We start from the raw sequence: 115,343 nt of genomic DNA, 5'->3' as shown, positions 1-115,343 counted from the left end.
CCACATCCTTGCTGTTTATATCGTATTCCTGCATATCAATCCAGGCTTGTTCGGGGTCGTCCTCGGCAAATTCTACGGCGCGGCGTATAGCGCCATCGCCGCCGGCAATAATGCCTATCACCCAATCAAAGGGTACGCCATAGGTAGGCGGGCATTCGGATGCATCCACCACACCAAGCCTGCCGCTGGTACCCGCGCCAATATAAAACAGCCGTCCGCCTTTTTTCATACGGTCGGTCACTACATTCACCAGTTTTTCGATACTGGGCATTGCTTTTTCCACTGCGTAGGCTACGGTTTTATCCTCATCATTAATATGACGCAGCAATTCACCCACCGGCATTTGCTCCAGGTTATTGTAATTCGATTCCTTTTCGGTAACTAATCTCATCAGGTTATATACAGATAAACAAAAATCAGTAAAATTTAGTATAAAATATACAATACAAATATTAAAAAATTATATGCTGTTAAGTGCAATGTTTAACTTTGTTGCAGAACAATGAAAAGAGCGGCGGCAATTATCTTCAGATCACTTATTTTAGTACTAACCGGTATCGCTATCGGCCTGTTAATCAGCAATAATGAATTTCCCGGCCATGGCCTTGGTAATCCTTTTGCTAAGGACAACAAACTGGAAAAAACGTTACAGCTTGTTAAAGACAAATACGTAGATACGGTAGATATAGCACGCTTTGAGGGCGAAACTATTAATAAAATACTCCAAAACCTCGATCCGCACTCGCTTTATTTACCGCCACAGCAGGCACAATCCATTAATGAGCGGCTGGAAGGCGAGTTTAACGGTATCGGGATTGAATACCAGTTACTGCGCGATACCCTGTACGTTACACAGGTTTATGCCGATGGCCCTGCCGATAAGGCCGGTATAAAGAATGGCGAACGGGTGGTGACTGTTAACCGCAAAGCGTTTTCGGGCACACACCTGACGGCCGAACGGGTGAGCAAGCTGTTAAGGGGAGAAAAAAATACGAGTATTGAGTTAGGGGTAACGGCAATGGATGGCAAAGCCGGCATCAGGCAATGCCTGGTTACCCGCGGGCATGTAGACCTGAGCAGCCTCGACGCCGCCTATATGACAGCGCCCGATATCGGTTATATTAAACTCGGCAAGTTTGCTGCTACATCTGATACCGACTTTCGTGTTGCCCTGCGTAAATTAAAAGCCAGCGGGTTAAAAAAGCTGGTGGTTGACCTGCGCGGCAATGGCGGCGGGTACCTGAGCGCGGCCACCTCATTAGCCGACGAGTTTTTGCCCAAAGGCAAACTGATTGTTTACACCAAAGGCGTGCACGAGCCGCGTACCGATTATTTTGCTTCAGATTCGGGCATGTTCCAGCAGGGTAACCTGGCGGTGCTGATAGATGAGTATTCGGCCTCGGCCAGCGAAATACTGGCGGGCTGCCTGCAGGACCTTGACCGGGCCACTATTGTAGGCCGGCGGTCGTTTGGTAAGGGTTTGGTGCAGGAGCAGTTTCCTTTCGGGGATGGTTCGGCCATCAATTTAACCGTGGCTCGCTACTATACGCCGTCGGGCAGGTCTATCCAAAAATCATATAAAAACGGTATCGACAGCTATCATAACGATATTGCCGTGCGTATGCAAAAAGGCGAACTATACTCGGCAGCTAATAATCTGAAGGATAGTTCATTCAGTAAATCCTCATCTTACCATACCGCCAAAGGCAAAAAGGTTTACAGTGGCGGCGGCATTATGCCCGATATTTTTATTGCGGCCGATACCAATACCAACACCGAACTGATACAGGAACTGAACCAGGAACAGCTTTTTACCGCTTTTATTATCGATAAACTTTATGCCGTATATAAAAAATACAGCACCGAGGATGATTTTGTAAACCAATACAACGTAAGCGATCAGGATCTGGATGCCTTTATCCTTTATTCGTCTGCCACGGTTAAAGGAATGGATCAGCGCGAATTGCAGGTGTCTAAGCCCAATATCAAAAAACTGTTAAAAGCTTATATGGCACGTTTTAAATGGGGTGATAGCGCGTATTATCGTGTAATTAATAACAATGACCCGGCACTGGTTATGGCCATAGCGGTAGTGAAATAATCCCAGCTTTATATTTAGCAATAAAAAATATCGACTATTTACTTAGTATTTAAATATTTAGTACTTTTATATTAAAAATAAAACCTAACTATTATGAAACACCAGATATTAATGGCCGCTATGCTGGCCGCATGCGTAACTGCATCAGCGCAAAATCAGGAGAAAAAAGTTGCTATCAACAAAAGCGCACAACTTGATTATACCGTTGCTAATGACGGTAGGACAAAAGATGGACTTTATTACGTGAAAAATACCGCTAACGATGGGGTATTAGTACAAGGGCATTATAAAAATAATGAGCGTACGGGCACCTGGTATTTTTTTGATGCAAAAGAAAAATTGACCATGCGTTATAACTACGATCAGAAAAAGTTATTATATATAGATCAGGCTTCATTAAAAAATGTATCTGTGCATGTTTTGAGTTATGATGAAGAGGTAGCTAAAAATGCATCGGCGCCGTTACCGTTATGCCCTATTGATTTTTATGTGTCATTAATTGGCAATGAGATATATAGCAATAATTACGACCCGGCCAACGATGATTTAACAGCTGAAATTACAGCACATATTGATGCTAAAGGCAAAGCCATTTATACTGTTGCTTATTTATCTAAGGATAAAAAAACATTGGAAAAACAAATCGATTTAAATGTTGCCTTCCCTATTGAATGGATACCGAGTGTATATAAAGACAAAGCCATACCATCAGAATTTACAGTGTATGCCAAAATTCAAGCTAATACTGTTGCAGATAACGATTATCGCAGGTTTAGGTGGAATGACTAAGCAATAAATGATTTTATAAAAAAGGCCTTTATAAAAATAAAGGCCTTTTTTATTACAGGTATCTTTCTTTTATAATGCGCAGGTGGTGCAATTCGTGCCCGGCCATAATGTAGGCCAAAGCCCTAACCGATATGGGGTAATTGTTGGCGGTACCCACTAAAGTGCTTTGTTCATCACTCAAGCCCTTCAGCATATAAATATTGCCGGTCCGTACGGTTTTAAATTCTTCGGCCAGGTTGGTTAAGGTGCGGTTATTAAAGCCGCCATTATCAACATAGTCATTCTCATCAAACCCGGGTAAATTATTCTGATCGCCGCGCGAAAAGCAAAGCAGCCTGAACGCAAAAACACGTTCAGCATCAATCAGGTGGCCTAATAGCTGTTTAATGGTCCATTTGCCTTCGGCATAAGCGTAACTGGCCTTGTTTGCCGGCAGGCTGTTAAAAAATGTAAAGGTGCTGTCTTTTAAATCGTCTAACAGGCTGATAATATTATCGGTATTAACCAGGTTAATGTAGGTGCTGTAAAAATGGGCGTATTCGCCCGCTTGCGGTTTAGTTATCATTACTTAAACTTTTTAATATGATACGGAAGTTAGTCCCTTTGCCCAGTTCAGAGTCGCGCACAAATATCTGCCCGTTGTGATAATTCTCTACCATGCGTTTGGTTAACGATAAGCCCAGCCCCCAGCCACGTTTGCGCGTGGTGTATCCTGGTTGAAAAACGGTGGCAAATTTAGAGCGGGGAATGCCTTTACCAGTATCTATCACATCAATAAATATTTGTTTTTTGGCTTTGTTGCCCGATACATCTACTGTAATGGTTCCTGTACCTTCAATAGCGTTAACAGCATTTTTCAACAGGTTTTCAATAACCCAGTCAAATAAGGGGATATTTAAACCAGCAATCAACTTTGGGTCACCAAGCACTTCAAAGGTGATCTTATTGCTCACCCGTACCCTAAAATAATCTACAAAATCTTTCACCACGTCATAAACCGAATAGGGCTCCAGTTGCGGTACCGATCCTATTTTAGAAAACCGATCGGCCACAATTTCCAGCCGCCTCACATCGTTTTCCATTTCCAGTATCAGTTGATCATCTTCGGCATTAAACTTATCCTTCATCAATTCAATCCAGGCCATTAACGATGATATAGGCGTGCCTAACTGGTGCGCGGTCTCTTTAGCCAATCCAACCCAAACCTGGTCCTGCTCCGACCGGCGCGATGAGCTGAAAGCCGTATAAGCCATCAACAGGAAAATAGCGATAACCGATAGCTGCACATAGGGGAAATATTTTAGCTGCGTAAGCAAAAACGAATCGCGGTAATAGATCAGCCAAAAGCCCTTACCACCCATAGGCGCCTGCACCCGGATAGGTTCGTGCTGGGATTTCATGATCTCCAGTTGGTTGATGAAATAAGCCGGATCATACTGTGGTTTCGGTTTGCCTTTTACCGCGGGCTCGCCAATATCCTGTATATACGTTTTTGTTTCATCTAAGCCTTTCGTCATAATCAATTCGCCATGCTCGTCAATAATAATAGCCGGCACAATAGAACTATCTCTTACGGCAAATACATAACTCAGAAAGTCATCATCATCAGATGTAAGGATCTGCTTCATACTCATGGCCCAAACCTGGGCGCGGGTACGTTCGGACGCATTGATGTTTTTTACCAGGTAATTGGTGTAAAATAACGATCCGCTCACAATCACCACCGCAAAGGCGATCAGTGTGTATTTCCAGCGTTTTTTTTGTTGGTAGGGGTTAACCATTGTGCCCAAATATAATTTTTTTAGTCCGAAAGTCGGGAAGACCCGAAGTCCGAAAGATAATAATAGTCCGAAAGACCGAAAGTCCGAAAAGATCGGGTGATAAACTGAACCAATTCCTTAACTTAATTTATTCAATAAAAGTATCTTCCCACCTCCTGACAATCTTTCGGACTTCCGGTCTTCCGGACTTCCCGACTTTCCCTATCTTTGCCCCATCATGACAGATAAAAAAGTGAGGGTGCGTTTTGCCCCAAGCCCTACCGGCGGCTTGCATTTGGGCGGCGTACGTACCGTGTTGTTTAACTACCTGTTTGCCAAAAAAACAGGTGGCGATTTTGTTTTACGTATTGAAGATACCGACCAAAGCCGTTACGTGGATGGCGCCGAACAGTATATTTTAGATTGCCTGCAATGGTGCGGCCTGACGCCTGATGAAAGCCCGGTAGCCGGAGGCAAATACGCGCCTTACCGTCAAAGCGAACGCAAAGCCATTTACCGCGAGTATGCCGAGCGCCTGGTAATGGAAGGCCATGCCTATTATGCCTTTGATACCACCGAGGAACTGGATACAAACCGTAAGGAGATCCCTAACTTTCAATATGGGCACGCTTATCGCGATACCTTGCGTAACTCGCTTAGCTTGTCGCAGCATGATGTTGACCAGCTATTGGATGCCGGCACCCCGCACGTGATACGCATTAAAATGCCGGCCGATGAACATATTGGCTTTACCGATATGATACGCGGCTACGTAAATTTTGATACCAACCAGGTTGATGATAAGGTTTTGCTAAAAGCCGATGGCATGCCTACCTATCATTTAGCGGTGGTGGTTGATGATTACCTGATGAAGATAACCCACGCCTTTAGGGGCGAGGAATGGCTGCCATCGGCCCCGGTACACCTGCTGTTATGGAAATACCTGGGTTGGGAAGCCGATATGCCCCAGTGGGCGCATTTGCCTTTAATATTAAAGCCTGATGGGCACGGTAAACTGAGCAAGCGTGACGGGGCCCGCCTGGGTTTCCCGGTGTTTGCCATGAATTGGTTTGATGCCAAAACGGGCGAGCTTACGCCGGGTTTCCGCGAGCTGGGCTTTTTGCCCGAGGCTTTTGTAAACCTGCTGGCTATGCTGGGCTGGAACGATGGCACCGAACAAGAGATTTTTTCGCTGGATGAACTGGTAGAGAAATTCTCGATTGAGCGGGTAAGCAAAGCCGGCGCTAAATTTGATTTTGAAAAAGCCAAATGGTATAATGCAGAGTGGATTAAGAAGTCGGAAGCCCAGAGTCTAAAGTCTAAAGTGGAAGCCGTATTGGCCGATAAGGGGATTACCGGGATTGATGAAAGCTACCTGCTAACGGTGATCGATCTGATCAAAGACCGGGTTACTTTACTGCCCGATTTTTATACCCAATCTGCTTACTTTTTTCAGCAACCTGCCGAATATGACCTGGCCGCCGTTAAACCCAAGTGGACTGAAGCTAAAACCGATTTCTTTAACGAGTTTGCCGCTAAGCTAAGCGCTATGGAAACAGTTGAAGCTGCTGAATTAGAAGCTACCTTTAAAGCGTTTATGGAAGAGAAGGGCTTTAAAATGGGCGATGTGATGCTGCCTTTCCGTATTATGCTGGTAGGCGGCAAGTTTGGCCCGCATGTTTTTGATATTGCGGCGCTGCTGGGTAAGGAAGAAACGGTGAGCAGGATAGGGAAGGGGCTGGTGGCGTTTACGGCGTAATAATCCCTTATACACCCCATTGTCATTGCGAGGAGCAGCGGGAAGGGCTGTGTAATGGAGCGACGCGGCAATCCCATAGGCGGGTCCGTTTTTATGTCCTCTGGGATTGCCACGCTATCGCTCGCAATGACAATGTTTTTAATAAAATACAGGGGTACTACTCAATCAACAGCAAAGTATCATCCACAGATATTTCACCGTGCGATTGATCAAGGATGCACTCGCCGTCTTTGATCAGCAGCAACTGCGGCGACTCGTGATGTACGCTGAAATCGGCGGCTATTTTGCCGGATATATCGCGGTGTTGAATAAGGTCTAAAAAATAAAGCGGAATTTCTGCCGGCAGCCTGTCCCAATCTAATTCAAATCTCCGTTTAGCCATCATACTGATAGAGCAGCGGGTGCTGTGCTTAAAAATAACGCTGTACCCATTCTTCTGCTTAATACTATCCAGTTGTTCTACCGTGTTCAGTGAAGTCCAGTTCATAAAATATATTATAATACAAAAATACAGCAGAGCAGCCGTATTAGTTTCAGCGGAAGGTAAAAATGGCTTTATAATGTTATTAGCGCCTGCTGTTACCGTATGCAGGACATAGTTTTTGCGAGCAGGAAGATAACGCTGTACCCAAGGCCAGGGCTATAAAAGCTATGTAAACTATTTTTCTCATTTCTTAATAACGTTAAATTTTATTTAATCGTTTAATGTCCGGGCCATATCTGCCATTTTTATGGCGGTTATGGCTGCTTCATCACCTTTGTTGCCATGTTTGCCGCCTGCGCGGTCAATAGCTTGCTGCTGGTTATCGGTAGTCAGCACACCAAATATAACAGGTTTGCTGTATTTAATGGCTACGTTACTAACCCCGTTGGCCACCGCGTTGCAAATAAAATCAAAGTGCCTTGTTTCGCCCTGTATTACACAGCCTAAACAGATCACCGCATCTAATTTAAGATTTTTTAGCAATAAATCGGCACCCGATGTTAATTCAAAGCTACCCGGAACGGTGTAAGTGAAAATATCGTCTTCCAGCGCGCCATGCATCAGCAGGCTTTGATAGGCGCCCTGATAAAGGGCGTTGGTGATCTCGCTGTTCCATTCGGCTACGGCTATCCCAAAACGGAACCCTGCTGCCGATGGTACGGTAGTGTTAGAAAAATCGGATAAATTTTTAAGCTGGGTAGCCATTTTTTATGGATTGCGAAATTCGAAATTTCAATTGCGAAGTTAATATGGTAATTCGGAATGTCAATCGCATCATTTCGAAATTGACATTCCGAACTTCGAATTACAACTTGGCTTCGGCCCTTGCAATGTACTCGTCAATGCTTTGTGCTTCGGTACTTTCAGGGTATTCAGTTTTTATCTGTTTGTAGGTTTCGGCAGCAGTTTTGGCATCGTTTTTAGCCTCGTAAACCAAACCCAGTTTTTTAAGATAAAAAGGGGTCAAAAATTTATTAGCAGATTTATCGGCCGCTTTTTGAAAGTAGGAAGCCGCTTTATCGTAGTCTTTTAACTCTACATAAGCATCGCCGGTGCTGCCTAAAGCTTCGGTTGCCACCATGGCATCATCGCCATGATAGTTAGAATAGCTATCAATTGCTTTCTGGAATTCGCCTTTGTTTAAATAAGCGGTACCCAGGTAAAAGTAAGCCAGGTTAGCGGCTTTGGTATTGCTGTATTTATCAGCAATTTTTTCAAAGCCGGGGTAGCTGCCATCACCTTTTATGGCTTTGTCCCAGTCTTTTTTAGCCCAAAAATCCTGTGCTACGTGCATTTGGTCGGCGGCCTCAACTTCACGTGGGCCTATATACATTTTTTGGTAGGCAAAGTAAATTGCAACAATAGCCACAATGGCTGCACCTATAAATAATAAGCTTTTTTGGTTCTCCTGTACAAAATTGCCTGTGCTTGCTGACGCCTTAACATTTGATGAGGTAGCAGTAGTGGCCTGTGTTTTCGACATTTCTATTTTAAAATTAAGTTTGCAAAAATACGCTTTTAAAAATTTTTAACAATAGCTTTTAATTTAATTTGTTACACTTAATTTTTAAAGGTATTTAATCGGCAAAACAAAAGGGTATTGTTACCTTTGATGTGCTGTTATGTATCTGCAACAACTCTCCGTACTCAACTTTAAAAACTATACCGAAGCCGAACTTGTTTTCAGCGATGGTGTAAACGTATTTGCGGGTAATAACGGCGCTGGCAAAACCAATATACTGGATGCTGTGCACTACCTGTCGCTTTGTAAAAGCTATTTTAACCCGATAGATAGCCAGCAGATTAAACAGGATACCGATTTTTTTATGGTCAGTGGCGTTTTTAATAAGGACGACCGGCAGGATACCGTAGCCTGTGCTGTTAAGCGCAATCAAAAAAAGCAATTTAAACGCAATAAAAAGGAATACCAGCGCCTGGCCGATCATATTGGCAAGTATCCGCTGGTGATGATATCGCCGTATGATATCAGTATCATTATTGAAGGGAGCGAGGAGCGGCGCAAGTTTATTGATAATGTGATATCGCAAACAGATAACCGGTACCTGGACGAACTGATCATCTATAACAAGGTACTGGCTAACCGTAACGCCCTGTTAAAGCGTATTGCCGAAACAGGCCGTTATGACCCGGGTTTGCTGGAGGTGCTGGACGAACAACTGATCAGTTCGGGCAATAAGATCTTTGCCAAGCGCAAGGCTTTTATGGAAAGCTTCACCGAAATTTTTAATACCCACTATCATTTTTTAAGCGATAGCGCCGAAAATGTAGACCTGGTGTACGACTCGCCATTGCTGGCAGATGATTTCAGCGCCCTGTTAAAAAAATCGGCCGAGAAAGACCGTGTGCTGGAGCGTACCACCATGGGGATCCATAAGGATGATTTGCATTTTAGTATCCATGGTATGCCCATGAAAAAGTTTGGCAGCCAGGGGCAGCAAAAATCGTTTTTAATAGCACTAAAACTGGCGCAGAATAGTTTTTTATACAGGCAAACCGGCTTTAAGCCATTGCTGTTACTGGATGATATATTTGATAAGCTGGACGACCTGCGTATTACCAAGCTGATGCAGATGGTAAGCAATCATGATTTTGGGCAGGTGTTTATTACCGATACCAGCGCCAAACGTGCTACGGATGTTTTTAAAAAAATTAAAGTTGATTTTAAATTATTTAAAGTAAACGGAGGACGGATAGATGCGTAAAGCCAACGATAAAACCCTGAAGGAAGCCATTGAGCAAATGCTGCAGGTTTATAAGATAAAGCGCAAGTACGAAGAAACCGGCATAACATCGGCCTGGCCCGAACTGGTGGGCAAATCGGTAGCTAACCGTACTAAGGAATTATTTATTAATGATAAAAAGCTGTTTGTGCGGATAGAATCGTCGGTAATTAAAAACGAGTTGCTGCTTATGAGGGCGCAAATTATTGAAAAAATAAACGACAGGGCAAACGCTAAGATAGTAGAAGAGATTATTTTCCTCTGAAAGTACCACCGCTGCGTATTAAGTGGATACTGCTGTGCCTCCTGAAGATATCATCGCGTACTAATGAATACATGATGATGAACAGGCCGGGCATCAGGAATGCGAATTGTACCTCAGGGTGGTTTCTGAAAATATTTATACAGGCAATTGCCAAAGCAACAATCACGGCCGAATAAACAATATATCTGAGTAGTACTTTCATATCTCTTTCTCTTTAAATCCGGGCGCAAATGCCGGATTTTTTTATGAGCAACGTAAAAGTAACTTGTTTTGTTCCCAAAAACAAGAGAAATAAAATAAAAATGTCCGGATATTTTTCGGTTTTACCGTATCCGGACATTTAGTTAGGAATAGTTAAGCTAAACTTAAACTATAATTAAAATCTTTCGAATGCAGAGAAGAAGAAATTGCCTTCAATATCAGCGTTTTCGTCCGAATCTGAACCGTGCACTGCGTTTTCCCCCATTGATTTTGCAAATAACTGGCGGATGGTTCCCGGCTCGGCTTTAGATGGATCGGTAGCGCCTATCAGTTTACGGAAATCGGCAACAGCATTGTCTTTTTCTAAAATAGCGGCAACAATTGGTCCCGATGACATAAAGCTAACCAGTTCGCCATAAAAGGGACGGTCTTTGTGCACTTCGTAAAATTTGCCGGCCAATTCCGGTGTTAAAGCAGTGTATTTAAAAGCTACAGGTTTAAATCCGTTTTTGATGATCTGATCCAGGATGGCGCCGATATGTCCGTTAGCAACAGCATCCGGTTTTATCATGGTAAAAGTTCTGTTAGTTGTCATGGTGCGTTTTATTATTGTAGCCCGTAGGCCTTATGTTTAATTTGGCGCAAAAGTAGCTTTTTAAACTCAAAATATAAAAGTGTTTGTGCAAATACATAGCTTGTATTTAATTAATTTATTTAGCTTTGCAACTCTTTTTTAAAAAATGTTGGACATCGCCTCGCTTAGGGAATTATTAGCACAACCCCAAAAAATAGTGATCACAACCCATCACAAACCTGATGGGGATGCGTTGGGTTCGTCGTTAGGTTTATATAACTACCTGATACAGCAAGGTCATCACGCAACGGTAATCAGCCCGACCGATTACCCGGAGTTTTTAAGCTGGATGCCCGGCAATGGCGAGGTAATGATCTATACCGAAAACGTTGCCGCCGCAACTACATTGATAGCCAATGCCGCTTTAATATTTTGCCTCGATTTTAACGCCCTGGGCCGTATTAACGAAATGGGCGAACTGGTGCGCGAAAGCAAGGCCCAAAAGGTGATGATAGACCATCACCTGGAGCCCGAGGATTTTGACGATTACCGCTATTGGGATATCAACGCCTGTGCCACCGCGCAACTCATCTATCATTTTATTGTAGACGAATTGCATGGCCAAAAATATATTAATGCCGATGTAGCCACTTGTTTGTATACCGGTATTATGACAGATTCGGGCTCGTTCCGTTTCCCCGGCACAACATCTGCAGTACACCGTACCGTTGCCGAACTGATTGATGCCGGCGCTGTTAACTGGCGCATACATGAGCTGGTTTACAGCAATTCATCCGAAGAACGCCTGCGTTTTTTAGGGCACTGCCTAAGCCAAAAGCTGGAAGTATTGTATGAATATAATACGGCTTTAATTACGGTAACTAAAGCCGAAATAGAACAATACCATGTTATAACCGGCGATACCGAAGGGATTGTAAATTACGCCCTATCAATTACCGGGATACGCCTGGCCGCGTTTATTGTAGAGCGGGGCGATAAGGTAAAACTATCATTACGATCGAAAGGCGATTTCCCGGCAAACGAGATCTGTAAAAAATATTTTAACGGCGGCGGCCACCGCAATGCGGCCGGCGGCATGTCCGAACAATCACTTGAACAAGTAACCAATCAATTTAAAACTATATTACCAGAGTACAAAACACTATTAATCCAATAAAAAAAAATGAAACAAAAATTAATGTTATTAGCTGTAGCTGCTATAGCTTTAACCAGCTGCGGCGGCGGATTTAAACAAGGCCAGGGCGGCATGCTTTACAACATCCACGAGGATAAATCGGGCCCTACTGTTAAAGAAGGCGACTTTGTTAGCGTAAATATGATCGCTAAAACCGACAGCGGTAAAGAATTGAACAATACTTATACATCGGGCAGGCCTATTGCCACCTTAATGCCTAAAATGCAGTTTAAAGGCGATGTTGTAGCCGCGATTATGATGCTGAGCGAAGGCGATAGCGCTACCGTTAAGGTTAATGTTGACTCGATGGCTAAAGCCGGACAGCCGGCACAACCTGGTTTTAAAGGCAAATACATTGTTTTTCAGCTGAAGGTAGAGAAAGTGATTGCTAAAGGTAACCTGAGCGAAACTGTTTTCCAGGACCGTGTTAAGGATTACTTTAAAACTGTAACTGATAAAATAAAAGCAGACGAGCCTAAAAAAATCCAGAAATACATTACCGATAATAACCTTAAAACCACAAAAACAGCTTCGGGCTTAAACTATGTGATCACTAAACAAGGCAGCGGCCCAACGCCTGCTGTAGGTGATTCTGTTGAAGTATACTACGTGGGTAAGTTTTTAAGCGGTAAAGTTTTTGAAACTAACGTTAAGGAAGAAGCCATGAAAGATAAGGCTACCTATAACCCGCAGAACCCATATAAGCCTATCCGCGTACCTGTTGGCCTGCAAAAAGTAATACCAGGTTGGGATCAGGGCCTGATGTTAATGAACAAAGGATCAAAAGCAACTTTAGTGATACCGGCAATACTGGCTTATGGCGAGCAAGGCATGGGCCCTATTGGTCCGTTCACACCATTGGTATTTGATCTGGAAGTAACCAATATCATTAAACCAGATCCTAATGCAAAACCAGCGCCGCCTGCACCGCAGCCGCCTGTAAGTAAATAAAATATTTATAGCCTTCCGTTTTTATACGGAAGGCTTTTTAATTTCATGATGAAGAAGTTCCTTTTTTTAGCTTTTTTTATTGCCCCTTTTGTTTTAAAGGCGCAAAATGGTTTTATGCGTACCCCAAAGGGCGTGCAATATAAAATTGTAAACCGTAACGTAGGCGACCGTATTAAACTGGACGATGTAATTACCTTCCAGGTGGTGCAAAAAACCGAGAAGGATTCGGTATTATTCAGTTCGTATACGCTGGGGCACCCTATCAAAATACAGGTAAAGCCTTCGGGCAATATTGGCGATCTGATGGATATTTTCCCGCTGTTAACCGCTAAGGACAGCGCCGTGATAAAAGTACCAACCGATAGCATTTTTATTGGTCATGAAGATGCGCGTCCGCCGTTTTTTCCTAAAGGAAGCAGTCTGGTTTTCACCCTGAAAATAGAAAAGGTACAATCGTTAAACGACGCGATTGCCGAGCGCAATGCCGAAATGGACAAAATGCGCAGCAATGAGGCAACGGCGGCTAATAAATATATTGCCGACCATGGGCTCACCAACCTTACCGCTACCACATCTGGTTTAAAGTATGTAATTACCCAGGCAGGTACAGGCCCTAAAATTGTATTTGGCGATACCGTATTGGTTAACTACGCCGGCCGCAATACCGAAGATAAGTTGTTTGATACCAGTATGGAGGCCGTAGCCCAGGCAGGCGGTTTAAACCAGCCCGGCCGCACTTACGAACCTTTAAAACTGGTTGTAGGCGTAGAGCCCCCGGTTATTAAAGGCTGGGACGAAGGCCTGGTGTTGTTAAACAAAGGGGCCAAAGCTACTTTCGTTATCCCATCAACCCTTGGTTATGGCGAGCAGGGTGCCGGTAACGATATTAAACCGTTTAGCACCATTATATTTGATTTGGAAATAGTGAAGGTGATGCACCCCAAACCTAAGCCGGTAAAAGCAGGGGCCAAAGCCCCGGTTAAAAAACCAGCTACTACAAGCAAAGCCCCGGTAAGCAAAACACCGGTTAAGAAGCCGGCCACCCCGGTGAAAAAATAAATTTGAAAAGCCTTCTGCTAACAACAGAAGGCTTTTTTACTTTTATGGGGTTGAGGACAGAACTTTTATTTTTTATGACTAAACTTGGCAAGTTTGACGCAACTCAATCAGCTTTTTCAGTAGGAAACAAAGGCACAAAATGTAATAATTAAAAATTATCATGAAATATTTTTTTAATATAGCAGCTATCCTATTCATCATGCTTTTATCGGTAAAGGCAAACGCGCAAATGAAACTCTCAGCAAATGCGAAAGTTAATCAGTTACCTGAAGACAGCTTGTTGAAGGAATTTGAAAACAAAATATATCATACTTTTTATGGGCCGGGTTATCGGAAAAATAACACAACCTATACCATGTTGAAAGTGGACATTAATTGGGATGGAAAAGTAACCGGTATCAACTTTTCAGATAGTGCCGATTCCACTTTTGTTAACGCCTGGATTAACAGCAAGATCGGTCAGGATGACAAGGCAACATTAGAACGTTACGCTCAAATAAAAGCATATAAAAGTGTTTCTTTATTAATACCAATAAATTACCAATATGGTTACCCGGTTAAACAAAAAGATTTATCACCAGGTGAGCGGGATGCATTGCTAAAATTTAATAAGAAAAATTTCAACGGTAAAGCCATCATGTTTGATCCTATTAAAATATCGGTGCTTGGTAAAGGAGATATGTAATAAGCCTTTGCTGTTGCAAGGGTTTTCGTGTAACATAGCAAAGCCGGCCACCCCGGTAAAAAAATAAATTTGAAAAGCCTTCTGCTAACAACAGAAGGCTTTTTTACTTTTGCAGCATGGTATTAACCGATACGCATACGCACCAGTACTACGAAGCCGACCCCGAAAAGCGCGCTGCCCTGATGCAACGCTGTTTTGAAAATAAAATAGACCGCCTGTTTTTACCCAATGTGGATGTAGCATCAATGCCCATGGTGTTTAACCTGGCGGCAGAATATCCGCAAAATTGTTTCCCTATGCTGGGCCTGCATCCCTGCGATGTAAAGGACGACTGGCAGCAGCAACTGGAAACCATAGCCGCGGCCATCCCACAGCAAAAAATATATGCCATTGGCGAGATAGGGATAGACCTATATTGGGATAAAACCACGTTGGATAAACAGGTAGAGGCTTTCAGAATCCAGATCAATTGGGCCAAAGCTAATAAGCTGCCTATTGTGATTCATTGCCGCGATGCCTTTAATGAAGTGTACGAAGTGCTGCTGCAGGAGCAGGATGAGAACCTGCGAGGGATTTTCCATTGCTTTAGCGGTACGGTTGAGCAGGCCAAACAAATTACCGACCTGGGTTTTTACCTGGGCATTGGCGGTGTGGTTACTTACAAAAATGGCGGATTGGACAAGGTAGTGGCGCAAATTGACCTGAAGCATATCGTTTTAGAAACAGATTCTCCGTATCTTACCCCCGTTCCTTATCGCGGTAAACGCAACGAAAGTTCGTACCTGGTATACGTGGCGCAAAAAGTAGCCGAATTGCATGGTACGGATATGGAGACCGTTGCAAATATCACTACCGCTAATTCAACAGCGGTATTTGGCATATAAGCAGCATTTTTTTGAAGAAAGTATTTTATATATTTATAGCATAACCAATATACCATGTGCCAGATACTGATCATTTATACCGGAGGGACAATCGGTATGATGAGCGATCCGAAGACCAATGTGCTCAGGCCGATTAACTTTGAGCAAATTATGGAAAATGTACCCGAACTGGAACGGCTGAACTGCCGTATCATGGTGCATTCCTTTGCCGAGATCATCGACTCATCAAACATGAACCCCGCCATTTGGAGCGATCTGGCCGGCCTGATCGAAAAAAATTACGATAAGGTGGATGGTTTTGTTATCCTGCATGGGTCGGATACCATGTCGTTCACCGCTTCGGCCTTAAGTTTTATGCTGGAGAACCTGGCTAAGCCCGTCATATTTACCGGTTCGCAATTGCCAATCGGCTCTATCCGTACCGATGCCAAGGAAAACCTGATGACGGCTATTGAAATTGCTAAAGCCAAAAAGAACGATAAAGCCCGCGTACCCGAAGTTTGTATCTATTTTGATTATAAGTTGTTCCGCGGGAACCGCTCGTTTAAATATAACTCGGTAAAGTTCGAGGCTTTCCGTTCGCCAAATTACCCTATCCTGGCCGAATCGGGCGTGCATATGCGTTATAGCATCAACGATATCCGCCAGCCCAAAGAAGACGGCGGACTTATCGTTCATAATAACCTGGTGAATGATGTTGCTGTATTGAAATTATACCCGGGTATTAGTCCGAAGGTGGTAGAAAATATTGTGAACGCCGGTGTGCGCGGCATTATTATGGAAACCTTTGGCGCCGGCAATACCACAACCGACCAATGGTTTGTTGATTTGCTGAAGAGCGCTATTGATAGCGGTAAGGTGATTGTTGATATATCGCAATGTAAGGTAGGTACTGTTGAACTGGGCCGTTACGAAACCAGCAAGCAATTGAAAGATATTGGCGTAGCCAATGGTTATGATATGACCTATGAAGCCGCCGTTACCAAAATGATGTACCTGCTTGGCCAAAGCGACGACCCCAAACAGGTGAAAGAATGGATGGAAACCGACCTGCGTGGGGAGCTGACGGTATCGTAAATTATTAGGTATTTCTTATAATTAACCACAAAGATTTATCCTCGCCCAGTTAAGCGTCCACGCTTGACTGTATGCCTAATTAAGCGTCCACGCTTAATTTCGCAAGCGTGGACGCTTGCTTCAAAATAAGTTTAAAGCGCGGACGCTTTAAACGGCGTTAGTTTTTATTATTTAAAACAGGCCTTTGTGAACTTAGTGCTACCCTCTTAGTGATCTTTGTGGTTAAATCGCCACTATCACCCCATCACCATCACCACTCAATCGTAATTTTTGCAAGCTTATACACCTAAGTCAGACAAATAAGCCCTTTATTTGTATTATTACTATAATATAGCATCTTGATAACAGATAATCACGGCCGGAAAATTACGTACCTGCGCCTGGCGGTAACCGACAGGTGTAACTTGCGCTGCTTTTATTGCATGCCCGAGGAAGGTATTGATTGGCTGGGCCGTAAGGAGCTGTTAAGCTACGAGGAAATGCTGCGGCTTTGCAACTTGCTGGTAGGCATAGGGATAGAAAAGATCCGCATTACAGGCGGCGAGCCTTTTGTACGTAAGGACATGATGCAGCTATTAGCCGCCCTGTCAGCAATTGATGGCTTGAAAGATATCAGTTTGACCACCAACGGTGTGTTAACCGCGCCTTATATTCCGGAGTTAAAGCGATTAGGCATTAACTCCATTAACCTGAGTTTAGATACACTGGATGCCGGCCGGTTTTTCAGTATCACCCGCCGCGATGAATTTGCCGCCGTAATGCATACGCTGGATGAATTGCTGAAGCATGATATGGAGGTGAAGATAAATGCCGTAGTAATGGATGGCCGCAATACCGACGATATATTGCCGCTGGTAAACCTCACTAAAGATCTGCCCGTTAGCGTACGTTTTATTGAGGAAATGCCATTTAATGGCGATAGCCGTATATACCAGGGTTTAGCCTGGGATTACGTGCGAATATTGGATCATATTAAGGCAAGCTATCCTGAGATCCAAAAAGTGAAAGATGCGCCGTATTCCACATCTTACAATTACCAAATCCCGGGGCATAAAGGCAGCATCGGTATTATCGCCGCATATTCGCGCACCTTTTGCGGTACTTGTAATCGTATCCGTTTAACCCCGCAAGGCGAATTAAAGACTTGCCTGTATGAAGGGGATGGGTTAAATATTAAGGATTTGCTGCGCGCCGGAATGGCTGATAGCGATCTGCAAAATATACTGATCAATGCCATCAGCCACCGTGCTAAGGATGGTTGGGAGGCCGAAGCCGAACGCAAGGCAAACGACCCAGCGCACGAATCTATGGCATCAATAGGAGGCTAATTATCATTATGACAACCGTACAACAGGCAGAGCATATTATCCTGAACCAGGTCCGCAATTACGGAACGGAAGAAATAGGTTTTGAGCAATCGCATGGAAGGGTACTGGCCGAGGATATTTTTGCCGACCGTGATATGCCCCCCTTTAACCGGGTGACGATGGATGGCATTGCCATTAATTATTCGGCTTATGCTGATGGTTTGCGCACCTTCCATATCGCGGCCACGCAGGCAGCCGGCGATAAACCTGTGGATATTACCGCGTCAGATCAATGCATAGAAATTATGACCGGGGCGGTTTTACCTGATACCCTGGATACCATTATCCGCTACGAAGATGTGCTGATTACCGGTACCAATGCCGAGATAGTTGTGGATACCGTTAAAGCCGGGCAAAACATCCACTTTAAAGGCCGCGATAAACAGTTAGGAGATGTAGTGGCAGCGAAAGGGAAGATCATTACCCCGGCGATTATCGGCATTATGGCATCGGCAGGGAAAACGAGGGTGCTGGTAAAAAAAATACCTAAAACAGTTATTATCTCATCGGGCGATGAACTGGTAGATGTGCATGAAACACCTGCGCCGTACCAGATCAGGAAATCAAATAGTTATACCATCAAAGCCGCTTTGCAGCAGCAAGGTGTACAGGCAGATATGCTGCATATCCCCGATGATCCCGAAGCAACACAGGCCGGGATTGCTAATTGTTTAAAAAATTACGATGTGATCTTGCTTTCGGGCGGTATCTCCATGGGTAAGTTTGATTATATCCCGCAGGCGCTGGAGCAGGTAGGTGTGGCTAAACTTTTCCATAAAGTACAGCAGCGCCCCGGCAAGCCCTTTTGGTTTGGGGCCGATAGAAATGGCGCGCTGGTATTTGCTTTTCCCGGTAACCCTGTGGCAACCTTTATGTGCCTGCACCGCTATTTTTTGCCCTGGTTAAACGCGGCGATGGGTTTAGATGAAAAGCCGGCAAGGTATGCAGCCCTGTCCCAGGATTTTTACTTTGAACCCGACCTGCAATATTTTTTACAGGTAAAAACAACGCTAACGGCCGATGCCCGGTTGATCGCTTCGCCGCTGGCCGGAAATGGGTCGGGCGATTTTGCTAACTTAGCAGATACGGATGCCTTTTTAGAACTCCCCGCCGGGCGCAACGAGTTTGAAGCAGGAGAGGTGTTTAGGCTGTGGTCATTTGACCAATAAACCTTGTCATTTCGAACGTAGAGAGAAATCTTATACGAGCGGACTGTCTGCGTGTAGAAGATTTCTCCTCGTACCTCGTTCGAAATGACATATACATTAAGAGAAATTGGTGAAATCAAAACATAATCGGTGAAATCAAAATGAGTTTTACTCACTTAAACGAACAAGGCAAACCCACCATGGTTAACGTAGGCGAAAAGGCCATCACCCATCGCACGGCTACCGCGCGCAGTATAGTGGTGCTGCCTGCCGAAGTACTGGCCCAATTAACCGATGGCAACCTGCAAACCAAAAAAGGTTCGGTGTTCCAGGTGGCTATTATAGCCGGGATAATGGCCGCCAAAAAGACCGGCGAACTGATCCCGCTGTGCCACCCGCTTGGGCTGGACAATTGCGATATCGCGATCAGTTTGAACGAAGCGCAGGAGGTTGTGATTGATTGCACCACCAGCATCACCGCCAAAACGGGGGTAGAGATGGAGGCTTTAGTGGGCGCCAGCATGGCGGCCTTAACCATTTATGATATGTGCAAAGCCATGAGCCACGATATTGTAATTAAAGAAACCAAACTGATGGCAAAAACGGGAGGGAAACGTGAGTTTAAAAGATCATAAAAAACATACGGCTATGATACGCCCTGTGCTCGGCAATTTTGGCCGTAACGAGTGGGCTATAGTCGGTGCGCCCTGCGGCGATATAAAAGCACTGGCCGAACAGATCATCGCGGCCTTATCAGCCACAGCTAAAATAGCTTATGTTGATGCGCAGCACAGCGACGAGCCGGAGGCATTGCCAGGGCGGTTAACTGCCGGTGCTTGTGTTGAGTATACAGAAAAGGAAGGCCAGCAACAATTAAATTATAAGGGCATTTTAAATGCTTATCAAAATCAACCGTTTTTTAATGATTGCGATTTGATATTGCTGAATGGCAACCATCACCAGGCAAAAAGACAAGTAGTTATCATCGATAGCAAAAAGAAGGCATCGTTGCAAAAGCGTGTTGACCAATTAACCGATGTGCGCCTGTTTTTATTGGCCGATGGTGAAACAGAAATATTTGATTTTGTAAAAGCGGCTATTCCCGGTCATCAGCAAATCCCGGGATACAGGCTGACTGAAACCGATAAAATTATCCAGTTTTTCAATAACGAATTACAACAATCCAAACCCCGGTTAAACGGTTTAATATTAGCCGGCGGCAAAAGTGAACGCATGGGGCAGGATAAGGGCGCTATTAACTGGCACCAGAAAGAACAGCGTTACTACATGGCCGACCTGCTGAAAAACTATACTGATAACGTTTATATTTCCTGCCGTGCAGATCAGCAGCCGAATATCGACCCGGCCTATCAAACATTAACGGATACCTTTACCGGGCTTGGGCCGTATGGCGCCATCCTCTCGGCCTTTAGGGAGCAGCCCGAAAAAGCCTGGCTGGTATTAGCCTGCGATTTGCCCTTGCTGGATAAAGATACGCTGGACTTTTTGATCGCTCATCGCGATCCATCGGCCATAGCTACTTCTTTCCAAAACGCGTTCGATGGTTTCCCCGAACCATTAATCACCATTTGGGAGCCTAAAAGTTATGCCGTGCTGCTGTCGTTTTTAGCGCGGGGATATTCCTGTCCCCGCAAGGTGCTCATCAATAGCGATACTAAAATATTACAAGCGCCCAATCCCGATGCTTTGACCAATGTCAATACGCCCGGGGAAAAGGAAAGGGTGCAAAAGATATTGCAACACAAAACAGTTTCTGCCTGATGGACTTGTCGCGTTATAGTTGTCAGATCGCGCTACCCGGTTTTGGTAAGCAGGCACAGCAGCGTTTACAGCAGGCCAAAGTGTTGATAGTAGGAGCCGGCGGCTTAGGCTGCCCGGCCGCGCAATATTTAGCGGCTTCGGGCATTGGTACTTTAGGTTTGGCCGATAACGATACCATCAGCATTAGTAACCTGCACCGGCAAATTTTATATACGCCCGCGGATGCGGGGAAGAAGAAGGTGACAGTGGCGGCTGCAAAGCTGCAGTTGCAAAACCCGGATATCCAAATCATACCACACCTGCTGCAGGTTACGGTCGATAATGTAATGCAACTGTTTGCTCAGTACGATGTGATTGTTGATGGCACCGATAACTTTGAAACCCGCTATTTGCTGAATGACGCGGCCGTACTAACCGGCAAGCCTTTAATTTACGGCGCTATTTACCAGTTTGAAGGGCAGGTTGCCGTATGGAATGCGCCCAATGCGGACGGTAGTCGCTCGCCTAACTACCGCGACCTATACCCGCAGGTGGATGCTACCCAGGTGCCCAACTGCGCCGAGGGTGGTGTGATTCCTACCCTTGCCGGGATGATAGGCTGCATGCAGGCTAACGAAGTCATTAAACTCATTACCCAAACCGGCGAATTATTGGCCGGAAAGATGCTAATACTGGATGCCCAAACCATGCAAAGCCGGGTGATTAAAATAGGCGCGGTTACCAAAACAGAGATTACCCATTTGCCTAAAACCATACTTGCCGAAACCATTAGTATTGCTGATTTGAAAGCAGCTTTGGAAGCTAACATGGTAGATTTAATCGATATCCGCGGCAGCGAAGAACACGAAGATTTTAACATTGGCGGCAGGCATATCCCATCCTACAAACTGGAGCGAAGCCTGGCCGATACGGATAGCTCAAAAACCATTGTACTCTATTGTACCATAGGCAAACGCAGTGCCGACGCGGTGAAAAAATTGAAAGAAATTAATCCGGGCTTAAACGTGGTTTCGCTGGAAGGTGGGGTGAAGGCCTGGGTGGAGCAGGAATAACGCAGCGCAATCATAACTGGCTTCAGTTTATAACTGAAGCCTACAGATAAAGGCAAGTCTGTGACTTGTCGCTTAATTTATCACGGAAAGTTACAAACTTTCCCGATCCGCAAGCTTCAGTTATAAACTGAAGCCAGTTTGAGGGGTGCTGAAACAAGTTCTGCATGACATGTAAGTGTGAAGTTTATCACGGCGTAGCTGAAACCCAAACCTCACCATCTTCAAAAATCTCTTTTTTCCAAATAGGAACCGTCTTTTTCAGGGTATCGATCAAAAAGCGGCAGGCATCAAAAGCAGCATCACGGTGGGCTGCCGCAACGGCTATAATAACGGGCACCTCACCAATTTCCAAAGTACCTGTACGGTGATGAATAGCGATGCGTTGAATAGGCCATTGCTGCATAGCCTGGTCGGCCAGTTTTTGCATTTCGTTAATAGCCATTTGCTGGTAAGCCTCAAATTCTAACCGCAGCACACGCTTGCCTTTAGTGGCATCACGTACGGTACCAATAAATACGTCGATACCGCCACAGCCGGGGGCCATCACCCAATCAATGCAGGATTGGATGTTGAGGGGTTGGGGGGATATGTGGATTTGTGTGTTCAATTCTATAATCTCTAATAATAACTTGTCATTGCGAGCGATAGCGTGGCAATCCCAGAGGACAAGCAACGTGGACCTACCTATGGGATTGCCACGTCGTCGCCATCACACAATCCCCGGCTGACTCCTCGCAATGACAAGGAGGAAAGTCGATTGCAACCAAATGGCTTACCCCCCGCTCACCGGTGGTATCACCGCTATTTCATCGCGCTCGTTTATGGGCAAATCATCGCCGGCATATTCGTTATTAACAGCCAGCAGATACGATGCCAGTTGTTTCAACCGCGGATATTTGTCTTCTAAAACAATTTTCAAATCCCCGGCAAGGGCGTTAACGGGCAACTCAACTATGATAGATGAAGCGCCGAAAATATCTTTCGCAATGCCAAATGCCAGGATGTTTGCCGTCATGATGCTTTGTAAATTTAGGCTAAGATACGGAGTTTAACCACAAAGGGTATAGTGTAATTCAGTTTGACTAAAGCCACCTACCGCTTTAATTTATCCGTCCCATAAATGGTACGGCAATGAATTTAATCTGTTATATAAGGATAAACAATGTTCCCATTTATTGCCGTTGGCTTTAGCCAACGGATAGGGGCTAATATATGCGGGGCTTTAGCCCAATTAAAAACTAAATCGTATTATTGTTATGCAATGAAAAAACTTCTCAGCAATCTTACCTTCCAGGTACTTGTAGCCATTTTATTGGGCATTATTGTGGGCTATTACTTTAAAGGCTTTGGCCCCGCGGCGCAAACCATTAGTAAGGTATTTATCAGCATGATCACCATGCTGATCACCCCTATCATTTTCCTCACCATTGTGCTGGGTATTGCCGGTATGGATGATATGAAAAAAGTGGGCAGGGTAGGCGGTAAGGCGCTGCTGTATTTCGAGATCGTCACTACCTTCGCGCTGGTGATCGGTCTGGTGGTAGCCAATATCTTGCGCCCCGGCGATGGGGTAAGCGCTAACATCCCTGCCGATACCGCTAAACTGGCCGAGTACCAAAAAGCCGCGTCTGAAATGAAATGGGGCGATTTTTTCGCGCACATTGTTCCCGGTAACGTATTTGAGGCTTTTGCTAAAGGCGATGTATTGCAGGTGCTTTTCTTCGCGGTGTTGTTTGGCTACGGCCTGAGCAAATTAGGGGCGACGGGTCAGCCGCTGTTAGCTACGTTCGACAGGTTATCTAAAGTATTCTTCAATATCATGAAGGTGGTGATGAAGCTGGCGCCGATAGGGGCCTTTGCAGGGATGGCGTTTACCATTAGTAAGTACGGGGTTAAAACTTTACAGCCGCTGGCCTTGTTGATGGGCTCGGTGTACCTCACCATGTTCCTGTTTGTTTTTGTGGTGCTAAATCTCATTTGTTACTTTTATAAATTCAGTCTTTGGCAATATTTAAAGTTTATTAAGGAGGAGATCCTGATCGTTTTGGGTACTTCCTCATCCGAATCGGCCCTGCCCGCCATGATGGAGAAAATGGAAAAATTTGGCTGCAGCCGCTCGGTTGTAGGTTTGGTGATCCCTACCGGCTACTCCTTCAATTTGGATGGTACTACCATATACCTATCCATGGCGGTGATATTTTTAGCGCAGGTGTTTAAAATCCCGCTGTCGTTTGAGCAGCAACTGGTGATCATCGGGATCCTGATGCTCACCTCCAAGGGTGCCGCGGCGGTAACCGGCGGCGGTTTTATTGTGCTGACATCAACTTTGACAGCCATGAAGTTGATCCCGGTGGAGGGTGTGGCGATACTGCTGGGTGTGGACCGGTTTATGTCGGAAGCGCGGGCCATTACCAATGTGATAGGGAATGGGGTAGCGACGATTGTGATTGCGAAGAGTGAAGGGGAGTTTCATCCTAAACCCCCGGCCCCCTGAAGGGTGAGCGATTCCGGAATTTAAAAAGCATGTCATTACCGGATACGAAGCAATCGCACACCAGCAGCGTTGCTCTGTATCGTTCGTCCCGATAGTTATCGGGATACCCCGCAGTCACAAATCCCGGAAAAGGCTATGAAGTTTTTAAAAACGTCGTACGTCTGAACACAAATAATTATTTGCACACTCGCCTATATACACATCTGCACATAAAATCGCACCTTTGCAGCAGCAAAACCAATCGTTATGTCAGTACACAAAGAAGTAAAACGCGTTACCACCCATATATTACAGGAAATGAAGAACCGTGGCGAGAAGATTGCCATGCTGACCGCCTACGATTATTCGATGGCTACTATTGTAGATGATGCCGGTATTGACGTGATTTTGGTTGGCGACTCTGCCTCTAACGTAATGGCCGGGCACGAAACTACCCTGCCTATCACACTCGACCAGATGATCTACCATGCCTCATCGGTGATCAGGGCGGTTAAACGGGCGCTGGTAATTGTCGACCTGCCTTTCGGATCGTACCAGGGCAATTCTAAAGAGGCTTTAAATTCATCTATCCGTATTATGAAGGAATCGGGTGCGCATGGCGTAAAGCTGGAGGGGGGCGTTGAGATTGCCGAATCTGTGAGCAGGATACTGGCAGCCGGTATCCCGGTAATGGGGCATTTGGGTTTAACACCACAATCGATATATAAATTTGGAACTTATACGGTAAGGGCCAAGCAAGAGGCCGAAGCGCAAAAACTGCGTGAGGATGCGCTGAAGCTACAGGAACTGGGCTGCTTTGGCATGGTGCTGGAAAAAATACCGGCCACACTGGCTAAGGAAGTAAGCGAAAGCCTGCTGGTACCAACCATAGGCATAGGGGCCGGCAAATATTGCGACGGACAGGTTTTGGTGATCCATGATATGCTGGGCATTAACAAGGGCTTTACCCCGCGTTTTCTGCGCCAGTACGCTAACCTTTACGAGGTAATGAACACCGCGATTACCAGTTATGTAAGCGATGTAAAATCAAACGATTTCCCTAACGATAAGGAACAGTATTAATGTGCAGATGCCTCAATTAAAACAATTTTTCTTTTAATATGTCATTGCGAGGTACGAAGCAATCGCACACCCAAAGAGCGGTTATGCAAATTCGCGATTGCTTCGTACCTCGCAATGACAGTGATAAAACCTATGAGCCAAAGATTACCCTTCACCCCTTCGGGCGATATTACCGACAACGACATTCTGTACGAGGATAATCACCTGATTGCCGTAAACAAGCGCGCCGGAGATATTGTGCAGGTAGATGATACCGGCGATGAGCCCCTGGATGAAAAGGTAAAGAAATACATCACCAAAAAATACAACAAACCCAACGGCGCTTTTTTAGGTGTGGTGCACAGGCTGGACCGACCCGTTAGCGGCGTGATCATGTTTGCCAAAACCAGTAAGGCATTAGAGCGGATGAACGAATTGTTTAAAACCCGCCAAATGCGCAAAACTTACTACGCCGTAGTGCGCAAGCGCCCCGAGCCACCCTTTGGCACATTAGTGCACTGGCTGATCAAAAACCCCAAAAAGAATGTAACTACTGCCCACGGGCACGAAGTAAAAGGTAGCCTGCGCAGCGAACTACACTACCGCCTGGCCGGCGAGCTGAACGGCTATTCGCTGATTGAAGTGAACCCGGTAACAGGTCGCCCGCACCAGATACGGGTGCAGTTAGCCACACTTGGCTGCCCTATTGTTGGCGATAATAAGTATGGCTACCCACGCGGCAGTTTGCATAACAGCATTAGTTTGCATGCCCGCCGCCTGCAATTTGTTCATCCTATTAAAAAAGAACCGGTTGAAATTACCGCCCCCCTGCCTAAAGATGGCTTTTGGGAAAAGTTTGCCCATTTGATGCCGCCGGCGAGTGAGACGGAGATAAAGGGTTAATTGCAATAATCTGGTGTCATGCTGAGCTTGTCGAAGCATGGTGGGCAAGGCCTACCGCACGCACCCTTCGACAAGCTCAGGGTGACATTCCATCCCTCTTTCGGTTTAAACTAAAAATCCCGTTTGCGCAGGCAAACGGGATTTTCAAATATTCTATTCCCCCTTCAGGGGGTTAGGGGGTTAAGCCAACTTAGCCAATTCCTCAGCCATGGCAGCGCCAATTTCGGCAGGCGATTCTACTACGCGGATCCCGCATTCGGCCATGATCTTCATTTTAGCGGCAGCAGTATCATCAGCACCGCCAACAATAGCGCCGGCGTGGCCCATTTTACGGCCAGCGGGGGCAGTTTGTCCGGCTATAAAACCTACAACAGGTTTAGTACCGTTAGCTTTTATCCAACGGGCAGCCTCAGCTTCCATACCGCCGCCAATCTCGCCGATCATAATGATCCCGTGTGTGTCCGGATCGTTCATCAGCAACTCAACCGCTTCTTTGGTTGGGGTACCGATGATCGGGTCGCCACCAATACCAATGGCGGTGGTAATACCTAAACCGGCTTTCACTACCTGGTCAACCGCCTCGTAAGTCAGTGTACCCGATTTTGAAACCACACCAACATGACCTTTTTTAAAGATAAAGCCGGGCATAATACCAATCTTAGCTTCGTCGGCAGTAATAATGCCCGGGCAATTAGGCCCAATCAGGCGGCAATTTTTACCAACTAAATATTCTTTCACCTCAATCATATCCCTGGTAGGGATACCTTCGGTAATACAAACAATCACTTTAATACCCGCCTCGGCAGCTTCCATAATGGCATCAGCGCCAAACGGAGGGGGAACAAATATGATAGATACATCGGCGCCGGTTTTATCAACCGCGTCTTTAACCGTATTAAAAACAGGCCTGTCCAAATGCATCTGACCGCCTTTACCCGGTGTTACACCACCAACAAGCTGCGTTCCGTACGCAATCATTTGTTCAGCATGGTAACTACCTTCTTTACCGGTAAAACCCTGAACAATAACTTTAGAATCTTTATTTACAAGGACACTCATGTATCTATATTTTTTTGTTGCGCAAAGCTAATGTTATTGCGGGTAATGTCAAAAGAAATTTCAACCCCCTAAGCCCCTAAAGAGAGGATTTATGATATGATTATGGAAAATTTACACTAAATTTTCAAAAGAGTGATTCGGATTCCCCCTTTAGGGGATTAGTGGGTCGAAAATGAAAGGCAGTTGCGTTTCGCTCCCGGTAGCCCCGCCATTCGCTGCAATTCCTCACTTCGCTACACTTCGTTGCGGGGTTTCTGCTGCTGTCGGGTTTATTACACCATGTCAGCAATAATAAAAGAGATAAAGATAGTTATGCGAGGCCCATCTTCCTGACGAATAAATTACAAAAGCATTCTTTCATAAACCAAACAAAAACCCTACTTTTGCACCCGTGAAATACGGATTACAGAGTCATACTTCACCTATCTTTTTTACGGAAAGCACTCCAGCCAAACCGGCCCACTATCCATTTTTTAAATTTTTTAGCGAATGACGAATTATACCAAACTTCCGGCTGTTTTATTACTGGCTGATGGTACCGCCTTTTATGGCAAGGCTGCCGGTAAAATAGGCACCACCACGGGCGAAATTTGTTTTAACACGGGTATGACCGGTTACCAGGAGGTATTTACCGATCCATCATACTTCGGCCAGATTATGGTGACCACTAACGCGCACATAGGCAACTACGGCGTTAACCACGAGGAAGTGGAATCGGAGAAGATCCAGATTGCCGGCCTGGTTTGTAAAAACTATAACATTGCCTACAGCCGCAAACAGGCTGACGAATCTATCCAGGATTATTTCCAGGAGCAGAATATCGTGTCGATATCAGATATTGATACCCGTCAGCTGGTACGCCACATCCGTGATAAGGGCGCTATGAACGCCATCATTTCATCCGAGATACTGGATATTGAAGAACTGAAAGTTAAACTGGCCGAAGTACCATCAATGGACGGGTTGGAGTTATCATCGCAGGTATCAACTACCGAAACTTATACTTTTGGCGATGAAAGCGCGGCCCTGCGTGTGGCAGTGCTTGATTTAGGTGTGAAGAAAAACATCCTGCGTAACTTTAGCGATCGCGGCGTATTTGCCAAGGTTTACCCGGCCAAAACCAGCTATGCTGATATGGAAGCTGATTTTAAACCAAACGGTTACTTTATCAGCAACGGCCCCGGCGATCCCTCGGCTATGCCTTACGCGGTAGCAACTGTGAAGGATATATTAAAGGCAGATAAGCCGATGTTCGGTATTTGCTTGGGTCACCAGTTACTGGCTTTGGCTAATGATATACCAACCCAAAAAATGTTTAATGGTCACCGCGGTTTAAACCACCCGGTAAAAAATGTGATTAAGAACCATTGCGAAGTGACCTCGCAAAACCACGGCTTCGGCGTTGTACCGGATGCGGTAAGGGCATCGGACAAGGTAGAGATCACCCACGTAAACCTGAACGACCAATCGATAGAAGGGATCCGTGTGAAGGATAAAAAAGCGTTCTCGGTACAATACCACCCCGAGTCATCACCCGGCCCGCACGATTCGCGCTATTTGTTTGATGATTTTGTGGAGATGATTAAGTGAGGTAAGAGGCGAAAGCTTAAAGGTTATATAGGGGGAGTGAGCGTTAAGCTTGCTCCTTTTTTGTTTATTTTCCATGTCATGCCGAACTTGTTTCGGTACCCCATCATGTAGGTAACCTGTCCTATGGGTTCCTGAAACAAGTTCAGGATGACGTTTTGGTATTTTCATCCACCCCATTCCTCCATTCACCGACAATTCACCGCCGTTTACCTAATATCCGTAGGCAAAAGCTGCTTTTTGATGCAAATTTGAATCAACAAACAAGGAAAATAATCAGCTATCTATACAAACACTTAAACAACACAAACGACATGAGCATCTTACTAAACATTCCGGTCCTTTATTTAATAGGCGCCATTTTGATTAAAATTTATGCCACCATCCATGTGTTGAAGTTTGTATAACCGGCTTCTATCATATATATAGCAAAAAAGCACGACCCTGTAAGGCCGTGCTTTTTTATTGATATGAGATTTTGTCATTGCTGAGGAGCGTAGCGACGCGGCAATCTCATAGGGAGATCCACGTTGCATGTTCTATGGGATTATTAATATTATAATTGTTTTTTCAAGGCATTAATGAGCTCCCGTTGGTCGGTTGTCCACGCTATCGCTCGCAATGACAAGAGCTTTGATAAGCTATATCTTTCCGACTCTCTGTCTTCCCGACTTTCGGACTGTCTTACTTTATCCCGTAATGATCATTCATTAGCTTCACAAACAAACCGCCCGGTAATACCGATTTTAGGGTTACCGCGATGGTTTGGCCAATGGCGCCTATTAAATAGTTATGCTTAGGGTTGCTTTTGCTTACAATTTTAACCACTTCGGCAGCTAATTTAGATGGGGCGGCACCGATGCTTTCGTCTTTTTCCATGGCGGCTACAGCGGCTTCAAATTCGGCCTTCAGTTTATCGTTCTTTAGCGTAAACGGAACCTTTTCGCGGTTGCCGGTAAAGTCGGTCTTAAAGTCGCCCGGATTAAGCACGGTTACTTTTACACCGGTATTCCTCAATTCCATCCGCAGGCTTTCCGAATAACCCTCAATAGCAAATTTGCTGGCACTATATAACCCCTGGTATGGCAGTCCAAATAAACCGGCCAGCGAACCAACGTTAACTACCAAACCAGTCCCTTTCTCTATCATACCCGGCAGCACGGCACTGCTTACGCGCACTACTCCGAAGAAGTTAACCTCAAATTGTTTTTTGGCTATATCAACCGGCATAGCGTAAAGCGGCCCGGTGATGCCGTTGCCGGCGTTATTTACCAGCACATCAATTTTGCCTTCGGCTTTAATAATGGTATCAATGGCGGCATTAACGGATGCATCGTCGGTTACATCCATAGTTAATGGTTTAAATGATACATCTTTATTTTTGCCTGCGCTGCGGCTGGCACCATAAACAGTGTGGCCTGCGGCGGCTAAAGCGGTGGCGGTAGCTAAGCCTAAACCTGATGACGCGCCGGTAACAAGTATTACTTTCTTCATTGCGGGAATTTTAACAAGGGGTTAAATGTTAACTGTGATTTTAATTTTTGCGTAAATATTGCACAAAAGCCGCTGATGAGCAATAAATTAAAAAATTATTTTGTTGAATGGGCAGTTGATAATGATTACTGATTAACGCAGCAGGGATATTTGAACCATATACCGTATTGTTCCAAATACTATGCATGCATAGTATTTAAATTAATTTGCTATCTTGCAGCACCGATTTACAGGATTACATATTTATACATGAATACTTTTGCCACCCACAGCCTTACAGGCTACGATTTCAGTACCGACGAGAACCAGCAGATGATTGGGCAGATGACCCGTGATTTTGCCGAAAAACATATCCGCCCCAACGTAATGGAGTGGGACGAAGCCCAAACTTTCCCTGTTGAACTGTTTAAACAATTAGGCGAGCTGGGCTTAATGGGTGTGCTGGTTCCGGAAGAATACGGCGGCTCGGGTTTCGGGTATCAGGAGTATGTGACTGTAATTGTAGAGATAGCCAAGGTATGCGGATCGATAGGTTTATCGGTTGCGGCGCATAACTCGCTTTGTACCGGGCATATTTTAGCTTTTGGTAACGATGAACAAAAACAACGCTGGCTGCCCAAACTGGCTACCGCCGAATGGATTGGCGCCTGGGGATTGACCGAAGCCAATACCGGCTCGGACGCTTTGGGGATGAATACTACCGCCGTGCTGGATGGCGATGAATACGTGGTGAATGGATCGAAGAACTGGATCACTCACGGCAAAAGCGGCAACGTAGCCGTGGTGATGGTACGTACCGGTGAAAAGGGCGACTCGAAAGGGATCTCGGCTTTAGTGATAGAAAAAGGTACGCCGGGCTTTACTCATGGTAAAAAGGAGAATAAACTGGGCATGCGCGCGTCCGAAACTACCGAACTGGTTTTTGATAACTGCCGTGTGCCTAAAGCTAACCTGTTAGGCACACCAGGCGAGGGCTTTAAACAAGCCATGAAAGTGCTGGACGGCGGACGGATCTCGATTGCGGCCTTATCATTAGGTATTGCCAAAGGCGCTTTTGAAGCTGCCGTGGCTTATGCTAAGGAACGCCACCAGTTTGGCCAGCCTATTGCCAATTTCCAGGGGATCTCGTTTAAACTGGCCGATATGGCTACCGAAATAGAAGCTGCCGAACTGTTAATTATGCAGGCCGCCGATATGAAGAACCGCCACCTGCCCATGACCAAGCAAGCCGCTATGGCCAAATACTTCGCATCCGAAGTGGCAGTTAAATGCGCTAACGAAGCCGTGCAGATCTTTGGCGGGTATGGCTATACCAAGGATTTCCCGGTTGAGAAATACTATCGCGATGCCAAGCTTTGCACCATAGGCGAGGGGACAAGCGAGATTCAGAAGATAGTGATCAGCAGGGAAGTGTTGCGATAAGGATATAAACTACTTGCGCTCGTTTATAACGAGCGCTTAACACTGTTTGGCATTTGTAATGCGGGGGCGATGCAATCGCCCTACCATATTAAGCACTCGTTGCAGACGAACGCAAGTAAGTTGTCGGGCGTTTATTCGTTTAAAAACTCCTGGACTAAGATTGCTGTTACCTCTGGTTGTTTACTTCCTGCTTTGTAGCTGCCTGCTTCTCCCAGGCATTGGCCATGTATGCCCGGTAGTATCAATACCTGCGCACCTTTAATAAGGCGGGCCATTTGCAGGTTATGCTCGGGCGTCACAACGTCATTATCGCCGGCGATGAAAAGGGTTGGCGCTTTTATAGACTGCAGCATATCATCAGGCCAGTCTTTAAAGTTAATCATCCGTTGCTTATCCTTATTAAACATATTCAATAAACCGGCTTCGCTGGGGTTTACTTTTAAAAATGCGGTTTTTAAAAATGCCGGCATATTATCAATACTGGCGGTTTGCATAAAGTCAAAAAAACCGGGTATCAAGCCATCCCTTTTACTGGCGGCGGCAATTGCAATAATTTTGTTAACTATACCCGGGTGACGTATGGCTATTTGCAATGCAGTGCTGCCGCCGTTGCTGAAACCCAATATATTGGCTTTATCTATTTTAAGATATTTAAGCATGGCGGTTACATCATCCGCGTCTTGTTCAAAAGATTCGGGCGCGTTCCTGTCGCTGGTGCGGCCATGTGCCTGCAGTTCGATAGCTATTACCTTGTTATGTGCAGCAAACAGGGGCAATATATGAGCAAATGTGCTTTCAATTGTGGAGCCGCCACCGTGTATCAGTACTAAGGGGGTATTGCCCTGGCCGTGTATCTCGTAATACATATTTATTCCGTTTACAGGGGCATGGCCTGTTATTGATTTTTGCATAGGTTTAATCTGTTGTGCTTTTGCCGAAGCTATTAAAGCCACCAGCAAAAAGCAGGTTATTGATCTTTTCAATGTATTATAATTTGGTTTTTAACTGACTTAAATACAGGTTCAGCTTCTCTATATTTTGTTTTTGTCCCTCGGCGGCATTGTGTTTTTTAACTACTTCAATAAAGTCTTCGGCGGTATCAAAAACCATATGCCAGTTAATCGCCGTTTGCTCGCCCTCTGCTTCAAACGTGATGGTGGCCATAATATGAGGGTAGGTTATATGCTCGTACACAATCTTTTTATGTAGCACCACCTCCCTAAACAGGCTTTTATTGTCATAATCCGTTCCGTCGGGCCCGTGCATAACCAGGTTCCACTCGCCACCCTGCTTTACATCCATGATAGTTATGGTATTGGTAAAACCATTTGGGCCCCACCATTGGGCAATGTGGTGCGGTTGTGTCCAAACTTCCCACACCAGTTCAATGGGGGCGTTTATTTTTCGGGATAGTAATAATTCCCTGTCGTGCGTATCACTTTTTAGGTTTTCCATAACGTTCTTTTTTTAATTGTTCTATATAAGTTTCTAAAGCATCCAGTTTACTTTCCCAATGCTGGCGGTATTGGTCAACCCAGGCCGATACCTCGCTCAGTTTATCCAGCCGGGCCTCGCAAATACGGTCGCGGCCTTGTTGTTTAATATCAATCAACCCGCAATCGGTTAATATTTTAACATGCAGTGATATAGCCTGCCGGGTAACATCAAATTTTTGGGCAATAGCGTTCACATTATGTGGCTGGGTGGCAAGCATATTAATAATTGCCCTTCGGGTAGGGTCGGCTATGGCCTGGTATACATCGCGTCTGGTTTCCATATATGCAAGTAAGTGCTTGCAAATATATGTGCAAGTATTTGCTTGCGCAAATATTTTTTATTTTTTTTTGTCAATATTAGTTTACCTGGTTTGCCTAGCGATAGGGCAGAATCCCCGCGTTAGCGATAGGAGCGGATACCGGCCCTGTGGATAAGGCCTGCAGGCGTATGAGCGGATAGCGCGGGCCGTAGGCAACGCCCAATTAATTGTTCCTTAATAAAATCTTAAGCAACTCTTTCATAATCAAAACCAATTACTTACCTTTGCCGTCCCTGAAAGGAGGTATATTAGGATTATGATCATTATCAACGTAAAAGACGGCGAATCATTAGACAAAGCGTTAAAACGCTTCAAGAAGAAATTTGAGAAAACAGGTGTATTACGCGAACTTCGCAGTCGCCAGGCATATGAGAAAAAATCTGTTGCCCGCAGGCACGAAATTAAACATGCCATCTACAAGCAAAATATGAACTTAGATACTGTCTAACTATAGGCTGTAAACTATTTTCATTTTTCTTGAAAATATATAAAAAAACTATTTGTACATTCATTCTCCGGATGTATAAATAGTTTTTATGTTTTTAGAGCGGTTCATCACCTACTTGCAATTTGAAAAACGGATGTCACCACACACCGTTTCCGCCTATCAATCAGACCTGGAGCAGTTTTTTGCACACATCCATCATCCTGAAGATCCCGTAACCCAACCCGATCAAATTACCCATCACCATATCCGTAATTGGATGGTAAGTATGATGGATAACGGTTTAGTGGCCCGCAGCGTTAACCGCAAAGTAGCCGTGCTGCGCAAGTACTTTAAGTTTTTGCTGCAAAGCGAGATCATCACCGCCAATCCAACGGCTAAAATACAAACACCCAAGACGCCTAAAAAACTGCCTGTAGTGGTGGAAGCCGACAAGCTGGATTATTTGCTTGACCATGGTTTTGACACTGATTTTGCCGGCACCCGCGATAAACTGGTATTAGAACTGTTGTTTGGTACCGGCATCCGCCTGGCCGAATTGGTGGGATTAAAGGAAAGCGATATTAATACTTATGAAGGTACTATAAAGGTATTAGGCAAGCGTAATAAGGAACGCATCATCCCAATTAACAAGGAACTAAAGCGTGTACTGGCCGAATACATGGAGTTAAAAAAAAGTAAAAATTTTAATAACAATTCCGTAACACTACTCGTTACAGATAAAGGGGCTAATGCATATCCCAAACTAATTTATTTAATAGTGCATAAACATCTTTCAACCATATCAACCCAAAGTAAAAAGAGCCCTCATGTGCTGCGGCATACATTTGCCACCAGCCTGTTAAACAAAGGAGCAGATTTAAATGCCATTAAAGAACTTTTGGGGCACGCTAATTTAAGTGCCACTCAAATTTACACCCACAACTCCGTGGAGCGATTAAAGTCTATTTATAAACAAGCCCATCCAAAGGCATAAACAAGGAGGAAACAATGAAGATCACAGTTCAATCAATTCATTTTACAGCAGACAGAAGATTATTGGATTTTATCCAGAAGAAGGCAGATAAGCTTGATCAGTTTTATGACAAGATCATCAGCGGTGAGGTCTACTTAAAATTGCAGAACGTGGAAGACGAGGCTAATAAAGTTTCGGAGATAAAAATACAGTTGCCGGGCAATCAATTGTTCGCAAAAGAGCAATGTAAAACGTTTGAAGAGGCTACCGATTTGGCTATTGAGAGCCTGCGCAAGCAAATAGAGAAGCATAAACAGAAGAAAACCATTGCCGCCGAAGTTGCAAAAAAGGCTGTTTTAGCCGCAACAGAAGAGGAATTTTAACATAATCAGCACTTTAACTAAGCGCAAAATCGGCAGGTATTATACCTGCCGATTTTTTTTAGAAAAAAATTTTGCACAGCCTTTATTTTTTGTAGATTTGCAATCCCTTTCGGAGAGGTGCTTTGTTAAGCTGGCTAATTGGAAAGGGTGGTTCTTTAAAAGGAAAAATTTAAGCCTCCTTAGCTCAGCTGGTAGAGCGACTGACTTGTAATCAGTAGGTCATTGGTTCGATCCCGATAGGAGGCTCAGTTTGAATTCGAAGTACGAAAGTTTAAATGCGAAATTATTTCGAATTTGACAGTCCGGCTTCCGAATTAAACGATGGGGGGATACCAGAGCGGTCAAATGGGACGGACTGTAAATCCGTTGCTTCGGCTACGAAGGTTCGAATCCTTCTCCCCCCACATATTGATTGATTGAATTATCGAGATATTGAGTTTTTAAAAATTCAGTAAATCAATAATTCAATCCTTCAATAATTTTTTGCGGAAGTAGCTCAGTTGGTAGAGCGATAGCCTTCCAAGCTATAGGTCGCGAGTTCGAACCTCGTCTTCCGCTCTGATAAATGCGAAGTGCGAAAGGTGAATTTCGAAATACCTGAAACCGGAGCATAAGAATTTCGAAATTGGCAATTCGGATTTCGAACTAAAAAGATAAGCCGACGTAGCTCAGTGGTAGAGCACTTCCTTGGTAAGGAAGAGGTCATGGGTTCAAATCCCATTGTTGGCTCGGAGTATTTATAATACGACAATTAAAATAGAAAAATTAACCTACAAACAAAAATAAATCATGGCAAAAGAAAAGTTTGACCGCAGTAAGCCGCACTTAAACATCGGTACTATCGGTCACGTTGACCACGGCAAAACAACCCTTACTGCAGCTATCACTAAAGTATTAGCTGATGCAGGTTTATCAGAAGCCCGTTCATTTGATTCAATTGACTCTGCTCCTGAAGAAAAAGAGCGTGGTATTACCATCAACACTGCACACGTTGAGTATTCAACAGCTAACCGTCACTACGCACACGTTGACTGTCCAGGTCACGCGGATTACGTAAAGAACATGGTTACTGGTGCTGCTCAGATGGACGGTGCTATCATCGTAGTTGCTGCAACTGATGGCCCAATGCCTCAAACTCGTGAGCACATCCTTTTGGCTCGTCAGGTTGGCGTACCTTCACTGGTTGTATTCATGAACAAAGTTGACATGGTTGACGATCCGGAATTGTTAGAATTAGTAGAGATGGAAATCCGTGAGTTACTTTCTTTCTATGATTTCCCTGGTGATGATATCCCTGTTATCCAAGGTTCAGCATTAGGCGGCCTTAACGGCGACGCTAAATGGGTTGGCAAAATTATGGAATTGATGGATGCAGTTGATGCTTACATCCCAATCCCTCCGCGTTTAACTGATCTTCCGTTCCTGATGCCAGTTGAAGACGTATTCTCGATCACTGGTCGTGGTACTGTTGCAACCGGTCGTATCGAGCGTGGTGTAATCAACTCTGGCGATCCTGTGGATATCCTGGGTATGGGTGCCGAGAACTTAAAATCAACCGTAACTGGTGTTGAGATGTTCCGTAAGATCCTTGACCGTGGCGAAGCTGGTGATAACGTAGGTTTATTGTTACGTGGTATTGAAAAAACTGATATCCGTCGTGGTATGGTTATTTGCAAACCAGGTTCAGTAAATCCTCACACCGATTTCAAAGCAGAAGTTTACGTTCTGTCGAAAGCTGAAGGTGGCCGTCACACGCCTTTCTTCAACAAATACCGTCCGCAATTCTATTTCCGTACCACAGACGTTACAGGTGAAATCACCTTAGCTGAAGGTATCGAGATGGTTATGCCTGGTGATAACGTTACCATCACTGTAAAACTGATCAACGCAATCGCGATGGAAAAAGGTTTACGTTTCGCTATCCGCGAAGGTGGTCGTACAGTAGGTGCCGGTCAGGTAACTGAAATATTAAAATAATACCTCCTTAATCCCCGAAAGGGAAAAAAGGTAGGTTAATTTATACACAAAGTACTTAGGTTTTTACCTAAGTACTTTGTTACTATAAAGTAGATAACACAATATGGTCAAAGTCCCTTTAGGGATTTAGGGCTAATATAAACGGGAATAGTTCAACGGTAGAATAGAGGTCTCCAAAACCTTTGATCAGGGTTCGAATCCTTGTTCCCGTGCATTATATAAAGCGAATAAACAATGGCTGCAGTAGTTGAGTATATCAAAGAATCATATATAGAGTTAACCCAAAAGGTAACCTGGCCAACCTGGCGCGAACTGCAAAGCAGCGCTGTACTGGTAGTGGTTGCCGCTTTAATTATTGCATTGGTTATTTTTGGTATGGACACAGCTATCAGCTACGTGTTAAGGCATTTTTACAGTTCACTTGCTTAATTTTTTATAGAGATGAGTGAAAATTTGAAATGGTACGTAGTACGCGCCATCAGCGGTAAGGAAAAAAAGGTTAAGCAATATATTGATGCTGAAGTTAACCGCTTAGGCATAACCCATTTAGTACCACAGGTATTAATCCCTACCGAAAAGTACTACCAAATGCGCGATGGTAAAAAGATAGCTAAGGAGCGTAACTTTTTCCCGGGCTATGTACTGATGGAAGCATCGTTAGATGGCGAGCTGGAGCACATTATAAAAAACGTGAACAGCGTAATTGGCTTTTTGGGTGATAAGGCAGGTAATGCTATCCCTTTGCGCCAGGCCGAAGTTAACCGTATTTTAGGTAAGGTTGATGAGATGAGCGCGCAAGGCGAAACTATGAACGTACCTTATTATGTGGGCGAAGCAGTTAAAGTAATGGACGGACCATTCAACGGCTTTAGCGGTGTGATTGAAGAGGTGAACGAAGAGAAAAAGAAATTGAAAGTAATGGTAAAGATTTTCGGGCGACGTACGCCGCTTGAATTGAATTACATGCAGGTTGAAAAAGAATAGTGAATAGAGATTAGTTAATTAGAGATTAGTGTAAAAACTAACATTTGATTGGCGGATTTCATTTAAAATATTAACGGGCAGGATTGGACTAATTAACTAATCACTAATTAACCAATTACTACTCATAAAGATAAATGTTACTTAGCTTCCACTACTAACATTGAGTATTAAATAATTAAATTAAAATGGCAAAAGAAGTCGGTGCGATGGTAAAGCTGCAGGTAAAAGGCGGCGCTGCAAACCCATCTCCTCCAATTGGCCCAGCATTGGGTGCAAAAGGGGTGAACATTATGGAGTTCTGCAAGCAGTTTAATGCACGTACCCAGGATAAACCTGGCAAAGTGTTACCTGTGCTAATTACTGTGTACGTTGACAAGTCATTCGATTTTATCATTAAAACCCCACCTGTTGCTATCCAGTTACTGGAAGCTACAGGCTTAAAAAGCGGGTCGGCAGAGCCAAACCGGAAAAAGGTTGCGAAAGTAAGCTGGGACCAGGTTGAAACTATTGCCAAGGATAAAATGGTGGATTTAAACGCGTTCACAGTTGAGTCGGCCATGAAAATGGTTGCAGGTACTGCTCGCAGTATGGGAATAACCGTATCAGGTACGGCTCCCTGGAACTAAATTGATTGCGAAATGCGAAGTTTCAAAGGCGAAATGTAATAGTTTCGAATTTGGCATTCCGACTTTCGAGATCACATTAATTAACTAACACAAATCAGTTTAAGACAGTGGCAAGATTAACAAAAAATCAAAAAGTGGCACTCTCCAAAATTGAGGCTAATAAAGCATATTCATTACAGGATGCAACAAGCCTGGTAAAGGATATCACCAACACCAAATTCGATTCATCGGTTGATATCGATGTACGTTTAGGTGTTGATCCGCGTAAAGCCAATCAAATGGTACGTGGTATTGCAACATTACCTCATGGAACCGGAAAAACTGTACGTGTACTGGTGCTTTGTACGCCTGAAAAGGAACAAGAAGCTAAAGACGCAGGTGCAGATTTTGTAGGTTTGGACGATTACATTGCCAAAATTGAAGGCGGATGGACTGACGTTGATATTATCATCACTATGCCAAGCGTTATGGCTAAGGTAGGTCGTTTGGGTCGTATATTAGGCCCGCGTAACCTTATGCCAAACCCTAAATCGGGCACAGTAACCCCAGAAGTTGGGAAAGCTGTAACCGAGGTAAAAGCTGGTAAAATCGATTTCAAGGTTGATAAAACCGGTATCATCCATGCTTCAATCGGAAAAGTATCTTTCCCTGCTGATAAAATTTATGAGAACGCTTTAGAAGTATTGCAGGTTATCTCTAAATTAAAACCATCAGCAGCAAAGGGCACTTATTTTAAAAGTATCCATATCTCTTCAACCATGTCTCCGGGCATCCAGGTTGAAACTAAAACAGTAGCGGGGATCTAATCATGAATAAAGAAGAAAAACACGAACTTGTTCTTGCCCTTACTGAACAGATGAAGGAGTATGGTAATTTCTATATTACCGACACTTCAAATCTTACGGTTGCTAAGATCAATAACATCCGCCGTAAATGCTTTGAAAGTGATATCACCATACAAGTAGCAAAAAACAGCTTGATTAAAAAAGCGATGGAAGCTGCCGGTGGCGATTACACTCAGATGTATGACGTACTGAAAGGTTCATCATCTATCCTTTTCTCAAAATCGGCAACTGCCCCGGCAAAGCTGATTAAACAACTGAGAAAATCAGGTAGCGAAAAACCAATCATTAAAGCTGCATACATCGACTCAGCAATTTTCATTGGTGATAACCAACTGGATACATTGATCAACCTGAAATCGAAAGAACAACTGGTTGGCGAGATCATCGGATTACTGCAATCTCCTGCTAAAAACGTTATTTCTGCACTGCAATCAGGCGGAAACAAACTTGCAGGTATTGTTAAAACATTACAAGAAAGAGGTTAAACGAACACCTATTAAGTTCGCATTAAAACAAAACGCATTAAAGTAAAAAATAAAATAAAATGGCAGATTTAAAAACCTTTGCTGAGCAGTTAGTAAACTTGACAGTAAAAGAAGTTAACGAGTTAGCTCAAATATTAAAAGACGAGTATGGTATTGAGCCTGCTGCTGCAGCTGTTGCTGTTGCTGCTGCTCCTGCTGGTGGCGATGACGCCCCTGCTGCTGAAGCTGCTCAAACTGCATTTGACGTTATCCTGAAAGAAGCAGGTGGCGCTAAATTAGCAGTTGTTAAATTAGTAAAAGACCTTACAGGCTTAGGCTTGAAAGAAGCTAAAGACTTAGTTGACGGCGCTCCTAAAGAAGTTAAAACTGGTGTTTCTAAAGAAGAAGCTGAAAGCTTAAAGAAACAATTAGAAGAAGCAGGAGCTGTTGTTGAGGTTAAATAAGTTAACCCAATAATACAAATAGCATCAGACTCCGACCTGTTTTGGTCGGGGTCTATTGCTGTTTAAAGAGACTTGAGATATTGAATTGAGATCGGGGATTTTTGCTTTAATGCATTGACTCTGTCTCCCGTCTCAAATCTCATATCTAATTTCTCATATCTATAGTTAATAAATTAAAAACTATATCCCTTGGCAAACAAAAATAATCAAAGAGTAAACTTCGCAACCAGCAGGCACGTAATTGATTACCCTGACTTTCTGGATGTGCAGCTGCAATCTTTCAGGGAATTTTTCCAACTGGAAACTACTTCAGACAACCGTTATAAAGAAGGGTTGTTTAAAGTGTTTGCTGAAAACTTTCCGATTTCCGATTCAAGAAACATCTTTGTTTTAGAGTTTCTGGATTACTTTATTGACCCGCCACGTTACGATATACAAGAGTGTATTGAACGCGGCCTAACTTACAGTGTGCCTTTAAAAGCCAAGCTGCGCCTGTCATGTAACGACGAGGAGCACGAGGATTTTGAAACAATTGTACAGGATGTTTATTTGGGTACCATCCCTTATATGACACCTAAAGGTACCTTTGTTATCAATGGCGCCGAGCGTGTAATTGTATCGCAATTGCACCGTTCGCCAGGCGTATTCTTCGGGCAAAGCCGCCACACTAACGGTACTAAATTGTACTCGGCCCGTGTTATCCCGTTCAAGGGTTCATGGATTGAGTTTGCTACAGACGTTAACAACGTAATGTATGCTTATATCGACCGTAAGAAGAAATTCCCGGTTACCACCTTACTGCGTGCCATTGGTTACGATTCGGATAAAGACATCCTGGAGTTGTTTGAACTGGCCGACGAAGTAAAAGTAAGCAAAAGTGGCCTGAAGAAATTCATTGGCCGTAAGCTTGCTGCAAGGGTGTTGAAGAAATGGGTGGAAGACTTTGTGGATGAGGATACCGGTGAGGTAGTTTCTATCGACCGTAACGAGATCATCCTGGAGCGCGAGACCGTATTAGAAGACGATCACATTGATATGATCATTGATGCCGGTGTAAAAACAGTTATCCTGAACAAGGAAGACTCATCAACCAGCGGTGATTATACTATTATATATAATACCTTACAGAAGGATACTTCAAACTCTGAGAAAGAAGCGGTTGAGCATATCTACCGTCAATTACGTAACGCTGAACCACCTGATGAGGAAACTGCACGTGGTATCATCGATCGTCTGTTCTTCTCGGACAAACGTTATGACTTAGGTGATGTGGGCAGGTACCGCATTAACCGTAAGCTGAAGATGGAGACATCAAACGATATCAAAGTATTAACAAAGCAGGATATCATTGCTATTGTTAAATACCTGATCAAGTTGATCAACTCTAAAGCCGAGGTGGATGATATTGACCACTTGTCAAACCGTCGTGTACGTACGGTTGGCGAGCAATTGTATGCACAGTTTGGTGTAGGTTTAGCGCGTATGGCACGTACCATCCGCGAGCGTATGAACATCCGTGACAACGAGGTGTTTACACCGACTGACCTGATCAACGCGCGTACTTTATCGTCGGTTATCAACTCGTTCTTCGGTACCAACCAGTTGTCTCAATTTATGGACCAAACCAACCCACTGGCAGAGATCACGCACAAGCGTCGTCTGTCAGCCTTAGGGCCCGGTGGTCTGTCACGTGAGCGTGCCGGTTTCGAGGTTCGTGACGTGCACTATACCCACTACGGTAGGTTGTGTACCATTGAAACCCCGGAAGGCCCGAACATTGGTTTGATCTCTTCACTTTGCGTTCACGCTAAGATCAATAACCTGGGCTTTATCGAAACTCCGTACAAACGTGTGGTTGATGGTAAAGTTAAGGTTGAAGAAAATGTAATCTATCTGTCGGCAGAAGACGAGGACGGTAAAACTATCGGCCAGGCTAATGCCTACTATGATGATAAAGGTGTATTTGCAACCCCGCGTGTTAAAGCACGTTATGAAGGTGACTTCCCGGTAATTGAGCCGGAGAAACTGGATTATATGGACGTTGCACCTAACCAGATCACATCTATCGCGGCTTCGCTTATCCCGTTCCTGGAACATGATGATGCTAACCGTGCCCTGATGGGATCTAACATGCAACGCCAGGCCGTGCCGTTATTGCGTCCGGAAGCGCCGATTGTAGGTACAGGGCTTGAAGGCCGTGTGGCTAAGGATTCGCGCACGCTGATCAACGCTGAAGGCGATGGTGTGGTTGAGTATGTTGATGCAAACGAAATTAAGATCCGTTATATCCGTAACGAAATGGACAGGCTGGTATCATTTGATGGCGACACCAAAACTTACCAGCTGACCAAGTTTAAAAAGACCAACCAAAGCACCACCATGAACCTGAAGCCTATTGTTAAAAAAGGCCAGCAGGTTGAAAAAGGACAGGTACTTTGCGAAGGATATGCAACACAGGATGGCGAATTAGCCTTAGGCCGTAACCTTAAAGTGGCATTTATGCCTTGGCAGGGTTATAACTTTGAGGATGCGATCGTGATTTCGGAACGTGTGGTATCGCAGGATATCTTCACTTCATTGCATATCGAGGAGTTTGAACTGGAAGTACGTGATACTAAACGTGGTGAGGAAGAATTGACACCGGATATCCCTAACGTATCGGAAGAAGCTACCAAAGACCTGGACGAAGACGGTATCATCCGTGTTGGCGCCGAGGTTAAGGAAGGTGATATCCTGATCGGTAAGATCACTCCAAAAGGTGAATCAGACCCATCACCAGAAGAAAAATTATTGCGTGCCATATTTGGCGATAAAGCAGGTGATGTTAAAGATGCGTCTTTAAAAACCCCTCCTTCAATCGCTGGTGTGGTAATTGATACCAAGTTGTTCAGCCGTGCTAAAAAAACGTCGAAAGCCGAAGAAAAAGCACTGATCGAAAAACTGGATACCAAACACGATAAAGCAGTTAAAGAACTGAAAAATACACTGGTTGAAAAACTGTTCGAAATTGTTAACGGCAAAACATCGCAAGGTGTGTTTAACGTTTACAAAGAACTGTTAGTGGCTAAAGGTGTTAAGTTCACCCAAAAAATATTGGTTGAATTACCTTACGAGAACATTAACCCAACCAAGTGGACCACTGACGACGACAAGAACGACCAGATCAAAACCCTGCTGCACAACTTCAACATTAAGTTGAACGAGGAACTGGGCGCTTACCGTCGCGATAAATTCGCTATCAGTGTAGGTGACGAACTGCCATCGGGCATTGTACAAATGGCTAAGGTTTACATCGCTAAAAAGCGTAAGCTTAAAGTGGGTGATAAAATGGCCGGTCGCCACGGTAACAAAGGTATTGTTGCCCGCATCGTTCGCGATGAGGACATGCCATTCCTGGAAGATGGTACACCGGTTGATATCGTACTAAACCCACTGGGCGTACCTTCGCGTATGAACCTTGGACAGATCTACGAAACCGTATTAGGCTGGGCCGGTAAAGAGCTGGGCATGAAGTTCGCTACCCCTATATTTGATGGTGCTACGCACGAACAGGTAGAGGAGTGGATAGCTAAAGCAGGCGTACCAGAATCGGGCCGTACTTATTTGTACAACGGTTTAACAGGTGAGCGCTTTGATCAGCAAACTACCGTAGGTATTATCTACATGCTGAAACTGGGCCACATGGTTGATGATAAGATGCACGCCCGTTCAATCGGACCGTACTCTTTAATCACACAACAGCCATTGGGTGGTAAGGCACAATTTGGTGGTCAGCGTTTTGGTGAGATGGAAGTTTGGGCGTTAGAGGCATTTGGTGCTGCTAACATCCTGCAGGAGATCTTAACCGTTAAGTCTGACGACGTGATTGGCCGTGCCAAAACATACGAAGCTATTGTTAAGGGTGAAAACCTGCCAACGCCTTCAGTTCCTGAATCATTCAACGTATTGGTTCATGAGTTAAGAGGTTTAGGTTTGGATATCACTTTAGAATAAGGTTGAGAGAGGTGAAAGGTAAAAGGATAAAGGTGAAAGGTGCCTTGTTCTTTTATCTTTCATCCCTATCAAGAAGGAAAGGGGACAAAGTATATTAGACCTTTCGCCTTTAACCTTTCACCTTTGTCCTAACAAAAAAATACCTTTAAAAAAAGAAATATGTCTTACAAAAAGGATAATAAAATAAAAAGCAATTTCACCACCATTACCATCAGTTTAGCTTCTCCGGAGTCTATCCTGGAGCGTTCAAGTGGCGAAGTTTTAAAACCAGAAACCATTAACTACCGGACCTACAAACCCGAGCGTGATGGTTTATTCTGCGAGCGTATCTTCGGTCCGGTAAAAGACTATGAATGCCATTGCGGTAAGTACAAGCGTATCCGTTACAAGGGTATCGTGTGCGACCGTTGCGGTGTTGAAGTAACCGAAAAGAAAGTACGCCGCGAGCGTATGGGCCACATCAACCTGGTGGTGCCTGTTGCGCATATCTGGTATTTCCGTTCGTTACCAAACAAAATTGGTTACCTGCTGGGTTTACCAACCAAAAAACTCGACTTGATTATTTACTACGAGCGTTATGTAGTAATACAGGCCGGCGTTAAAGAGGCTGATGGCATCAATACCATGGACTTCCTGACCGAGGAAGAATACCTGGACGTATTAGATACCCTGCCAAAAGAAAACCAATACCTGGACGATAAGGATCCACAGAAATTTGTGGCCAAAATGGGTGCCGAAGCATTAGAAGAATTGCTGAAACGCCTTGACCTTGACCAGTTATCATACGATTTGCGCCACCAGGCTGCAAACGAAACTTCTCAGCAACGTAAAAACGAAGCTTTGAAGCGTTTACAGGTTGTGGAAGCTTTCCGCGATGCTAAAACACGTATAGAGAATAACCCTGAGTGGATGATCGTTAAGATCGTTCCGGTTATACCTCCCGAACTGCGTCCGTTAGTACCACTGGAAGGTGGCCGTTTCGCTACTTCAGATTTGAACGACCTTTACCGCCGTGTAATTATCCGTAACAACCGTTTAAAACGTTTGATCGAGATTAAAGCGCCGGAAGTAATTTTACGTAACGAAAAACGTATGCTGCAGGAAGCTGTAGATTCGTTATTTGATAACTCACGTAAAGTTAACGCCGTTAAAACCGAAGGTAACCGTGCATTGAAATCACTTTCAGACATCCTGAAAGGTAAGCAAGGCCGTTTCCGTCAAAACTTACTGGGTAAACGTGTGGATTATTCGGCACGTTCGGTAATTGTTGTAGGGCCAAACCTGAAATTGCACGAGTGCGGCTTACCAAAAGATATGGCTGCCGAGCTGTTTAAACCATTTATCATCCGCAAAATGATTGAGCGTGGTGTGGTTAAAACAGTAAAATCGGCCAAGAAAATTGTTGACCGTAAAGACCCATTGGTTTGGGATATCTTAGAAAACGTATTAAAAGGACACCCGATACTGTTAAACCGTGCGCCTACGCTGCACAGGTTGGGTATCCAGTCGTTCCAGCCAAAACTGGTTGAAGGTAAAGCGATTCAATTACACCCTTTAACCTGTACCGCCTTTAACGCGGATTTTGACGGTGACCAGATGGCCGTGCACGTACCATTGGGTAACGCGGCAATTTTGGAAGCCCAAATTTTAATGCTGGCATCGCATAACATCCTTAACCCTGCCAACGGTACGCCTATTACAGTACCATCACAGGATATGGTTTTGGGTCTTTATTACATTACTAAAGGCCGCAAAACCGACGAAGGACGTACAATTAAAGGTGAAAACCTGATATTCTACTCGGCCGAGGAAGTGATCATCGCTTACAATGAGAAGAAATTAGACCTGCACGCTTTTATTAAAGTAAAAGCTACAGTGAAGGAAAAAGACGGATCATTAGTAAACAAACTGATAGATACTACTGTAGGCCGCGTACTGTTTAACCAGCACGTACCCGAAGAAGTAGGTTATATTAATGAGCTTTTAACCAAAAAATCACTGCGTGATATTATTGGCGAAGTAGTGAAAAACACCGGTATGGCCCGTGCAGCACAATTCCTTGATGATATTAAGGAGTTAGGTTTCAAAATGGCTTTCCAGGGTGGTTTATCATTTAACCTGAAGGATATTAATATCCCTGCGCAAAAAGTTACACTGATTGAGCAGGCTACCAAAGAGGTAGAAGAGGTTATGGGTAACTATAACATGGGTTTCATTACCAATAACGAGCGTTACAATCAGATCATTGACATCTGGACCCGTATTAACAACCGCTTAACCGCGAATGTAATGGAGATCCTGTCGACCGATAACCAGGGCTTCAACTCTGTTTACATGATGCTTGACTCTGGCGCGCGTGGTTCTAAAGAGCAGATCCGCCAGCTGGCAGGTATGCGTGGTTTGATGGCCAAGCCTCAAAAATCAGGCTCAGGCGGCGAGATCATCGAGAACCCGATCCTTTCAAACTTTAAAGAAGGTTTGTCGGTATTGGAGTACTTTATCTCTACCCACGGTGCCCGTAAAGGTTTAGCGGATACGGCTTTGAAAACAGCCGATGCCGGTTACCTGACCCGTCGTTTACATGACGTTGCACAGGACATGATTGTTGGTGAAACAGATTGCGGTACACTGCGTGGTATCTTTACAACTGCCCTTAAAGATAACGAGGACATTGTTGAGCCATTGTATGATCGTATACTGGGCCGTACATCATTACATGATGTGCATGACCCTATTACCGGCGAACTGCTGGTAACTGCAGGTGCCGATATTACCGAAGAGATTGCTAAAAACATCGAGAATTCTCCGTTAGAGGGTATCGAAATACGTTCGGTATTAACCTGCGAAAGCAAACGTGGTGTTTGCGCGCTTTGCTATGGCCGTAACCTGGCCAGCGGTAAACGCGTACAGCGCGGCGAGGCTGTTGGTGTAATTGCCGCACAGTCTATCGGCGAGCCGGGTACACAGTTAACCCTGCGTACTTTCCACGTGGGTGGTACCGCGTCAAACATCGCGGCCGAGTCTCAGATCAACGCTAAATACGAAGGTATTATCGAATTTGAGAACGTACGTACTGTAGAATATGAAACCGCTGAAGATGGCAAGGTTGAAGTAGTACTGGGCCGCTCGGGCGAGTTCCGTATTGTAGAAGCCGGAAGCAACAAGGTAATCATGACCAATAACATCCCATACGGCTCATACCTGTATGTGAAAGATGGCAGCAAGATTAGCCGTGGCGATAAAATTTGTTCATGGGATCCGTACAACGCGGTAATTATCTCTGAATTTGCAGGTAGCGTACAGTTTGACGCTGTATTGGAAGGCATTACCTTCCGCGAAGAAAGCGACGAGCAAACCGGTCACCGCGAAAAGGTAATTATTGATACCCGCGACAAAACCAAAAACCCGGTTATCCAGATAGTTGACAACAAAGGCAACGTAATTAAGGGATACAACATCCCGGTAGGCGCCCACATTGCGGTTGACGAAAAAGAGAAACTACAAACCGGACAGGTTATTGCTAAAATACCGCGTTCAACCGGTAAAACAAGGGATATTACAGGTGGTTTACCACGTGTAACCGAATTGTTTGAAGCACGTAACCCAAGCAACCCGGCGGTAGTAACCGAGATTGACGGTGTGGTAACCTTAGGTGGTGTGAAACGTGGTAATCGTGAGATGACCATCGAATCGCGCGATGGACAGGTTAAAAAATACCTGGTGCCATTGTCTAAACACATCCTGGTACAGGATAACGACTTTGTGAAGGCCGGTATGCCACTGTCTGACGGTTCTATATCACCTGCCGATATCCTGGCCATTAAAGGCCCTGCAGCAGTGCAGGAGTACCTGGTAAATGGTATACAGGAAGTTTACCGTTTGCAGGGTGTGAAGATCAACGATAAGCACTTTGAGGTTATTGTTCACCAGATGATGCAGAAAGTATCGATCGAGGATCCGGGTGATACCCGTTTCCTTGAAAGGGAAGCTGTTGACGGCTGGGACTTTATGCTGGAGAACGACGATATTTACGACAAAAAGGTAGTAACCGATCCGGGCGATTCAACAACCTTAAAATCAGGCCAGATATTATCATTGCGTAAACTGCGCGATGAGAACTCGGTACTGAAACGTAAGGATATGAAGCTGGTAGAAGTTAGGGATGCTATCCCGGCTACTTCAAGCCCGATACTGCAAGGTATTACCAGGGCATCGTTAGGCACCAAGTCGTTTATCTCGGCCGCATCATTCCAGGAAACTACCAAAGTACTGAATGAGGCTGCTATAGCAGGTAAAAAAGACAAGATGCTTGGCCTGAAAGAGAACGTTATCGTGGGTCACTTAATTCCATCAGGAACCGGTTTACGTATATACGATAATATACGTGTAGGTTCGCAGGAAGAGTTTGACCGCCTGATGGCTTCTAAAACCGAAGAAGTAGAAGCGTAATACAAATATTTTTATTACTTTAGCAAAACCTTCCATATTATGGAAGGTTTTGTTGTTTTAAGGCGTTTTTTTTGCCATTTTATCAACACCATTGGGCGTTTCAGTATGCCTTGATATCACACTAAGCTTATTTCTTATTGTTTTAATTTTTGCTGCAGAAATAAAAAATCTGTGGTAATGGGGATTATCAGGATAAACTATAAATTTGTTTAGGAAAAACATACATACCTTTAATGGAAGAACAGAACGAAAATCAGATAAATATTGAACTTTCTGAGGAAATAGCCGAAGGAATATATTCAAACCTGGCTATTATTACGCATTCAAACTCCGAATTTGTGCTTGATTTTATAAGGGTAATGCCCGGTGTGCCTAAGGCCAAAGTAAAATCGCGCATTATTTTAACCCCCGAACATGCAAAACGGCTGTTAACTGCGCTTGAAGATAATATAGAAAAATTTGAAGCAGTGAACGGGCGTATAAAAATCCAAAATGAACCAACCGGTTTCCCGATGAATTTTGGCGGGACTATGGGACAGGCGTAGGTTAAGAAATGGTTAACACAATATATAAATTTTATAACAAAAATTGACTTTTTTTGATAAAAACCGTATGTTTATTTCAATTTAATTTAATTATTTAAACAATTGCGTGTTATCATTAAAATTTTAACTTTGTAAAGTATATCAGTATATATGAGAAAAAGGAAATATTTTTATTGTATCATAGGCGCTTTTTTGATCTTTGCCTTAGGTTCATGTGTAAGTAATAAAGATTTAATTTACTTCCGAAATGTAACTCGTGATAGTTCAGCTACCATAACCAACCCTATCAGCGAAGCTAAGATCAATAAAAATGATATTTTACAAATCACCATAACAAGTTTGGATGAACAAACAACAAAGATTTTTAATAGTAATAATCTTGTTGTTCTTTCCTCGGCCGCACCAGGTACTAATAGTGGGGCAACAAATGGTACCCTTGTTGATGAGGCTGGTAATATTGTAATCCCGCTTATTGGTATTATAAAAGCAGAAGGATTAACAAAAACTGAGCTTGCAAGTAAAATTCAAACCGAAATACTTACAAAAAAACTTGCCATTAACCCAATAGTAAGCGTTAGGGTTGTTAGCTACAAAATAACCATTTTGGGTGAGGTTAACAAGCCAGGCGTAATACAATTAACTTCTGAACATATAACCATACCAGAAGCCTTAGGCATGGCCGGTGATTTAACGCCCTATGCTAAAAGAAATACTTTGTTATTAGTAAGAGAAACAGGAGGGAAGCGGACATTTACCCGTTTTAGTTTAAACGACACTAAACTTTTTGATAAGGAGTTCTATAACCTCCAGGATCATGATCTTATTGTTGTTGAACCTAACAATGCTAAAGCCGGAGCATCTGATCGGACAACACAATTGTTGCCGATAATTATTAGTTCCTTATCTCTTATAGCTGTTATCGTATCGCAGATTGCGCGCAAATAATATTTATTTTTTTGAATGAAAAACTTAGAAAAAAATGATATTTCAGGTTCATTTGAACAATCTGAATCAGAAAATATAATTAGTGTTATTATATATAGATACGTACCGTTCTGGCCGTTTTTTGCTTTAACTATTATATTATGTTTATGCGGATCGTGGTTGTATTTGCGTTATCAGGCGCCCATATATTCAGCAGGCTCTTCACTTTTAATTAAAGATGATAACAAAGGTATTGACGGTTCTAAAGTTTTAGAAGCGCTTGATGTTTTTGGATCAAAAAAAATTGTTGAAAATGAAATAGAGATTTTGAAATCGCGCTCTATAATGCAACAAGTAGTAACTGATTTAGGGTTATATGCACAGGTGTTTGAAGATGGATCGGTAATTGATCCATTGGCCTATACGTCCAGCCCTGTTAGCTTTATTGCTTTAAATCCCGAGGCTATCAAGGATTCGCGCGTTATCCCTTTTAGTTATCTGCCAGATGAAAGGGTTGTTTTAATGGATGGTAAAAAATATCCGTTAGGTGTACCTGTTCAAACCAAATATGGTGTTTTTAGGATTAATCCCAATATTAACCAAACACATAAGCCGCTTAAAAATTTGTACTTGATTTTAGGCGAAGTTAAAGCTACAGCCAAGCGGATTTTGGGAAGGTTAACAGTGGCTGCAACCTCTAAACAATCAACAGTAATCTCATTAACGCTGGAAGATCAGGTGCCGCAGCGTGCCGAAAATATTTTGAACACCTTAATTAAGGTGTATAATAAAGCCGGTATACAGGACAAAAATACCGTAGCGTCTAAAACATTAGCTTTTATAGAGCAGCGGCTTGTAATTGTACATGCTGAACTTTCCAAAGTTGAGTCTGACATTCAGAATTACAAATCACAACAGGGTGTTTTCGATATCTCTGAAGAAGGAAAAATATTTTTAAGCAATGTTGGCGATAACGATAAAAAACTTTCTGAAGTACAGGTGCAGCTTTCTGTTTTAGACCAGATAGAAAAATACATCGTAAAAAAAGATAATTCTCCCGGCACCGTTCCGGCCACGCTTGGCATATCCGATCCGCTATTACTTCAGTTGCTTGAAAAATTGTATAGTGCAGAATTAGAGTTAGACCGCCTAAAGAAGGTATCGGGCGAAAATTCGCCTGCTATGGCTACAGCAGTGAGCCAGATTAATCAAATTAAGCCAAGTTTACTGGAAAACGTCAGAAATTTGAGGCAAAACCTATTAGCAACCCAGCGTAAAATCAAAGAAGAGTCGAGTAAATTCGGGGGCATGTTAAGTAAAGTTCCGCAAAAAGAGCGTGCACTTTTAGAAATAAGCCGGGAGCAGTTTATTAAGAACAGCATTTATACCTTCCTTTTACAAAAACGCGAAGAAGCTCAACTTTCTTACGCATCGGCTGTAGCTGATAGCCGTGTAGTTGATAATGCCGAAGCCGGAACCAGGCCAATAAAGCCTGTCCATTCACTAATATATTTAATAGGTTTAGGCGCCGGCATTTCATTAGGTGTTTTATTTGTTTTAATTAGAGAGCGCTATAATCAGGAAGTACTTTTCAGGGCCGAGATTGATAAATCGGTTGGTGCCCCGGTACTTGCCGAAATTTTATATGATGATAGTGGTAAAACCCTGGTTATTAGTGAAGGGAAACGAACAGTAATAGCCGAGCAATTCCGCTCATTAAGAACTTCGCTTAACTATATCGGCATTAATGATCAGCATAAAGTTGTTTTATGTACATCTTCAATTTCGGGTGAAGGAAAAAGCTTTATGGCCATTAATTTGGCAGTTAGCTTAACACTGACAGGCAAAAAGGTTGCACTGATGGAATTTGACTTAAGAAAGCCCAAAATCAGTACCATGCTTGGCATGAAAAGGGAACCAGGTATTACTAACTATCTTGTAGGCCTGGCAAGTATTGAAGAAATATTAACCCCTGTACCTTATATCGCCAATTTAACACTTGTACCCTGCGGCTCTATCCCACCAAATCCTACCGAATTAATATTAAACGGCAAGCTTGAGGGGTTAATGGACAAGTTAAAAGCAGATTTTGATTACATATTGATAGATACAGCCCCTATTGGTTTGGTTACTGATGCTAAGCTGTTAAATCCTTATACAGATGCTACTTTGTATATGATCAGGCATAAATATACGCCTAAGGTTTATTTAAGGATGATAAACCAATTATATATAAACAAGGAGATGAATTCCATGAATATCATATTTAATGGTTTAAAACCACGTGGGGTTTTGGGTTATGGTTATGGCCAGGGATACGGTTATGGCAGCGGTTATGGTTATGGCTACGGCTATGGTTATGGTTATGGCTACGGAGGCGGCTATGGGTATACAGAAGAAACCAAAAAACGCGTGGGGCTATTTACAAGCATATGGAACGTTATTACCAATATTTTTAAAAGGCAATAATTTAATGTGCTTTATACCATTCATTTTTAATTTATATAAATAATATTAGTGTGAATTTCTATACGCTTAAAGTTATTGAGATTCTGAAGGAAACAAACGATACGGTAACACTCTGTTTTAAGCAACCAGGTTTAAAAAAAATAGCATATTACCCGGGGCAGTATCTAACATTAATTTTCAGAATAAATGGTCGCCGATATATCAGACCATATTCGTTTTCATCGGCACCTGGCGTTGATACTACTTTAAACGTAACAATAAAAAGGGTACCGTCAGGTATCGTATCCAATCATATTATTGATAGGGTGGCCGTAGGGGATGTTATAGAGGTAATGCCACCCATGGGCGATTTTTTAATCGACTGGGATAAGATTACAGAAAAAACAAATATCGTTCTTTGGGGCGCCGGTAGTGGCATAACGCCGCTAATGTCTATTGCCAAGTTTTTACTTGCACAACACCTTAACCATGTAACACTTGTTTATGGTAACCGCGATTTTGAAAACGCCATTTTTGCCGGGCAAATTGAAATGCTTAAACAAAAGTATAACCACTTTACGGTATGGCATTTTCATTCAAAATTAAAAATCAGTAGCGTTGATCCGCATGTAGTTGAAGGCAGGATATCACCGGGTAAGGTCATTGCTGTACTGAAGCATATAGAAAGGCTTGAAGATTCGCTGCATTACATATGCGGGCCTGTTGGTTTAAAAGAATCGGTAAAGGAAGAATTAAGCAATTCAGGAATTGAAACAACCCGCATTTATTCGGAAGACTTTGAATTGATAAAAGATCCCAAAGAGTTTGAAGAGGTAATTACCCGTTCGGTTGAAATTAATAATGCCGGTAATACTTGCAGTGTAGAAGTGGTAAAAAGCAAAAGTATATTGGAAGCAGGCCTGGATGCAGGTATTGAACTACCGTATGCCTGCCAAACAGGTAACTGCTCGATATGTAAAGGGAAATTATTAGAAGGGGCCTTAAAAATGATAGGGCTAAATAAAAGGCCGGCCGATCTGTTGGATAATGAGTACCTGCTTTGTTGTTCTTATCCTTTGTCTGAAAACATTAAAATAGAAATTAATCCTTAAAATTAAAAAATGAAAGTAGTATTACTTGCTGGGGGTTTAGGTACAAGATTATCCGAAGAAACCGTTTTACGGCCAAAGCCAATGGTTGAGATTGGCGGGATGCCCATACTATGGCACATCATGAAAATATATTCATCGCACGGGTTTAATGATTTTGTGATTTGCCTGGGCTATAAAGGATATGTTATTAAAGAATACTTTGCTAACTATTTCCTGCATAAATCTGATGTTACCATCAATATGAAGGATAACTCTATAAAAGTACACGATTCGCAGGCTGAACCCTGGACAATTACACTGGTAGATACAGGAAATGACTCGATGACCGGCGGGCGTATTAAACGGATACAACCCCATATTGATAATGAGCCATTTATGCTTACTTATGGCGATGGTGTAGGTAATGTAGATATTGCCAAATTAGTTGAAACACATAAAAAAGCAGGTAAATATTGCACCGTTACTTCGGTACAACCATCGGGGCGGTTTGGTGCATTAAATATTGGCGACGAGGGGCTTGTTGATTCATTTATTGAAAAACCAAGGGGTGATGGTGCATGGATAAACGGAGGATTTTTTGTTTGCCAGCCCGAAGTTTTTTCGTACATAGAAGATGATAAAACCATATGGGAACGCGAGCCAATGGAACGGATAGCGGCAGATGGCCAAATGTTATCGTTTAAACACGAAGGGTTTTGGAAGCCAATGGATACTTTACGAGACAAGCAAGAACTGGAAGAAGATTGGCAACATAATAAAGCCAGGTGGAAAACCTGGTAAACAAGTACATCATAAACATATAGCCGGTTGAAGTAAAATATATCAAGTAATGAGCTTTTGGAATTGTTATAAAGGAAAAAAAATAATAGTAACCGGCCATACCGGTTTTAAAGGTTCATGGCTGGCTATATGGCTTAAACAGTTAGGGGCCGAAGTATATGGTTATGCACTTGCCCCCACCGCTGCAGAGGATAACTTTGTTACCTGCAACCTGCAAAATGAGATCCATCATCACGAAGGAGATGTGCGCGACGCCGCAGCCTTAACAAGCTATTTTAAAAAGATTCAGCCCGATATTGTTTTTCATTTGGCGGCCCAACCCTTAGTTTTATTATCGTATCAGGATCCGGTAGGTACATTTGAAACTAACTTAATGGGGGTAGTTAATTTTTTTGAAGCGGTACGGCAAACCCCATCTGTTAAAGTTGCGGTTAATGTAACCAGCGATAAATGTTACGATAATAAAGAATGGGTTTGGGGGTATCGGGAAAACGACCCCATGGGTGGAAAAGATCCGTACAGCGCGTCAAAAGGATGTGCCGAACTGATAACCAACTCGTACATGCATTCGTTTTTTAACCAGTCTGAATGCCTGGTAGCATCGGCCAGGGCAGGTAACGTAATTGGCGGAGGCGATTGGGCCAAAGACAGGATTGTCCCCGATTACTTCAGGGCAGTTAAAGCCGGCCAGAAACTAACCATTCGCAACCCGTATGCTACACGCCCATGGCAACATGTGCTGGAGCCATTAAGCGGCTACCTTAATTTAGCGGCAACCATGTATACCGAAGGCCGGGCGTATTGCGGCGGCTGGAATTTTGGCCCCGAAGATACGGCCAACTATTCGGTAAAGCACCTGATAGATAAAATGCTGGCTATTGATGCCAATGGCGGTTATGAAATACCCGAGAATACAGTAAAACCGCATGAAGCCCATTTATTAAAGTTGGATATATCAAAAGCGGTGAATCAATTAAACTGGCGGCCGGCACTTTCATTTAACGAAACCGTTGAATTTACCGTTAGCGGTTATACAGACGACCTTGCCGAGCAGGATATACTTGAAAAAAGAATTAAGCAAATTAAACTATATACCGATAAGGCTTTACAGAAGGAAATAGCATGGGCGGTATAAAAACCATATTGATAACCGGTGCGAGTGGCTTTTTAGGCAGCCATGTATTACAACTGCTTATTGATAAAGGTTATACGCCTGTTGTATATTTGAGGCACAGCTCTAACTTATGGCGTATTAAGCATTTGCAGGGGAAATACAAGGCATTTGTAGCACATGATGATAGTTATACCGATTTGCCATCGTTATTTAAAGATCATCAAATTGATGCAATTGTACACACTGCTACAGAGTATGGCCGGCAATCAACACTATCAGATATTTTAAAAACAAATGTTGTATTTCCGATAAAATTGATTGAAGCCGGAGCCCTGCACCAGGTAAAATTGTTTATAAATACCGATACGTTTTTTGGTAAAAAACAATTCGATTTAAAATACCTGGGTAGCTACACATCATCAAAAAGGGTGTTGGAAAGCTTTTTGCCAGGTTTATGCACCCAACAGCTAAGCATTGTTAACCTAAGGATTGAACATGTTTATGGCGGCAACGATGGTGAGCAAAAATTTGTACCGGCTATAATTAGGCAGGCATTACAAAACAAAGAAGAAATATTACTTACTGCAGGTTTGCAAAAGCGCGACTTTGTTTATGTAAAGGATGTAGCCAATGCTTATTTAAGTGTACTCACATCGCCCGGCGTAATAGGTTACAAGGAATTTGAAGTTGGTACAGGACAATCTGCTACGGTGAAAGCATATGTTTCAAAAATAGCGGAAATAACAGGCACCAAATCATTATTAAATTTTGGTGTATTACCCACGCGCGAAGGCGAAATTACAGACTCCTTTGCAGATATTAACCCATTAAAACAATTGGGTTGGAAACCCGAATACACTATTGAACAGGGATTAATAGAAACCATTAACTCAGAAAAATCTATTAGCTATGATAACGCTCAATAACGAAGAACTTAAATTAACAACGTTTAAACGTAGTATCCCCGGAGTAAATTATATACCGGTAACCGGTAAAATAATTGAGGAGGACGACTTGCTGATGGGTATCCAATCAGTAGCTGATGGATGGTTGACTGCCGGCCGTTTTGCAAACCAGTTTGAACATGAGTTTGCGGCCTATTTTGGCAAAACAAAATCATTGTTGGTTAACTCAGGCTCATCGGCCAACCTGGTAGCCTTTTACGCTTTAACATCGCCTAAGCTTGGCGATAGGGCCATAAAACCAGGCGATGAAGTGATTACTGTAGCTGCTGGCTTTCCGACCACGGTAAACCCGATTGTGCAATTTGGTGCTATACCCGTTTTTGTGGACGTTGATGTAGCTACGCACAATGTGTTGGCTCATATGATCGAGGAAGCTGTATCGCCAAAAACCAAAGCTATTATGATAGCCCATTCGCTTGGGAACCCATTTGATTTGGATGAGGTAATGCGTGTGGCTAAAAAATACAATTTATGGGTAGTTGAAGACGATTGCGATTCGCTTGGGGCAACCTACCGCGGGCAAAAAACCGGTACCTTTGGCGATATTTCAACCTTCTCTTTCTATCCGGCGCATCATATTACTATGGGCGAAGGCGGGGCCGTACTGATCAATAACCCCGAATTGGCCAAAGTAGCCGAAAGCTTTAGAGATTGGGGCCGCGATTGCTATTGTGAGCCCGGAAAAGATAATACCTGTGGCTGTCGCTTTTCGCAACAATTAGGTTCCTTACCCTATGGTTATGATCATAAGTATACCTATTCGCATATCGGGTTTAATTTAAAGGTTACCGATATGCAAGCCGCTATAGGTGTATCCCAATTGCATAAAGTTGATCGTTTTGTTGAGAAAAGAAGACAAAACTACAAGGCATTATACAGCAGAATGAAGGAGTTTGAGGAGATATTTATTTTGCCCGAACCTACCCCAAATTCAGATCCATCATGGTTTGGGTTCTTAATGACTTTACGTGAAGGTGATGCGGCCGACCGCCATATGCTGGTACAGCACCTGGAAGAAAAGAAAATTGGTACCCGATTGTTATTTGCCGGGAACCTTTTGCGCCAGCCCGCCTATGCCGGTGTAAATCACAGGGTGGTTGGCAACCTTACTAATACCGATATTATCATGAATCAATCGTTTTGGTTAGGTGTTTGGCCTGGTTTGGATGAAGGACATTACGATTACATCCACGATACGATTAAAGATTATTTGGAATAGTCTAAACTGAGATGTTTTGAAGGTTAGTTGGCTGCCGCGTTAATGATTAAACAATTAACGCGTGGTTATTATTGGTTTATAATCAATCTTATAGTTTAATGAAAAAATATTTAATAGTAGGTGCCGGGTTTTCAGGGGCGGTTATTGCCGAGCAATTAAGTAAAAGTATTGATTGTGACATTACGGTAATAGATCAACGAGATCATATAGCCGGAAACTGCCATACCGAAAGGGACGAGGCAACCGGGGTTATGGTGCATAAATATGGCCCGCATATTTTTAATACAGATAATGAAAAGGTTTGGCTTTATATCCAAAAGTTTGGTGTCATCAAAAACTATACGCATCGGGTTAAGGCCATTTACCAAAATAAGGTATACTCGTTACCCATAAACTTGCATACTATTAACCAGTTTTTTAATACTAACGTTAGTCCTGATGAAGCAAAGGAGCTTATAGCATCGTTAGGGATGGATATAGCTGAACCTGCAAACTTTGAGGAGCAAGCCCTGAAAATGATAGGACGAGACTTGTATATGGCATTTATGTACGGGTATACTAAAAAGCAATGGGGTATTGAGCCTACAGAATTGCCGGCTTCAATTTTAAAAAGATTACCTGTAAGGTTTAATTATAACGATAGCTATTACCACAGTAATTTTTTTGGTATCCCCGAGCATGGTTATACCAGCATAATAAAAAACATGCTGGATAGCGACCGTATAAAGGTAGAGCTGAATGTTATGTTTACGCAAGACTATGACATATCCGGCTTTGATCATATATTTTACACCGGGCCTATTGATGCTTTTTTTAATTATAAGCATGGAAGACTGAGTTACAGAACTGTTTCTTTTGAGCGTTTTGAAGCCGATGGCGATTTTCAGGGTGCATCACAAATTAATTATTGTGATGAAGATATTCCATATACCAGGATTTGTGAACATAAACACTTTACACCCTGGGAGACGCATGAAAAGACGGTTTATTTTAAAGAATATAGCAAGGAGACCGGGCCCGATGATGTGCCTTACTACCCTAAACGCCTGGCAGGCGACATTACTATTCTTAACAAATATGAAGAAGAAAAGGATGCGCTAAAAAATGTATCGTTTTTGGGCAGACTGGCTACCTACAGATACATGGATATGCATCACGTTATAGGCGAGGCGCTTGATTTGGCCGAGCGCTTTGTTGCATTGAATAAATAGTAAGATTTAATAATTGTTGTACATAGTTAAATAGAAAAGATGTCAAAAAAAACCTGTTTAATTTATGGCCATGATGGCTTCGATTTATGTATACTATATAACATAATAACTTTTTATAAATCGTTAGGCTTTCGGGTTTTTTTTTCAAATACATTGGCCGATGCCGATTTACTTGTGGTGTTAAGGATACCGCCGGGTAACATTTCTTCAAAAAATAATGATTATGATGTTATACATGTATATGATTACGTCGGGAGCGATTATAAACCATATTTTGATATGCTTGATTTTAAAAAAGCACTGGTTTTTTGCTCATCCGACAATAGAAAGAATGAAATAATCGCGTCTTATCCGCAATATAGTAATCGTGTAATTGTTGCCCTTGCGCCTGTAATCACAAAATTTTGGGCCCACACAATTAATCCGTCAGCCAGCTTCAATATCATCCATATTGGCAATTGCAAACCTTATTATAGTGATGGCACTGATTTATATAGCAACAGATTTCTGAATATCATAAAAAACAAGAAGGCGGATGTTTGGGGAGCCGGCTGGGATATGCCCGATTTAAAGGCAAATGCGCATGGCAAGCTAGGTATTTTTAAAGTACCCGAAATATGCCGGAATGCCGTATTTGCTTTGGGGATGATGTACCCTTTTCAACGTGAGGTAACTTTTTCGAGCAGGTTTTGGCAAGCCCCGTTAAACGGCTGTACCTTATTGTCGGAGCCATGTATTTATGCAGGCATTTTCCCGGGTATAGTTGAAACCGATTATTCGGAAGATAGTGTGGAGCAGATATTAAACGCTGCGCCCGACAGGCTGCTTATCCAACAAACCGCTATCAAATATTGGGACGACCAGTATGCGATAACTTATAAAATAGTAAGTGATTGTTTACATGCATCATCTTTTTCGGGTAAAAAGACATGGTCGAAAAATACAGCATATTATAAACATGCTTTTATTAATATCATCAGAAAAATTAAGCAAAAGTATAGTTAATCACTATGAGGCTTATCCATTTTAATTACGTTATATGAAATTTTTTAGGGTAATAAAAAATGAAAATGAAAGCCGTAAGGTTGCTGTTTTAATCAATATGGTTGGAACATACTCCTACGTATTGGTTAATATACTTAACGGATTGGTGCTTATACCATTATTTCTGCGGTATTTTGGCGTTGATTTATATGGGGCCTGGCTGGCAACTTCCGGAATGATCTCTATGTTTGCCCTTCTGGAAGGCGGTATCAACCAAGTTATTACACAAAGGTTAGCTAAATCATACGCCAGAAAAAACCCGGTTTCATTCCGATTGGTTTTTTCATCGGGATTGATTATTAACACCATGGTTGTTTTATGCATGATTGTACTTGGGTGCATTTTTGCTAAAACGTTTCAATATTTTATCCATACCAGCGAGTTAAATTACAGAGTTTTACGTAATTCAATTATTTTGGCCACACTTGGTGTAGCCTTAACGCTTTATCAAAACACCTTGTTTTCGCCTTATTATGCATGGCAAAGGGTTTTTATAGCAGGTATCATTAATTCGGGTACTTCAATTATGGGTATTGTTGTTAACCTGGTGTTATTGTTTAATGGTTTTGGTATAATTTCTATCTCGATATCTTTATTTTTAAATGGGCTAATCGGTTTTTTGCTGGCCATATTTTTTGTTACCGGCGAAATGCGCAGAAGGCATGGCGCTGGTTGGTTTATTTTGAAATTCAGGCATACTAAGTTTATTTTAAAAAAATCGGCACCGCTTTATCTTAATACCGTAATTAATACGGTTTCGGGTAATATCGAACCGGTAATCATTGGTGGCTGTATCAATTCGGCAGCGGTTGTAATGTACAATGTAACTTACAAGCTCATTTCTATGGCCGGTCTTCCGATCAATGCCATCGCGGGTGGGATTATGGGGAGCGCATCTCACCTTTTTGGGCAAAATGATCGTGATAAACAAAAATCGGTAGTGAGGACAGTGATATCAATCCATACCATCATTTCGGTTGTAGTAATAGCGGTATTAGTTATCGTTAATAAAGATTTTGTACGGCTTTGGGTAGGCGAAAAACTTTACGGCGGCGATTTGCTGACCATATTATTCGGGTGCCAGGTTTTATTAAGTACACGCTTTAATATCTATAATTCATTTATTCAGGCAACCGGTAATTTTAAAACAACTTCATTAACCGGGATTATTGTAGCGGTTTCTAAACTGGCGTTATTAACTGTTTTAATATTAACCTTCCGTGATATCCATATTTTACCCTTAGCTGCTATACTAACTTTAGTTGCATTTACTTTTTATTATTACCCTAATAAAGTAGCCAAAATTGTAAACGATGATAGCTTACTATGGCGTGGAACTTTGGAAATATTAATTGGTGTATGCCTGGTAGCTGTTTTATTATATACACCGTATTACGCTATCAATTGGTTTCAGTTGGTTGTTAAATCAATTGCCGGTTTACTAATCTCTTTCATTGTACTGTTCCTGCTTTCGGGGGCTTTCAGAGCAAACCTGAAATATCTGAAAAATTCATTTATTGGCTCAAAAGTTTAATCCTTCATATGTCAAACACATCACAATTGCGGGGAAAGGTAACACGGAAGATCAAAACGATCGTTTTAAAAATGATTGTGAATACCCCGTTTCAATTCTATTTATATAAATCTTATTGGAATTACAGGGGAAGTAAATCAACAACTAAGTATGCTGCAGCCGTAAATAATGATTGCTATATTGCCCAAAAGCCAAATTATGGCGCCGGTATAGGGCACCAGTTAGCTAACTGGAATGCAGGGTATCATTATGCACAATACTACGGTACTCAGTTTGCGCACTTCCCGTTTTCGAGTGATGAATGGGAAGCTTTTTTAGGTTTAGGCGAACATGAGCTACAAGCAAGGGATTTAATTAATGACAGGAAAATAAAAAAAGTGCGTTTACCATTGTTTGATGATACAAAACAATCGCATTTAGATATGATTGGCCATATTATACAATCATACCGAAATGTAAAAGCATTTTTTATTCTGGAACAGGACCAGGGTTATAACAAGCAGTACGAAACTTATAAAGCACTATCCGAAAAGTTTTTTAATGCCGCTGCCCGTAAAGATGATAAGTTAATGTATGCTCCCGGGTGTTTTAACGTGGCCATACATATACGCCGGGGTGATATTGTAGCCATGAAAAAGGATGGGTTATCTAACTGGAAAGACCGGTGGCTGGATAATAGTTATTATGTAAATGTGCTGAATAAACTACTTCAATTACTTAAGTTGGATAAACCCGTTAAGGTATACCTTTTCTCGCAAGGCACTAAAGATGATTTTCCGGAGTTTGCAGGTTTTACAGATATCGTTTACTGCCTTGAAACTGATGTTTTTGATTCGTTTTTGCATTTGGCCACGGCCGATTTATTAGTGAGCAGTAAAAGTTCCTTCTCCTACAAACCCGCACTTATTTCAAAAGGTTTAAAAATATCCCCGGCAAATTTTTGGCATGAGTATCCTGATGAGGATACGTTTATTTTGGCTAATGATAATGGGGATTTTGATAGTGAGCAATTATTGCGTAAACTACCTAATGGTAGCAATATTAAATGATTTTTAAGTTAGGAAAGCATGACCATAGACAAACTACTGCTAAAGCTATTAAAAAAATATAGTTCTGTTTTTAGTTCAGCCCCCTCTAATTTTGGGCGTAATTGGAATATGTTTCCACTAAAAAACTATGCTAATAAACTAATTTATGATGCCATAAATAGTGATGGGCCATTAATGATTGCCCGCCTTGGGTCGACAGAATTATTAGCGATGACCAATTATATTGGTGTAAAATATCCCGAAAAGTATAAAAGTGTAAAAGGGTTTATCAACCATCAAACTCCGCCATGGTGGTGGGAAAAAGCAACTATCAACCAGATGTGCAATTGGTCGGGATTTTTCCCTGCTGATCAAAAACTGATTGAGCGATTTTGCGAAATGATGATTGCTGACCTGGATAAAGTAGATATATTAGGATCCTGGCTTAAAAGCGAGAAGTTTTTTAACGATAAACTGGTAGATACTAAAAAAGTAATACTGGAAGATCTTGAGCCATTTTTTGCTGAACAGCCGTGGACATTAGCCTTGAAAAATAAAAAGGTGCTTGTGGTGCATCCGTTTGAGGACACCATAAAGCAGCAATACTTATATCATAACCAACTTTTTGATAATGGTTTACTGCCTGATTTTGAATTGCTGACCGTAAAAGCCGTGCAAACAATTGCCGGCGAGAAATCGCCGTTTAAGGATTGGTTTGAAGCCTTGGATTATATGAAAGATCAAATCGCATCTAAAGATTTTGATGTGTGTATATTGGGTTGCGGCGCTTATGGTTTCCCATTAGCCGCATTTGTAAAACAATTGGGTAAAAAGGCAATACACCTGGGAGGTGTTACTCAACTAATATTTGGTATTAAGGGCAGCCGTTGGGAGGATTATATAGTTTATCCGTACATGAATTTATATAATGATTATTGGGTTAGGCCGGGTGATAAAGAAAAGCCCCGAAATGCAGATATAGTTGAAGGGGCCTGTTATTGGTAATTTTATTTGAATAGTGAAAAAATGAAAAAGATGTTTTTACGGGCACTTTTGTTACCAATAGGTTTCATAAAAAAATGCATTAGCATTGGTAATGAAGGGGCCAGGGACATACAAAACAAATTGAGGTTTAAAAATGCTATTATAGATACAGGATGCGCAATTGATGATCATTCGGAAATAGCTGGCTTTACGCATATTTTAAGTAATAGTCAGTTAAACAACACCGTTGTAGAATCATATAGCTATATAGGGAAAAACTGTATTATTCAAAATGCGCGGATTGGCTCTTTTTGCTCAATTGCTAATGATGTGATGATTGGTTTGGGTAAACATCCAATCACTAATTTTTCAACCGCGACACTGTTTTATAGAAAACATAATACATTAAATGTGCAACTGATTGATGAAGACCTGCCATTTGAGGAGTACGATCATATTACCATTGGGTGTGATGTTTGGGTAGGTGCAAGGGCTATTATTATGGATGGAGTTGAAATAGGGCATGGCGCTATTGTTGCCGCTAATGCAGTAGTAACTAAAAATGTACCTGCGTACAGTATAGTAGGAGGATCGCCGGCAAGGGTAATCAAATACAGGTTTGATGAAGAGAAAATAGATAAGTTGCTGAAAAGTAAATGGTGGGAACAAAAGTTGGAAATAATTAAGGCTCAAATTTCAGATTTAAATAGATTATAAATTTATGGTATCAATAATTTATAAGGGAATAAGAAAGATTTTTGAAAAATGTATAAACGTTATTTACACACCACTTGCCAAAATAGCGTTTTTTTTAAACGGTGTTAAAATAAATAAAGGGCTTAGGGTATACGGAATAATAAAAGTATATATTACACGCCGGGGTATTGTACGTATTGGTAACAGCCTATCGATAAACAGCGGATTTAGACATAATATAATTGGCCGGCAGCAAAAGTGTATTTTTTGGGTCGAAGGTGAATTAACAATAGGAAATAATGTAGGCATAAGTTCGGCAGCTATAATTTGCAATCATAAAATCACAATTGGTAATAACGTATTACTTGGCGGCAACACAGTTATTTATGATACGGATTTTCATTCGCTTGATCCGCAGCAAAGGGGTGTTGCGGGGCTTGATAGGCTAAATGCAAAAAAAGCGCCCGTTGTAATAGGTAATAATGTATTTATCGGGGCGCACACAACCATATTAAAAGGCGTAACTATCGGAGAAAACTCGATAATAGGCGCCTGTTCGGTAGTTACTAAAAACATTCCGGATAATGAAATATGGGCCGGTAATCCTGCTAAATTTGTAAAAAAAGTAAGTTTTACCGGCGAGGCATCAAGCGCAGCTTTTTAACAGTTGGCTTGGCTGCACAACACCTGGTAATTAAGTAATTATAATGTTATTAATAAGGATGTTAATATTTGAATTAAGAACGTGAAAATAAGTAAGCAAACAGTACTAATTCCCTTATTTGCGCTAACCTTATCTGATACATTAGTTTACGTATCATATTCTGGCAATGCATCGGGCACACTTGTAAACACGGCAGTTGCATTTTTTAGATATCTGTCTTTTTTTAGTGTTATCTACATCTGTAATAAAACCGAACGCAATAAAGATATTCCTTCCAATTTATCTATTTTAATGAGCGCCATTATGATTTGGCAAATAATTACCCTAATTAAGGGAGTATTGCTTGTCAATGATTATTGGGATTGGAAATTTTTGCTGTTCGAATCTTTTCTGTTTTTATCCGTCCCCCTAACCTATTACGTAGGGAAAATAATGCTCTTTTTTAAAACGATATGCATTTATACGCTTAAATATCTGTTTAAATTTGGCTTCCTTATTATTCCATTGGCCTTGGTTACAAATACCGAACTGTATTCGCGCCTGATGATGCCTGTCAGCGTAATCATTTTATTAGTGCCTTTTTTTGAACGCAAGTGGCGGATATTAATATTTATAGTTGCAGTAGTGTCTGTAGCCATAGAGCCCGACCTCCGAACTAATATCATTAAAACAGCAACATCGTTATGTATATTGGCTACCTATTACTACCGGCAGCGTATTAGTGTAGGTTTAATAAAAATTACGCACTTGGTTTTGTTTGCTCTCCCCTTATTTTTAGCTTTTTTAGCGTTTGCTACGGGATATAACGTTTTTGCAGATGTTTTGCAGGAGGATGATAAATATGAATTTCGTGGTGCAAATGGCGAAACAGCTAACCTCGCTTCAGATACTCGTACATTTTTATATCAGGAGGTGATAACATCATTAGTTAATAATGGTACACTAATAACCGGCGAAGGCGCCTCTGGAAAATACCGGTCCGATTTTTTTAATGAGCATGGTACCGGCAGATATTCGTCAGAAGTGGGTATTTTAAATATCATTTTATACTCGGGTTTGATAGGGGCTGTTTTATATCTTTCATTTTTGTTACTGGTATCATACTACGGAATTTACCGGTCAAATAACTGGCTGAGTAAAATGTTTGGATTATTAATATCCGTACGATGGACCTTGCTTTTTATTGAAGAGTTTACCCAGTTCGATTTAAATTTTTATTTTTTCTGGCTGGCTTTGGGTTTGTTAAGCTCCCAAAAATTCAGACAGTTAAGTGATGCAGAAGTAATTGAGCTTTTTAGTTTTTCATCATGAAATATACCATTGCTATACTATTAACCTGTTTTAACCGAAGGGAAAAAACGATAGCTTGTTTAAATAGCGTTTATAACCAGGCTATCGGTCCGGATATTAAATTGGAAGTTTTTTTGGTGGATGATGGATCAACCGATGGTACGTCAGAAGCAGTAAAAAACAATTATCCCGATGTGAGGGTCATTCAGGGTAATGGCAGTTTATATTGGGCGGGTGGTATGCGTAAAGCCTGGACGGGGGCTATTAACAGCAAAATTGACATCGACTTTTTTTTATTATTAAATGACGATACTACATTGTATGAAAATACCATTAGTAATATACTGGCTGATTTAAGGAAACTTGAAACAGAAAAAGCTATACTGGTAGCTCCAACAATAGGCCCGTCTTTAAATCAGGTTACCTATGGCGGCAGCAGGTTATTAAATGCCAACAAATCTCAATTTAAAATGCTTACGCCAAACGGCATACAACCACAAATATGCGATTTGGGCAATGCCAATATAATGCTGGTACCATTTGCAGTATACCAGGAAACAGGCATACTATCAGAGAGCTTTACCCATGGCATTGCCGATTTTGATTATACATTAAGTGCGAAAAAGAAAGGCATATTAACCTATGTTACATCTGATTATGGGGGTGTTTGCCATAATGACCACGGCAAAAACTGGCGAAGCGGAAAAGAATATAATTTAAAACAACGGATAAATTATTTATATAGCCCCACCGGATTAGCTTATAAAGAGTACTTATATTATATAAGAAAACACTTTCCGAAGGAATTGCCTGAAGCTTTTTTAAAGATTTGGACCAAAACGCTATTCCCCTATATTTATGATAAACTTAAATAGATCGGGCTTGCTTTCTTTTATTATTTAGAAGAATTATAATTAAGTATAATAAATGAACAAATAAGTACAACCATTTGTCTGTTTATTATTGCATTGATTAGCTTTATTACTTAAAGTTGTAATAATTATGCATCTTTATTTATGATTAATAATAATAATTGATTAATATTATACGTTGATTAATCCCTTGTAATATTGTGAATTATCCCCCGATTATTTTATTCACATATAATAGGTTAAATACGCTTAAGCTATGTATCAGCTCGTTAAAAAAGTGTGATTATAGTGACGTTTCTGACCTGATTATATATTCTGACGCTGCAAAAAAAAGCAGTGATATTGAAAAAGTGGAAATCGTTAGGAATTACATTAAAACAATAGATGGTTTTAAATCAATAAGTGTTGTTTTCAGAGAGAAAAACCTGGGTGTTGATTTCAACATTATGGAAGCTATAAAGGAAATATCAAGTAAGCATGATAGCTTTATTGTGATTGAAGACGACCTTATTTTTAACAAACAGTTCATTTACTTTATGAACCAAACGTTAGAGTATTATAAAAATCATAATGATATCATCACGGTCTCCGGGTTCTCCTATATACACACCATTCCCTCTCAATACATATATGATGTATATTTTACAAAACGGCCGGGTAGTTGGGGGTGGGCAACGTGGTCTGATAAAATAAAGAAGGTAGATTGGGATATTAAAGATGCAGATCAGTTTTTGGCCAGCAGAAAAATGCAATCTGAATTTAACAAATGGGGGAGCGATCTGTCATCGATGTTGAAAAAAACAATAGCTGGTATTACTAAGGCCTGGGATATAAGATTATGTTATTATCAGTATAAAAATAATTTATACACTGTTTTTCCAACACAATCTATGGTGATATATAACGGCTTTGGCGAAGATGCCTCCAACACATCGGGATACAACCGTTATAAAAATATTGTACCAAATGTTAAGTCAAAATTCAACTTTCCGGATACAGTAGTAATAAATTCTTCAATAAAAAGGAAATTCACTTTCCAAAACTCCATTGTGATGAGGATTTATTCTAAATTATTAAGTCTTCTAAAGGTTAATTAACCGTTTTTCTACGATTTTGCCTATATTTAGAGTGTTGATTAACTCTTGTTGTATTAAGTATATAGCAGCGTATAAATAACGATTATATTTTCAAACATCTATGAGCCCGGCACCTCTGATACTCTTTACTTACAAACGACTTGACATTTTAAAACGCACCATTGAAAAACTACAGCAAAACACTTTAGCAAACCAATCTGTACTTTATATTTATTCTGATGCAGCTAAGCATGAGGAAGACGAAACTGTAATTAATGAGGTTAGAAAGTATTTAAGATCAATAACCGGGTTTAAAGAAGTTACTGTAATTGAAGCAATAAATAATAAGGGCCTGGCTAAGTCAATTATTGATGGAGTTGGTGAAGTGTTAAAACAATATGACAGGGCTATTGTGCTGGAAGATGATATATTAACCACAACCAATTTCTTGACGTATATGAACGACGCGTTGTCTTTTTATGAAGATAAGAAGCAGGTGTTTTCAATATGCGGTTATTCAGACAATCTAAAAATCAGCCCATCCTATCCGTATGATGTGTACTTTACTAAAAGGGGATCTTCGTGGGGCTGGGCTACATGGAAAGATAGGTGGGAGCCAATAGACTGGCGGGTAAAGGATTACAACGAATTTAAGAAAAACAGATCCCTAAAAAAGAAATTTAACGAAATGGGGTCCGACCTGAGTTCGATGCTTAAAAAAAGAATGGAGGGACGTATTGATTCGTGGGCCATACGCTGGTGCTATTACCAGTTTAAGCATAACTTATACTCTGTTTATCCGGTGGTATCTAAAGTGCATAATATTGGTTTTGATACTAATGCAACCAATATGTATGGCTATAAACTAATACCAGCAGTTAACAACGATAACTTGCAATCAGAATTTAAGTTTTCGGATAAAATAGTTATTGATAAACAGGTTATTGCCGAATTTAAAAAGCAATATTCCATAAAAATCCGGATAAAAAATAAACTGAAATTTTATTTCCGAACGCGTATTTTAAAAGCACCAAAGTAAAACGGCTACATATTATTATTAAAATATTATTGTTTTGCCAATATTATAATCATCAATGGGCAAATATATTATTAGTGGGTTGGGGCCCTCGCAGGGAGGTGTAGGCAGGCTTGTAAAAGAAATTATCGAACACGCCCGCGAAAATTACCCGGATATCGAATTAATTTACATTTACGCCAAAAAGAACCCGTTTTTTAAATTTTTAAAAGAGTCATTTCTTGGCGATTTTTTGAAAACAATTTTTTATAAATTGTTTACACAAAACGGCCTGAAAGTTAAACTGTCAAAAATTTATAACGCTAATATTTTATTAATTCATCCTCAAACCTTCGGTTTTAGTAATTTTTATAAACTTTTTGATAATGGAAACGCCATATATTTATATGTTATGGATTGTAGTTTTTTTTGTCTGAAATCTTACAACCATATAAAACCAAATACTTCACCATGTTTACAATGCTTAGCCAGTAGCACATTTGAACCGGCTATACTAAATAATTGCAAACCATTTCCGGTATCCTATTCAACAGCCGAGAATATTGAGTTTTTAAAATTTTTGAAAATTAATTACCGTCAGCTGGTTTTTTTGGCACAAAATGAAAGGCAGCAGCATTTAATTAAAAATCATTTTGGAGAAGACGCTAAAACATTAGTAGTTGGCATGTACACTAATGAAATAGTGCATGATAAAATTTTTAATGCGCTAACAACCACTGCTTATGATATGGTATACCACGGATCGTTGGATGAAGCAAAGGGACTACGGTATGTACTTCAAATGGCACCATTTTTAACACCATATACTATACTGGTGCCTTACACTATTAATCAGGTTAAAGCAGAGTATAGTGATATCGTGATAAGCGATAATATTGTATTTAAAGAGATGACCTGGGAAACAGGATTAGCCGAGGCTGTATCAAATGCTAAAATGGTTGTAAATCCTTCCGTTTGGTCGGCACCTATAGAAGGTGCCCTGTTAAAATCAATCAACTCAAATGGTTGCGTAGCCGCGGTTAATGCCCAATACTCTTTTGCATCAGAGTTAATAAAGGCTAATGTTATCATTGGCCTAAATGATGATATTCAAAACTCGGCAAGCCGTGTCAATGAAATTTTATCATCATCAGCTCTGCGTAGTACATTAGTGCAAAAATCTAAGGAGTGGCTTAATTTGTATCTGTCTAACAAAAGCATAAAACAAACAGAACTATTTGAGGCTGTTTTTTAATACCCGGTATCCGGGTTTTGTTAGTGTAACTAATCCGCAGTAAGGTATTCACATTTTTTATTTACATATGACCACAGAAAACATATCTGCTAATAAGTATAAAACAGTTTATTGTTTAGGGTTTAATATATATGCAGATACCCTTAGCAAAATATCATTAAGTAAAAAAACGCTGATTAATACCATCAATCAATACTCATACTGTATTACCCAACAGGATAACGAATTTAAAAAAGCCCTGCTGCAATCAGATATTTTATTACCTGACGGGGTAGGAATTACTTTTGCAGCCAAATTTTTTGATAACGAGCATGTAAAGAAAATTGCCGGCGCAGATATGCACAAGTTTTTGTTAGAGAAATGCTTAAATGAAAGTAAGAGTTGTTTTTATTTAGGGTCATCTATTCATACTTTAAATAAAATAAAAAGCCGGTTAAGTGTAGAATATCCTGATATAAAGGCCGGGTTTTATTCGCCCCCATATAAGGCCCAATTTACTAATGAGGATAATTTGGAAATGATAAACGCCGTTAATGCCTTTAAACCCGATGTTTTATTTATAGGGATGACGGCGCCTAAGCAAGAAAAATGGGCATTTGAACATCGTGATAACTTAAATACATATATTATATGTTCAATAGGTGCTGTATTTGATTTTTATGCAGGCACTGTTAAACGCCCCAATAAAATATGGATAAAATTAGGTTTAGAATGGTTTATCCGCTTGGTAAAAGAGCCTAAAAGAATGAGCAAAAGATATTTATACTATGGCCCATTATTTGTGGGAACGCTATTTAAAGTACGCCTTAACTCGTTGTTCAAAAAAAGCAATTTAAAACCAATAGAATAATGTGCACCACAGTTTTTAATATTTACACCACTTGTTAATAATAAAAATGCAATTAATAATTAATATTGTTGATGATATTTTATTATTTTTATCAAAAAATTGCCAATTGGTAAATGCGAATCGTTAATAAACTGGTTTGTATTTGTTAAAACACATTAACCATATGGAGATCAACAGCGGTATAAAACAATACATTTTTTTTTTCTTGATGCTGTTAATGCCTTTTTTACTAAAAGCGCAATCTGATGATCTGCTACACTACTCGGCCGAAATACAAACAACTATAGCGCCTGCTGCAAAGCTCCCTTTTTGGTTGCGGGCTGGTAAATATGGCAGCGTACCGCTTCCCGGTACATCCGGCGCTATAATCGGAAGTTTTTATAAAGATTACGCGCCAGCAAACAATCAGTTTTTTAGCGACGGCGATTCACCAATGTTAGATTGGTCAGCCGGTGTTACATTACGTGTAAACGCCGGCAGTAAGGCAAATTTTTCAATTATAGAGGGTTATATTAAGGCTAAATACAGTATATTTCAAGTATCAGCCGGCCGCACAAAAGATATTGTAGGATTAGTTGACAGCACATTATCATCGGGGGCATTTTCTGTTTCAGGTAACGCGCTGGGGATACCAAAAATTACATTAGCAATTCCCCAATATTACAGTATCCCGATTTTTGATAAATTATTTTCATTTAAAATGGATTATCAATTTGGTTTTGTAGGTAACCAGCAATTATCAGATGCGAGTTATGTACCCACAGCGGGCACATATTATCAGGAAAACTCGGTTTACATCAGGCTTGGAAAACCAGATTGGCGGCTAAAGTTATATGGTGGTATTAACCATGAAGTGTTTTCGGGAAACGAAGACAAGATATTTGGTTCGGGATGGACCTTATCGCCTATCAAATCATTATTTTATGCCGCTATAGGTAAAACCTATAGTCCCCCAAAAGATGCTGTAAAATTTGATGCATTAACATCAAAAGTTGGTAATCATATTGGCTCGGTAGATATAGGGGCCGATTATGAGTTTGAAGATATAAAGCTATCGGCTTACCGTCAAAATTTATATGATGTAGGCGCGATATCCAAATTGGCTAATATAGCCGATGGGATAAATGGCATTAGCCTTACTAACAAAAACTACGCTAAAAATGAAAGTGGCTGGCATAAGTTTTTATTTGAATTTATTTATACTAAGGACCAGGCAGGTAAAATTGATTCAAAGGTTACTAATTCTGGCGATGAGGATTATTATAACAATTATGTTTATACCGAGGGATGGTCTTATAAAGGCTTAAATTTGGGCAACCCTTTATTAACAACAAGTGAATATACAAGGGCTGGCTTAGCGGCGTTTCCGGGAGATTATTTCATTAATAATAGGATAATGGCATTTCATACAGGTTTAGAGGGCTCATTAAACCATATTGATTTTACAGTAAAGGCTACATATTCTGTAAACTATGGCACTTATGGTACAAGTGTAGAAGGGCACAATTTAGCCTATTATAAAGGGAACATTACACCGCCGGTGGGTTTATTTGGCCAGGTAGAACAGTTTTCCGGTTATCTGGAAGCCGGTAAAACATCAGATAAAGGATTGTTTATTGGTGCAGCCGTAGCTATGGATTTAGGCGGATTATATTACAATTCTGTAGGTTTGCAACTACGACTTAAAAAAACGTTTAATTAAAACATTATCCTATTGGTATCTATGAAAAAAGTTTTAGTGTTTGGTGCTTCAGGTCAGTTAGGGCAATGCTTAAAAAAAGTTTGTGAAGAACGCGGAGTAAGTGGATTTATCTATCCTGCAGAAACAGATGCCAATATTTTAGACGTTGAGGCGCTAACTAAACTTTTTGATACATACAAACCGGCATACTGCATCAATTGCGCTGCATATACAGCAGTTGATAAAGCTGAAGATGATGTTGATATGGCCCGTAAAATTAATAAAGACGGGGCAGCCAACCTGGCCGGGATGTGTAAAAAGCATGGAACAGTACTGGTGCATATCTCAACAGATTTTGTTTTTGAAGGAAACACCCCGGGCTTATTAACCGAAGATGCTATTGCCCAGCCTATAAATGTTTATGGGCTAACCAAATTGGAAGGCGAACAGGATATTGCCGCTATATTGCCGCAACATTATATTATACGTACCAGTTGGCTTTACTCAGAGTATGGCAATAATTTTGTTAAAACAATGCTAAAATTAGGTTCGGAAAAAAATGAACTTAAAATAATAGCCGATCAGGTGGGTACGCCAACTTATGCTATTGATTTAGCAGGCGCAATAATAGCGATCGTTTTATCAGGAAAAATTGATTTTGGAACCTATCATTATAGTAACGAAGGTGTAACATCCTGGTACGATTTTGCAAAGGCCATATTTGATATATCCGGCAACACAATTAACATATTGCCTATCCGTACCAGTGAATATCCAACCAGGGCCATTAGGCCGGCTTATTCGGTAATGGATAAAAGTAAGATAAAAAACACATTTAGCATGGCAATTCCATACTGGCGCGATAGCTTAATTACTTGTATTAAGGCGCTGAAATAGGTATATTAGCAACATTATCATTTTGTCTATGAAAGGTATAATACTTGCGGGCGGTTCGGGCACACGGCTATATCCAATCACCAAAGCTATAAGTAAGCAGCTAATGCCTATTTATGATAAGCCGATGATTTATTATCCATTATCGGTTTTGATGATGGCCGGGATAAACGAGATTTTGATCATCACCACACCCGAAGATAATGCAGGCTTTGTACGTTTGCTTGGCGATGGAAAAGAATTAGGCTGCCGTTTTGAGTATGCCATACAAGAAGTACCTAACGGACTTGCCCAGGCATTTGTAATTGGCGAAAAATTTGTTGGTGATGATAAAGTGGCCCTGATACTGGGCGACAATATTTTTTACGGAACGGGTTTTGGCGAATTGATTACCAGCTTTAATGATGTAGATGGCGCCGCTATTTTTGCATACAAAGTTGCCGATCCGGAGCGATATGGGGTAGTTGAATTTGATGATAGTTTTACAGCATTATCTATCGAAGAAAAGCCATCGCAGCCAAAATCGAACTACGCGGTACCGGGATTGTATTTTTATGATAATACGGTTGTAGAGATAGCAAAAAATATTAAACCATCGCCCAGGGGCGAGTTTGAAATAACAGATGTGAACAAATATTACCTTGAACAAGGTAACCTGCACGTAGGCGTGATGGATAGGGGCACAGCCTGGCTGGATACCGGTACCTTTGATTCATTAAGTGATGCAACCGAATTTGTGCGTGTTATTGAAAAACGACAAGCGACAAAAATAGGCTGTATTGAAGAAGTAGCCTACAGGCAGGGATTTATTAATAAGGAACAGCTAATCACAATAGCTAACAAGTATATTAAAAGCGGGTATGGGCAATACCTTTTAAAATTAAGCTAACATCAATACTAATACATTAAAACAATCATCTCCACTATGTCATCAACCAAAAAAGTAGCATTAATAACGGGTATTACCGGTCAGGACGGGTCTTATTTAGCAGAACTTTTGCTGGAAAAAGGATATGAAGTGCACGGTGTTAAAAGGCGGGCATCTTCTTTTAATACAAAACGTATCGACCATTTGTATCAAGACCTTCATGAAGGACATATCAATTTTAAACTTCATTACGGGGATCTAACCGATTCTACGAACATTATAAGGATCATACAAGAAGTAAAGCCCGATGAGATATATAACCTGGGCGCTATGAGCCATGTAAAAGTATCGTTCGATTCGCCTGAATATGTAGCGAATGTGGACGGTATTGGCACATTGCGGATATTAGAAGCTGTAAGGATATTGGGACTTGAAAAGAAAACAAGAATTTACCAGGCATCTACGTCTGAACTATACGGCGGCCTTGCCGAAAATAAGAACGAGAAAGGTTTTTATGATGAAAATTCACCATTTTACCCTCGTTCACCTTATGGCGTAGCTAAGATATACGGTTTTTGGATTACAAAAAACTATCGCGAAGCTTATAACATGTTTGCATGCAATGGTGTTTTATTTAACCACGAGTCGCCACGAAGGGGTGAAACCTTCGTAACCCGTAAGATAACAATGGCTACTGCAGCCATAGCTTTGGAGAAACAAGATTGCCTTTACCTTGGTAACCTTAATGCGCAACGCGATTGGGGACATGCAAAAGATTATGTGGAGGCCATGTGGCGCATATTGCAACAAGATAAGCCTGAAGATTACGTACTGGCCATGGGTGTTACTACTTATGTAAGGGATTTTGTTCGCCTTTCTTTTGCCGAGGTGGGTATCGAACTTGAATTTGAAGGAACCGAAGAGAATGAGATTGCAAAAGTTGCTAAATGTAATAACCCTGCCTATCAGCTTGAGATTGGTAAAGTGGTAGTGCGTGTAGATCCAACTTACTATCGCCCTACAGAGGTTGATCTATTAATTGGCGACCCTACCAAATCTAAAACGAAATTAGGTTGGGAGCCAAAATACGATCTGCAAGGTTTAGTGCAGGAAATGGTTGCTGCCGATATTGATTTAGTGAAAAGAGAAAAACTGTTAAAAGATTCAGGTTATCTTGTTACTAACCAATTCGATTAATCTTCCCTATGGAAAAAAACGCTAAGATTTACATTGCCGGGCATCGGGGTATGGTAGGTTCTGCCATACACCGTAAGCTTACTAAAGAAGGCTATACTAATATTGTTACCCGCACATCTGCCGATCTGGATTTGCGTAGCCAGCAACAGGTAACCGACTTTTTTGCAACCGAAAAACCAGAATACGTTTTTTTAGCCGCGGCAAAAGTAGGCGGTATTGTAGCTAACAATACTTACAGGGCCGAGTTTTTGTACGAGAATTTACAGATACAAAACAACGTTATACATAACGCTTATTTAACCGGGGTAAAAAAACTGATGTTTTTAGGCTCAAGCTGTATCTACCCCAAAATGGCGCCGCAACCGTTGAAGGAAGAATACCTGCTAACCGGGTTACTTGAGCAAACTAACGAACCTTATGCTATTGCCAAAATTGCCGGCATAAAAATGTGCGATGCTTACCGGGCGCAATATGGTTGCAACTATATATCGGTAATGCCAACCAATTTGTACGGTTATAATGATAATTATCATCCCCAAAATTCGCATGTGTTACCGGCCATGATACGCCGTTTTCACGAAGCAAAGGTAAATGGCACTCCTGATGTAACCATTTGGGGAACCGGATCGCCCATGCGCGAGTTTCTGTTTGCAGATGATCTGGCCGAAGCTTGTTTTTACCTGATGCTGAATTACGATGAAGAAGGCCTGGTAAATATTGGCACCGGCGAAGATATCACCATAAAAAACTTAGCCTACCTGGTAAAGAAAGTGATTGGTTATGAAGGCGGGATCAATTTTGATACCACCAAGCCCGACGGCACCCCCCGTAAATTAATGGATGTATCTAAACTGCACAGCAAAGGCTGGAAACATACCATTGAACTGGAAGACGGGATTAAAATGGCCTATCAGGATTTTTTGAGTAAGTATTAAAGATTTCATTGTCATGCTGAACTTGTTTCAGCATCCCACAAGGCAGGTAACAACTTGTATGATGGGGTGCCGAAACAAGTTCGGCATGACTTTTTAATATCAGTTGCTAAGTTTTTCCATCACAAACTCTACCACCTTTCCCGGCTCCATCCAGCTTATTTCCTTATCTTTATTAAACCAGGTCATTTGCCGTTTGGCAAAGCGGCGGGTATTTTGTTTAACGAGTGATATTGCCGCCGGCAGATCGGTTTTGCCATCCAGGTAATCAAATATCTCGGTATACCCTACGGTTTGCAGCGCGTTTAAATGCCGGTAGGGTAATAGCGATCGTACTTCATCAACCAGGCCATCGGCTATCATTTGGTCAACCCGCAAATTAATGCGATGATACAATTGTTCGCGTGGCCACAATAAGCCAACTTTTAATATGTTGAACGGGCGCTGCCGAAAGTTTGCTTTGCGGAACGAGGAGAATGCCTGCCCGCTGCTTTCAAAAACCTCCAGCGCACGGATGATCCTTTGCGGATTGTTTAAATCAACCTGGTTATAATACTCGGGATCGGCCGCTTTGAGTTTTTCCTGTAAATAACTGATGCCTTTCTCAGCATAGGCAGCGTTCAGCCGTTCGCGTATGAATGGGTCAACATCAGGCAACTGATCAAAGCCTTCACAAATGGCTTTAATATAAAGCCCCGATCCGCCAACCATAATCACCGTATCGTGAGTTTTAAACAATACATCAAGCAAAGCCAGGCCTTGCTGTTCAAAATCGCCTACATTAAAGTTTTCGCTAACACTGTGCGAGCCTACAAAATGGTGCTTAGCCTGCGCCAGTTCATCCGGAGTAGGTTTGGCGGTACCAATAGCCATCTCCCGGTAAAACTGCCTTGAATCGGCCGAAATGATCTCTGTGCCCAATTTTTGAGCCAGTTGTATGCCCACGGCCGTTTTGCCGCTTGCCGTTGGCCCGGCAATTACAATAAGGGTTTTACTTTTATTCATGGCAATAGCTTTTACTATGAACTATGATCCATGAACTATTCACTAATTAATAATCATCGTGGCCCCGGCCTTCATCTTCCATGTGTTCGTTATCCGAAAACTCATCCATTTCATCCTCGTCTTCGGCATCAACACCATGGGTATCCTCTTCCTCCTCATCTACAATGCCGGTATCGGTTACTTCCGAAAAATCTTCGGCATCTTCCGGCACAAATTCCATTTCGTTCAGGAAATCAAAATCATCGTTAACGGGTGGCAATATGGTTGGTGTAGCAATATTGCTGAACATCTTTGGCGCTTCGCCTACGCTTTTAACAATATGCGGATAGCTTACCTTTGGGTCTTCGTCTAAAATGATCTTCATCAGCTCCACATGAAAATCATAAGGGCGGTCGAAATTAAAAGTATAGTAAAATTTTTGATGCGGATCATCAATAAAGCTGCTTAGCTTAACCTTTTCCATCAGAGCAATGCCCCGGTCAATCCTTTTTTGATTAGGCAGATAGGTGATCTCTTCGCCTTTTGTCCATTGATCGTTACTGATGTAAAAGGAAGACGATAATTCGGGATTATAACCCGTGGATTGGTGTATTGCGCGATGAAGATCTTCAAACGTTTGGTTTGATTTTACGTCGATCTCCCTCATCACATCATCATAATCCTCAAAAGATATCCTAAATCTGTATAGTGCCATTGTTTTTTGTTAGTAGATTTTGGTCAAAAATAATGTTTTAATTCAATTTGTTGTTTGCCACAACTTTTAAGCCAATTTCTTCGCCTTTTGTAATTGTATAATTTAAAGCTGCTTCGCGGGTGTTCGGGATGTCGCCCTCCAGGATAGCCTCGCGGATCTGGTTTTTAATAATGCCTACCTCGCGGCCCTCTTTAATCCCGAATAATTCCATAATATCGCTGCCCGATACCGGGGGCTGCCAGTTGCGTACCTTATCGCGCTCTTCTACATCTTTTAATTTTTGCAGCACCAGTTCAAAGTTGTTACGGTAACGTTTTACCTTGTACTCATTTTTGGTGGTGATGTCGGCTTTACAGAGCAGCATCAGGGCCTCGGTATCATCGCCGGCCTCAAACAGCAAACGCCGCACGGCCGAATCGGTCACAATATCCTGGGCCAGTACAATGGGGCGCAGGTGCAGTTGTACCAGCTTTTGCACCAGCTTCATGTGCTCGTTAAGCGGCAGTTTCAGCTGCGCGAAGATCTTGGGGACCATACGCGCGCCCTTATCCTCGTGCCCGTGGAATGTCCAGCCGTGGCCGGGTTCAAAGCGTTTGGTGGCAGGCTTGGCAATATCGTGCAAAATAGCTGCCCAGCGCAGCCACAAATCGGTAGTAGTGGTGCAAATATTATCCAGCACCTGCAAGGTATGGTAAAAATTATCCTTATGGCCTTTCCCGTCAATTATATCCACGCCATATAAAGCGGTCATCTGCGGAAATATCAGATGCAGCAGGCCGGTATCAAACAAGTAATTAAACCCGATGGATGGTTTGGGCGATAGGATGATCTTATTCAGTTCGTCCGTTATCCGTTCCTGCGATACAATACGGATGCGCTCTTTATTATTTTTTATAGCCTCAACCGCGTCATTGCTGATCTTGAAATTCAGTTGCGATGCAAACCTAACCGCCCGCATCATCCGCAGGGGATCATCCGAAAAGGTTTCAGCCGGGTCAAGCGGGGTTTTAATCAGCTTTTCATCCAGATGTACCATCCCGCCAAATGGGTCTATCAACTCGCCAAACTGGCTGGCATGTAAGGCAATGGCTAAAGCATTAATGGTAAAATCACGGCGTTTTTGATCGTCATCCAAAGTGCCGTTCTCCACAATCGGTTTGCGCGAGTCCGACCGGTACGATTCCTTGCGTGCACCAACAAACTCCACTTCCATATCCCTGTACTTTAACATGGCTGTGCCGAAATTCTTGAAAACGGCCACCTTTACGTTCAATTGCGCGGCCACCTGCTCGGCAAACTGGATGCCGTTGCCCAGCACTACAATATCAATATCCTTTGATGGCCGGTTCAGGAAAATATCGCGAACAAAACCGCCAATGGCATAAGCCTGCACATTTAACCCGTCGGCCACTTTGGCTATCACTTTAAATACGGGGTGTTGCAGGTGTTGTTTCATAAATAATATTCAGTGGCGAGATTTAACCACAGAGTTCACAGAGAAAGAACCGCGGAGTTCACAGAGATGTTAGTCGATTATCTTGCTTTTCTTTGTGAACTCTGTGCAAACCTCCGTGACCTCTGTGGTTAAATCAAATCGCACGCAAAGTTAATCAAATTTAACGGCGCAGAAACTCAAAACGCCCGTCGGGTTGCAGGCGCATAATGGTTGACGGCCGTTTTTCGCTCATATCGTGCTGCTCCAAATCAACCACATAATCCACACCATCTGTGATTTCAGGCGAGATCTGTCCGAAATTTTTAGGCGATGGCTGTCCGCTGATATTGGCTGATGTAGATACCAACGGCTTGCGCAGCCGCTGGATCAGTTGTCTGCAAAACTCGTGGTTAGTAACCCGTACGCCAATACTGCCATCTTCGGCAACTAATGCCGGCGAGATATTTTTAGCGCCGGGCATTACCAGCGTTAAAGGATGTTCGGCATATTCCATTAAATCGTAAGCAATATCGGGCACATCGCTTACATAGCTTTGCAGTTTATTGTCTATATCCAGCAAAATGATCATGCTTTTAGCTTCATCACGTTGTTTAAGCGCGTATATTTTTTTAACGGCTTCGGTGTTGGAGGCATCGCAGCCTATACCCCAAATGGTATCGGTGGGGTAAAGGATAATGCCGCCATCCTGCAGTACTTTCAGGGCTTTGGCTACTTCGTCTTTAAGCATGTTATGTAGTCGTGTAAAAATCTGAATGATCCGTTTATCATTATTCAGACCACAAATTTAGATTTATTATTTTTAATGCAGCGGCACAATACTTTGTGTTTGTTGGCCAATGTCTTTTTTTTTGAAAAGCAGTTGCTGTGTTACAATTAGCGTTTGTTCCCGCTTTCCGCTGCAAAGCCTCGCCTTACCACCACGCAATTCCTTGCCCACGCTGCGGGTTTTCCGCTGCAATCGGGTTTATGAATTAACGGTGCTGCAATTTAAACCCAGGGGTTATAATATAACACTAAGCGCGTTAAACGCTCAGTATATTCTGGTAAACAGCCATCAATTGGGCGGCCAGTTTATCGTCGTCAAAATTACGGGAATACTCGCGGCCTTTGGCAATCATTTTTTCGCGCAGGTCTTCGTAGTTAAGCACCAGGTTTATTTTAGTGGCCAAGTCCTGCGCATCGTCCGGGTTAGTGTACAGGCTATCGGGACCGCCCGCTTCTTCCAGGCACGATCCTGTTGCCGCGATAACAGGGGTGCCCGAGTTTAACGCCTCCAGTATCGGTATACCAAAACCTTCATACCGCGATGGGTATACAAATACCGATGCCGCCTGGTAAAGCACCGGCAGATCGGCAAAATCAACCTGCTCTAAAAACACCATTCTTTCGGTCAGCTGGTAACGGTGGATAGCCATTTTTACTTCTTCGGCATAGCGTGTTTGCTTGCCTACCACCACCAATTTTACAGGGGTTTTTATCAGCGACATGGCTTTGATGATCAGGAGCAGGTTTTTACGCTCCTCAATGGTACCTACACTTAAAATATAATCGCCCGTGATATTGAACTTTTTGAGCACCGCCTTTTTTTGAGCAGCAGTGCAGGGCGTTTTAAAGGCCTCATCGCAACCCTGGTAAACCACATTGATTTTTTGGGCGGGAACATTCAGCAGTTCTATCAGGTCATTTTTGGTACGCTGACTGATAGCGATGATCTGGTTGGCAATGCGGCAGGCGTACTTTAACTTGGCCAGGTAAATAGCACGGCTTACCATGCCAAAATATTCGGGGAAACGCATAAATATCACATCGTGCACGGTTAGCACCGATTTGATGCCGCTTGTGCGGATCCCGTAGGGTAACTCATGACTTAAGCCATGGTATAGTTCTACGGCATCGCGCTTCAGGTATTTTACTACGCCACGGCTGCGCCACCACGATGTTAACACCTTGCGTTTAGGCAGTATGGTTTGGATGTTGTGATAAGTGTTGAGAAAATTGCCCCTGCTATCGGGCGTAATGCGCGGGGTGTATAACAGGTAGGTGTTATTGGGATAAAATGTAGCAAGCGATTGTATTAACCAGCGGCTGTAGTTACCCAGGCCGGTGGAGTTAAGAAAAGCACGTTTGGCATCAAATCCTATTCGCATAAAAAATCACTCAAAATAATTTGTCATTCTGAGTGTAACGAAGAATTTACAGCCAATACATTCCGGCTCTGTTTACGTTAGATTCTTCACTACGTTCAGAATGACGTTTTGTTTAACCATGTTGTCATTTCGACGAACCTGCGAGGGGTTATAGGCAGGGGTGAGGAGAAATCTTATACGATTTACTTATCGCACATATAAGATTTCTCTTTCGCCCTCCCCCGCAATTCCTGCCCCGGCTCTTTCGAAATGACAACGTGATTTTAACGTCATCCACACCCTTAAAGTCCCGACGGGATTTCTAAACTCGCAATGACAAATTGCTTTATACAGCTACGTTGTTCTCGCGCAAAGCGTCGTTTAACGAAGTCTTTTTATCTGTCGATTCCTTACGGGTACCGATAATGATAGCGCAAGGCACCTGGTATTCGCCGGCAGGGAATTTTTTAGTGTATGATCCGGGAATCACTACCGAGCGGGCTGGTACGCGGCCTTTGTATTCTATCGGTTCATCACCGGTTACGTCAATAATTTTGGTCGACGCGGTTAATACCACGTTAGCGCCCAATACGGCTTCTTCCTCTACATGCACACCTTCAACCACAATAGCGCGCGAACCGATAAAGCAATTATCTTCTATAATTACAGGGGCCGCCTGTACCGGCTCCAGCACACCGCCAATACCAACACCACCACTCAGGTGTACATGCTTGCCAATTTGCGCGCATGAACCTACGGTAGCCCAGGTATCAACCATGGTGCCTTCATCTACAAAAGCGCCGATATTTACGTACGATGGCATCATGATAACACCTTTGGCCAAATGTGCGCCGTAACGGGCAATGGCATGCGGTACCACGCGTACACCGGTTTCTTTATAGTCGGTCTTCAGCTTCATTTTATCGTGGAAAACAAAAGGGCCAACTTTAATCTCGTCCATCGTGCGGATAGGGAAGTACAGGATCACGGCTTTCTTAATCCAGTCGTTCACATGCCAGCGGGTGCCTATGCGTTCGGCCACGCGGATCTCGCCTTTATCTAAGCGTTCTATAACGGTTTCAATCGCATTAACGTATTCTTTTTCGCCTAATAGGGTACGGTCTTCCCAGGCGTCTTCTATTAGTTTTTTTATATCGGTAGCCATATTTTAAATTTTAGCAAATTAAACAAAGTTGTATGATGATTAAAAGAAAATATACAAGTGTATTGTAAAGTTTTATGATTTACCCAGGTTAATCATGCACAGTTAAGTACAAGCCCAGTTTTTAGGGATATTGCAATTGCAAACATACCTTTAATGATATAAAGGCTGAATTTTAGGTGAACAGCTTTAACGTACCTTATTATGGAGTAATTATTTTTTATCTAAAACTTTTTTTAGCCTGCTCATCAGTTTTACTTCTACATATTTATTAAATACATAAGTAATGCCAACAACGGTGAATATCATTAAAATTAGCAATAAGGGCTTATTTATATAAGGGAGTAGCGCGCCAATTACAATTACACCAAATATTTCATGTATAAGGTATAAGGGGTATGTTAAATTGCCCAATGCCTTATACAGATTTTGATGCTTTTTAAAAGTGATATTTTGTAAGGAAATCCAATAAAATATCATGTAAAAGGAAATGATTATACCTGCGGAAGCGTAAGAAAGCGTATAATTACTATGATTAATAAAACACGCCAGGCTAAATATCAAAGTTATTAACGGCATTATCATATCAAACTTTTTCCGTTGATATTTTATAAGGTAAAAGTAACAGCCCCCAATAAAAAAGAAGGCATGCTCTGTTATAAAGATCATCCTGATCTTATTAAAGATAGTATGATAATTAAAGTAAAGTTCGCCATAATAAGTTAAAACCGATAAGGTGAGCCAGGCAACCAAAAACGTCCTGATATATTTCATCTTATTTAAAACCAATAGGATATATATGAATAAATAAAATTGGATCTCTACAATTAAGGTCCAGTAAACACCGGCAACAAGTTGCACCTTGGCCATGGAGCCAATTATGCCAATTAATGAGAGATTAATAAAAAAATCAGTAATGCTTACATTGTATGTAGCTACAAATAGCTTACCAACAATATATGTAATAATACAGATTGGAATAAACGCAGGATATAACCTAATGATACGCGATTTTATAAATTTAGCAGGTGATACAAACTGCGCCGACATTAATATCACAAAGCCACTTATTAAAAAGAATAAGCGTACGCCTAAATTCCCCTTTAAAAAAATACTGTTAACAAAGTTATTGTTAATTAAAAAAGTACCGTGTTCATAATGTGTATCAATGGTATAATGAAAAAAAACGACCATTACAGCGGCTATAAACCGTAACAGATCAATTTCATAAAGTCTTTTTTGAAACATTTAAAAAGGATTAAGTTGAATACTAATATAATAATAAATGTTATTTGCCAAATAACTGTAATACCGATTACGTTATTTAACATTTTTTAATTCGGGTAAGTTGCCCGTATAGTAGATGATTGAAAACAAGGTCAGGCATATCAGCAAGGATATCACTAATGGCTTTACTATAGATTTAGGGTAATAATCATTATCTGGAAAGTATTTTGGAAAGAAATAGCTTGACAGGATGATACCACCCGCTACATTAAAAAACAGTGGTGCAAAGGCAAAGGTTTTTACGCTGCTAACCAGCAGCATGCAAAATAAGGTATAACAGATGGAGAACAATAGCGCCCCGTTAGCCGCCTTTTTATAGCCTACGTTGCGCAGGTTCCAGAATAATAGTACGCCGCCAAATATGGTAGAAAAGAAAATAGAGAAGCCGAGTATGGCCTGCCGCGAATAAATATCTACGGGTTCTTCCTTGCTTTCTTCTTCGGGTTGTTCTTCCGGTTCGATATACTGATCTTCCATGCCTCAAATATAGGCTAAAAGCTTAAATTTGTGCTTTATCAATTGATATTATGCCCGAAAAAGAAAAGCTGCGAATAGATAAATACCTGTGGGCTATTCGGATGTTTAAAACCCGCACCCTGGCATCGGATGCCTGCAAGGCGGGGCGCGTAAAGCTGGATGGCAACAACATTAAGCCATCGCACGAGGTAAAGGTGGGTGAGATATACCAGGTGAATAAAGGGGAAGACCGAAAGGTGGTTAAAGTAACCGGCCTGCTGGAAAGCCGCACCGATGCCAAAACCGCCGTGTTTTTTTATGATGATGTTACCCCGGTTGAGCAAACGCATGCCTTTAAAAGTATGTTTCACGCACCGGTACTAAAACGCGACCGCGGCACCGGCCGCCCCACCAAACGCGACCGCCGCGAAATTGACGGCTTGCAGGATGGGTTTTTTGAAGGGGAGAAAAAGGAAAAGTAGCTTTATAGATGATTTAACCACAAAGGGCTCAAAGAAATAGAAACACAAAGTTCACAAAGCCCTTTATGGTTCATAAAAGCCTTTGTGAACTTTGTGCAAAAAACTTTGTGTTCTTTGTGGTTAAATAAACCGCTAACCCAAATCACCCACCACTTCGTAATTCTTATTTTTATAACATTCCACAATAAATTCTTCGTACTGCTCAATTACTTTTTCCCAGTTAAACTGGTCCTGTATTTTGTGGAGGTTATTTTTCACCATGGTATGTTCCGGGTCTTTCCGCTGCACATTTTCTATCAGGTTTTGTACATCGGCCGCATCCGAAAAGTAGAAGGCATCGGTATGCAGCACCGATTTGTTAAAAGGGTTATTGTGCGCGGCTATCAACGCTTCGCTGGCCATGGCTTCTAACAGAGATGGATTGGTGCCGCCAACGCTGTGCCCATGAAAGTAGAGGTACGAGTTGTTTTGCAATTGCCGCACTTTAGGCGTATTAAAAATACCACCCTGAAACTGGATGCGCGTATCTTTCTCAAATTTATTGGTAATGTATTTACCAAAGCGGTTACCAGTATCGCCCAGCACCTTAAACTTTTTGCTTGAATTGCTGTTGTTAAACCCTTCTAAAATGCTTTCGATGTTATTTTCGGGCTCCATACGGGCCATCAGCAAAAAGTAATCCTCTTTCATGGCTTCGGCGGGCGAGATCTGCTCCCGCTCCTGGTCGGTAAATACCTCGGCGCCGTAGGGGATATAACTGCTGTCGATATGGTATTTATCGGCCAGGTAGGTTTTGATCACCCTCGAATCTGATATATAATAATGGCTGTGTTGCACGGCCAGTTGCTCGGCATATTTTAAAAAGTTTTGTACAGGTTTGGAGTATTTGGATCGTTTCCACTCCATGCCATCCATATTGGTAATAATGGTGCTTTTTTTAGGGTACATCCATCCCCAAACCGAACTGCTGGTATAACCCATCATCAGCACCACATCAAATTTTTGGCGGCGGGCATCCAGCAGGCAATTCATATCGTACACAAATTGCCCGGCTGTACCTATTAAGTATTCCGGATCATAGCAATGCTTAATCTGTACACCGTTCCAGGTATCCGACTGGTAGGGGTGGTTGTGCGAGTTATATACGGTTACCGAATGCCCCCGTTTAACCAATCCGGCCGATACATATTCGGATATATGCTCAAAACCTCCGTAATGGTTAGGGATGCCCCTGGTTCCTAATATGGCTATGCGTAATTTCATAACTGTAATACAATAAAGTGTGCCCGTTTTTTGCCTGGGTTTGTTATTGATATTACGGCCAGAAAATTAGATTGGTTGCTTTATACAAAGAAGGATTTCGAAATGCGAAGTGTCAAATGCGAAATGTATTTGAAATTAAGTTAAAACAACTAATACAGGAGCCAATTTCGCATTTGGCAATCCGCATTTCGAACTTCTAATACTCCGTCTTCTTCTCGCTGGTTTCCCATAGCTTAAAAGCTTGCAGGGCTTCATCGCGCAATAGTTGCAGTATGGGCAGTTTGCGGTTCTCCATGGGCAGGTCAAGTTCATCGTAGATAAACTGGTCATCAAAGCCTATGGCGGCGGCATCAGCTTTGGTATTGGCATAATAAATATGATCGATACGTGCCCAGTAAATAGCGCCCAGGCACATGGGGCAAGGCTCGCAACTGGTGTAAATTACGCAGCCTTCCAGACTGAAGGTGCCCAATTCCTGACAGGCCAGGCGGATGGCCGAAACCTCGGCATGGGCGGTAGGGTCGTTAGTGGGTACCACGCGGTTAGCGCTACGGGCTACCACCATGCCATCCTTCACTATCACGGCGCCAAATGGGCCGCCCTGTCCCTGCACTACGTTGTTCTCGGCCAGTTCAATGGCCATGCGCATAAATTTCTCGTGGTTGCTCATATTTACCTGGGTTATGATATAGCGGTATTTAACCACAAAGGTCACAAAGATTTTTAAACATTTATAATTGCTGATAATTTAACCACAGAGGTCGCGGAGGTTTCACAGAGAACACAAAGCTTTAAAAATAACTCTGTGATCTTTGTGGTTATCTCTCTGTGGTTAAATCTCATGATCCCATAAAACAGAAAACCCCGATCAGGCGATCAGGGTCTCATACTTGGGTTTATAATTGATGGTTTATTTTTTGTCGTATGTTTCGTTCAGCTTTTTCATAAAGTCGGCAGTTACGTCAAGACTTGGGTCGCCATACAATAAGGCGGTGCTGCCATTTTGGTAGGTTAATACCAACTTGTAGCCTTTTTCTTTAGCGTAGGCTTTGGTAAAATCAACAATCTTGTCGTAAAGTTTCTTCAACTCTTCCGCCTGATTGTTCTGAACTTCGGCACCCGCGTTTTGCTGGTATTGCTGCAATGATTGCTGCTCTTTCTGCAAACGTTCGCCTTCTGCTTTTTGCTGATCGGGGGTCATGGTTGCGGCCCTTTTCTGCGCATCTACATATGAGCGCTGGAAAGCTTGTTGTTTTGATGTTAAGGCAGCTTGCGCGGCATTGCTTTTTTCTTCCAGCCGTTTACGCATATCAATAGCGTATTTGTATTGGGCGGTTAAAGTATCCTGGTTAATGTATACAATAGTTGCTTTAGTGTCAACAGGTACCGCGGCAGTTGTTTTTGTATCGGTAGGGGTTTGCTTACAGGCAGTTACACTTGCTGCTATCACCAGGCCTAAGGTGAATTTTGCTAAAATTGAGGCGCTTCTTTTCATTATCTGAGTTAAAAAAATTTTGACAAAGATAAACTTTAGGTTGAAGTATCCTAATCTTTTAACAGGTGTTTTACTCCGCCCGGCTATGCTGCGCTGGCCGGCCCTCTCTTCGCTGTGCGGAAAGAGGGCAGAAGCAAATGCTGAGCTATAACGATGAGGTTCAATCCGTCGCTAATTTACCCCCTCTTTTGCCCCTTTAGGGGTTACCTGTTTGTAGTAAATATATAACCCGCTGTTTATGCCCTGTAAGGGCTACCCTTTTACATAATTCAATTAGAAAATCGGGGTAACCCCTACGGGGCAATATGTTTATTGGGGTCGGCCTTCTACAAACAGGTAGCCCCTACGGGGCAAATAAAACTGGATATGTCAAGCTCTTTTAAACAAGCGTCATTTTTATCCACAATTACACTTAATTGGCTTAATTTTCGTATTTTTGAAAGTTATACTTTTATATACTTATGAGCGAAGAAAACGTAGACAGATCTAACTATTCAGCAGATAATATACAGGTTTTAGAAGGCCTGGAGGCGGTGCGTAAACGCCCGTCCATGTACATAGGCGATACCGGCGTTAAAGGCTTGCACCACCTGGTTTATGAGGTGGTTGATAACTCGATAGATGAGGCGCTGGCCGGTTACTGCGATACCATTAAAGTTACTATCCATAAAGGAAATTCCATCACGGTTGAAGATAACGGCCGCGGTATCCCTACAGGTATTAATACCAAAGAGGGGCGCTCGGCACTGGAAATTGTAATGACCGTGCTGCACGCCGGTGGTAAGTTTGATAAGGATACTTACAAGGTGTCGGGTGGTTTGCACGGCGTGGGTGTATCCTGCGTTAACGCGCTATCCATCCACGTAAAAACCGTGGTTTACCGCGAAGGCAAGATCTTTACACAGGAGTATGAACGTGGTAAGCCATTGTTCCCCGTAAAAGAGATAGGCGTATCTGACAAAACTGGTACTACCCAAACTTTCCAGCCGGATGATGAGATTTTTACAACTACTACCGAATACCGGTTTGAAACCCTGGCAACCCGTTTACGCGAGCTGGCTTTCCTGAATAAAGGGATTAAACTAAGCTTAACCGACGAGCGTGAAACTAACGATGATGGTAGCTTTGTATACGAAGAATATTTCTCGGAAGGCGGCCTGAAGGAGTTTGTGAAATACCTTGACGGTACCCGTGTAGCTATTATCCCCGAGCCAATTTATTTGGAGGGTGTAAAGAACGGCATCCCGGTTGAATTGGCTTTGCAATACAATGATACTTATACCGAGAACGTACACTCGTACGTAAACAATATTAATACCATTGAAGGCGGTACCCACGTGGCCGGTTTCCGTATGGGATTGACCCGCACGCTGAAATCGTACGCGGATAAAGAGGGCCTGCTGAAAAACGTAAAAATTGAAATTACCGGTGATGACTTCCGCGAGGGGTTAACCGCTGTGATCTCGGTTAAAGTACAGGAACCTCAGTTTGAAGGGCAAACCAAAACCAAACTGGGTAACAGCGAGGTGAGCGGCGCCGTAAACATTGCCGTGGGCGAGATCTTAGGTAACTACCTGGAAGAAAACCCAAGGGAAGCCAAAATGATCGTTCAGAAGGTAATTTTGGCTGCTACTGCCCGTGCCGCTGCCCGTAAGGCGCGCGAAATGGTGCAGCGTAAATCGGTAATGAGCGGTTCGGGCCTGCCCGGTAAGCTGGCCGATTGCGCTAATAACGACCCGGTTGTTTGCGAGTTATACCTTGTCGAAGGTGACTCGGCGGGTGGTACTGCCAAGCAAGGCCGTAACCGCGATAACCAGGCTATCCTGCCGTTAAGGGGTAAGATCCTGAACGTGGAGAAAGCCATGGAGCATAAGATTTATGAGAACGAGGAAATTAAGAACATGTTCACCGGCCTGGGTGTAAGCATCGGTACGCCCGAAGATCCAAAGGCATTGAACATGACTAAGCTGCGTTACCATAAGATCATCATCATGACGGATGCTGACGTGGACGGATCGCACATTACTACGCTGATCCTGACCTTCTTCTTCCGTTATATGAAAGAGCTGGTGGAATTTGGCTATGTATACATTGCTACCCCGCCGCTTTACCAGGTTAAAAAAGGTAAAGAGTTTGAATACTGCTGGACCGACGCGCAACGCGACGTAGCCATACAACGTTTAAAAGGCGCCGGTAAAGAAGACAGCGTACACGTGCAACGTTACAAAGGTTTGGGTGAGATGAACGCCGAGCAATTATGGGATACCACCATGAACCCGGCTACCCGTACCCTGCGCCGCGCCACCATTGATAACGCCGCCGAATGCGATCACACCTTCAGCATGCTGATGGGTGACGAGGTTGCGCCACGCCGTGCCTTTATCGAGAAAAACGCGAAGTACGCAAGAATAGATACATAGAGATTGCGAATTTCGAAATTTCAATTTCGGAATAATATGAAAACGCCCCGTTGTGCAAACAACGGGGCGTTTTTGTTTCTGTTAATGCTGGCGCAAGTTTAAGGGCTGATTGTGTGCTGGCTTAACTTGTGCCTGGGATAATCGGAAGTCTGCGACTTCCGCCTTGTAAATTTTACTTCGATAATTCCAGCGCCTGGCTAAAATCATTAATCAGATCATCGGTATCTTCAATACCAACCGATAGCCTGATCATAGAATCAGGAATACCCATTTCGGCACGGCGGTCGGCGCCTAATTCAAAAAATATAGTATGCGCCACCGGGATAGCCAGCGTGCGCGTATCGCCCAGGTTGCTGCTTTTAATCACCAGTTGCAAATGGTTAAGGAAAGCGAAAAGATCTACACCATCCTTCAGCGCAAAGCTCATTAACCCGCCAAAGCGCGAAAATAGCTGACCGGCTAATTCATGTTGCGGGTGGCTTTCCAGGCCGGGATAATATACCTTGCTTACTAACGGATGTGTTTCTAAAAATTTAGCCAGCGCGGCCGCGTTGCTGCAAGCCCTGTCTAATCGTAAAGCCAAAGTTTCCGAACCAACCGATAAGTTATGCGCTGCTTCGGGCGCTAAGGTGCCGCCGCCATCGCGCAGGCCGCGTTTACGTATCTGGGTAATACCCAGCATGGCAGGTTTAATTTGCTCGCGCAGTACGGGGGCGATGTTTTTAAAGTTGGTCCAGTCAAACAGGCCGGTATCAGTCACACTACCGCCAAGCGCGTTGGCATGGCCGCCAATATATTTTGTCAGGGAGTTGATAATCAAGCTGGCCTTTACCGTAACCGGTTTAAACAGGTAGGGCGATGTCATGGTGTTATCCACAACATATATTAAACCCTTATCGCTGCAAAAATTGCCGATGTTTACCAAATCGGCTACCTGGGTGGCCGGGTTGGCAATAGTTTCAACAAACACCATGCAGGTGTTATCCTGATAGGCCGATTTAATTTCGTCGACAGATGTGGCGTCCACAAAGCTAATTTGCAGGCCCATATCTATCAACGTTTGCATAATGCTGCGGGTATTGCCAAATAGATATGAACTGGCAATAATATGGTCGCCCGCTTTTAGCAGCGCCAGGATAGTAGCCGTAATGGCCGCCATGCCGGTACTGAAAGCTACCGTAGCCATCCCCTGTTCCATTTGTGTAACCTTATGCTCCAGCGCGGTAACAGTTGGGTTGCCCTGGCGCGAGTAGGCATAACCTTTCTTCTTATTTTGAAAAACATCAACCAATCCCTGCACATCATCAAAACCCCAGGTTACCGCGGTGTGGATAGGTTGGTGCAATGCCCCGTGTTCGGGTTTTAAAAGCCTGTCGGAATGGAGTATGGTGGTGGTGAAACCCTTTTTATCGCTCATGAGTTTTGTAAAGCAGCAAACTTAATATTTATTTTTAAAATGGGCGGCAATATGGCGTAGCAGATATGGGAATTTAACCACAAAGGGCACAAAGATGAGGAGCACTAAGAGCACAAAGTTCTTGTAAAAGTATATAAAAGCCTTTGTGAACTTTGTGCATACTGACAGTGCAAGTCTTAGTGTCCTTTGTGGTTAAATTACCACAAATTGAAAATATAAAATATATACATAACATTCTTATGTATATAATAAAACTTTATATATTTGCTTTATGAATGCAAACTCAATGTTGAAAGGCACGCTGCAAACCATCATCCTGAAGCTGCTGGAAGATAACAGCCGCATGTATGGTTACGAAATTACCCAGAAAGTAAAAGAGGCATCGGCCGGTGAAATTATGCTGACCGAAGGCGCGCTATACCCCGCCCTGCACAAACTGGAAGGCGAAGGCTTATTGCAAACCACTACCGAAATTGTGGATGGCCGCGCCCGCAAATACTACAGCCTTACCGAGCAGGGCGGCAAAGAGGTAACCACTAAACTGGACGAAGCCCGCGCCTTTATTGAGCAATTGCAAAATGTACTGAACCTTAAACCAGCCTTAAAATGAAGCCAACCGAACAACAGGATATCCTATTGCGCAAATATTTAAGGGATATGATGCGTTACCGCGAAACTTACGAGGAGGTGTACGACCATGTGCTGACTGCTTTGGAGCAAAGGGAATATACCGGCACTTTAGAAGAAGCCGTTAACCAGATTTTACGTGAAGATTTTGGCGGATACGATCAATTGCTAAAAATGGAGAGTAAGGCTAAAAGCATAGCGCTTAATGATGGTGTGGCAAAATACATTGGTTTTTATTTCGCGTATTTTAAGTGGCCCAATATGCTTTATACAATAGGCATGGCCGTACTAATTTATTTTACGCTGGCCCAGATCAGGCTGGCTCCTATTGTAGTGGAAGGTATTTTCGCTGTGATTATTCTAATGCCTGCTATACTTTCTTTACGGCGCTATTATATGGTTGGTTACCTGTTTCGTGATGTGAAAAGATCAATCCGTGATGATATATTTGCCAGGATAGCTATGGTGCCTACCCGCTTATTTGTGTTTCTGGCGCTTGGGATAGTGATCAGTATGGATAAAGGTCGCGATATTTGGGCACATGCAAATCCAACCATACTTACGGTATTGTATACCGCATCGGCTATTTACCTGTTATCTATTATCAAGTTATATCGCGACGAATTTAAAATGAGTATAGCCGCATGATACTAACCGCAGAAGAAATAACCTGGGTAAGCAACAAATTGAACACTTACGAGATAAAATACCAGGAAATTTATGATGAGCTGAAAGACCATATACTGACGGCCATAGAAGTTTTACGTGATCAGAGCGATACCCGGGACATTGAGTTGTTGTTTACCGATGTGGTTAAAAAGCAGTTCCCCGGCTATTGGCCGTTTGAGGATATTGTTAAACAATATGCAACTGCTTACCGCCAACGCGTACGTAAAACCATGTGGGCAAATTACAAACACTACTTCAATTGGCAAACCATACCGCTAATGGTGATATTACTTTGGGCCAGCTTCTACCTCCCGCATGTTAAAAAAGTAATTGGGCCTATGATGATCATGCTGCTGATGATTAGCATTGTGCCGGTTGTATACGTGTATTACCGGGGGCGCCGTATCCATACCGATAAAGGTAAGCACTCTTACGTTAAGGGTTACCTTTTAACGGTATCTAATCTGTTGCTTATTCTGTTCAACCTGGGGTTCAACACCATTGGCATTTTATTTAAAGATTCGTTTTTAAGCCCCAGGAACTACCCGCCCTATGTTTGCTTGTTGCTGTTGATCGCATCGTCTGTTTATTGTTTAAGCTGCATCCGCCTTAGCCGGCAGGAATTTAAAATTGCAAATTGAAAAATCAACGCTTATTAAAGACCGATACGGCCCGCATCCGGACTTATTTTTAAACCTTAAACTTTAACTGCTTTTTGCCATAATCAATCACGGCTTTATATTTCATTAAAATATCGCCGCCTATTACGCCCAGTACTTCAGGGTGGTTCATTTGCCTGTAGGCGATGTTAATGGTGGATAGATCAAGCACCGTGACCTCTATATTTTTGATGTGCAATTGGCCAATGTGCAAATCGGGGATCAACGCGGTGTAGGATTCCATTTCGTTGGTACCCAAACCGGTTGATAGTTGATCGCTGGCTAATACCAAAGCTTCTTCGTGTACCTCCAATAAAATTTTATCAAAAGCGGTTTTTGATGCCCCGGTATCCAGCACAACTGTAAATGGTTTGCCGTAAACCGTGATATCTAACAGGGGATGGAAGCCATCGTCTCCAAGATCGATAATAGTTAGCGGGATTTTGATGATCATTTTCGGATGTGCAAATGTGCGGATGTGCAAATATGCAAATGAAAAGCATTAGTTCCTCATCTGCACATCTGCATATTCGCACATCTGCACATTAATAAATATGCAAATGAAAAGCATTAGTTCATCATTTGCACATCTGCATATTCGCACATCTGCACATTAATAAATATGCAAATGAAAAGCATTAGTTCATCATTTGCACATCTGCGCATATTCGCACATCTGCACATTAGAACGGATACCCTATAGCTAAGTTAAATACCCCGCTTTTTGAATCGAATTTAAAACGTTGCCCGGCAGGCATCCAGGGTTTGATGACCGGGAAACCTAAATCGGTACGCAGTACCAGTACTGTCAAATCAAACCGCAGGCCGAAACCGGCATCGGCGGCTATCTGGCTCAGGAAGTTTTTGCCGAAAGTGCCGCCTTCCAGGCCTTTGTGATAATTCAGGTTCCAGATGTTACCGGCATCAATAAACAGGGCGCCGCGCACAATGCTGAATAGTTTTGGCCGGTATTCGATATTGCCTTCCAGCTTGATATCGCCCGATTCATCCGGCAGAAAACCGCCGCTGTTCACGGCATTATATGTACCCGGGCCAATAGAACGCGCCCTGAAACCACGCAGACTGTTTGTGCCGCCAATAAAAAACTGCTGACTATAAGGCATAATGGTTGAATTGCCAAAGGGCAGGCCAACACCCAGCATCAGGCGCATGGCTATCATGCTGTTCAGTCCGGTTTTATGATAAAACCTGATCTCGTTTTCCAGCTTTACATACTGGTTGTACGGCGCGCCAAATACCTTGCCTACCTTGCCACCCAGTGTATCCGCTCCTGATATCAGGCCTAACAGTAATGCCGATGTACTCACCTTGCCGTTATAATAAAAGGTATTAACGCGGCGGTCTTCGGTAGTATTAGTGAAGGTATAACTGTACGATGGGCCAAAGGTAAGCTGGTTATCAATAACGTGTTTTAAGGTAGGATTACCTGTGCTGTTAATGGTATCTAAGTATTTTTGGGTGATATTGGTCGCATTAACATAAGTGATATTAGTAAGGTTTAACTCGTGCGTGCGGTGCGCGTTTTCCTTCCACTGATACCCGAACGATCCGCTGAACGAGTTGAGCGTATATAACTGCGTACGGTTAGTTAAGGCGTATTGCAGGGTTAAATTGGTGTGCGGCACAAAGGCGCTGGTATTGGTCAGATCAAAAGGCGCGATAAACCGTGGCCATGATAAACTGGTTTGAATCCCGGTTTGATAAACATTATACCCGCTGTTTTGCCCCGATACCTGTACATCCGTACTCCCAAATAAGGATACGGTCAGTAATTCGGCGCCCTTAAAGGCATTGCGGTTGCGCCAGCTTAAGTTAACCTGGGTGCCGGTAAAGTTAGCCGAGGTGGTGCGCCCTAATACCTCAAATTGCAGGGATTTACGCTGGTAAGGCGTTAAAAAATAAAACACATTCAGCTTGGGCGTATCGGTACTTACATCTTCAAAGCGGTTCTTTACAAATTTAAAAGGTCCCAGCTCTATAAAGCGATTGAGCGCTTTGTTGTGCTCTGTGCGGTTATATACACTCCCTTTTTGAAACTGCACCACACTTTTAAATACAAAATCGCGCACGTATTCGCGTTTTTGTACAATAAAGTAATTACGGTAGGGCTGGGCCTTATCCAGCATCAGCGCGGTATCCCGTAAGGTATAATTAGGGTAGATATAGATATTGTTGATATCATAAATACGGCGGGCCCTATCCGCAGTTGTACGTTTTACCTGCACGGTAATATCCAGCTGGTGATCGCCAACGGGGGTATCCACCCGCATAATCAGGTCTTCGGGGGCGAAGTAGTAAAAGCCTTCTTCTTTCAGCCGCGCGTCTATACGGATGCGTTCGGCTTTAATGATATCCAGGTTGTAGTTATTGCCGGGTACAAACAGGGTTTGTTTGGCAGTGCCTGCCACGGCGGTATCAACATCGGTTTGCCCTTTGGGGAAATAAATATTGCGGATGCTGTAGGATGGCCCGGCCTGTACGTTAAACACAGCTTTGGCCGTTTTGCGCTTGTTTACCGTATCGCCGCTGGCCTGGGCTAAAAAGAAGCCCTCGTTTTGCAGGCGGTTTTGCATAATCTGGCTATTGCTGTTCACATCAACCATACTGATCAGCACCGGGGGCTCGCCATACTTGCTCAGGAATTTTTGGATAAAGTTACGGCGGGCATGCGTTTTATTATAAATCCATAGTTTTACCCGCATACCTAATATGGTGCTGTTGGGCTGCGGCCTGATCAGGGCCTTCATTTCATCAGTGATAAATTTCTGGTCGCTTTTGGTAATATCGCTGGGGTCAACCTTTACATCGGCCCCGGTATACAACTTTTGATTGTTCACCAGATATTTAGTATTACTGCACGCGCTTAACAGCACAGTAATGATCATTAAATATATAAACCTTTTGCCCATGGTTATTTTGATGTTGTAGTGGGGACCCAATTTTGCTGATCCTGGTTTTCCTGCATTTTATAATCTATCGCATTCTCCTGGCGCATTTCCGCGTCCTGGTTAGATGCAGCAGGTGGAGGCGGAGCCTGCTTTTGCTTGTCCTGCTGTTCCTGTGTTTTTTTATCTATAGAATCCTGCCTGGCCTTCTGTTCGTTTTTATCTTGTTTATCAGCTTCTTTAGTTTCCTCCTTCAGGGCTTTTTCCTGCGCTGTCCGTTTGCGGAAGATCTGGCTGAAGCGGTTATAATCTACCGTCAGGGTAAAGGCTACGCCGGTTTCTATCACTTCGCCCTGTATCACTATATATTCATCCTTACGGTAAGCGCGCAGCATGTAGCGGCCATCCTTACTTAGTTTATAGCCTATGGATACATTGCCTGCTATATTGGTGGCCTTTTGCCCCGGCTGGTTCTGCCCTTCCAGGTTAAAGTTATTACCAACAGTAACCGTCAGGCGGTCGTTCAGGAACTGTTTAGACAGGCCAACATTCAGATCAGTACGGTTTTGCGCGGTACCCATCGAGTAATCCTCGCCCGATTGCAGGTCGAAGCTCAGGGCCACACCGCCTATCAGATCGCCGGCCAGTTTATTCAGCTGGTCGGATAACAAGCTGCTCACGCTGTTGCGGATGGTGCCGTTAATGCTGGGGCCCGCGCCGGCGCTTTGCAAGGGGTTATCGCCAATAAAGTGGCCCAGCACCAATACGCCTAATACCTGTTTGTTTAACTCGTTAGGGTCTTGTCTTACCTGTGCCAGGCGGTTATTCACGGTGTTAACCACTTCGCTTGATACGGAATAATTATCCTCGGGCAGTACAATGTCAAAACTAATATCGGGCTTCATTAATTCGCCCTTCATCATCAGGTTAACATTAAAGGGCAGCTTTTGCTTGTACATGGTGCGCTGCGTCTCGTCGCCGGTTAATTGCTGCCCAACCAGGTCAATAGGAGGCGCTTTGGCCACATATACGGCAGTCAGGTTAATGTCCGCGGTGGTCGGGTCGCCGGTCCAGGTAATGGTACTGCCTTGTTTAAAATCAAACTTGCGGTTAACGGTAGCATAGGAGAGGGTGTACGATCCTTCGTTAACGGTATAAGTACCGGTTAGGTTGATCTTGCCGCTGGGATCAATACCGGCGTTCAGTTGCGCATCGCCCTTCAGGTGTACCACATCGCCATTACGCTCGTCTATTACGATATTAAAATTGGCATTTTTATTTACGTTGATCGTGGCGGAAACATCCATGCCGGTGATGTCGGATTTTTTCAGCGAATCCAGCTTTTTAGCCAATAGGATAGAATCCAGTTTGGGCGCGTTGGCATTGGCAAAATAAACCACGCCCTTACGGTCTTCAATAGCCGGGTCATTGGTAGGCAGTACAATGGTCAGGTCGGTTTTATCGTTCACGGTCAGGGTGGCATCCACAACCGGCTTATTCATATCCCCGCGGATCCTGATGCGGCTATCTAAATATAGCTTACCATAGTACAGTTTATTATCCTCACGGGTTGAATTGATCACCCGGAAATTATCCGTAGTGATATCCAGCCCGAAACGATAGTCGGTAAAGGTTTTGGTATAAACCGTGCCGTTCACCATCGCTTTATTGCCTACCGAGTCAATCAGCGTGAAATTGTTAAAACGGATACCATCATCATTAAAGGTGATGCTTTCCTTTTGCATGCGGAAGTAGGAGTTTAGCATCGATACGTTAAAGCCCACCTGGTTAAAGTTAACATCGCCACGTACCTGCGGAGCGTCTGGTGAGCCGGTTATTTTCAACTGACCGGTCATATCGCCGCTGGCCCGGCGGATAGCGCCAAAGCTGAAACCCTCTATGCTTTTCATCTTCAGGGTAACTATATTCATATCCATATCAATCCTGCTTTCGGGCGCGGTATAGTACAGGCCTTTCAGGGTAACCTGGTTGCCTTTGCCGGTAATGTTGGCATCTATAGCATAAGCGTTTTCGGTTTGGTTGTTGATTTTGAGCGCGATATTGCCTACCGTATCACCTTTAAAGTTGAAATCGTTAACATGCATGTCCGCTACAAATTGCGGTGTTTTTTGCAGATTACTGATCTGTGCCTGGCCGTTGATCACCCCGCCAACCAACAGTGAATCCTGCTGCGCTATCTTGGTCAGCGTTTCAATACGGAAATTAGTGAAGCCTACCGTAATAGGCGAATTGTATTCGGGCGAACTGCTGTTCACGCTTAATACCTGCCCGGCGTTGGAAATGCTAAAATCACGCGCCAGGATACCCTTGCCGCCAAATTGCAGGGCATTGTTAGGGCTAACTGCCCATGGAGTATAATCAAACAGTAAACCGTTTTGCAAAAAGCTGAACTGGTATTCGTTGGGGAGGGCGGTAAATACCCCCGCCATGCGGTAACGTTCTTTTTTGGCTGCATCGCGCACCTGTACGTTCACATTCAGTTTATTATTTTGGGCGCTTCCGCTGATGCTGGGATAAAGCAGATCAAGCGATGTGCCCACTTTTACTTCATCCACCGTAAGGGCATAGTTCAGTGCGTTATTATTGGTATTGATATTCAGCTTGCCGTTGCTGACGGTATTGGTACCGTAAACCACTTTGGGTATGGTGCCATTAACGGTCAGTTCGCCCGTATTGCTGTCAAATTTACCGTTGATCATTACCGGGCTCAGCTGTTTCAGGTCTGGCGCAAATTTGGTGAACAGCGGGGTTTTGATCACGCGGATATCAAAAGTGAATTGTTGCGGCGAATAGGCTGGTTTAATGGGTTTTTGAGCTTTGGTTTTAGCCCGGTTTGCCGAATCTATTTTGGCCCTGGAAGCCACCGTAGCGCCTCCGGCCAAATTGGTATCGTAATACTTGTTAATTACATCCTGCAGGGCCGGACCAACTTCGGTGAGTTTGTATTTGCCGGCCATATGGGCGGTTAGCATGGGGAGTTTTAATAACAGCGTGCTGCTATCGGCCGTAGCGGTTGATATCAGGCTCACGGTGTCCAGCTTAATGCGCTCGCCTTTGTTTACCAGCAGCATATCGGTCAGCATAATCTTGCCATTCAGATAATCCGGATCGGCAGTGGGGACATCAGCCACCAGTTTACCGTGGAAACGCATCGGGTCTTTTACAAATCCCAGCTTTTGCAGATCGATACTGTCGATCATCATATTGGCCTTAACCGATGGGTATTTCTTGTTAAGGTTGGCCGAAGCATCCAGACTGAAATTGATATTTGGGTCGCGCATGCGGGCATTCACTACATAGCTGCCGTTGGTAGCCGTGCCTTTCATCTCTAAATTTTTGTAGGTATAGCCCTTTATATAAGCGCTGGCTACTGTTCCGTTAAACTGTACACTCAGGTTTTTAGGGTCGATACCGGTGCCTTTTACATGTGCCGTAGCGCTAACCTTGCCTACCATTTGCGGTTGTTTGGTTAGCGCGCCCACATTCAGGTCGTTCATTTTAATATCGGCGGTGTAGCTTTCACGCCCTTTGTGCGCGCCGTTATAAATGGCTTTCACATCGGCAGCGCCATAGCTGCTGCGCAGTTGCAGGTTGGTGTTAAAAATGGTCATGCCGCCTTTAAACGTCCCTTTCAGGCTCATGTTTTCGGGTATACTCACGCTGGATGGGATGGTGCCAGCCGGAACCAGTCGCGCCATATCCGTATAGGTGGTGGTAAAATCTTTAATGTTCAGATCAGCATATACTTTATTTACATCGGGCAGACCTTTAATAACTGCCGATGCTTTAATGTGGGTATGGCTTAAACCGGTAATCTCTAAATTAGGGATGTTCAGGTTATTAACCTTACCCATTACGCGCCCGTTAATTTTAAACACCGAGTTGGGCGAACTTTTAAATGGCTCCATACCAGCCATGGTTGGCATCAACAACAGCACATCTTTTAAATTGAGTTTACTGCCATCTAAATTAGCGTTAATGCTTAAAGCGCCTATGTTTTTGGTAACAGCATCCGGCGATGGATAGCTTACCTGTATTTGTTTTTGCAGGATGGTATTTGGGGTTTCCAGATACATATCGTTCAGATAGGCGTTTTTAGGGCCGTAGAAAAATGCAGTGCGGAACTTTTTGATCTTCAGGCCGCTTTTCTCGTTAAAGGAGAGTGAATTGATCTTGCCCGAAATGGTATCAGTAGTATAAGCCAGATTGGAGATCTCCGTATTCAGGTCGCGGATATTCATGTGGTTATAATCCAGTCCCCTGGCAATGGATTTTTCGGCGTTGTTATCAAACCTTACATCATTATTAGTCAGGCTCATCTTACCTAAATTAACGATCCATCCTTTGTCCGATCCGGGCGCAGTTATCAGCGTATCCAGTTTTTTTGCGGTTCTAACTACGGCCTTTACTACGGTGGTAGGTTTGGCTAAGGCCAGCGCGGCTTTAGTATTGTCAAGGGTGATGGATTTGATGCCGACTTTTTGTTTTTTCAGGTCTATCTTATCCATCTCCACCAATAGTTTACCCAAGTCCATTTGGGTGGTCATTTCGTTGGTGCGGTAATCCAGCTTAATCTTCGAAAGATCGATTATGCCCAGGTTAATATCCATATTTAGCGGCGTAGTAGCAGTATCAATCCTTGCGGCCTGCCCGATGGACGAGCCAACCGGGGTTTGGATAATACGCGCGTTTACGCCCGAAAGAGTGATCTTAGGGATAGTGAACTTCATTTTGTCCATATCAAATTCCTTAATACGGGTATCAAAATGGCCTAATAAAAATTTCACATCGTTGCCGGTGGTCAGGTCCTTGTACGAGATATTGATCTTATCCAAAATGATCTTGTCCAGCGAGAATTTCATGGTAGCGGTGGTATCGGCAGGCTTAACCTCTTTCTTCTGCTCGCCCGCGAAGGCTTTAATAATATAATCGAAATTAAAAACGCTATCGGTCCCGCGGCTTACTTTGGCCGTAATACCCTGCAGGTTAATTTCGTTTATCTCTACTTTATTGCTCAGCAGCTTTAGCAGACTGATATCTACTTTCAGCTTATCACCGGCTATCAGCGTGTCTTTTTTCTGGTCCTCAAAATAAACATCTTCCAGTACGATCAGTTTAGGCAGGCCCAGGCTCAGGTGGCCTATCTCTACTTTGGTGTGGATCTTCCCCTGCACATAGTTCACAACTTTATTTTTGGCGAAATTTTGTACAGCCGGTACCTGGATAAGAATGGCCACAAGCAGCACCAGAAATAGTACGCTTGCAATTATCCAAAGGATGATTTTAAGGGCTATACGTCCAAATTTTTCCAAATCTTAGTTCTTCAAAGGGTTGATGTTTCGTTATTGCATAGCAGTTATATCGGCAGGCAAGAACGGTTAAAACTTCATGCCGTATGAGCTGTTTGACTCTAACAGATTTTTAACAACTTTTATAGCTAAGTTGTTTGGAAAATAAGACATTTTTTGGATGGATTATAACTTATAGTTACCGTTAATAAGCAATGCCCGAAAGCTGAGCCGAAATTGATTGCTAACACGTATGTCAATTTTTCAACACCTCCGTTTTCTCCCATGTTTTTTGATAAATTTGTTATCCGCTCACGATATTAGTGCAACAGATTTACTATGCCAGATTTCTCTCATTTACACGTACATACTCAGTTTTCCCTGCTTGACGGGGCCGCAGATATAGGTAAACTATACAAAAAAGCCGCCGCCGATGGCATGAAGGCCCTTGCTATTACCGACCATGGGAACATGTTCGGCGTGTTCAAGTTTGTGGCCGAAGCCGGCAAGCATAATGTAAAGCCCATTGTTGGCTGCGAGTTTTATGTGGTGGAAGATCGCCATAAAAAACAATTCACCAAAGAGAATAAGGATGTACGCCGCCACCAATTATTGCTGGCAAAGAACGCGCAGGGTTATAAAAACCTGGTGAAGCTTTGCTCGCTGGGTTATATGGAAGGCCTGTACAGCAAATGGCCGCGTATTGATAAGGAACTGATCCTGAAATATCACGAGGGGTTAATTGCTACTACGTGCTGTATCGGCGCATCGGTACCGCAAACTATTTTAAAAGGTACCGAAGAAGAAGCCGAGAACGAGTTTAAATGGTGGTTGGACCTGTTTGGCGAAGATTACTACATTGAGTTACAGCGCCATGATATTAATGAGCAAACCATTATTAATAATACCCTGCTTAAATACGCTAAAAAGCACAATGTAAAGGTGATCTGCTCAAACGATTCGCACTATGTGGATCAGCAGGATAGCAACGCGCACGATATTTTGCTGTGCGTAAACACCGGCGATATGCAAAGCACCCCCATTATGACCGATGAGGATGCCAGCAGCAAGGGCAAGCGCTTTGGTTTCCCTAACGACCAGTTTTATTTTAAAACCCAGGCAGAAATGGGCAAGCTGTTCCACGACCTGCCCGAATCGTTAGATAATACCAACGAGATTGTAGACAAGGTAGACGTGCTGAAACTGAAGCGCGATATCATGCTTCCTAACTATCCCATCCCGGATGAATTTAAGATCCACAGTGGCCCCGAATCGGACACGCTGAACCAGTGGGAATACCTGAAGCACTTAACCTTTACCGGCGCTAAAGAACGTTATATCGATATCAGTCCGGAAGCCGAAGAACGGATCAACTTCGAGTTGTTCACTATCCGTACCATGGGTTTTGCGGGATACTTTTTGATTGTTGCCGATTTTATTAAACACGGTCGCGATATCGGCGTGTTTATTGGTCCGGGCCGTGGTTCGGCGGCGGGATCGGTAGTGGCTTACTGTACCGGGATCACCAATATCGATCCACTGAAATACAACCTCCTGTTCGAGAGATTCCTGAATCCCGATCGTAAGTCGATGCCTGATATTGATACGGACTTTGATGATGAGGGCCGCCAAAAGGTAATTGATTATGTAGTTGACAAATACGGCAAGAACCAGGTAGCGCAGATCATCACCTATGGTAGCATGGCTGCCCGTACCAGTATACAGGATGTGGGCCGCGTGCTGGATATGCCGCTAAGCGAGGTGAACTTGCTGAAAAAACTGGTGCCCGATACCCTGGGTATTACGCTGAAAATGGCGATTGAGCAGGTACCTGAATTGCAGGAGATCTATAAATCGAAAGAGTTAAAGGGGATAGTACTGCGCGAGGCCGAAAAGCTGGAGGGTTCGGTACGAAACACGGGTGTACATGCCGCGGGCATTATCATCGCGCCGGAAGACCTGACCAATATTGTTCCTGTTGCCACGGCGAAGGATTCGGACCTGCTGGTTACGCAGTACGACGGCCGTGTGATTGAGGATGCCGGCGTTATTAAGATGGACTTTTTAGGCCTGAAAACGCTGACCATTATTAAAGGGGCTTTAAGGCTGATCAAACAAAACCATGGCCTGGAATTTGATATAGACCTGCTGCCGTTGGACGATCAGCTAACCTTTGAACTTTACCAACGCGGCGATACCAACGGTACTTTCCAGTTTGAAAGTGACGGTATGCAAATGTACCTGCGCGATTTGAAGCCCGATAAGTTTGAAGACTTAATTGCCATGAACGCCCTTTACCGCCCGGGGCCTATTGAGTATATCCCCAGCTTTATTAATCGTAAGCACGGCCGCGAAGCCGTAAGCTACGATTTACCCGATATGGAAGAGTACCTGGCCGAAACCTACGGTATTACCGTGTACCAGGAACAGGTGATGCTGCTATCGCAAAAAATCGCGGGCTTTAGTAAAGGCGATGCCGATGTTTTGCGTAAGGCTATGGGTAAAAAGCAAATTGAGGTACTGAACAAAATGGAAGCCCAGTTTATGGACGGCGCCATGGCTAAAGGCCATCCCAAAGATAAATTGACCAAAGTATGGAACGACTGGAAGGCCTTTGCTCAATACGCGTTCAATAAATCGCACTCTACCTGCTATGCGCTGGTAGCTTATCAAACCGCCTGGTTAAAAGCTCATTACCCTGCCGAATACATGGCATCGGTATTGAATAACCAGAACAACATGGAAAAGATCTCTTTTTTTATGGAGGAATGCCGCCACATGGGGGTGCCGGTTTTAGGTCCGGATATTAACGAGAGCGAGCAGGCTTTTTCGGTTACCAAAAGCGGCGTTGTCCGTTTTGGTTTGTCGGGGGTAAAAGGGGTAGGCGATAAAGCGGTGGAAAGTATCATTGAAGAGCGCGAAGCCAATGGCCCATACAAATCTGTTTACGATTTTGCCCAGCGCAGCAATGTCCGCGCGGTGAATAAAAAATCGTACGAAAACCTGGTTTACGGCGGCGCTTTTGATGAATATGGTATCAAACGGGCGCAATTCTTCGCTAAAACAGAGAACGGGATCTTAACCGGTATCGAACGGTTGGTTAAGTACGCTAACGATTACCAGAATACACAAAGCACTACACAATCGTCGTTATTTGGCGGCTCGGTAGCTTCTTATATCCCCGAACCGCCTATGCCCGAATGCGAGGAATGGCCGCTGATAGAAAAACTGAAATACGAGAAGGATGTGATCGGCATCTACCTTACCGGGCATCCGCTGGATAATTATAAACTGGAACTGAACAAATATTGCAACGGCAAGGTATCCGACCTGAAACTGATGCAAAAGGCCCGGTCTGCCGAGGGGGGCGAAGAGATCATGAACGCCTTTGCCGAACTGCGCAAAAAAGGCGAGATCTGCATTGGCGGTTTAATGGCCAATGTACAGCATAAAACCACTAAAACCGGTAAGCCCTTCGGTACCTTTGTGTTAGAGGATTATAACGATAGCTACGAGTTTGCCCTGTTTGGCGATGATTATATCAAGTTCCGCAACCTGCTGGGCGAGGGCTTTTTTGTACACATCAGGGGTAATATCGAAGAGAAATTCCGCCAGAAGGATAACTGGGACCTGCGCATTAATACCATCTCCCTGCTATCAGAAATGCGCGACCGGCTGACCAAATCCATCACTGTAGTGCTTGACCTGAACGCGCTGGATAACCAACTGCTGGACAACCTGGAAAACATGGTAAAAACCAATAACGAGAAATATCCAAATAAAAGCTGTACGTTGAAGTTTTTGGTGAAGGACAGGGATGATGCACTGCTGGTAGATATGTCATCAAAAACATTTAAGGTAAGCCCGACGGATGATTTGTTAGAGGATATTCAGGCGTTGACCAATATGGAGGCGGTGCTGGCGTAATGCTCCCCCATTGTCATTGCGAGGTACGAAGCAATCGCGAACTATGCAAGACCACTCTGCTTATGTGCGATTGCTTCGTACCTCGCAATGACAAACTAATTAAAAACTATAGACCTAACCTACACATTCTTCCCCTCAATCATTTTAAAAAACTGATCGCGGTAAGTATCGCCTACGGGGATCACTTTATCGCCGATAAAGATGCGGGAACGCTCGATACTGTCTATTTTATTAAGGGCTACGATGTATGATTTATGCACCCGCACAAAGTGGCGTTCGGGCAGGGCATCCTCCATCTTTTTCATGTTTTGCAGGGTAATAATACGCTCGTTACCTACAAAAATGGAGATATAATCTTTCAGTCCTTCTATATAAAGGATATCGTGCAGGTAAACTTTCTGGATTTTATGCTCGGTTTTTACAAAGATAAAATCGTGAGAGAAATCATCCTGGGGTTGTTGCGGTGCTGCAACTGCAAGGGGCTGTTCTGCTGCCGGCGCTTTTGTGGCCGGCTGGATAATGCCCTGCGCCTTTTGCGCCGATTTAAAAAACCGGTCGAAAGCGATAGGTTTCAGCAGGTAGTCTATCACATCCAGTTCGTATCCCTCCAATGCGTATTGCGGGTAGGCAGTGGTTAAAATTACCTTGGCGCGCCCGTTAGATATACGCAGGAATTGGATGCCGGTCAGTTCGGGCATTTGCACATCCAGGTAAACCAGGTCCACGCCGCCCTCCTGCACTATGGTGAGCGCCTCAATGGGGTTAGTGGTAGCTTTTACCAGCGTTAAAAAAGGTATTTTTAATATATAATCTTCTATGATGTGTAAGGCCAAAGGCTCATCATCAACTACCAGGCATCTGATCATGCTATAAAATTAATGATAATTCGCAAGTATAGGTATCGGCATCGTCATGAATTTCTAAATTATAGCTGCCGGGATACAGCAGATCTAGCCGCCGCCTCACATTATTTAAACCTATGCCGCCTGACGAATCGCGGTTATGTACGTGTTTTTTATTCTCCATGTAAAAGGACAGGTGACCATCAGACAGGTTAATGATCATTTTAATAGGATTTTCCGGGTCGTTGGCTACGCCATGCTTAAAGGCGTTCTCAATAAAGGCGATGAGTAATAAGGGCGCTATCCGCTGGTTGGTTACCGCGCCGTTCACTTCAAAATCTACATAAGCTTTTTTACCAAAACGGATCTTTTGCAGGTCGATATAATTTTGCAGGTAGGTTAATTCTTTAGCCAGGTCAACCTTATTATCATTACACTCATACAGCATATAACGCATAATTTCCGATAGCTTCAGGATAGCCTCGGGCGTAGTATCCGATTTTTGATAGGCCAGCGAGTAAATGCTATTGAGCGAGTTAAACAAAAAATGCGGGTTGATCTGCGATTTCAGGAAAGCCAGCTCGGCGGTCAGTCGCTGGTTCTCCAGGTCGCGCTGTACGCGTTCGTTGGTAAACCAATCTACCGTAAACTGCAATACAATGCTTAAAAATATAAACATGCAGCTGGTAATGGTGGTGCTTAGGGCATACTGGTCAAACTGCAGGTGTTCCCGCATTTTAACATGCATAATATTCCATGTTTCATAAGCCACCCCATATTTTATCAATCCAAAAACAATAATGCTAAGCAGTAATACGCCTGCGTATACACGGTATTTCTTTTTATCGAGATAACGGGGAATAAGGACAAGATAATTTAAGTAGAACAGGGCCACATTAATTATTCCATAAACGCCGAATATGATCAGCAATGCCGTCATGGATATTTTACCGCTATTGTGCGCAATAAACACAAAGAAGGCAGTAATACTTACCCAAAAAAGCGAGTGCCAAAATATTTTCAAAGCTTTTTTCATTACTTAAAAGTAGATATAAAGCCGATGAACTGCCCCGGAATTTATATGTACCCCCGCTTTTTTTCGATGAACTGGCAATTATGATCGATGAACAGCCCGACCGCCTTATTTAACCGTTCATCTATAAACACGGGCAGTTGGTCTAAATGATTTTAGCCGGTTAAACCTTTGCAGTTTATTTGTATCATCAAACAATCACAAAACACCATGAAAAAGTTAATTTCAAACTCAAACCCCTTTATCCTGATACTAATACCAGTATTATTTGCATTGGTAATGGGAGTAAGCTACCAGTTTGAACAAAAAGCCAGCGCCGAAGTTAAACAAGTAGGTCAGTTTAGCGTTAAGCAATCTACCTCGTTATTTTATAAAGGAGTAGGCCTGGTAAAAACAGTTTGCAGCGTAGCACAAAATATATGGTAATAGAAACCACAGGACTAACCTTTAACTTTGGCAGCCAAACGGTTGTTAAATCGCTATCACTACAAGTTCCGGAAGGAAGTATATATGGTTTTCTTGGCCCAAATGGCGCCGGGAAAACCACTACTATTAAATTACTGCTCAACCTGCTGCAAACGCAGGAGGGCGATATCAAGATCTTCGGGCTTGATTTTAATAAGCACCGTACCGAAATTTTATCGCAGGTAGGCTCGCTGATTGAGCAGCCGGCGATATATGCTCACTTAACCGGTAAAGAGAACCTGATGAACCGGGCCATCCTGCTGCAAATTCCCGAAAGCCGTGTTGATGAAATGCTGGCCCTTGTAAAACTAACCACCGCGGGAAGCAAAAAGGCCGGTAATTATTCCTTAGGGATGAAACAGCGTTTAGGCATAGCCCTGGCCATGTTATCAGATCCTAAACTGCTGATGCTGGATGAGCCAACCAATGGCCTTGATCCTAACGGCATTATCGAGATCCGCGAATTGTTGATCAGGCTGGTTACCCAGCATAAAAAAACCGTATTTATATCCAGCCACCTGCTGGGCGAAATTGAACGTATGGCTACCCATGTAGGCATTATCAATTTTGGCGAATTACTTTTCCAGGGCGAGATCAAAGACCTGCAATCCATCAGCCAGCCAATGGTGCATATCCAAACTGATAACACTGTTGATGCCGCCAACCTGTTAACCAAAAATGGTTATGCGGTTATTGATGTAAAGGATGATCATTTAACGGTGACCTACCAATCAAAGGAAAACACAGCGCAGATCAATGCCTTGCTTATCCAAAACAGCTACCCGGTTTACAGCATCCATAAAGTGCAAAAGGACCTGGAGAAATTATTTTTAGACATTACCAAATCGCCCGCCAAATGAAAGGTTTTATATTATCAATCCAATCTGAATTTTATAAAAGCCGCAAAACATTAGGTTTTTGGGCCGCCATACTATTACCTGTATTGATTTGTTCGCTTGTATTTATTGGCTTTTATGCGCAAAGCGCAAAAATGGCCCACGATCCGGGTATTATACTGTGGACGAAGTTTTCGTTCTCGATAATAGGGATAATGGGTTCATTGATATTGCCTATGTTTATCATATTTGTAGCCTATTCGGTAAACAGTGTTGAGCATAAAGCCGATACCTGGAAAACATTATTCAGCTTACCGATAGCTAAATGGTCGGTTTATACGGCTAAGTATTTATATGCTTTTCTGCTGGTATTTATGAGCCTGCTGCTGTTTGTATTGTTCACTATTGGCCTGGGTAATTTACTGGGCATGCTGAAGCCCGAATTGAAATTCGCCGATTACCACATGGAACTGATGCTGTTCCAAATCTATTTTAAACTATTTCTTTCGGCATTGGGCATTTTATCCATCCAGTTTTTACTGAGCCTGCTTTGGGCCGATTTTTTAAAGCCGATGGGCATTGGGTTTGTATTAACCATTGGGGGTGTAATTAGCGCAGGCCCGGCAAACTGGGATTATGCCTATCTTTTTCCATATGCGCACCCCATGATGGCCCTAAGAACCATGATGCCGCACAGTAAAAGCAAGGGCAGTACCCAAATGGTTATCAATATTTTTACCAGCGATGTTTATGTAAGCCTTGCCGTATCGGTAGTGGTATTTATAGCGGGATATTATATTGTGCAGCGGAAGAGTGTAAAGTAATTTGCACAGGCTTCGCTCATTCCATTCATAAATATGCCGCCATTTTCCCGCATGAGCAGGCGCAATTAGCATCGCTTACACCCAGTTTGGTTAAAAAGTGCTGATAGTAACCAATGCGGTCGGTCATGCTGGGCATGGCATCGCCCTGGTTACACTCTATGCCGCCGTTAATAATATTAATGGTCATGCCGAAGCCTGGGGCGCGTCCTTTGGCTTTATCAGCTGCGGTAGGCTGCCATTTCCCAATCATTACATCATGTGCCGATGGCTTATAGGTTTGCGGGGTCATCCAAAAAAACAAGGCGGCCTTAAAAGCGGCAACGGGATCATTCTGCAGCAGGTCGGGGTTATTGAGCAGTATTTTTGAATTGCCAAAAATACAGTCAGATGCGTAACCATAATTGCCATTATAACTCAATTGCAGCGGGCCGCGGCCATAATATTTTTTGCCGGGCACGGGCGGGTATTCGTCGCTTTCTCCAAAATAGGGCAGGCTGGTGTTTACCTCGTGGGTATACATCAGGCCGTCGTTGTATTTGCCGTTCTCGCCGTGGCGGGTTTCGTGCGCTACGTTAGCGAAGAAAGCCGCCAATTCTTTTTTATTGGTAGCCGCGTCTTTTTCGGCACAGAAGGCGCCGTAGTCAATTGTATAAGTGCTGTCGGGTTTTTGTTTGGCCCAGGGTTCGTTCCAATCCGGGTCTTGTCTTATCGTTGTGGCTTTGCCGGTAGTTTTATCGGTACGGATAAGCTGGTAAACCGATAGAGACCGCCGGGTTACTTTCACTTTAATATTCCCCAACTCATCTACCGCTTTAATAAAGGCGGCGTAAGTATAAAATTTATCCCGTAAGGGAAAAAGGTCATTAAACTGCTTTTCGCTGATAAACTTGCTGAAACTTGCTTTTGCATAAGCCTTAGTTTTAACCTGCGCAGTGCTGCCGCCAGTATTGCCACAGCTTATACTGGCCATTGATAAAGCGCCTGTTAGTAACATGACCGGGGTTATTAATAACTTAATTTTCATGACAGATAAATTTAAGGGGGGCATTTGTATTGCTTAGCAAGTTTAACAGATATATTTGAAATAAATTATATAAGTCCAAAAACCGTACTACAATTTTAATTGCATACGTTATGAAGATATATACCAAAACGGGCGATAAGGGATTAACATCGCTGATAGGTGGTACGCGTGTGCCCAAGCACCATATCCGTATTGAAAGCTACGGGACGGTAGATGAGCTAAACTCGTGGGTGGGCCTCATCCGCGACCAGGATCTTGCCGGGCATGATCAGGAGGTATTGAAACAGATCCAGGACCGCCTGTTCACCATCGGCTCATCGCTGGCGGCCGATCCTGAGCGATCTAAAATGGTGATACCCGACCTGCACACCAAAGATATTGAACTGCTGGAGAAGGAGATGGACAGCATGAACGAAGAACTGCCCGAACTGCGGCATTTTATTTTGCCGGGCGGCAACAATACCATTTCTTATTGCCATATTGCCCGCTGCGTTTGCCGTCGGGCCGAGCGCATTACCGTGCATTTAGCCGAAGAGAGCCCGGTTGATGAAAAAGTTAATATTTACTTAAACAGGTTGAGCGATTATCTGTTTACCCTGGGCCGAAGGGTGGCGCACCAGCAACAAGTGCCTGAAAACAAGTGGATACCACGACTTTAAATTTTATTAAAAAAATAATTTGATAATCAGATAAAAAATATTATACTTTTGCAAAAAAGTTAAAATCAGTAAATAAACATATGTATTGGACACTCGAACTGGCTTCGCATCTTGAAGATGCCCCATGGCCCGCAACAAAAGATGAATTAATTGATTATGCCATCCGCTCAGGTGCACCTGTTGAGGTTATTGAGAACTTGCAAGCGCTGGAGGATGATGGTGAGCCATATGAAAATATTGAAGAGATATGGCCTGATTACCCTACAAAGGATGATTTCTTTTTTAACGAAGACGAATACTAAATAGGGCATCAAAAGCTGATAAAAAATCCCGCTTTGTGCTTACAGGGCGGGATTTTTGCTTTTTAATGCTTTTGGAATGGTTTTAGTGTAATTACTTGTAAATATTATCAAACTAAAACTTTACAAAAATGAGAGGTTTACTTTACATTATTGCCGTTATCCTGATTATAGGCTGGGCATTAGGCGTGTTCTTTTATTCGGCAGGCAGCTTGATCCACGTATTACTGGTGATCGCTATTATTGCCTTATTGTTAGGCATCATCCGCCGCGCCTGATCTGATATTTATCTTAAAAATTTAAAGCCACTTTCTGAGTGGCTTTTTTTTGCAGGATGGAATTGATGCTTATTTCCAATGGCCGCGGCGCCAGTAATAACCATTTGGCGCGCTTTCCCACGATCCGGATATCCATACCCTGTTATTTCTGGGGCGGGCCCAGTAACCATTAGTATAAACATAGCGTCCGTTGCGCCACTGCCACTCGCCCGATACCCATACCGCATTGCCATAAGGTGCAACAGGCCGGGTATAAACCGGTTCAACTGGCCGTTCGGCTACGTAATAGCTGCTTCCGCAGGATGTTAACAAACCACCCGCCAATGCTATTCCCACTAATATTCTGCTTGTTGTTTTCATAACTAAATGTTTTATAAATATGACAAACCGCCTTAAAAATGGTTTAAAATTTGCCTTATTTTGCCGCCTATGGCATTAACCCCAAACTTTGATAGCATTATATTTGACCTGGACGGCACCCTGTGGGATTCTACCGCTAATGTGGCGCAGGCCTGGCAGGCAGCCAAACAGCAGGTAAGTTATATCCGCGAGGATATAACCCAACAAACTGTGCGTTCTATTACCGGTATGGCTTATGATGCCATCTTTGATAAACTATACCCTTACCTGGATACGGCCCAACGCGAAGAATTTAAAAGCCTTTGCGCCAAAAATGAGCTGGAGATCCTGCATAAAAAGGGCGGGGACCTTTATCCGGCCTTAGCCGAAACTTTGACTTATCTGAAAAGCAAATACCGCCTGTTTATCGTGAGCAATTGCCAGATGGGGTATATCGACGTGTTTTTGGCGATAGACGATATGGCCGGGTATTTTAAAGGGCATCAGTGCTACGGCACCAAAGGCCAGCCTAAATTTCAGAATATTATTGATGTGGTAAACGATTACCATCTTAAAGCCCCCGTATACATTGGCGATACCACCGGCGACAGGGATTCGGCGCAAAAAGCGGGCGTTCCTTTCGTTTTTGCTACCTATGGTTTTGGTGTGGTTAACGATGGATATATCGCTACGATAGATCAATTTAGCGATTTGCGGGAAATATTATAAAAACGTGTTTTAACAACAATTAACACTTGTTTTTTCCGTTTGTATGAGGAAAAATCGCATCTTTAGCGGTGACCCTTATCCAACACAATGAGAACACTCTTACTATTAGCTGTTGCCTTTATATTTTCAACGCCGCTTTTTGCACAGCAAAGCGGTGTAAGCGGCGTAATTACTGATGAAACCGGCAAAACAGTCCCCTTTGTTAGTGTGCACGTTAAAGGCACAACCCGCGGTACATCCGCCAACAGCGAAGGTAAATACACCCTGCAGCTAAGCCCCGGCCAGTACGAGTTACAGTATAAAGCTATCGGGTTTAAACAGGAGAGCCGTACGGTATCTGTTAAGGGTGCCCTTACAGAGAATGTTCAGCTAAAGACCGAAACTTACGAACTGAAGAGCGTAACCATCCGCGCCGGTGGCGAGGATCCCGCTTATGCCATTATCCGTAAGGCCATTAAAAAACGTAAAACCTATTTAAACGAGGTAAAGGCATTTACCTGCGATGTATATACCAAGGGCCTGCAAAAACTGCTGGAAACACCTAAGCGCTTTTTAGGCCGCAATTTAGATGATGTGGCTAAAGAAAGCGGACTGGACAGTAACCGCCGTGGTATCATTTACCTATCGGAATCCGAATCTAAATACAGCTTTAAACGGCCCAACGAGGAGCACGAAGAAATGGTATCGTCTAAAGTATCGGGCAGTAACCGGGCCTTTAGCTTTAACCGCGCATCAGATTTTAAGGTAAATTTTTACGAAAACCTGCTTAATTGGGACGGCCTTAGTAACCGCCCCTTTATATCGCCTATTGCCGATAACGCCCTGTTTTATTACAATTACCAATACATGGGCTTTACCATAGAGAACGGCGAGACCATTAACAAAATAAAAGTGATTCCCCGCCGCGCGCACGATCCGGTTTTTGATGGCTATATTTATATTATTGAAGATAGCTGGCGTATCCACAGTGTAGACCTGGCCATGTCTAAACGCTCCAATATCTTCCTGCTGGATACTTTAAAAATAAACCAGCAGTTTTTACCGGTTGATAAAAGGGCCTGGATGCCATCGTCGGTTAAGTTTGAGTTTACCGGTGGTTTCCTTGGCTTTAAATTCGGCGGCTACTTTATAGGGATCTTTAAAAACTATGAGTTGGAACCATCCTTCGCAAAAAACTCTTTT

Annotated in this window: 107 protein-coding genes, 5 tRNA genes and 1 pseudogene (2 of these 113 only partly in view); 79 read left to right on the top strand and 34 right to left on the bottom strand. The window is 42.8% G+C overall.

Annotation, left to right across the window (positions count from 1 at the left end):
• Positions 1–391, bottom strand: partial view of an N-acetylmuramic acid 6-phosphate etherase gene (gene murQ, locus AC07M6_RS14155; RefSeq protein ID WP_494890413.1) — the 5' portion only. The gene continues 431 nt to the left of window position 1, outside the view; the window shows 391 of its 822 coding nt (coding positions 1–391); the start codon lies at positions 389–391; its stop codon lies beyond the left edge, outside the window.
• Positions 392–502: 111 nt separating this feature from the next.
• Between murQ and AC07M6_RS14150 the strand changes: the two genes are divergently transcribed.
• Together AC07M6_RS14150 and AC07M6_RS14145 are read left to right on the top strand one after the other, a co-directional pair.
• The gene (locus tag AC07M6_RS14150) at positions 503–2,101 is read left to right on the top strand and encodes a S41 family peptidase (RefSeq protein ID WP_494890411.1); all 1,599 of its coding nucleotides are present in this window, start codon (positions 503–505) and stop codon (positions 2,099–2,101) included.
• A 111-nt stretch (positions 2,102–2,212) separates the two neighbouring features.
• Positions 2,213–2,890: a hypothetical protein gene (locus AC07M6_RS14145; protein ID WP_494890409.1), complete on the top strand. Its 678-nt coding sequence runs from the start codon at positions 2,213–2,215 to the stop codon at positions 2,888–2,890.
• Positions 2,891–2,942: 52 nt separating this feature from the next.
• Here the strand turns inward: AC07M6_RS14145 and AC07M6_RS14140 are convergent, their stop codons facing one another.
• Both AC07M6_RS14140 and AC07M6_RS14135 read right to left on the bottom strand, forming a co-directional pair.
• The gene (locus AC07M6_RS14140) at positions 2,943–3,455 is read right to left on the bottom strand and encodes a DinB family protein (RefSeq protein WP_494890407.1); all 513 of its coding nucleotides are present in this window, start codon (positions 3,453–3,455) and stop codon (positions 2,943–2,945) included.
• Positions 3,445–4,671 (bottom strand): sensor histidine kinase, encoded by a 1,227-nt coding sequence (locus AC07M6_RS14135; protein WP_494890405.1) that lies wholly within the window; start codon positions 4,669–4,671, stop codon positions 3,445–3,447. The genes AC07M6_RS14140 and AC07M6_RS14135 overlap by 11 nt, the downstream gene beginning before the upstream one ends.
• 217 nt (positions 4,672–4,888) lie before the next feature.
• On the opposite strand from AC07M6_RS14135, the gene gltX reads away from it, so the two are divergent.
• A complete protein-coding gene (gltX, locus tag AC07M6_RS14130) occupies positions 4,889–6,409 on the top strand; it encodes a glutamate--tRNA ligase (protein WP_494890403.1) in 1,521 nt (506 codons plus the stop codon).
• Positions 6,410–6,566: 157 nt separating this feature from the next.
• On the opposite strand, the gene ytxJ is transcribed toward gltX, so the two are convergent.
• The 3 genes from ytxJ to AC07M6_RS14115 form a co-directional block, all read right to left on the bottom strand.
• Positions 6,567–6,896, bottom strand: coding sequence for a bacillithiol system redox-active protein YtxJ (gene ytxJ / locus AC07M6_RS14125; protein ID WP_494890401.1), 330 nt, complete (start codon positions 6,894–6,896; stop codon positions 6,567–6,569).
• Between the two features lie 207 nt (positions 6,897–7,103).
• Positions 7,104–7,598, bottom strand: coding sequence for a 6,7-dimethyl-8-ribityllumazine synthase (gene ribH / locus AC07M6_RS14120; RefSeq protein ID WP_494890399.1), 495 nt, complete (start codon positions 7,596–7,598; stop codon positions 7,104–7,106).
• A 100-nt stretch (positions 7,599–7,698) separates the two neighbouring features.
• The gene (locus AC07M6_RS14115; protein WP_494890397.1) at positions 7,699–8,376 is read right to left on the bottom strand and encodes a tetratricopeptide repeat protein; all 678 of its coding nucleotides are present in this window, start codon (positions 8,374–8,376) and stop codon (positions 7,699–7,701) included.
• 139 nt (positions 8,377–8,515) lie between these two features.
• Here AC07M6_RS14115 and recF point away from each other — a divergent pair, with 139 nt between their 5' ends.
• Together recF and AC07M6_RS14105 are read left to right on the top strand one after the other, a co-directional pair.
• Positions 8,516–9,616, top strand: a complete 1,101-nt coding sequence (gene recF, locus AC07M6_RS14110) for a DNA replication/repair protein RecF (RefSeq protein ID WP_494890395.1) — start codon at positions 8,516–8,518, stop codon at positions 9,614–9,616.
• Positions 9,609–9,899, top strand: coding sequence for a DciA family protein (locus AC07M6_RS14105; protein WP_494890393.1), 291 nt, complete (start codon positions 9,609–9,611; stop codon positions 9,897–9,899). The genes recF and AC07M6_RS14105 overlap by 8 nt, the downstream gene beginning before the upstream one ends.
• On the opposite strand, the gene AC07M6_RS14100 is transcribed toward AC07M6_RS14105, so the two are convergent.
• Positions 9,886–10,101, bottom strand: a complete 216-nt coding sequence (locus tag AC07M6_RS14100) for a hypothetical protein (protein ID WP_494890392.1) — start codon at positions 10,099–10,101, stop codon at positions 9,886–9,888. The genes AC07M6_RS14105 and AC07M6_RS14100 overlap by 14 nt on opposite strands.
• 174 nt (positions 10,102–10,275) lie before the next feature.
• Positions 10,276–10,695: a nucleoside-diphosphate kinase gene (locus AC07M6_RS14095; protein ID WP_494890390.1), complete on the bottom strand. Its 420-nt coding sequence runs from the start codon at positions 10,693–10,695 to the stop codon at positions 10,276–10,278.
• Positions 10,696–10,840: 145 nt separating this feature from the next.
• Between AC07M6_RS14095 and AC07M6_RS14090 the strand changes: the two genes are divergently transcribed.
• The 11 genes from AC07M6_RS14090 to AC07M6_RS14040 all read left to right on the top strand — a co-directional run bounded on the left by AC07M6_RS14090 (position 10,841) and on the right by AC07M6_RS14040 (position 21,874).
• On the top strand, positions 10,841–11,851 hold the full coding sequence (locus AC07M6_RS14090; RefSeq protein WP_494890389.1) for a DHH family phosphoesterase: 1,011 nt from the start codon (positions 10,841–10,843) through the stop codon (positions 11,849–11,851).
• Positions 11,852–11,857: 6 nt separating this feature from the next.
• A complete protein-coding gene (locus AC07M6_RS14085) occupies positions 11,858–12,820 on the top strand; it encodes an FKBP-type peptidyl-prolyl cis-trans isomerase (RefSeq protein WP_494890388.1) in 963 nt (320 codons plus the stop codon).
• 45 nt (positions 12,821–12,865) lie between these two features.
• A complete protein-coding gene (locus tag AC07M6_RS14080) occupies positions 12,866–13,879 on the top strand; it encodes an FKBP-type peptidyl-prolyl cis-trans isomerase (protein ID WP_494890386.1) in 1,014 nt (337 codons plus the stop codon).
• Positions 13,880–14,039: 160 nt separating this feature from the next.
• Entirely contained in the window at positions 14,040–14,564 is a 525-nt protein-coding gene (locus AC07M6_RS14075) for a hypothetical protein (RefSeq protein WP_494890384.1), read from the top strand.
• A 116-nt stretch (positions 14,565–14,680) separates the two neighbouring features.
• Positions 14,681–15,448, top strand: coding sequence for a TatD family hydrolase (locus AC07M6_RS14070; protein ID WP_494890383.1), 768 nt, complete (start codon positions 14,681–14,683; stop codon positions 15,446–15,448).
• A 54-nt stretch (positions 15,449–15,502) separates the two neighbouring features.
• A complete protein-coding gene (locus AC07M6_RS14065) occupies positions 15,503–16,525 on the top strand; it encodes an asparaginase (RefSeq protein ID WP_494890382.1) in 1,023 nt (340 codons plus the stop codon).
• 338 nt (positions 16,526–16,863) lie between these two features.
• Positions 16,864–17,853, top strand: a complete 990-nt coding sequence (gene moaA / locus AC07M6_RS14060) for a GTP 3',8-cyclase MoaA (protein WP_494890380.1) — start codon at positions 16,864–16,866, stop codon at positions 17,851–17,853.
• Positions 17,854–17,861: 8 nt separating this feature from the next.
• Positions 17,862–19,061 (top strand): molybdopterin molybdotransferase MoeA, encoded by a 1,200-nt coding sequence (locus AC07M6_RS14055; protein WP_494890378.1) that lies wholly within the window; start codon positions 17,862–17,864, stop codon positions 19,059–19,061.
• Between the two features lie 140 nt (positions 19,062–19,201).
• Positions 19,202–19,675: a cyclic pyranopterin monophosphate synthase MoaC gene (moaC, locus tag AC07M6_RS14050; RefSeq protein ID WP_494890377.1), complete on the top strand. Its 474-nt coding sequence runs from the start codon at positions 19,202–19,204 to the stop codon at positions 19,673–19,675.
• A gap of 13 nt (positions 19,676–19,688) precedes the next feature.
• Entirely contained in the window at positions 19,689–20,822 is a 1,134-nt protein-coding gene (locus AC07M6_RS14045; protein ID WP_494890376.1) for an NTP transferase domain-containing protein, read from the top strand.
• Entirely contained in the window at positions 20,822–21,874 is a 1,053-nt protein-coding gene (locus AC07M6_RS14040) for a ThiF family adenylyltransferase (RefSeq protein WP_494890375.1), read from the top strand. The genes AC07M6_RS14045 and AC07M6_RS14040 overlap by 1 nt, the downstream gene beginning before the upstream one ends.
• 187 nt (positions 21,875–22,061) lie before the next feature.
• Here AC07M6_RS14040 and AC07M6_RS14035 read toward each other — a convergent pair whose 3' ends face one another.
• Positions 22,062–22,481, bottom strand: coding sequence for a molybdenum cofactor biosynthesis protein MoaE (locus AC07M6_RS14035; RefSeq protein ID WP_494890373.1), 420 nt, complete (start codon positions 22,479–22,481; stop codon positions 22,062–22,064).
• Positions 22,482–22,646: 165 nt separating this feature from the next.
• Positions 22,647–22,889: a MoaD/ThiS family protein gene (locus tag AC07M6_RS14030; RefSeq protein WP_494890372.1), complete on the bottom strand. Its 243-nt coding sequence runs from the start codon at positions 22,887–22,889 to the stop codon at positions 22,647–22,649.
• A 246-nt stretch (positions 22,890–23,135) separates the two neighbouring features.
• On the opposite strand from AC07M6_RS14030, the gene dctA reads away from it, so the two are divergent.
• From dctA to AC07M6_RS14015, 3 genes are all read left to right on the top strand, one after another.
• Positions 23,136–24,368, top strand: coding sequence for a C4-dicarboxylate transporter DctA (gene dctA, locus AC07M6_RS14025; RefSeq protein WP_494890371.1), 1,233 nt, complete (start codon positions 23,136–23,138; stop codon positions 24,366–24,368).
• A gap of 246 nt (positions 24,369–24,614) precedes the next feature.
• Entirely contained in the window at positions 24,615–25,430 is an 816-nt protein-coding gene (gene panB / locus AC07M6_RS14020) for a 3-methyl-2-oxobutanoate hydroxymethyltransferase (RefSeq protein WP_494890369.1), read from the top strand.
• 132 nt (positions 25,431–25,562) lie between these two features.
• Positions 25,563–26,312 carry an RluA family pseudouridine synthase gene (locus tag AC07M6_RS14015; protein ID WP_494890367.1) on the top strand — a complete coding sequence of 250 codons (750 nt, stop codon included), beginning with the start codon at positions 25,563–25,565 and terminating at the stop codon, positions 26,310–26,312.
• 180 nt (positions 26,313–26,492) lie between these two features.
• Here AC07M6_RS14015 and sucD read toward each other — a convergent pair whose 3' ends face one another.
• A complete protein-coding gene (gene sucD, locus AC07M6_RS14010; protein ID WP_494890366.1) occupies positions 26,493–27,371 on the bottom strand; it encodes a succinate--CoA ligase subunit alpha in 879 nt (292 codons plus the stop codon).
• A 489-nt stretch (positions 27,372–27,860) separates the two neighbouring features.
• Between sucD and carA the strand changes: the two genes are divergently transcribed.
• A complete protein-coding gene (gene carA / locus AC07M6_RS14005) occupies positions 27,861–28,961 on the top strand; it encodes a glutamine-hydrolyzing carbamoyl-phosphate synthase small subunit (protein WP_494890364.1) in 1,101 nt (366 codons plus the stop codon).
• Positions 28,962–29,642: 681 nt separating this feature from the next.
• Here carA and AC07M6_RS14000 read toward each other — a convergent pair.
• Positions 29,643–30,452, bottom strand: coding sequence for an SDR family oxidoreductase (locus AC07M6_RS14000; RefSeq protein WP_494890363.1), 810 nt, complete (start codon positions 30,450–30,452; stop codon positions 29,643–29,645).
• 249 nt (positions 30,453–30,701) lie between these two features.
• Here AC07M6_RS14000 and AC07M6_RS13995 point away from each other — a divergent pair, with 249 nt between their 5' ends.
• Positions 30,702–31,874, top strand: a complete 1,173-nt coding sequence (locus AC07M6_RS13995) for an acyl-CoA dehydrogenase (RefSeq protein ID WP_494890362.1) — start codon at positions 30,702–30,704, stop codon at positions 31,872–31,874.
• 131 nt (positions 31,875–32,005) lie between these two features.
• On the opposite strand, the gene AC07M6_RS13990 is transcribed toward AC07M6_RS13995, so the two are convergent.
• Genes AC07M6_RS13990 through AC07M6_RS13980 form a run of 3 tightly spaced genes read right to left on the bottom strand, consistent with a single transcriptional unit; the run spans position 32,006 to position 33,651 of the window.
• Complete coding sequence (locus AC07M6_RS13990) at positions 32,006–32,857, bottom strand: alpha/beta fold hydrolase (RefSeq protein ID WP_494890360.1); 852 nt, start codon at positions 32,855–32,857, stop codon at positions 32,006–32,008.
• A gap of 4 nt (positions 32,858–32,861) precedes the next feature.
• Positions 32,862–33,329 (bottom strand): SRPBCC family protein, encoded by a 468-nt coding sequence (locus AC07M6_RS13985; protein WP_494890359.1) that lies wholly within the window; start codon positions 33,327–33,329, stop codon positions 32,862–32,864.
• Positions 33,310–33,651: an ArsR/SmtB family transcription factor gene (locus AC07M6_RS13980; RefSeq protein WP_494890357.1), complete on the bottom strand. Its 342-nt coding sequence runs from the start codon at positions 33,649–33,651 to the stop codon at positions 33,310–33,312. Before AC07M6_RS13980 ends, AC07M6_RS13985 begins: the two co-directional genes overlap by 20 nt.
• A gap of 295 nt (positions 33,652–33,946) precedes the next feature.
• Between AC07M6_RS13980 and rpsU the strand changes: the two genes are divergently transcribed.
• From rpsU to fcl, 44 genes and pseudogenes are all read left to right on the top strand, one after another.
• Positions 33,947–34,138 carry a 30S ribosomal protein S21 gene (gene rpsU, locus AC07M6_RS13975; RefSeq protein WP_494890355.1) on the top strand — a complete coding sequence of 64 codons (192 nt, stop codon included), beginning with the start codon at positions 33,947–33,949 and terminating at the stop codon, positions 34,136–34,138.
• Between the two features lie 88 nt (positions 34,139–34,226).
• Positions 34,227–35,111 (top strand): tyrosine-type recombinase/integrase, encoded by an 885-nt coding sequence (locus AC07M6_RS13970; protein ID WP_494890353.1) that lies wholly within the window; start codon positions 34,227–34,229, stop codon positions 35,109–35,111.
• Between the two features lie 14 nt (positions 35,112–35,125).
• A complete protein-coding gene (gene hpf, locus AC07M6_RS13965; RefSeq protein ID WP_494890351.1) occupies positions 35,126–35,473 on the top strand; it encodes a ribosome hibernation-promoting factor, HPF/YfiA family in 348 nt (115 codons plus the stop codon).
• Positions 35,474–35,646: 173 nt separating this feature from the next.
• Positions 35,647–35,719 (top strand) — tRNA-Thr (locus AC07M6_RS13960).
• A gap of 77 nt (positions 35,720–35,796) precedes the next feature.
• A tRNA-Tyr gene (locus AC07M6_RS13955) sits at positions 35,797–35,877 on the top strand.
• Between the two features lie 81 nt (positions 35,878–35,958).
• Positions 35,959–36,031, top strand: a tRNA-Gly gene (locus AC07M6_RS13950).
• Positions 36,032–36,130: 99 nt separating this feature from the next.
• Positions 36,131–36,202 (top strand) — tRNA-Thr (locus tag AC07M6_RS13945).
• A 60-nt stretch (positions 36,203–36,262) separates the two neighbouring features.
• Positions 36,263–37,450: an elongation factor Tu gene (gene tuf / locus AC07M6_RS13940; RefSeq protein WP_494890349.1), complete on the top strand. Its 1,188-nt coding sequence runs from the start codon at positions 36,263–36,265 to the stop codon at positions 37,448–37,450.
• Between the two features lie 141 nt (positions 37,451–37,591).
• A tRNA-Trp gene (locus AC07M6_RS13935) sits at positions 37,592–37,662 on the top strand.
• A 22-nt stretch (positions 37,663–37,684) separates the two neighbouring features.
• Positions 37,685–37,879: a preprotein translocase subunit SecE gene (secE, locus tag AC07M6_RS13930; protein WP_494890347.1), complete on the top strand. Its 195-nt coding sequence runs from the start codon at positions 37,685–37,687 to the stop codon at positions 37,877–37,879.
• Between the two features lie 12 nt (positions 37,880–37,891).
• A complete protein-coding gene (nusG, locus tag AC07M6_RS13925; RefSeq protein WP_494890345.1) occupies positions 37,892–38,434 on the top strand; it encodes a transcription termination/antitermination protein NusG in 543 nt (180 codons plus the stop codon).
• Between the two features lie 185 nt (positions 38,435–38,619).
• Positions 38,620–39,060: a 50S ribosomal protein L11 gene (gene rplK, locus AC07M6_RS13920; RefSeq protein WP_494890343.1), complete on the top strand. Its 441-nt coding sequence runs from the start codon at positions 38,620–38,622 to the stop codon at positions 39,058–39,060.
• 107 nt (positions 39,061–39,167) lie between these two features.
• On the top strand, positions 39,168–39,866 hold the full coding sequence (gene rplA, locus AC07M6_RS13915) for a 50S ribosomal protein L1 (protein WP_494890341.1): 699 nt from the start codon (positions 39,168–39,170) through the stop codon (positions 39,864–39,866).
• Between the two features lie 2 nt (positions 39,867–39,868).
• A complete protein-coding gene (rplJ, locus tag AC07M6_RS13910) occupies positions 39,869–40,390 on the top strand; it encodes a 50S ribosomal protein L10 (RefSeq protein ID WP_494890339.1) in 522 nt (173 codons plus the stop codon).
• Between the two features lie 59 nt (positions 40,391–40,449).
• A complete protein-coding gene (rplL, locus tag AC07M6_RS13905) occupies positions 40,450–40,833 on the top strand; it encodes a 50S ribosomal protein L7/L12 (protein ID WP_494890337.1) in 384 nt (127 codons plus the stop codon).
• A 189-nt stretch (positions 40,834–41,022) separates the two neighbouring features.
• Positions 41,023–44,826, top strand: coding sequence for a DNA-directed RNA polymerase subunit beta (gene rpoB / locus AC07M6_RS13900; RefSeq protein ID WP_494890335.1), 3,804 nt, complete (start codon positions 41,023–41,025; stop codon positions 44,824–44,826).
• Positions 44,827–44,985: 159 nt separating this feature from the next.
• A complete protein-coding gene (gene rpoC / locus AC07M6_RS13895; protein WP_494890333.1) occupies positions 44,986–49,275 on the top strand; it encodes a DNA-directed RNA polymerase subunit beta' in 4,290 nt (1,429 codons plus the stop codon).
• Positions 49,276–49,508: 233 nt separating this feature from the next.
• Positions 49,509–49,820, top strand: a complete 312-nt coding sequence (locus tag AC07M6_RS13890) for a DUF3467 domain-containing protein (RefSeq protein WP_494890331.1) — start codon at positions 49,509–49,511, stop codon at positions 49,818–49,820.
• 150 nt (positions 49,821–49,970) lie between these two features.
• Positions 49,971–50,765 carry a polysaccharide biosynthesis/export family protein gene (locus AC07M6_RS13885; protein ID WP_494890329.1) on the top strand — a complete coding sequence of 265 codons (795 nt, stop codon included), beginning with the start codon at positions 49,971–49,973 and terminating at the stop codon, positions 50,763–50,765.
• 15 nt (positions 50,766–50,780) lie between these two features.
• Positions 50,781–53,213: a GumC family protein gene (locus AC07M6_RS13880; RefSeq protein ID WP_494890327.1), complete on the top strand. Its 2,433-nt coding sequence runs from the start codon at positions 50,781–50,783 to the stop codon at positions 53,211–53,213.
• Between the two features lie 50 nt (positions 53,214–53,263).
• Positions 53,264–53,554, top strand: a pseudogene (locus AC07M6_RS13875) (FAD-binding oxidoreductase); the annotation flags it as partial.
• Positions 53,555–54,304 carry a flavin reductase family protein gene (locus tag AC07M6_RS13870; RefSeq protein ID WP_494890444.1) on the top strand — a complete coding sequence of 250 codons (750 nt, stop codon included), beginning with the start codon at positions 53,555–53,557 and terminating at the stop codon, positions 54,302–54,304. It begins immediately after the preceding pseudogene.
• Between the two features lie 9 nt (positions 54,305–54,313).
• Complete coding sequence (rfbF, locus tag AC07M6_RS13865; RefSeq protein WP_494890325.1) at positions 54,314–55,084, top strand: glucose-1-phosphate cytidylyltransferase; 771 nt, start codon at positions 54,314–54,316, stop codon at positions 55,082–55,084.
• 49 nt (positions 55,085–55,133) lie between these two features.
• Positions 55,134–56,219: a CDP-glucose 4,6-dehydratase gene (rfbG, locus tag AC07M6_RS13860; protein ID WP_494890323.1), complete on the top strand. Its 1,086-nt coding sequence runs from the start codon at positions 55,134–55,136 to the stop codon at positions 56,217–56,219.
• Positions 56,207–57,124 (top strand): NAD-dependent epimerase/dehydratase family protein, encoded by a 918-nt coding sequence (locus AC07M6_RS13855; RefSeq protein ID WP_494890321.1) that lies wholly within the window; start codon positions 56,207–56,209, stop codon positions 57,122–57,124. Before rfbG ends, AC07M6_RS13855 begins: the two co-directional genes overlap by 13 nt.
• Entirely contained in the window at positions 57,108–58,382 is a 1,275-nt protein-coding gene (gene rfbH, locus AC07M6_RS13850) for a lipopolysaccharide biosynthesis protein RfbH (RefSeq protein WP_494890319.1), read from the top strand. The genes AC07M6_RS13855 and rfbH overlap by 17 nt, the downstream gene beginning before the upstream one ends.
• Before the next feature lie 98 nt (positions 58,383–58,480).
• On the top strand, positions 58,481–59,593 hold the full coding sequence (gene glf / locus AC07M6_RS13845; RefSeq protein ID WP_494890317.1) for a UDP-galactopyranose mutase: 1,113 nt from the start codon (positions 58,481–58,483) through the stop codon (positions 59,591–59,593).
• 279 nt (positions 59,594–59,872) lie between these two features.
• On the top strand, positions 59,873–60,598 hold the full coding sequence (locus AC07M6_RS13840) for a hypothetical protein (protein WP_494890315.1): 726 nt from the start codon (positions 59,873–59,875) through the stop codon (positions 60,596–60,598).
• Between the two features lie 34 nt (positions 60,599–60,632).
• Entirely contained in the window at positions 60,633–62,171 is a 1,539-nt protein-coding gene (locus AC07M6_RS13835) for an oligosaccharide flippase family protein (protein WP_494890313.1), read from the top strand.
• An 8-nt stretch (positions 62,172–62,179) separates the two neighbouring features.
• Positions 62,180–63,220, top strand: coding sequence for an O-fucosyltransferase family protein (locus AC07M6_RS13830; protein ID WP_494890311.1), 1,041 nt, complete (start codon positions 62,180–62,182; stop codon positions 63,218–63,220).
• Between the two features lie 108 nt (positions 63,221–63,328).
• A complete protein-coding gene (locus AC07M6_RS13825; RefSeq protein WP_494890309.1) occupies positions 63,329–64,204 on the top strand; it encodes a hypothetical protein in 876 nt (291 codons plus the stop codon).
• 21 nt (positions 64,205–64,225) lie between these two features.
• Positions 64,226–64,900: a CatB-related O-acetyltransferase gene (locus tag AC07M6_RS13820; protein WP_494890307.1), complete on the top strand. Its 675-nt coding sequence runs from the start codon at positions 64,226–64,228 to the stop codon at positions 64,898–64,900.
• A 4-nt stretch (positions 64,901–64,904) separates the two neighbouring features.
• Positions 64,905–65,543: an acyltransferase gene (locus tag AC07M6_RS13815; RefSeq protein ID WP_494890305.1), complete on the top strand. Its 639-nt coding sequence runs from the start codon at positions 64,905–64,907 to the stop codon at positions 65,541–65,543.
• A gap of 432 nt (positions 65,544–65,975) precedes the next feature.
• Positions 65,976–66,854 carry a hypothetical protein gene (locus AC07M6_RS13810; RefSeq protein ID WP_494890303.1) on the top strand — a complete coding sequence of 293 codons (879 nt, stop codon included), beginning with the start codon at positions 65,976–65,978 and terminating at the stop codon, positions 66,852–66,854.
• Positions 66,851–67,708 carry a glycosyltransferase family 2 protein gene (locus AC07M6_RS13805; protein WP_494890301.1) on the top strand — a complete coding sequence of 286 codons (858 nt, stop codon included), beginning with the start codon at positions 66,851–66,853 and terminating at the stop codon, positions 67,706–67,708. The genes AC07M6_RS13810 and AC07M6_RS13805 overlap by 4 nt, the downstream gene beginning before the upstream one ends.
• A gap of 197 nt (positions 67,709–67,905) precedes the next feature.
• A complete protein-coding gene (locus tag AC07M6_RS13800) occupies positions 67,906–68,802 on the top strand; it encodes a glycosyltransferase (protein ID WP_494890299.1) in 897 nt (298 codons plus the stop codon).
• Positions 68,803–68,902: 100 nt separating this feature from the next.
• A complete protein-coding gene (locus AC07M6_RS13795) occupies positions 68,903–69,820 on the top strand; it encodes a glycosyltransferase family protein (RefSeq protein WP_494890297.1) in 918 nt (305 codons plus the stop codon).
• A 55-nt stretch (positions 69,821–69,875) separates the two neighbouring features.
• Positions 69,876–71,051: a hypothetical protein gene (locus tag AC07M6_RS13790; RefSeq protein WP_494890295.1), complete on the top strand. Its 1,176-nt coding sequence runs from the start codon at positions 69,876–69,878 to the stop codon at positions 71,049–71,051.
• Between the two features lie 67 nt (positions 71,052–71,118).
• Complete coding sequence (locus AC07M6_RS13785; RefSeq protein WP_494890293.1) at positions 71,119–71,901, top strand: WecB/TagA/CpsF family glycosyltransferase; 783 nt, start codon at positions 71,119–71,121, stop codon at positions 71,899–71,901.
• A 163-nt stretch (positions 71,902–72,064) separates the two neighbouring features.
• The gene (locus AC07M6_RS13780; RefSeq protein ID WP_494890291.1) at positions 72,065–73,603 is read left to right on the top strand and encodes a capsule assembly Wzi family protein; all 1,539 of its coding nucleotides are present in this window, start codon (positions 72,065–72,067) and stop codon (positions 73,601–73,603) included.
• 21 nt (positions 73,604–73,624) lie between these two features.
• Positions 73,625–74,479, top strand: a complete 855-nt coding sequence (gene rfbD / locus AC07M6_RS13775) for a dTDP-4-dehydrorhamnose reductase (protein ID WP_494890289.1) — start codon at positions 73,625–73,627, stop codon at positions 74,477–74,479.
• Positions 74,480–74,507: 28 nt separating this feature from the next.
• Positions 74,508–75,365: a glucose-1-phosphate thymidylyltransferase RfbA gene (gene rfbA, locus AC07M6_RS13770; RefSeq protein WP_494890287.1), complete on the top strand. Its 858-nt coding sequence runs from the start codon at positions 74,508–74,510 to the stop codon at positions 75,363–75,365.
• A 36-nt stretch (positions 75,366–75,401) separates the two neighbouring features.
• The gene (gene gmd, locus AC07M6_RS13765) at positions 75,402–76,541 is read left to right on the top strand and encodes a GDP-mannose 4,6-dehydratase (protein WP_494890285.1); all 1,140 of its coding nucleotides are present in this window, start codon (positions 75,402–75,404) and stop codon (positions 76,539–76,541) included.
• Positions 76,542–76,549: 8 nt separating this feature from the next.
• On the top strand, positions 76,550–77,476 hold the full coding sequence (gene fcl, locus AC07M6_RS13760) for a GDP-L-fucose synthase (protein ID WP_494890283.1): 927 nt from the start codon (positions 76,550–76,552) through the stop codon (positions 77,474–77,476).
• A 99-nt stretch (positions 77,477–77,575) separates the two neighbouring features.
• Here fcl and miaA read toward each other — a convergent pair whose 3' ends face one another.
• The 8 genes from miaA to AC07M6_RS13720 form a co-directional block, all read right to left on the bottom strand.
• Positions 77,576–78,478, bottom strand: coding sequence for a tRNA (adenosine(37)-N6)-dimethylallyltransferase MiaA (miaA, locus tag AC07M6_RS13755; RefSeq protein WP_494890281.1), 903 nt, complete (start codon positions 78,476–78,478; stop codon positions 77,576–77,578).
• A 46-nt stretch (positions 78,479–78,524) separates the two neighbouring features.
• On the bottom strand, positions 78,525–79,172 hold the full coding sequence (locus tag AC07M6_RS13750) for an IS1096 element passenger TnpR family protein (protein WP_494890279.1): 648 nt from the start codon (positions 79,170–79,172) through the stop codon (positions 78,525–78,527).
• Positions 79,173–79,209: 37 nt separating this feature from the next.
• Positions 79,210–80,628, bottom strand: coding sequence for a CCA tRNA nucleotidyltransferase (locus AC07M6_RS13745; protein WP_494890277.1), 1,419 nt, complete (start codon positions 80,626–80,628; stop codon positions 79,210–79,212).
• A gap of 160 nt (positions 80,629–80,788) precedes the next feature.
• Positions 80,789–81,355, bottom strand: coding sequence for an L-threonylcarbamoyladenylate synthase (locus AC07M6_RS13740; protein ID WP_494890275.1), 567 nt, complete (start codon positions 81,353–81,355; stop codon positions 80,789–80,791).
• Between the two features lie 295 nt (positions 81,356–81,650).
• Entirely contained in the window at positions 81,651–82,775 is a 1,125-nt protein-coding gene (locus AC07M6_RS13735) for a glycosyltransferase family 4 protein (RefSeq protein WP_494890273.1), read from the bottom strand.
• A gap of 325 nt (positions 82,776–83,100) precedes the next feature.
• Positions 83,101–83,919: a 2,3,4,5-tetrahydropyridine-2,6-dicarboxylate N-succinyltransferase gene (locus AC07M6_RS13730; RefSeq protein WP_494890271.1), complete on the bottom strand. Its 819-nt coding sequence runs from the start codon at positions 83,917–83,919 to the stop codon at positions 83,101–83,103.
• A 210-nt stretch (positions 83,920–84,129) separates the two neighbouring features.
• The gene (locus AC07M6_RS13725) at positions 84,130–85,164 is read right to left on the bottom strand and encodes an acyltransferase family protein (RefSeq protein ID WP_494890269.1); all 1,035 of its coding nucleotides are present in this window, start codon (positions 85,162–85,164) and stop codon (positions 84,130–84,132) included.
• A gap of 72 nt (positions 85,165–85,236) precedes the next feature.
• The gene (locus AC07M6_RS13720) at positions 85,237–85,680 is read right to left on the bottom strand and encodes a hypothetical protein (protein ID WP_494890267.1); all 444 of its coding nucleotides are present in this window, start codon (positions 85,678–85,680) and stop codon (positions 85,237–85,239) included.
• 50 nt (positions 85,681–85,730) lie between these two features.
• Here AC07M6_RS13720 and AC07M6_RS13715 point away from each other — a divergent pair, with 50 nt between their 5' ends.
• On the top strand, positions 85,731–86,141 hold the full coding sequence (locus AC07M6_RS13715) for an RNA-binding S4 domain-containing protein (RefSeq protein WP_494890265.1): 411 nt from the start codon (positions 85,731–85,733) through the stop codon (positions 86,139–86,141).
• A 132-nt stretch (positions 86,142–86,273) separates the two neighbouring features.
• Here the strand turns inward: AC07M6_RS13715 and AC07M6_RS13710 are convergent, their stop codons facing one another.
• The 3 genes from AC07M6_RS13710 to AC07M6_RS13700 form a co-directional block, all read right to left on the bottom strand.
• Complete coding sequence (locus AC07M6_RS13710; RefSeq protein WP_494890263.1) at positions 86,274–87,404, bottom strand: DUF1972 domain-containing protein; 1,131 nt, start codon at positions 87,402–87,404, stop codon at positions 86,274–86,276.
• Positions 87,405–87,600: 196 nt separating this feature from the next.
• Positions 87,601–88,074 carry a nucleoside deaminase gene (locus AC07M6_RS13705; protein WP_494890261.1) on the bottom strand — a complete coding sequence of 158 codons (474 nt, stop codon included), beginning with the start codon at positions 88,072–88,074 and terminating at the stop codon, positions 87,601–87,603.
• A 240-nt stretch (positions 88,075–88,314) separates the two neighbouring features.
• Entirely contained in the window at positions 88,315–88,899 is a 585-nt protein-coding gene (locus AC07M6_RS13700) for an OmpH/Skp family outer membrane protein (protein ID WP_494890259.1), read from the bottom strand.
• 461 nt (positions 88,900–89,360) lie between these two features.
• On the opposite strand from AC07M6_RS13700, the gene gyrB reads away from it, so the two are divergent.
• Entirely contained in the window at positions 89,361–91,319 is a 1,959-nt protein-coding gene (gene gyrB / locus AC07M6_RS13695) for a DNA topoisomerase (ATP-hydrolyzing) subunit B (protein WP_494890257.1), read from the top strand.
• Positions 91,320–91,491: 172 nt separating this feature from the next.
• Here gyrB and AC07M6_RS13690 read toward each other — a convergent pair whose 3' ends face one another.
• Complete coding sequence (locus AC07M6_RS13690; RefSeq protein WP_494890255.1) at positions 91,492–92,736, bottom strand: cystathionine gamma-synthase family protein; 1,245 nt, start codon at positions 92,734–92,736, stop codon at positions 91,492–91,494.
• 271 nt (positions 92,737–93,007) lie between these two features.
• Between AC07M6_RS13690 and AC07M6_RS13685 the strand changes: the two genes are divergently transcribed.
• From AC07M6_RS13685 to AC07M6_RS13675, 3 genes are read left to right on the top strand one after another with little or no spacing between them, the layout of a single operon-like run.
• Positions 93,008–93,346: a PadR family transcriptional regulator gene (locus tag AC07M6_RS13685; protein ID WP_494890253.1), complete on the top strand. Its 339-nt coding sequence runs from the start codon at positions 93,008–93,010 to the stop codon at positions 93,344–93,346.
• The gene (locus tag AC07M6_RS13680; RefSeq protein ID WP_494890251.1) at positions 93,343–94,011 is read left to right on the top strand and encodes a hypothetical protein; all 669 of its coding nucleotides are present in this window, start codon (positions 93,343–93,345) and stop codon (positions 94,009–94,011) included. The genes AC07M6_RS13685 and AC07M6_RS13680 overlap by 4 nt, the downstream gene beginning before the upstream one ends.
• On the top strand, positions 94,008–94,673 hold the full coding sequence (locus AC07M6_RS13675) for a hypothetical protein (protein ID WP_494890249.1): 666 nt from the start codon (positions 94,008–94,010) through the stop codon (positions 94,671–94,673). Before AC07M6_RS13680 ends, AC07M6_RS13675 begins: the two co-directional genes overlap by 4 nt.
• A 49-nt stretch (positions 94,674–94,722) precedes the next feature.
• Here AC07M6_RS13675 and AC07M6_RS13670 read toward each other — a convergent pair whose 3' ends face one another.
• The 3 genes from AC07M6_RS13670 to AC07M6_RS13660 all read right to left on the bottom strand — a co-directional run bounded on the left by AC07M6_RS13670 (position 94,723) and on the right by AC07M6_RS13660 (position 102,930).
• On the bottom strand, positions 94,723–95,145 hold the full coding sequence (locus tag AC07M6_RS13670) for an aspartyl protease family protein (RefSeq protein WP_494890247.1): 423 nt from the start codon (positions 95,143–95,145) through the stop codon (positions 94,723–94,725).
• Between the two features lie 229 nt (positions 95,146–95,374).
• Positions 95,375–97,621 carry a translocation and assembly module lipoprotein TamL gene (gene tamL / locus AC07M6_RS13665; protein WP_494890245.1) on the bottom strand — a complete coding sequence of 749 codons (2,247 nt, stop codon included), beginning with the start codon at positions 97,619–97,621 and terminating at the stop codon, positions 95,375–95,377.
• 2 nt (positions 97,622–97,623) lie between these two features.
• Complete coding sequence (locus AC07M6_RS13660) at positions 97,624–102,930, bottom strand: translocation/assembly module TamB domain-containing protein (protein WP_494890243.1); 5,307 nt, start codon at positions 102,928–102,930, stop codon at positions 97,624–97,626.
• Positions 102,931–103,245: 315 nt separating this feature from the next.
• Here AC07M6_RS13660 and dnaE point away from each other — a divergent pair, with 315 nt between their 5' ends.
• Entirely contained in the window at positions 103,246–106,833 is a 3,588-nt protein-coding gene (gene dnaE, locus AC07M6_RS13655; RefSeq protein WP_494890241.1) for a DNA polymerase III subunit alpha, read from the top strand.
• A 119-nt stretch (positions 106,834–106,952) separates the two neighbouring features.
• Here dnaE and AC07M6_RS13650 read toward each other — a convergent pair whose 3' ends face one another.
• Positions 106,953–107,699, bottom strand: a complete 747-nt coding sequence (locus AC07M6_RS13650) for a LytR/AlgR family response regulator transcription factor (RefSeq protein ID WP_494890239.1) — start codon at positions 107,697–107,699, stop codon at positions 106,953–106,955.
• A 1-nt stretch (position 107,700) separates the two neighbouring features.
• Complete coding sequence (locus AC07M6_RS13645; RefSeq protein WP_494890237.1) at positions 107,701–108,711, bottom strand: sensor histidine kinase; 1,011 nt, start codon at positions 108,709–108,711, stop codon at positions 107,701–107,703.
• 207 nt (positions 108,712–108,918) lie between these two features.
• Here AC07M6_RS13645 and AC07M6_RS13640 point away from each other — a divergent pair, with 207 nt between their 5' ends.
• Genes AC07M6_RS13640 through AC07M6_RS13630 form a run of 3 tightly spaced genes read left to right on the top strand, consistent with a single transcriptional unit; the run spans position 108,919 to position 110,833 of the window.
• Positions 108,919–109,134 carry a hypothetical protein gene (locus tag AC07M6_RS13640; RefSeq protein ID WP_494890235.1) on the top strand — a complete coding sequence of 72 codons (216 nt, stop codon included), beginning with the start codon at positions 108,919–108,921 and terminating at the stop codon, positions 109,132–109,134.
• Positions 109,128–110,033 (top strand): ABC transporter ATP-binding protein, encoded by a 906-nt coding sequence (locus AC07M6_RS13635; RefSeq protein WP_494890234.1) that lies wholly within the window; start codon positions 109,128–109,130, stop codon positions 110,031–110,033. Before AC07M6_RS13640 ends, AC07M6_RS13635 begins: the two co-directional genes overlap by 7 nt.
• Positions 110,030–110,833, top strand: a complete 804-nt coding sequence (locus tag AC07M6_RS13630) for an ABC transporter permease (RefSeq protein WP_494890232.1) — start codon at positions 110,030–110,032, stop codon at positions 110,831–110,833. The genes AC07M6_RS13635 and AC07M6_RS13630 overlap by 4 nt, the downstream gene beginning before the upstream one ends.
• Before the next feature lie 25 nt (positions 110,834–110,858).
• On the opposite strand, the gene AC07M6_RS13625 is transcribed toward AC07M6_RS13630, so the two are convergent.
• Positions 110,859–111,827: a chitinase gene (locus tag AC07M6_RS13625; RefSeq protein ID WP_494890231.1), complete on the bottom strand. Its 969-nt coding sequence runs from the start codon at positions 111,825–111,827 to the stop codon at positions 110,859–110,861.
• A gap of 140 nt (positions 111,828–111,967) precedes the next feature.
• Between AC07M6_RS13625 and AC07M6_RS13620 the strand changes: the two genes are divergently transcribed.
• The 3 genes from AC07M6_RS13620 (at position 111,968) to AC07M6_RS13610 (ending at position 113,093) form a co-directional block, all read left to right on the top strand.
• Positions 111,968–112,516: a cob(I)yrinic acid a,c-diamide adenosyltransferase gene (locus AC07M6_RS13620; RefSeq protein WP_494890229.1), complete on the top strand. Its 549-nt coding sequence runs from the start codon at positions 111,968–111,970 to the stop codon at positions 112,514–112,516.
• An 80-nt stretch (positions 112,517–112,596) separates the two neighbouring features.
• Positions 112,597–112,818, top strand: a complete 222-nt coding sequence (locus tag AC07M6_RS13615; protein WP_002996718.1) for a DUF2795 domain-containing protein — start codon at positions 112,597–112,599, stop codon at positions 112,816–112,818.
• A 128-nt stretch (positions 112,819–112,946) separates the two neighbouring features.
• Positions 112,947–113,093: a lmo0937 family membrane protein gene (locus AC07M6_RS13610; protein ID WP_494890223.1), complete on the top strand. Its 147-nt coding sequence runs from the start codon at positions 112,947–112,949 to the stop codon at positions 113,091–113,093.
• Between the two features lie 69 nt (positions 113,094–113,162).
• Here AC07M6_RS13610 and AC07M6_RS13605 read toward each other — a convergent pair whose 3' ends face one another.
• Positions 113,163–113,453, bottom strand: coding sequence for a hypothetical protein (locus AC07M6_RS13605; protein WP_494890222.1), 291 nt, complete (start codon positions 113,451–113,453; stop codon positions 113,163–113,165).
• A 69-nt stretch (positions 113,454–113,522) separates the two neighbouring features.
• On the opposite strand from AC07M6_RS13605, the gene AC07M6_RS13600 reads away from it, so the two are divergent.
• Positions 113,523–114,161, top strand: coding sequence for an HAD family hydrolase (locus tag AC07M6_RS13600; RefSeq protein ID WP_494890220.1), 639 nt, complete (start codon positions 113,523–113,525; stop codon positions 114,159–114,161).
• Positions 114,162–114,248: 87 nt separating this feature from the next.
• Positions 114,249–115,343, top strand: partial view of a DUF5686 and carboxypeptidase regulatory-like domain-containing protein gene (locus AC07M6_RS13595; RefSeq protein WP_494890219.1) — the start only. The gene runs 1,362 nt beyond the window's last position; only the first 1,095 of its 2,457 coding nucleotides appear in the window; the start codon lies at positions 114,249–114,251; its stop codon lies beyond the right edge, outside the window.

It is taken from the genome of Mucilaginibacter sp. GW821-FHT07H05 (assembly GCF_059418485.1).
This window is presented reverse-complemented; position numbering and strand designations above follow the sequence as displayed.

Excerpts from the sequence above, each read along its gene's own strand:
- AC07M6_RS14065 (WP_494890382.1), top strand. The coding sequence starts at position 15,503 with ATGTGCCAGATACTGATCATTTATACCGGAGGGACAATCGGTATGATG.
- AC07M6_RS13750 (WP_494890279.1), bottom strand. The coding sequence starts at position 79,172 with ATGGCACTATACAGATTTAGGATATCTTTTGAGGATTATGATGATGTG.
- AC07M6_RS13825 (WP_494890309.1), top strand. The coding sequence starts at position 63,329 with ATGTTTCCACTAAAAAACTATGCTAATAAACTAATTTATGATGCCATA.
- secE (WP_494890347.1), top strand. The coding sequence starts at position 37,685 with ATGGCTGCAGTAGTTGAGTATATCAAAGAATCATATATAGAGTTAACC.
- AC07M6_RS13815 (WP_494890305.1), top strand. The coding sequence starts at position 64,905 with ATGGTATCAATAATTTATAAGGGAATAAGAAAGATTTTTGAAAAATGT.
- AC07M6_RS14030 (WP_494890372.1), bottom strand. The coding sequence starts at position 22,889 with ATGACGGCAAACATCCTGGCATTTGGCATTGCGAAAGATATTTTCGGC.
- AC07M6_RS14150 (WP_494890411.1), top strand. The coding sequence starts at position 503 with ATGAAAAGAGCGGCGGCAATTATCTTCAGATCACTTATTTTAGTACTA.
- AC07M6_RS13625 (WP_494890231.1), bottom strand. The coding sequence starts at position 111,827 with ATGTTACTAACAGGCGCTTTATCAATGGCCAGTATAAGCTGTGGCAAT.
- AC07M6_RS13790 (WP_494890295.1), top strand. The coding sequence starts at position 69,876 with ATGGGCAAATATATTATTAGTGGGTTGGGGCCCTCGCAGGGAGGTGTA.
- AC07M6_RS14000 (WP_494890363.1), bottom strand. The coding sequence starts at position 30,452 with ATGAAGAAAGTAATACTTGTTACCGGCGCGTCATCAGGTTTAGGCTTA.
- AC07M6_RS13725 (WP_494890269.1), bottom strand. The coding sequence starts at position 85,164 with ATGTTTCAAAAAAGACTTTATGAAATTGATCTGTTACGGTTTATAGCC.
- AC07M6_RS13820 (WP_494890307.1), top strand. The coding sequence starts at position 64,226 with ATGAAAAAGATGTTTTTACGGGCACTTTTGTTACCAATAGGTTTCATA.
- AC07M6_RS13645 (WP_494890237.1), bottom strand. The coding sequence starts at position 108,711 with ATGAAAAAAGCTTTGAAAATATTTTGGCACTCGCTTTTTTGGGTAAGT.
- nusG (WP_494890345.1), top strand. The coding sequence starts at position 37,892 with ATGAGTGAAAATTTGAAATGGTACGTAGTACGCGCCATCAGCGGTAAG.
- AC07M6_RS13675 (WP_494890249.1), top strand. The coding sequence starts at position 94,008 with ATGATACTAACCGCAGAAGAAATAACCTGGGTAAGCAACAAATTGAAC.
- AC07M6_RS13705 (WP_494890261.1), bottom strand. The coding sequence starts at position 88,074 with ATGAGCAACCACGAGAAATTTATGCGCATGGCCATTGAACTGGCCGAG.
- rfbH (WP_494890319.1), top strand. The coding sequence starts at position 57,108 with ATGATAACGCTCAATAACGAAGAACTTAAATTAACAACGTTTAAACGT.
- ytxJ (WP_494890401.1), bottom strand. The coding sequence starts at position 6,896 with ATGAACTGGACTTCACTGAACACGGTAGAACAACTGGATAGTATTAAG.
- rplL (WP_494890337.1), top strand. The coding sequence starts at position 40,450 with ATGGCAGATTTAAAAACCTTTGCTGAGCAGTTAGTAAACTTGACAGTA.
- gltX (WP_494890403.1), top strand. The coding sequence starts at position 4,889 with ATGACAGATAAAAAAGTGAGGGTGCGTTTTGCCCCAAGCCCTACCGGC.
- AC07M6_RS13805 (WP_494890301.1), top strand. The coding sequence starts at position 66,851 with ATGAAATATACCATTGCTATACTATTAACCTGTTTTAACCGAAGGGAA.
- AC07M6_RS13985 (WP_494890359.1), bottom strand. The coding sequence starts at position 33,329 with ATGGAAAACCTAAAAAGTGATACGCACGACAGGGAATTATTACTATCC.
- AC07M6_RS14040 (WP_494890375.1), top strand. The coding sequence starts at position 20,822 with ATGGACTTGTCGCGTTATAGTTGTCAGATCGCGCTACCCGGTTTTGGT.
- AC07M6_RS13740 (WP_494890275.1), bottom strand. The coding sequence starts at position 81,355 with ATGCTTAAAGACGAAGTAGCCAAAGCCCTGAAAGTACTGCAGGATGGC.
- AC07M6_RS13730 (WP_494890271.1), bottom strand. The coding sequence starts at position 83,919 with ATGGCTACCGATATAAAAAAACTAATAGAAGACGCCTGGGAAGACCGT.
- AC07M6_RS14070 (WP_494890383.1), top strand. The coding sequence starts at position 14,681 with ATGGTATTAACCGATACGCATACGCACCAGTACTACGAAGCCGACCCC.
- AC07M6_RS13830 (WP_494890311.1), top strand. The coding sequence starts at position 62,180 with ATGTCAAACACATCACAATTGCGGGGAAAGGTAACACGGAAGATCAAA.
- AC07M6_RS13745 (WP_494890277.1), bottom strand. The coding sequence starts at position 80,628 with ATGAAACAACACCTGCAACACCCCGTATTTAAAGTGATAGCCAAAGTG.
- AC07M6_RS14105 (WP_494890393.1), top strand. The coding sequence starts at position 9,609 with ATGCGTAAAGCCAACGATAAAACCCTGAAGGAAGCCATTGAGCAAATG.
- AC07M6_RS13785 (WP_494890293.1), top strand. The coding sequence starts at position 71,119 with ATGACCACAGAAAACATATCTGCTAATAAGTATAAAACAGTTTATTGT.
- sucD (WP_494890366.1), bottom strand. The coding sequence starts at position 27,371 with ATGAGTGTCCTTGTAAATAAAGATTCTAAAGTTATTGTTCAGGGTTTT.
- AC07M6_RS13795 (WP_494890297.1), top strand. The coding sequence starts at position 68,903 with ATGAGCCCGGCACCTCTGATACTCTTTACTTACAAACGACTTGACATT.
- rpoC (WP_494890333.1), top strand. The coding sequence starts at position 44,986 with ATGTCTTACAAAAAGGATAATAAAATAAAAAGCAATTTCACCACCATT.
- AC07M6_RS14055 (WP_494890378.1), top strand. The coding sequence starts at position 17,862 with ATGACAACCGTACAACAGGCAGAGCATATTATCCTGAACCAGGTCCGC.
- AC07M6_RS13885 (WP_494890329.1), top strand. The coding sequence starts at position 49,971 with ATGAGAAAAAGGAAATATTTTTATTGTATCATAGGCGCTTTTTTGATC.
- AC07M6_RS14145 (WP_494890409.1), top strand. The coding sequence starts at position 2,213 with ATGGCCGCTATGCTGGCCGCATGCGTAACTGCATCAGCGCAAAATCAG.
- dctA (WP_494890371.1), top strand. The coding sequence starts at position 23,136 with ATGAAAAAACTTCTCAGCAATCTTACCTTCCAGGTACTTGTAGCCATT.
- AC07M6_RS13980 (WP_494890357.1), bottom strand. The coding sequence starts at position 33,651 with ATGGAAACCAGACGCGATGTATACCAGGCCATAGCCGACCCTACCCGA.
- gyrB (WP_494890257.1), top strand. The coding sequence starts at position 89,361 with ATGAGCGAAGAAAACGTAGACAGATCTAACTATTCAGCAGATAATATA.
- AC07M6_RS13890 (WP_494890331.1), top strand. The coding sequence starts at position 49,509 with ATGGAAGAACAGAACGAAAATCAGATAAATATTGAACTTTCTGAGGAA.
- recF (WP_494890395.1), top strand. The coding sequence starts at position 8,516 with ATGTATCTGCAACAACTCTCCGTACTCAACTTTAAAAACTATACCGAA.
- glf (WP_494890317.1), top strand. The coding sequence starts at position 58,481 with ATGAAAAAATATTTAATAGTAGGTGCCGGGTTTTCAGGGGCGGTTATT.
- AC07M6_RS13835 (WP_494890313.1), top strand. The coding sequence starts at position 60,633 with ATGAAATTTTTTAGGGTAATAAAAAATGAAAATGAAAGCCGTAAGGTT.
- AC07M6_RS14085 (WP_494890388.1), top strand. The coding sequence starts at position 11,858 with ATGAAACAAAAATTAATGTTATTAGCTGTAGCTGCTATAGCTTTAACC.
- AC07M6_RS14075 (WP_494890384.1), top strand. The coding sequence starts at position 14,040 with ATGAAATATTTTTTTAATATAGCAGCTATCCTATTCATCATGCTTTTA.
- AC07M6_RS13630 (WP_494890232.1), top strand. The coding sequence starts at position 110,030 with ATGAAAGGTTTTATATTATCAATCCAATCTGAATTTTATAAAAGCCGC.
- miaA (WP_494890281.1), bottom strand. The coding sequence starts at position 78,478 with ATGAATAAAAGTAAAACCCTTATTGTAATTGCCGGGCCAACGGCAAGC.
- AC07M6_RS13970 (WP_494890353.1), top strand. The coding sequence starts at position 34,227 with ATGTTTTTAGAGCGGTTCATCACCTACTTGCAATTTGAAAAACGGATG.
- AC07M6_RS13810 (WP_494890303.1), top strand. The coding sequence starts at position 65,976 with ATGCTCTTTTTTAAAACGATATGCATTTATACGCTTAAATATCTGTTT.
- AC07M6_RS13855 (WP_494890321.1), top strand. The coding sequence starts at position 56,207 with ATGGGCGGTATAAAAACCATATTGATAACCGGTGCGAGTGGCTTTTTA.
- dnaE (WP_494890241.1), top strand. The coding sequence starts at position 103,246 with ATGCCAGATTTCTCTCATTTACACGTACATACTCAGTTTTCCCTGCTT.
- AC07M6_RS13680 (WP_494890251.1), top strand. The coding sequence starts at position 93,343 with ATGAAGCCAACCGAACAACAGGATATCCTATTGCGCAAATATTTAAGG.
- AC07M6_RS14135 (WP_494890405.1), bottom strand. The coding sequence starts at position 4,671 with ATGGTTAACCCCTACCAACAAAAAAAACGCTGGAAATACACACTGATC.
- AC07M6_RS13690 (WP_494890255.1), bottom strand. The coding sequence starts at position 92,736 with ATGAGCGATAAAAAGGGTTTCACCACCACCATACTCCATTCCGACAGG.
- panB (WP_494890369.1), top strand. The coding sequence starts at position 24,615 with ATGTCAGTACACAAAGAAGTAAAACGCGTTACCACCCATATATTACAG.
- AC07M6_RS13710 (WP_494890263.1), bottom strand. The coding sequence starts at position 87,404 with ATGAAATTACGCATAGCCATATTAGGAACCAGGGGCATCCCTAACCAT.
- AC07M6_RS13600 (WP_494890220.1), top strand. The coding sequence starts at position 113,523 with ATGGCATTAACCCCAAACTTTGATAGCATTATATTTGACCTGGACGGC.
- AC07M6_RS13610 (WP_494890223.1), top strand. The coding sequence starts at position 112,947 with ATGAGAGGTTTACTTTACATTATTGCCGTTATCCTGATTATAGGCTGG.
- AC07M6_RS13715 (WP_494890265.1), top strand. The coding sequence starts at position 85,731 with ATGCCCGAAAAAGAAAAGCTGCGAATAGATAAATACCTGTGGGCTATT.
- tamL (WP_494890245.1), bottom strand. The coding sequence starts at position 97,621 with ATGGGCAAAAGGTTTATATATTTAATGATCATTACTGTGCTGTTAAGC.
- AC07M6_RS13780 (WP_494890291.1), top strand. The coding sequence starts at position 72,065 with ATGGAGATCAACAGCGGTATAAAACAATACATTTTTTTTTTCTTGATG.
- fcl (WP_494890283.1), top strand. The coding sequence starts at position 76,550 with ATGGAAAAAAACGCTAAGATTTACATTGCCGGGCATCGGGGTATGGTA.
- AC07M6_RS13620 (WP_494890229.1), top strand. The coding sequence starts at position 111,968 with ATGAAGATATATACCAAAACGGGCGATAAGGGATTAACATCGCTGATA.
- rpsU (WP_494890355.1), top strand. The coding sequence starts at position 33,947 with ATGATCATTATCAACGTAAAAGACGGCGAATCATTAGACAAAGCGTTA.
- hpf (WP_494890351.1), top strand. The coding sequence starts at position 35,126 with ATGAAGATCACAGTTCAATCAATTCATTTTACAGCAGACAGAAGATTA.
- ribH (WP_494890399.1), bottom strand. The coding sequence starts at position 7,598 with ATGGCTACCCAGCTTAAAAATTTATCCGATTTTTCTAACACTACCGTA.
- AC07M6_RS14095 (WP_494890390.1), bottom strand. The coding sequence starts at position 10,695 with ATGACAACTAACAGAACTTTTACCATGATAAAACCGGATGCTGTTGCT.
- gmd (WP_494890285.1), top strand. The coding sequence starts at position 75,402 with ATGTCATCAACCAAAAAAGTAGCATTAATAACGGGTATTACCGGTCAG.
- AC07M6_RS13685 (WP_494890253.1), top strand. The coding sequence starts at position 93,008 with ATGAATGCAAACTCAATGTTGAAAGGCACGCTGCAAACCATCATCCTG.
- AC07M6_RS13650 (WP_494890239.1), bottom strand. The coding sequence starts at position 107,699 with ATGATCAGATGCCTGGTAGTTGATGATGAGCCTTTGGCCTTACACATC.
- AC07M6_RS13720 (WP_494890267.1), bottom strand. The coding sequence starts at position 85,680 with ATGGAAGATCAGTATATCGAACCGGAAGAACAACCCGAAGAAGAAAGC.
- tuf (WP_494890349.1), top strand. The coding sequence starts at position 36,263 with ATGGCAAAAGAAAAGTTTGACCGCAGTAAGCCGCACTTAAACATCGGT.
- AC07M6_RS13735 (WP_494890273.1), bottom strand. The coding sequence starts at position 82,775 with ATGCGAATAGGATTTGATGCCAAACGTGCTTTTCTTAACTCCACCGGC.
- AC07M6_RS14080 (WP_494890386.1), top strand. The coding sequence starts at position 12,866 with ATGATGAAGAAGTTCCTTTTTTTAGCTTTTTTTATTGCCCCTTTTGTT.
- AC07M6_RS13700 (WP_494890259.1), bottom strand. The coding sequence starts at position 88,899 with ATGAAAAGAAGCGCCTCAATTTTAGCAAAATTCACCTTAGGCCTGGTG.
- AC07M6_RS13870 (WP_494890444.1), top strand. The coding sequence starts at position 53,555 with ATGGGCGATTTTTTAATCGACTGGGATAAGATTACAGAAAAAACAAAT.
- AC07M6_RS14115 (WP_494890397.1), bottom strand. The coding sequence starts at position 8,376 with ATGTCGAAAACACAGGCCACTACTGCTACCTCATCAAATGTTAAGGCG.
- AC07M6_RS13640 (WP_494890235.1), top strand. The coding sequence starts at position 108,919 with ATGAAAAAGTTAATTTCAAACTCAAACCCCTTTATCCTGATACTAATA.
- AC07M6_RS13995 (WP_494890362.1), top strand. The coding sequence starts at position 30,702 with ATGAATACTTTTGCCACCCACAGCCTTACAGGCTACGATTTCAGTACC.
- AC07M6_RS14140 (WP_494890407.1), bottom strand. The coding sequence starts at position 3,455 with ATGATAACTAAACCGCAAGCGGGCGAATACGCCCATTTTTACAGCACC.
- rfbA (WP_494890287.1), top strand. The coding sequence starts at position 74,508 with ATGAAAGGTATAATACTTGCGGGCGGTTCGGGCACACGGCTATATCCA.
- AC07M6_RS14045 (WP_494890376.1), top strand. The coding sequence starts at position 19,689 with ATGATACGCCCTGTGCTCGGCAATTTTGGCCGTAACGAGTGGGCTATA.
- AC07M6_RS14015 (WP_494890367.1), top strand. The coding sequence starts at position 25,563 with ATGAGCCAAAGATTACCCTTCACCCCTTCGGGCGATATTACCGACAAC.
- AC07M6_RS13615 (WP_002996718.1), top strand. The coding sequence starts at position 112,597 with ATGTATTGGACACTCGAACTGGCTTCGCATCTTGAAGATGCCCCATGG.
- rfbF (WP_494890325.1), top strand. The coding sequence starts at position 54,314 with ATGAAAGTAGTATTACTTGCTGGGGGTTTAGGTACAAGATTATCCGAA.
- AC07M6_RS13635 (WP_494890234.1), top strand. The coding sequence starts at position 109,128 with ATGGTAATAGAAACCACAGGACTAACCTTTAACTTTGGCAGCCAAACG.
- rfbD (WP_494890289.1), top strand. The coding sequence starts at position 73,625 with ATGAAAAAAGTTTTAGTGTTTGGTGCTTCAGGTCAGTTAGGGCAATGC.
- AC07M6_RS13840 (WP_494890315.1), top strand. The coding sequence starts at position 59,873 with ATGCTTGATTTTAAAAAAGCACTGGTTTTTTGCTCATCCGACAATAGA.
- AC07M6_RS14100 (WP_494890392.1), bottom strand. The coding sequence starts at position 10,101 with ATGAAAGTACTACTCAGATATATTGTTTATTCGGCCGTGATTGTTGCT.
- rfbG (WP_494890323.1), top strand. The coding sequence starts at position 55,134 with ATGAGCTTTTGGAATTGTTATAAAGGAAAAAAAATAATAGTAACCGGC.
- rplK (WP_494890343.1), top strand. The coding sequence starts at position 38,620 with ATGGCAAAAGAAGTCGGTGCGATGGTAAAGCTGCAGGTAAAAGGCGGC.
- rplJ (WP_494890339.1), top strand. The coding sequence starts at position 39,869 with ATGAATAAAGAAGAAAAACACGAACTTGTTCTTGCCCTTACTGAACAG.
- moaC (WP_494890377.1), top strand. The coding sequence starts at position 19,202 with ATGAGTTTTACTCACTTAAACGAACAAGGCAAACCCACCATGGTTAAC.
- AC07M6_RS14090 (WP_494890389.1), top strand. The coding sequence starts at position 10,841 with ATGTTGGACATCGCCTCGCTTAGGGAATTATTAGCACAACCCCAAAAA.
- AC07M6_RS13880 (WP_494890327.1), top strand. The coding sequence starts at position 50,781 with ATGAAAAACTTAGAAAAAAATGATATTTCAGGTTCATTTGAACAATCT.
- AC07M6_RS13605 (WP_494890222.1), bottom strand. The coding sequence starts at position 113,453 with ATGAAAACAACAAGCAGAATATTAGTGGGAATAGCATTGGCGGGTGGT.
- AC07M6_RS13670 (WP_494890247.1), bottom strand. The coding sequence starts at position 95,145 with ATGATCATCAAAATCCCGCTAACTATTATCGATCTTGGAGACGATGGC.
- carA (WP_494890364.1), top strand. The coding sequence starts at position 27,861 with ATGACGAATTATACCAAACTTCCGGCTGTTTTATTACTGGCTGATGGT.